This window comes from Streptomyces sp. NPDC058198 (assembly GCF_042882605.1).
Classification (GTDB): domain Bacteria; phylum Actinomycetota; class Actinomycetes; order Streptomycetales; family Streptomycetaceae; genus Streptomyces.
Window position 1 is genome coordinate 1 of record NZ_JBHVVP010000013.1, and the last position, 114,816, is coordinate 114,816.

Annotated in this window: 93 protein-coding genes and 6 pseudogenes (1 of these 99 only partly in view); 46 read left to right on the top strand and 53 right to left on the bottom strand. The window is 70.0% G+C overall.

Annotation, left to right across the window (positions count from 1 at the left end; translation table 11 throughout):
* Positions 1-260 precede the first annotated feature (260 nt).
* The 5 genes from ACFVWW_RS29420 to ACFVWW_RS29440 form a co-directional block, all read right to left on the bottom strand.
* On the bottom strand, positions 261-1,202 hold the full coding sequence (locus ACFVWW_RS29420; protein ID WP_384193607.1) for an ornithine carbamoyltransferase: 942 nt from the start codon (positions 1,200-1,202) through the stop codon (positions 261-263).
* A gap of 43 nt (positions 1,203-1,245) precedes the next feature.
* Positions 1,246-2,553, bottom strand: coding sequence for a diaminobutyrate--2-oxoglutarate transaminase (gene ectB / locus ACFVWW_RS29425; RefSeq protein ID WP_386878962.1), 1,308 nt, complete (start codon positions 2,551-2,553; stop codon positions 1,246-1,248).
* 48 nt (positions 2,554-2,601) lie between these two features.
* Positions 2,602-5,826, bottom strand: a complete 3,225-nt coding sequence (locus tag ACFVWW_RS29430) for an amino acid adenylation domain-containing protein (protein WP_386878961.1) — start codon at positions 5,824-5,826, stop codon at positions 2,602-2,604.
* 221 nt (positions 5,827-6,047) lie between these two features.
* Positions 6,048-6,800: a response regulator transcription factor gene (locus tag ACFVWW_RS29435; protein ID WP_386878960.1), complete on the bottom strand. Its 753-nt coding sequence runs from the start codon at positions 6,798-6,800 to the stop codon at positions 6,048-6,050.
* Complete coding sequence (locus tag ACFVWW_RS29440) at positions 6,797-7,420, bottom strand: response regulator transcription factor (protein WP_384193617.1); 624 nt, start codon at positions 7,418-7,420, stop codon at positions 6,797-6,799. Before ACFVWW_RS29440 ends, ACFVWW_RS29435 begins: the two co-directional genes overlap by 4 nt.
* A 348-nt stretch (positions 7,421-7,768) precedes the next feature.
* On the opposite strand from ACFVWW_RS29440, the gene ACFVWW_RS29445 reads away from it, so the two are divergent.
* The 3 genes from ACFVWW_RS29445 to ACFVWW_RS29455 all read left to right on the top strand — a co-directional run bounded on the left by ACFVWW_RS29445 (position 7,769) and on the right by ACFVWW_RS29455 (position 14,280).
* Positions 7,769-10,981, top strand: coding sequence for a type 2 lanthipeptide synthetase LanM family protein (locus ACFVWW_RS29445; RefSeq protein ID WP_386878959.1), 3,213 nt, complete (start codon positions 7,769-7,771; stop codon positions 10,979-10,981).
* A 104-nt stretch (positions 10,982-11,085) separates the two neighbouring features.
* On the top strand, positions 11,086-11,295 hold the full coding sequence (locus tag ACFVWW_RS29450; RefSeq protein ID WP_384193622.1) for a hypothetical protein: 210 nt from the start codon (positions 11,086-11,088) through the stop codon (positions 11,293-11,295).
* Positions 11,296-11,370: 75 nt separating this feature from the next.
* Entirely contained in the window at positions 11,371-14,280 is a 2,910-nt protein-coding gene (locus ACFVWW_RS29455) for an AAA family ATPase (protein WP_389680243.1), read from the top strand.
* Positions 14,281-14,723: 443 nt separating this feature from the next.
* On the opposite strand, the gene ACFVWW_RS29460 is transcribed toward ACFVWW_RS29455, so the two are convergent.
* Entirely contained in the window at positions 14,724-17,894 is a 3,171-nt protein-coding gene (locus ACFVWW_RS29460; protein ID WP_389680245.1) for a tetratricopeptide repeat protein, read from the bottom strand.
* 171 nt (positions 17,895-18,065) lie between these two features.
* On the opposite strand from ACFVWW_RS29460, the gene ACFVWW_RS29465 reads away from it, so the two are divergent.
* Positions 18,066-20,489 (top strand): tetratricopeptide repeat protein, encoded by a 2,424-nt coding sequence (locus ACFVWW_RS29465; protein ID WP_386878956.1) that lies wholly within the window; start codon positions 18,066-18,068, stop codon positions 20,487-20,489.
* A 37-nt stretch (positions 20,490-20,526) separates the two neighbouring features.
* On the opposite strand, the gene ACFVWW_RS29470 is transcribed toward ACFVWW_RS29465, so the two are convergent.
* Together ACFVWW_RS29470 and ACFVWW_RS29475 are read right to left on the bottom strand one after the other, a co-directional pair.
* On the bottom strand, positions 20,527-21,117 hold the full coding sequence (locus tag ACFVWW_RS29470) for a hypothetical protein (protein ID WP_384189646.1): 591 nt from the start codon (positions 21,115-21,117) through the stop codon (positions 20,527-20,529).
* Positions 21,114-22,355, bottom strand: coding sequence for a hypothetical protein (locus ACFVWW_RS29475; RefSeq protein ID WP_384189649.1), 1,242 nt, complete (start codon positions 22,353-22,355; stop codon positions 21,114-21,116). Before ACFVWW_RS29475 ends, ACFVWW_RS29470 begins: the two co-directional genes overlap by 4 nt.
* A 238-nt stretch (positions 22,356-22,593) precedes the next feature.
* Between ACFVWW_RS29475 and ACFVWW_RS29480 the strand changes: the two genes are divergently transcribed.
* Positions 22,594-24,282 (top strand): hypothetical protein, encoded by a 1,689-nt coding sequence (locus ACFVWW_RS29480; RefSeq protein ID WP_386878955.1) that lies wholly within the window; start codon positions 22,594-22,596, stop codon positions 24,280-24,282.
* Between the two features lie 14 nt (positions 24,283-24,296).
* On the opposite strand, the gene ACFVWW_RS29485 is transcribed toward ACFVWW_RS29480, so the two are convergent.
* Both ACFVWW_RS29485 and ACFVWW_RS29490 read right to left on the bottom strand, forming a co-directional pair.
* Entirely contained in the window at positions 24,297-26,447 is a 2,151-nt protein-coding gene (locus tag ACFVWW_RS29485) for a hypothetical protein (RefSeq protein ID WP_386878954.1), read from the bottom strand.
* Positions 26,448-26,485: 38 nt separating this feature from the next.
* On the bottom strand, positions 26,486-26,944 hold the full coding sequence (locus tag ACFVWW_RS29490; protein ID WP_386878953.1) for a hypothetical protein: 459 nt from the start codon (positions 26,942-26,944) through the stop codon (positions 26,486-26,488).
* A gap of 264 nt (positions 26,945-27,208) precedes the next feature.
* On the opposite strand from ACFVWW_RS29490, the gene ACFVWW_RS29495 reads away from it, so the two are divergent.
* From ACFVWW_RS29495 to ACFVWW_RS29505, 3 genes are all read left to right on the top strand, one after another.
* Positions 27,209-28,033: an LLM class F420-dependent oxidoreductase gene (locus tag ACFVWW_RS29495; RefSeq protein WP_384189655.1), complete on the top strand. Its 825-nt coding sequence runs from the start codon at positions 27,209-27,211 to the stop codon at positions 28,031-28,033.
* A 45-nt stretch (positions 28,034-28,078) separates the two neighbouring features.
* Positions 28,079-28,510, top strand: coding sequence for a TIGR03668 family PPOX class F420-dependent oxidoreductase (locus ACFVWW_RS29500; protein WP_386878965.1), 432 nt, complete (start codon positions 28,079-28,081; stop codon positions 28,508-28,510).
* Positions 28,511-28,598: 88 nt separating this feature from the next.
* Entirely contained in the window at positions 28,599-29,219 is a 621-nt protein-coding gene (locus ACFVWW_RS29505) for an L-threonylcarbamoyladenylate synthase (RefSeq protein ID WP_384189660.1), read from the top strand.
* A 40-nt stretch (positions 29,220-29,259) separates the two neighbouring features.
* Here ACFVWW_RS29505 and ACFVWW_RS29510 read toward each other — a convergent pair whose 3' ends face one another.
* From ACFVWW_RS29510 to ACFVWW_RS29525, 4 genes are all read right to left on the bottom strand, one after another.
* Positions 29,260-30,855 carry a hypothetical protein gene (locus ACFVWW_RS29510; RefSeq protein WP_386878952.1) on the bottom strand — a complete coding sequence of 532 codons (1,596 nt, stop codon included), beginning with the start codon at positions 30,853-30,855 and terminating at the stop codon, positions 29,260-29,262.
* Complete coding sequence (locus ACFVWW_RS29515; RefSeq protein ID WP_386878951.1) at positions 30,852-32,705, bottom strand: flavin-containing monooxygenase; 1,854 nt, start codon at positions 32,703-32,705, stop codon at positions 30,852-30,854. The genes ACFVWW_RS29510 and ACFVWW_RS29515 overlap by 4 nt, the downstream gene beginning before the upstream one ends.
* A gap of 208 nt (positions 32,706-32,913) precedes the next feature.
* Complete coding sequence (locus ACFVWW_RS29520; RefSeq protein ID WP_384330802.1) at positions 32,914-33,618, bottom strand: response regulator transcription factor; 705 nt, start codon at positions 33,616-33,618, stop codon at positions 32,914-32,916.
* A gap of 107 nt (positions 33,619-33,725) precedes the next feature.
* A complete protein-coding gene (locus ACFVWW_RS29525; RefSeq protein ID WP_386878950.1) occupies positions 33,726-34,259 on the bottom strand; it encodes a MarR family winged helix-turn-helix transcriptional regulator in 534 nt (177 codons plus the stop codon).
* Positions 34,260-34,416: 157 nt separating this feature from the next.
* Here ACFVWW_RS29525 and ACFVWW_RS29530 point away from each other — a divergent pair, with 157 nt between their 5' ends.
* Positions 34,417-35,856, top strand: a complete 1,440-nt coding sequence (locus ACFVWW_RS29530; protein WP_386878949.1) for an MFS transporter — start codon at positions 34,417-34,419, stop codon at positions 35,854-35,856.
* Between the two features lie 217 nt (positions 35,857-36,073).
* On the opposite strand, the gene ACFVWW_RS29535 is transcribed toward ACFVWW_RS29530, so the two are convergent.
* Positions 36,074-37,273 (bottom strand): ROK family transcriptional regulator, encoded by a 1,200-nt coding sequence (locus ACFVWW_RS29535; RefSeq protein ID WP_384189672.1) that lies wholly within the window; start codon positions 37,271-37,273, stop codon positions 36,074-36,076.
* A 165-nt stretch (positions 37,274-37,438) separates the two neighbouring features.
* Between ACFVWW_RS29535 and ACFVWW_RS29540 the strand changes: the two genes are divergently transcribed.
* The 6 genes from ACFVWW_RS29540 to ACFVWW_RS29565 are packed head-to-tail and all read left to right on the top strand — an operon-like array spanning position 37,439 to position 46,234.
* Positions 37,439-38,929 (top strand): sugar ABC transporter ATP-binding protein, encoded by a 1,491-nt coding sequence (locus ACFVWW_RS29540; RefSeq protein ID WP_386878948.1) that lies wholly within the window; start codon positions 37,439-37,441, stop codon positions 38,927-38,929.
* Entirely contained in the window at positions 38,926-39,942 is a 1,017-nt protein-coding gene (locus ACFVWW_RS29545; RefSeq protein ID WP_384189678.1) for an ABC transporter permease, read from the top strand. Before ACFVWW_RS29540 ends, ACFVWW_RS29545 begins: the two co-directional genes overlap by 4 nt.
* A 20-nt stretch (positions 39,943-39,962) precedes the next feature.
* Positions 39,963-40,967, top strand: a complete 1,005-nt coding sequence (locus ACFVWW_RS29550; protein WP_384331161.1) for an ABC transporter permease — start codon at positions 39,963-39,965, stop codon at positions 40,965-40,967.
* Entirely contained in the window at positions 40,964-42,205 is a 1,242-nt protein-coding gene (locus ACFVWW_RS29555; RefSeq protein ID WP_386878947.1) for an ABC transporter substrate-binding protein, read from the top strand. The genes ACFVWW_RS29550 and ACFVWW_RS29555 overlap by 4 nt, the downstream gene beginning before the upstream one ends.
* On the top strand, positions 42,202-43,068 hold the full coding sequence (locus ACFVWW_RS29560; protein WP_386878946.1) for a sugar phosphate isomerase/epimerase family protein: 867 nt from the start codon (positions 42,202-42,204) through the stop codon (positions 43,066-43,068). The genes ACFVWW_RS29555 and ACFVWW_RS29560 overlap by 4 nt, the downstream gene beginning before the upstream one ends.
* 46 nt (positions 43,069-43,114) lie before the next feature.
* Complete coding sequence (locus tag ACFVWW_RS29565) at positions 43,115-46,234, top strand: ThuA domain-containing protein (RefSeq protein WP_386878945.1); 3,120 nt, start codon at positions 43,115-43,117, stop codon at positions 46,232-46,234.
* Positions 46,235-46,309: 75 nt separating this feature from the next.
* Here ACFVWW_RS29565 and ACFVWW_RS29570 read toward each other — a convergent pair whose 3' ends face one another.
* The gene (locus ACFVWW_RS29570) at positions 46,310-47,182 is read right to left on the bottom strand and encodes a hypothetical protein (protein WP_386878944.1); all 873 of its coding nucleotides are present in this window, start codon (positions 47,180-47,182) and stop codon (positions 46,310-46,312) included.
* Between the two features lie 272 nt (positions 47,183-47,454).
* Between ACFVWW_RS29570 and ACFVWW_RS29575 the strand changes: the two genes are divergently transcribed.
* Complete coding sequence (locus ACFVWW_RS29575; RefSeq protein WP_386878943.1) at positions 47,455-48,378, top strand: hypothetical protein; 924 nt, start codon at positions 47,455-47,457, stop codon at positions 48,376-48,378.
* 224 nt (positions 48,379-48,602) lie between these two features.
* Complete coding sequence (locus ACFVWW_RS29580; protein ID WP_386878942.1) at positions 48,603-49,658, top strand: alpha/beta fold hydrolase; 1,056 nt, start codon at positions 48,603-48,605, stop codon at positions 49,656-49,658.
* A gap of 82 nt (positions 49,659-49,740) precedes the next feature.
* On the opposite strand, the gene gap is transcribed toward ACFVWW_RS29580, so the two are convergent.
* The 3 genes and pseudogenes from gap to ACFVWW_RS29595 form a co-directional block, all read right to left on the bottom strand.
* Positions 49,741-50,739, bottom strand: coding sequence for a type I glyceraldehyde-3-phosphate dehydrogenase (gene gap / locus ACFVWW_RS29585; RefSeq protein WP_386878941.1), 999 nt, complete (start codon positions 50,737-50,739; stop codon positions 49,741-49,743).
* Between the two features lie 102 nt (positions 50,740-50,841).
* The gene (locus ACFVWW_RS29590) at positions 50,842-51,798 is read right to left on the bottom strand and encodes a GlxA family transcriptional regulator (protein ID WP_384192802.1); all 957 of its coding nucleotides are present in this window, start codon (positions 51,796-51,798) and stop codon (positions 50,842-50,844) included.
* A 148-nt stretch (positions 51,799-51,946) separates the two neighbouring features.
* A pseudogene (locus ACFVWW_RS29595) lies at positions 51,947-52,675 on the bottom strand (hypothetical protein); the annotation flags it as partial.
* A 426-nt stretch (positions 52,676-53,101) separates the two neighbouring features.
* On the opposite strand from ACFVWW_RS29595, the gene ACFVWW_RS29600 reads away from it, so the two are divergent.
* The gene (locus tag ACFVWW_RS29600; protein ID WP_389680253.1) at positions 53,102-53,455 is read left to right on the top strand and encodes a TOPRIM nucleotidyl transferase/hydrolase domain-containing protein; all 354 of its coding nucleotides are present in this window, start codon (positions 53,102-53,104) and stop codon (positions 53,453-53,455) included.
* Between the two features lie 38 nt (positions 53,456-53,493).
* Here the strand turns inward: ACFVWW_RS29600 and ACFVWW_RS29605 are convergent, their stop codons facing one another.
* Positions 53,494-54,297, bottom strand: coding sequence for an SAM-dependent methyltransferase (locus ACFVWW_RS29605; protein WP_386878939.1), 804 nt, complete (start codon positions 54,295-54,297; stop codon positions 53,494-53,496).
* A 225-nt stretch (positions 54,298-54,522) separates the two neighbouring features.
* On the bottom strand, positions 54,523-55,239 hold the full coding sequence (locus ACFVWW_RS29610; protein WP_386878938.1) for a hypothetical protein: 717 nt from the start codon (positions 55,237-55,239) through the stop codon (positions 54,523-54,525).
* Between the two features lie 242 nt (positions 55,240-55,481).
* On the opposite strand from ACFVWW_RS29610, the pseudogene ACFVWW_RS29615 reads away from it, so the two are divergent.
* Positions 55,482-55,721, top strand: a pseudogene (locus ACFVWW_RS29615) (transcriptional regulator); the annotation flags it as partial.
* 60 nt (positions 55,722-55,781) lie between these two features.
* Here the strand turns inward: ACFVWW_RS29615 and ACFVWW_RS29620 are convergent.
* A complete protein-coding gene (locus ACFVWW_RS29620; protein WP_386878937.1) occupies positions 55,782-56,756 on the bottom strand; it encodes a TIGR03560 family F420-dependent LLM class oxidoreductase in 975 nt (324 codons plus the stop codon).
* A 20-nt stretch (positions 56,757-56,776) separates the two neighbouring features.
* Here ACFVWW_RS29620 and ACFVWW_RS29625 point away from each other — a divergent pair, with 20 nt between their 5' ends.
* Positions 56,777-56,929 carry a hypothetical protein gene (locus tag ACFVWW_RS29625; protein WP_386878936.1) on the top strand — a complete coding sequence of 51 codons (153 nt, stop codon included), beginning with the start codon at positions 56,777-56,779 and terminating at the stop codon, positions 56,927-56,929.
* Here the strand turns inward: ACFVWW_RS29625 and ACFVWW_RS29630 are convergent.
* The 6 genes and pseudogenes from ACFVWW_RS29630 to ACFVWW_RS29655 form a co-directional block, all read right to left on the bottom strand.
* Complete coding sequence (locus ACFVWW_RS29630; protein WP_386878935.1) at positions 56,926-57,465, bottom strand: hypothetical protein; 540 nt, start codon at positions 57,463-57,465, stop codon at positions 56,926-56,928. The genes ACFVWW_RS29625 and ACFVWW_RS29630 overlap by 4 nt on opposite strands.
* A 69-nt stretch (positions 57,466-57,534) precedes the next feature.
* Complete coding sequence (locus tag ACFVWW_RS29635) at positions 57,535-59,850, bottom strand: glycogen debranching protein (protein ID WP_386878934.1); 2,316 nt, start codon at positions 59,848-59,850, stop codon at positions 57,535-57,537.
* A gap of 409 nt (positions 59,851-60,259) precedes the next feature.
* Positions 60,260-60,436, bottom strand: a pseudogene (locus tag ACFVWW_RS29640) (integrase core domain-containing protein); the annotation flags it as partial.
* Between the two features lie 31 nt (positions 60,437-60,467).
* Positions 60,468-60,749 carry a DNA-binding protein gene (locus tag ACFVWW_RS29645; RefSeq protein WP_386878933.1) on the bottom strand — a complete coding sequence of 94 codons (282 nt, stop codon included), beginning with the start codon at positions 60,747-60,749 and terminating at the stop codon, positions 60,468-60,470.
* A pseudogene (locus ACFVWW_RS29650) lies at positions 60,749-61,703 on the bottom strand (transposase). Before ACFVWW_RS29650 ends, ACFVWW_RS29645 begins: the two are co-directional and overlap by 1 nt.
* 570 nt (positions 61,704-62,273) lie before the next feature.
* The gene (locus ACFVWW_RS29655; protein WP_384192784.1) at positions 62,274-63,464 is read right to left on the bottom strand and encodes a cytochrome P450; all 1,191 of its coding nucleotides are present in this window, start codon (positions 63,462-63,464) and stop codon (positions 62,274-62,276) included.
* A 62-nt stretch (positions 63,465-63,526) separates the two neighbouring features.
* On the opposite strand from ACFVWW_RS29655, the pseudogene ACFVWW_RS29660 reads away from it, so the two are divergent.
* Positions 63,527-63,946: pseudogene (locus ACFVWW_RS29660) on the top strand (transposase family protein); the annotation flags it as partial.
* A 161-nt stretch (positions 63,947-64,107) separates the two neighbouring features.
* Here the strand turns inward: ACFVWW_RS29660 and ACFVWW_RS29665 are convergent.
* The 7 genes from ACFVWW_RS29665 to ACFVWW_RS29695 all read right to left on the bottom strand — a co-directional run bounded on the left by ACFVWW_RS29665 (position 64,108) and on the right by ACFVWW_RS29695 (position 72,476).
* Complete coding sequence (locus ACFVWW_RS29665; RefSeq protein WP_386878932.1) at positions 64,108-65,217, bottom strand: TIGR03857 family LLM class F420-dependent oxidoreductase; 1,110 nt, start codon at positions 65,215-65,217, stop codon at positions 64,108-64,110.
* The gene (locus ACFVWW_RS29670; protein ID WP_386878931.1) at positions 65,214-66,272 is read right to left on the bottom strand and encodes a hypothetical protein; all 1,059 of its coding nucleotides are present in this window, start codon (positions 66,270-66,272) and stop codon (positions 65,214-65,216) included. Before ACFVWW_RS29670 ends, ACFVWW_RS29665 begins: the two co-directional genes overlap by 4 nt.
* On the bottom strand, positions 66,269-67,657 hold the full coding sequence (locus ACFVWW_RS29675; RefSeq protein ID WP_386878930.1) for a cytochrome P450: 1,389 nt from the start codon (positions 67,655-67,657) through the stop codon (positions 66,269-66,271). Before ACFVWW_RS29675 ends, ACFVWW_RS29670 begins: the two co-directional genes overlap by 4 nt.
* A gap of 37 nt (positions 67,658-67,694) precedes the next feature.
* Positions 67,695-69,038: a cytochrome P450 gene (locus tag ACFVWW_RS29680; protein WP_384330852.1), complete on the bottom strand. Its 1,344-nt coding sequence runs from the start codon at positions 69,036-69,038 to the stop codon at positions 67,695-67,697.
* Positions 69,039-70,487: 1,449 nt separating this feature from the next.
* Positions 70,488-71,441 (bottom strand): TauD/TfdA dioxygenase family protein, encoded by a 954-nt coding sequence (locus ACFVWW_RS29685; RefSeq protein WP_386878929.1) that lies wholly within the window; start codon positions 71,439-71,441, stop codon positions 70,488-70,490.
* 150 nt (positions 71,442-71,591) lie between these two features.
* Entirely contained in the window at positions 71,592-71,840 is a 249-nt protein-coding gene (locus ACFVWW_RS29690) for a hypothetical protein (protein ID WP_384330858.1), read from the bottom strand.
* Between the two features lie 51 nt (positions 71,841-71,891).
* Positions 71,892-72,476 (bottom strand): DinB family protein, encoded by a 585-nt coding sequence (locus ACFVWW_RS29695; RefSeq protein ID WP_386878928.1) that lies wholly within the window; start codon positions 72,474-72,476, stop codon positions 71,892-71,894.
* Positions 72,477-72,481: 5 nt separating this feature from the next.
* On the opposite strand from ACFVWW_RS29695, the gene ACFVWW_RS29700 reads away from it, so the two are divergent.
* Positions 72,482-72,610: a hypothetical protein gene (locus ACFVWW_RS29700; protein ID WP_384180539.1), complete on the top strand. Its 129-nt coding sequence runs from the start codon at positions 72,482-72,484 to the stop codon at positions 72,608-72,610.
* Positions 72,611-73,391: 781 nt separating this feature from the next.
* Here the strand turns inward: ACFVWW_RS29700 and ACFVWW_RS29705 are convergent.
* Together ACFVWW_RS29705 and ACFVWW_RS29710 are read right to left on the bottom strand one after the other, a co-directional pair.
* Complete coding sequence (locus ACFVWW_RS29705; protein WP_386878927.1) at positions 73,392-74,129, bottom strand: TnsA-like heteromeric transposase endonuclease subunit; 738 nt, start codon at positions 74,127-74,129, stop codon at positions 73,392-73,394.
* A gap of 349 nt (positions 74,130-74,478) precedes the next feature.
* Positions 74,479-75,204 (bottom strand): dienelactone hydrolase family protein, encoded by a 726-nt coding sequence (locus tag ACFVWW_RS29710; RefSeq protein WP_386878926.1) that lies wholly within the window; start codon positions 75,202-75,204, stop codon positions 74,479-74,481.
* Between the two features lie 580 nt (positions 75,205-75,784).
* Here ACFVWW_RS29710 and ACFVWW_RS29715 point away from each other — a divergent pair.
* A pseudogene (locus tag ACFVWW_RS29715) lies at positions 75,785-76,191 on the top strand (transposase); the annotation flags it as partial.
* A gap of 77 nt (positions 76,192-76,268) precedes the next feature.
* On the opposite strand, the gene ACFVWW_RS29720 reads toward ACFVWW_RS29715, so the two are convergent.
* The 3 genes from ACFVWW_RS29720 to ACFVWW_RS29730 form a co-directional block, all read right to left on the bottom strand.
* Positions 76,269-77,054, bottom strand: a complete 786-nt coding sequence (locus ACFVWW_RS29720) for a sulfite exporter TauE/SafE family protein (RefSeq protein WP_384180545.1) — start codon at positions 77,052-77,054, stop codon at positions 76,269-76,271.
* 78 nt (positions 77,055-77,132) lie between these two features.
* Complete coding sequence (locus ACFVWW_RS29725; protein WP_386878925.1) at positions 77,133-77,852, bottom strand: cation transporter; 720 nt, start codon at positions 77,850-77,852, stop codon at positions 77,133-77,135.
* Positions 77,852-78,187: an ArsR/SmtB family transcription factor gene (locus ACFVWW_RS29730; protein WP_384330879.1), complete on the bottom strand. Its 336-nt coding sequence runs from the start codon at positions 78,185-78,187 to the stop codon at positions 77,852-77,854. Before ACFVWW_RS29730 ends, ACFVWW_RS29725 begins: the two co-directional genes overlap by 1 nt.
* 135 nt (positions 78,188-78,322) lie before the next feature.
* Between ACFVWW_RS29730 and ACFVWW_RS29735 the strand changes: the two genes are divergently transcribed.
* From ACFVWW_RS29735 to ACFVWW_RS29745, 3 genes are all read left to right on the top strand, one after another.
* The gene (locus ACFVWW_RS29735; RefSeq protein WP_386878924.1) at positions 78,323-79,588 is read left to right on the top strand and encodes an APC family permease; all 1,266 of its coding nucleotides are present in this window, start codon (positions 78,323-78,325) and stop codon (positions 79,586-79,588) included.
* A gap of 106 nt (positions 79,589-79,694) precedes the next feature.
* The gene (locus ACFVWW_RS29740) at positions 79,695-80,366 is read left to right on the top strand and encodes a class I SAM-dependent methyltransferase (RefSeq protein ID WP_386878923.1); all 672 of its coding nucleotides are present in this window, start codon (positions 79,695-79,697) and stop codon (positions 80,364-80,366) included.
* A 17-nt stretch (positions 80,367-80,383) separates the two neighbouring features.
* Positions 80,384-81,004 (top strand): sulfurtransferase TusA family protein, encoded by a 621-nt coding sequence (locus ACFVWW_RS29745; RefSeq protein WP_386878922.1) that lies wholly within the window; start codon positions 80,384-80,386, stop codon positions 81,002-81,004.
* A gap of 89 nt (positions 81,005-81,093) precedes the next feature.
* Here the strand turns inward: ACFVWW_RS29745 and ACFVWW_RS29750 are convergent, their stop codons facing one another.
* Entirely contained in the window at positions 81,094-81,516 is a 423-nt protein-coding gene (locus tag ACFVWW_RS29750; RefSeq protein WP_384180554.1) for a secondary thiamine-phosphate synthase enzyme YjbQ, read from the bottom strand.
* A gap of 92 nt (positions 81,517-81,608) precedes the next feature.
* Between ACFVWW_RS29750 and ACFVWW_RS29755 the strand changes: the two genes are divergently transcribed.
* From ACFVWW_RS29755 to ACFVWW_RS29780, 6 genes are all read left to right on the top strand, one after another.
* Complete coding sequence (locus tag ACFVWW_RS29755; RefSeq protein ID WP_343234701.1) at positions 81,609-81,692, top strand: putative leader peptide; 84 nt, start codon at positions 81,609-81,611, stop codon at positions 81,690-81,692.
* A 166-nt stretch (positions 81,693-81,858) separates the two neighbouring features.
* The gene (locus tag ACFVWW_RS29760; protein WP_386878921.1) at positions 81,859-82,725 is read left to right on the top strand and encodes an ABC transporter permease; all 867 of its coding nucleotides are present in this window, start codon (positions 81,859-81,861) and stop codon (positions 82,723-82,725) included.
* Positions 82,698-83,480 (top strand): ABC transporter ATP-binding protein, encoded by a 783-nt coding sequence (locus ACFVWW_RS29765; RefSeq protein WP_386878920.1) that lies wholly within the window; start codon positions 82,698-82,700, stop codon positions 83,478-83,480. The genes ACFVWW_RS29760 and ACFVWW_RS29765 overlap by 28 nt, the downstream gene beginning before the upstream one ends.
* 95 nt (positions 83,481-83,575) lie before the next feature.
* Positions 83,576-84,613: an ABC transporter substrate-binding protein gene (locus ACFVWW_RS29770; RefSeq protein ID WP_386878919.1), complete on the top strand. Its 1,038-nt coding sequence runs from the start codon at positions 83,576-83,578 to the stop codon at positions 84,611-84,613.
* A complete protein-coding gene (locus ACFVWW_RS29775; protein WP_384330899.1) occupies positions 84,613-85,821 on the top strand; it encodes an LLM class flavin-dependent oxidoreductase in 1,209 nt (402 codons plus the stop codon). The genes ACFVWW_RS29770 and ACFVWW_RS29775 overlap by 1 nt, the downstream gene beginning before the upstream one ends.
* Positions 85,822-85,859: 38 nt before the next feature.
* On the top strand, positions 85,860-86,948 hold the full coding sequence (locus ACFVWW_RS29780; RefSeq protein ID WP_386878918.1) for an NAD(P)-binding domain-containing protein: 1,089 nt from the start codon (positions 85,860-85,862) through the stop codon (positions 86,946-86,948).
* A gap of 22 nt (positions 86,949-86,970) precedes the next feature.
* Here the strand turns inward: ACFVWW_RS29780 and mltG are convergent, their stop codons facing one another.
* Positions 86,971-87,834, bottom strand: a complete 864-nt coding sequence (mltG, locus tag ACFVWW_RS29785) for an endolytic transglycosylase MltG (RefSeq protein WP_386878917.1) — start codon at positions 87,832-87,834, stop codon at positions 86,971-86,973.
* Between the two features lie 103 nt (positions 87,835-87,937).
* Positions 87,938-89,821 carry an ABC transporter ATP-binding protein gene (locus tag ACFVWW_RS29790; RefSeq protein ID WP_386878916.1) on the bottom strand — a complete coding sequence of 628 codons (1,884 nt, stop codon included), beginning with the start codon at positions 89,819-89,821 and terminating at the stop codon, positions 87,938-87,940.
* Positions 89,822-89,962: 141 nt separating this feature from the next.
* Between ACFVWW_RS29790 and ACFVWW_RS29795 the strand changes: the two genes are divergently transcribed.
* The 3 genes from ACFVWW_RS29795 to ACFVWW_RS29805 all read left to right on the top strand — a co-directional run bounded on the left by ACFVWW_RS29795 (position 89,963) and on the right by ACFVWW_RS29805 (position 94,254).
* Positions 89,963-90,412 carry a MarR family winged helix-turn-helix transcriptional regulator gene (locus ACFVWW_RS29795; protein WP_384180570.1) on the top strand — a complete coding sequence of 150 codons (450 nt, stop codon included), beginning with the start codon at positions 89,963-89,965 and terminating at the stop codon, positions 90,410-90,412.
* Between the two features lie 204 nt (positions 90,413-90,616).
* The gene (locus ACFVWW_RS29800; protein ID WP_386878915.1) at positions 90,617-92,476 is read left to right on the top strand and encodes an ABC transporter transmembrane domain-containing protein; all 1,860 of its coding nucleotides are present in this window, start codon (positions 90,617-90,619) and stop codon (positions 92,474-92,476) included.
* Positions 92,473-94,254 carry an ABC transporter ATP-binding protein gene (locus ACFVWW_RS29805; protein ID WP_384180574.1) on the top strand — a complete coding sequence of 594 codons (1,782 nt, stop codon included), beginning with the start codon at positions 92,473-92,475 and terminating at the stop codon, positions 94,252-94,254. Before ACFVWW_RS29800 ends, ACFVWW_RS29805 begins: the two co-directional genes overlap by 4 nt.
* 107 nt (positions 94,255-94,361) lie before the next feature.
* Here ACFVWW_RS29805 and ACFVWW_RS29810 read toward each other — a convergent pair whose 3' ends face one another.
* Positions 94,362-95,153 (bottom strand): metal-dependent hydrolase, encoded by a 792-nt coding sequence (locus ACFVWW_RS29810; protein ID WP_384180576.1) that lies wholly within the window; start codon positions 95,151-95,153, stop codon positions 94,362-94,364.
* A gap of 75 nt (positions 95,154-95,228) precedes the next feature.
* Here ACFVWW_RS29810 and ACFVWW_RS29815 point away from each other — a divergent pair, with 75 nt between their 5' ends.
* Positions 95,229-97,802: a DEAD/DEAH box helicase gene (locus ACFVWW_RS29815; RefSeq protein WP_384180578.1), complete on the top strand. Its 2,574-nt coding sequence runs from the start codon at positions 95,229-95,231 to the stop codon at positions 97,800-97,802.
* Between the two features lie 20 nt (positions 97,803-97,822).
* Positions 97,823-98,701 (top strand): acyl-CoA thioesterase, encoded by an 879-nt coding sequence (locus ACFVWW_RS29820; RefSeq protein WP_384180580.1) that lies wholly within the window; start codon positions 97,823-97,825, stop codon positions 98,699-98,701.
* 24 nt (positions 98,702-98,725) lie between these two features.
* On the opposite strand, the gene ACFVWW_RS29825 is transcribed toward ACFVWW_RS29820, so the two are convergent.
* Entirely contained in the window at positions 98,726-98,971 is a 246-nt protein-coding gene (locus tag ACFVWW_RS29825) for a DUF6011 domain-containing protein (RefSeq protein ID WP_384180581.1), read from the bottom strand.
* 99 nt (positions 98,972-99,070) lie between these two features.
* Between ACFVWW_RS29825 and ACFVWW_RS29830 the strand changes: the two genes are divergently transcribed.
* Positions 99,071-99,559, top strand: a complete 489-nt coding sequence (locus tag ACFVWW_RS29830) for a glutathione peroxidase (RefSeq protein WP_384180583.1) — start codon at positions 99,071-99,073, stop codon at positions 99,557-99,559.
* A gap of 237 nt (positions 99,560-99,796) precedes the next feature.
* Here the strand turns inward: ACFVWW_RS29830 and ACFVWW_RS29835 are convergent, their stop codons facing one another.
* Positions 99,797-101,026: an acyl-CoA dehydrogenase family protein gene (locus ACFVWW_RS29835; protein ID WP_384330917.1), complete on the bottom strand. Its 1,230-nt coding sequence runs from the start codon at positions 101,024-101,026 to the stop codon at positions 99,797-99,799.
* 163 nt (positions 101,027-101,189) lie between these two features.
* Between ACFVWW_RS29835 and ACFVWW_RS29840 the strand changes: the two genes are divergently transcribed.
* Positions 101,190-101,834, top strand: a complete 645-nt coding sequence (locus ACFVWW_RS29840; RefSeq protein WP_384180587.1) for a TetR family transcriptional regulator — start codon at positions 101,190-101,192, stop codon at positions 101,832-101,834.
* Between the two features lie 25 nt (positions 101,835-101,859).
* Here ACFVWW_RS29840 and def read toward each other — a convergent pair whose 3' ends face one another.
* Positions 101,860-102,405: a peptide deformylase gene (gene def, locus ACFVWW_RS29845; protein WP_384180589.1), complete on the bottom strand. Its 546-nt coding sequence runs from the start codon at positions 102,403-102,405 to the stop codon at positions 101,860-101,862.
* A gap of 116 nt (positions 102,406-102,521) precedes the next feature.
* Between def and ACFVWW_RS29850 the strand changes: the two genes are divergently transcribed.
* From ACFVWW_RS29850 to ACFVWW_RS29870, 5 genes are all read left to right on the top strand, one after another.
* On the top strand, positions 102,522-103,760 hold the full coding sequence (locus ACFVWW_RS29850) for a MurT ligase domain-containing protein (protein WP_384180591.1): 1,239 nt from the start codon (positions 102,522-102,524) through the stop codon (positions 103,758-103,760).
* 87 nt (positions 103,761-103,847) lie between these two features.
* Positions 103,848-104,576, top strand: coding sequence for a type 1 glutamine amidotransferase (locus ACFVWW_RS29855; protein WP_384180593.1), 729 nt, complete (start codon positions 103,848-103,850; stop codon positions 104,574-104,576).
* Between the two features lie 142 nt (positions 104,577-104,718).
* Positions 104,719-105,744: a 6-phosphofructokinase gene (locus ACFVWW_RS29860; protein ID WP_384180595.1), complete on the top strand. Its 1,026-nt coding sequence runs from the start codon at positions 104,719-104,721 to the stop codon at positions 105,742-105,744.
* 188 nt (positions 105,745-105,932) lie between these two features.
* The gene (locus ACFVWW_RS29865) at positions 105,933-106,883 is read left to right on the top strand and encodes a cytochrome c oxidase assembly protein (RefSeq protein WP_384180597.1); all 951 of its coding nucleotides are present in this window, start codon (positions 105,933-105,935) and stop codon (positions 106,881-106,883) included.
* Between the two features lie 79 nt (positions 106,884-106,962).
* Positions 106,963-107,121: a hypothetical protein gene (locus ACFVWW_RS29870; RefSeq protein ID WP_384180599.1), complete on the top strand. Its 159-nt coding sequence runs from the start codon at positions 106,963-106,965 to the stop codon at positions 107,119-107,121.
* A gap of 93 nt (positions 107,122-107,214) precedes the next feature.
* Here ACFVWW_RS29870 and ACFVWW_RS29875 read toward each other — a convergent pair whose 3' ends face one another.
* From ACFVWW_RS29875 to ACFVWW_RS29890, 4 genes are all read right to left on the bottom strand, one after another.
* Entirely contained in the window at positions 107,215-108,411 is a 1,197-nt protein-coding gene (locus ACFVWW_RS29875; RefSeq protein WP_384180601.1) for an SPFH domain-containing protein, read from the bottom strand.
* A gap of 37 nt (positions 108,412-108,448) precedes the next feature.
* Positions 108,449-108,673 (bottom strand): hypothetical protein, encoded by a 225-nt coding sequence (locus tag ACFVWW_RS29880; RefSeq protein WP_384180603.1) that lies wholly within the window; start codon positions 108,671-108,673, stop codon positions 108,449-108,451.
* Between the two features lie 233 nt (positions 108,674-108,906).
* Entirely contained in the window at positions 108,907-109,761 is an 855-nt protein-coding gene (locus tag ACFVWW_RS29885) for a family 1 encapsulin nanocompartment shell protein (RefSeq protein ID WP_384180605.1), read from the bottom strand.
* A complete protein-coding gene (locus ACFVWW_RS29890) occupies positions 109,742-110,845 on the bottom strand; it encodes a Dyp-type peroxidase (protein ID WP_384180607.1) in 1,104 nt (367 codons plus the stop codon). Before ACFVWW_RS29890 ends, ACFVWW_RS29885 begins: the two co-directional genes overlap by 20 nt.
* A 227-nt stretch (positions 110,846-111,072) precedes the next feature.
* On the opposite strand from ACFVWW_RS29890, the gene ACFVWW_RS29895 reads away from it, so the two are divergent.
* Both ACFVWW_RS29895 and ACFVWW_RS29900 read left to right on the top strand, forming a co-directional pair.
* Positions 111,073-111,786, top strand: a complete 714-nt coding sequence (locus ACFVWW_RS29895; RefSeq protein WP_386878914.1) for a lysophospholipid acyltransferase family protein — start codon at positions 111,073-111,075, stop codon at positions 111,784-111,786.
* A 64-nt stretch (positions 111,787-111,850) separates the two neighbouring features.
* Complete coding sequence (locus ACFVWW_RS29900; protein WP_386878913.1) at positions 111,851-112,909, top strand: NAD-dependent epimerase/dehydratase family protein; 1,059 nt, start codon at positions 111,851-111,853, stop codon at positions 112,907-112,909.
* Positions 112,910-113,002: 93 nt separating this feature from the next.
* Here ACFVWW_RS29900 and ACFVWW_RS29905 read toward each other — a convergent pair whose 3' ends face one another.
* Together ACFVWW_RS29905 and ACFVWW_RS29910 are read right to left on the bottom strand one after the other, a co-directional pair.
* Complete coding sequence (locus ACFVWW_RS29905) at positions 113,003-114,580, bottom strand: alpha/beta hydrolase (protein WP_386878912.1); 1,578 nt, start codon at positions 114,578-114,580, stop codon at positions 113,003-113,005.
* Between the two features lie 143 nt (positions 114,581-114,723).
* A protein-coding gene (locus ACFVWW_RS29910; protein WP_386878911.1) for an urease accessory protein UreD crosses the window boundary here: on the bottom strand, positions 114,724-114,816 show its 3' portion. 660 nt of this gene lie beyond the right edge of the window; 93 of the gene's 753 nt are visible here — the last part of the coding sequence; the start codon falls outside the window, past its right edge; its stop codon occupies positions 114,724-114,726.

The window sequence follows — 114,816 nt, forward strand, 5'->3', positions numbered from 1 at the left end:
AACACCTCCCCCCCACCAAACTTGTCCGCCGCAACCGCCAAACCCTCCGGCACCAAACGCAACACCCCCGCCACCGGAAAACCCGGCCCACGAAGTGCGAAATGGGACCACAGCCGCCACCCGCCGGCGGGCAGAAGTACGGTTTCAGACATGGCTGGACTACCTCCAGGGGAAGTGCTTCGGGAGCGCGCGGGGTGTCGCGGTGGGGGACGCGAGGTGCGGTGCGGGACAGGTGACGCGGTGGGGGGTGACCTGGCGGGTCAGCCGGCCTGAGTGCCGGTCATGCACCACTCCAGGACGGCGCGCGCACTGTGGTACTTGTTCTCCGCCTGCTGGAACGCGATGCTCGCGGGCCCGTCGAGCACGTCCGCGGTGACCTCCTCGCCCCGGTGGGCGGGCAGGTCGTGCATGAACACCGCGTCGGGACTGGTGGCCATCACGGCCGGGCCGACCTGGAACGGGGCGAACAGACGCGGCCAGTCGAGGTCCGGTTTGACCGTACCGGTGGTCTGCCACCGGGTGGTGTAGATGACATCGGCCTGCGGAAGCCCGTCCATGTCGTGCCGCTGCTCGACACGCGCCCCGCTCTTCTTGGCGTTCACCGCCGCCCGGTCGAGGTAGCGCTCCGCGACTCCGTAACCGGGCGGGGTGCGCAGGAACAGCTCGGTGCCCTGGTAGCGCGAGAGCGCCAGCGTGAGGGCCGAGGCGGTGTTGTTCCCCTCGCCGATGTAGAGGACGCGCAGACCCTCGATCCGCCCGAACCGGCCCAGCAGGGTGGTGAGATCGGTGAGCGCCTGGGTGGGATGCTCGTCGGCGCTCATCGCGTTCACCACGGCCATCCGCTGCTGGTCGGCGTAGGCGCGCAGCTCGGCCTCGCTGCCCGCGGTGCGGGCCACGAGCGTGTCGATCATCCGGGACAGCACGGCGGCGGTGTCCTCGACGGTCTCGCCGGTGTTCTCCTGGAGATCGCCGGGGCCGTACGTGATCAGCCGTGCGCCCAGGCGCAGCGCGCCCGCCGAGAAGGCGGTCCTGGTGCGGGTGGACGTCTTGCGGAACAGGACACCGACGACGGCGTCGTGCAGCGGGCGCGCGTCCTCCAGCTCCCCGGCCGCGAACTGGACACCGCGCCGGACGATCCGGTCCAGGTCCTCGGTGGCGAGGTCGTCGATGGAGATGAGATGGCGGCGGGTGGGGCGGGTCATCGAATGCTCCCTGCGTTCGGTCGTACGTACTGGCGGTCCCGCATCAGCGCGCCCGCAGGCCCTCGTGGAGCACCGCGAGGCCGCGGTCGAGCAGGGCGGGGTCGATGTTCAGCGGGGGCATGACCTTGATGACCTCGTCGTGGCGCCCGCACAGCTCGACGATGACGCCGTGCTCGAAGGCGTACCGCTGCGCGGCGCGGGCCCGTTCGGGGCCGCCGGCCGGGCCGGTGTCGATGCCGAGCACCATGCCCCGGCCACGCAGCGACAACCCCGGGTCGAGCGCGGTGAGTTCGGTACGGAACCGGCCGAGGCGCCGCGCCGCGTCCGTCAGAGCGGTCTGGAAGCCGCTGTGGTGCCACAGTTCGCAGGCGGCGGTGGCGGCGACGAACGCGAGCTGGTTGCCGCGGAACGTACCGGTGTGCTCCCCCGGCTCCCACACGTCGAGTTCGCGCCGGAACAGGGTGAGCGAGAGCGGGAGTCCGTAACCGCCGATCGACTTGGAGACGGTCACGATGTCGGGGACGATCCCGGCGTCCTCGAAGCAGAAGAAGGTGCCGGTACGGCCGCAGCCGGACTGGATCTCGTCGAGGATCAGCAGCACGCCGTACCGCTCGGTGAGCGCGCGCAGCCGCCGCAGCCACTCCCGGCTCGCCGGGTAGACGCCGCCCTCCATCTGCATCGGCTCGACGATCACCGCGGCGGGCAGGTCGGCGCCGGAGGAGGGGTCGGCGAGCAGGCGCTCGATGAACCCGATGGAGTCGAACGAACCGAGCGGGCCGTCCTCGTACGGTACGAACGTCACGTCCTGGCCGCTCACGCCGCCGGCCCTGCGGGCGCGGCGGCTGCCGGTGACCGCGAGCGAGCCGCGCGACATGCCGTGGTACGCGCCGGAGAAGGCGATGAGCCCGGTGCGTCCGGTCGCCTTGCGGGCCAGTTTGAGTGCGGCTTCCACGGCGTCGGTGCCGGTGGGCCCCGCGAACTGCACCTTGTAGTCCAGGCCGCGCGGCCGCAGGACGAGATCGGCGAAGCCGGCCAGGAAGTCGCGCTTGGCGACGGTGTGCATGTCCAGGCCGTGCATGATGCCGTCGGAGGCGAGGTAGTCGGTGATCCGGTGCTTGATGAATTCGTTGTTGTGCCCGTAGTTCAGGCTGCCCGCACCGCAGAAGAAGTCGATGAAGGTGCGGCCGTCCTCGGTGTGCAGTTCGGCGCCCTTAGCCCGTTCGAAGACCACCGGGAAGGTACGGCAGTACAGCCGGACCTCCGACTCCAGGTCCTCGAAGACGGAGACGTCGGGGCGGCCGGGGCGCGGGGCCCGGTCGACGGACGGGTGGGGCGGGACGGTGGTGGTCATGGTGGTTCCTCTCGGCTCAGGATGCTGCGGTCGCTCCGGTGATGCCGCTCAGCGGCCTGTCCTGCGCCGGCCGGTGAGCACCGGCATCGGGCGGTTCACGGACACCCGGGGGTAGTCGTCCAGGGCTCCGGCGAGCGCGGCGACGGTCGTGTGGTCGAACAGGGCCCGTACCGGTACGTCGATACCGAGCACGCCCCGCAGTCGCACCGAGACCCGGGTGGCGAGCAGGGAGTGCCCGCCGAGCCGGAAGAAGTCGTCGTGGGCGCCGACCCGCGGCACCCCGAGGACCGTCTGCCACACCTCGGCCACGGCCTTCTCCTCGGGGGAGCGCGGGGCCAGGTGATCGGCCGCCGTCGCGGCCGGCGACGGGGCGTGCGGCAGGGGAAGCGCCTTCCGGTCCACCTTGCCGTTGACCGTGGTGGGCAGTTCGTCCAGCGGCATGAAGGACGCGGGGATCATGTAGTCGGGCAGGGTCTCCAGCAACCGGTCGCGCAACTCGTCGGCGCCGGGCAGCCGGTGGCCTTCGCGGGCCACCAGATAGGCGGTGAGCTGCGGTTCCCCGGACCCGCCCGGAGTCGGGTGGACGACGGCGGCCCGGACGGCCTCGACGGCCAGCAGGGCGGCCTCGATCTCGCCGGGCTCCATCCGGTGCCCGTGGATCTTCACTTGGTGGTCGCGGCGGCCGAGGATCTCCAGCGATCCGTCCGGGCGCAGGCGCCCCAGGTCCCCGGTGGCGTAGAGCCGCCCGCCGGGTTCGGCGGCGTACGGATCGGGCAGGAACGCGCCCGCCGTCTGCACCGGCTGTCCGTGGTAACCCCAGCCGACACCGGCGCCACCGATGTGGATCTCCCCGGTCGCGCCGTGCGGAACCGGCTCCAGCCGCTCGTCCAGCAGCCGTACGGTGGTGTTGTCCAGGACGGCCCAGTCGTCGGGCCGCCCGTCGGCGCCGACCCGCGCCGCGGTCGTCCACACCGTCGTCTCCGTCGGCCCGTACAGGTCCCACACCGGGGCCCCGTGGGCGCCGAGCGCGTGGACGAGGCCGGACGGGAGCTTCTCGCCCCCGGAGAGCACGGTCAGGGTCGGCGGCGGTGTCCAGCCGATGTCCGTCAGCATCCTCAGGGCGACGGGCGTGGCCTGGAGCACGGCGGGCCGTACCTCCTCGATCAGGCGGGTCAGCCGCTGGGGATCCCTGGCCTGTTCCGCGTCGGCCACCACCACATGGGCCCCGGTGGTCAGCGGCAGGCACAGTTCGAGCAGCGAGGGGTCGAACGAGACGGTCGTCACGCCCATCACCGCGTCCCCCGGCCGGATTCCGAGCCGGCGTGCCATGGACACCAGGAAGTTGGTCAGCGCGTGGTGCGGGATCAGTACGCCCTTGGGCCTGCCGGTGGAGCCCGAGGTGTGGAAGATGTACGCGAGATCCCGTGGACCGGCGGTCCGGCCCGGAGCGGCCGTGGGCAGTGCCTCGATCTCCGCGCGGTCCCGGTCGAGCAGGACGGTCCGTACCCCCGTCCCCGCGAGGCGCCCGGCGAGCGCCTCCTCGGTGATCACCAGCCGGGCGCCGGTGTCGGCGAGCAGCGCGGCGAGACGCGCGTCCGGGTGGATGGGGTCGAGCGGCAGATACACCGCGCCCGCCTTGAACACGGCGAGGACCGCCGCCACGAGGTTGGCGCCCCGTTCCAGATGGACCCCGACCCGGACGCCGGGACCGGCGCCGAGCGCCCGGAGCCGGTGCGCGAGCTGGTTGGCCCGGGCGTCGAGCCCGGCGTACGTCAGCTCGGTGCCCGCCGACCTGACCGCGAGCGCGTCGGGCGTGGACCGGGCCTGCCGCTCGAACAGCGCGTCCGCGGTCAGCTCGGGCGCGGGGCGCGTGCCGCCGTCGCCCAGCGCCAGCAGCCGCTGCCGCTCCTTGCCGGGCAGCGGGGCGATGCGCCCTGTGGTCTCGGCCAGCGGCGCGTCGGGTGCGGCGAGGACACCGCGCAAAAGCTCCGCGTAGCCGTCGGCGAGCCGGCGCATCGTGCCGGCGTCGAACAGCGCGGTCGCGTACTGCATGCGCCCCGAGAGACTGCCGTCGGAGCCGCCCATGAGGTCCAGCACCAGGTCGAACGGGGTGCCGGTGGCGGGCGTGGGCGTCAGTTCCACGTCCAGCCCCGGCAGGGCGGGGGGTTCGGCCTCGCCCCCCAGCAGCAGGAAGGAGACCTGGAACAGGGGATTGCGGGACAGGTCACGCTCGGGGGTGAGTTCGGCGACGATGTGCTCGAACGGGGCGTCGGCGTACGAGAAGTCGGCCAGCGTGCTGTCCCGTACCCGGCGCACCAGCTCACCGAAGTTCGGCTGCCCGGACAGATCGGTCCGCAGCACCACGGAGTTGACGAACAGCCCGATCAGCTGCTGGAGTTCCGCGCCGCCGCGGCCGGCGACCGGAGCGCCGACGGCGAGGTCGGTCTGTCCGCTGTACCGGCCGAGCAGCGCCTGGAACGCCGCGAGCAGCACCATGAAGCGGGTGGCGCGGCGGGACCTGGCAAACGCGTCGACCGCGCCGACCAGCTCGGGGGGCAGAATGAACCGGGTCATCGCGGCATCGCCCTGCCACACCTCGGGGCGGGGGCGGTCGGTGGGCAGTTCCAGCGGCGCGAGGCCGTCGAGCCTGGCACGCCAGTAGTCGGTCCGGCCGGCCAGCCGGGCGCCGGAGAGCAGCTCGCGCTGGCGGGCGGCGAAGTCGGCGTACTGGAAGGGAAGTTCGGGCAGGTCCGAGGGCTCGCCCGAGGTCCGCTCGCGGTAGGCCGCGGCGACTTCCCGGGTGAGCACGCCCCACGAGGTGAAGTCGAACGCGATGTGGTGCACCACCACCAGCAGCAGATGGTCGTCGGCCCCGAGCCGGGCCAGGGTCAGGCGCAGCGCGGGCGCGGCCGACAGGTCCAGCGGGCGGCGCAGCTCGCGCTCGAGGACGGCCTGAAGCCCCTTTTCCTGGTCGTCGGGGTTGGCTCCGGTGAGGTCGACCCGGTCGAGCGGGATCCGTACGTCCGCCACGACGTCGGGTACGGGCTCACCGTCGACCGCGGCGTAGCGGGTGCGCAGCACCTCGTGACGGTCCACGACGTCGGCGAAGGCACCGGTGAGCGCGGGGACGTCGAGCTCACCGCGCAGCCGCAGGGCCATCGGGAGGAGATAGTCCGCGGAGCCGGGCCGGAGCTGGTCGAGGAACCACAGCCGCTGCTGTGAGAACGACGTCGTCCGGGCGCCGCCTGGTGTGCGGCTGTCACCGTGGTCCACCGGCCTACCTCCATGGGTCGGAATGTGTGCCACGTCCGCGACGGCCGTGGGGCACAGCGAGAGCTTGACTGCCGCGCCGGGCGCGGCAACAGGGAAGGAATGGCAGCGGTCCGTCGCCGGGCTTGCTGCGCTTATGTCTCTGTGCGCCGGGCTCCGGCAGCGGGCACGCTCGGCGTCGGCATGGTGCACCGGCGGCCGGGCCGGCCGCACGGCCGGGGCGCTCAGATCAGACCGGTGCGGACCCCGTAGGCCACCGCATGGGCGCGGTTGCGGACCTGTAGCCGGGCCATCAGGTCGTAGATGATGTTCTTCACGGTGTGCTGCGAGCACGACAGGGCGCGGGCGATGGCCGCGTTGCCGTGTCCCTCGGCGACCAGGGTGAGCACCCTGGTCTGGCGGGCGGTCAGTTGGGGCACGCCGATCGGATCCCCCGGTTCCGGGGCGTACGGCTCGGCGGCGCCGCTGAGCAGCCGGACCAGGATGCCGGACGGCATCCGGCCCTCACCGTGGTACGCGGAGTGCACCGCGGCCGACAGCCGGGCCGGGGTCGCCTCCGCCGACTGGAGCATGGCCCGCGCCCCGGCCCGTACGGCGCGCAGCACGCCGGCGGCCGTGAAAGTGGTGGCGACGACCAGCAGACGGCGGGCGCCGGCGTGGTCCAGCGCCGGGCACGCGTCGAGGGCTTCGTCGACCGTGCCCGCGACGGCCACCAGGACCGTGTCCGGCGACCAGGCGGGGGCCCGTTCGATGCCGGCCCCGCGCAGGGCCGCGGCGACCGGGTCGGCCAGCTCGGCGCCGGGCGCGAAGACGCTCACCCGGGGGCGGTCCCGGTACGGCCCCATGGGCCAGGAATCGCCGCGCGCCTCGGCGGCCAGCATCGCCGCGACGGCCGTTTCGATCACCTCGGCCGCGGCCTCGTCGACGAGGTCGGGATATCTGGGGGCGGCGGACCGCGCCACCGTGGGGGCGCTCACAGCAGACCCGCCCGCAGGGCGTACGCCACCGCGTGGGCGCGGTTGCGGAGCCGGAACCGCTGGGTGATGTCCCGCATCACGGTCGTCACGGTCCGGGTCGAGTAGCTCAGCTCCTTGGCTATCTCACCGGTCTCACGGCCGTCGGCGACCAGCCGCAGCACCGCGCGTTCACGGTCGTTCAGGCCCCAGCCGGAGATGTGAGGCCGTGCGATCGTCCCGGCCTGGGCGCCGGCCCCCTGTTCCAGCAGGCGGTCGAGGAGATCGGGGGGCACCGTGCAGTCGCCCCCGGCCGCCGTGAGAACGGTGCGCACCAGCCGGTCGGCGCTGGCCTCACGGCGACGCAGCAGGCCGCGGGCGCCCGCGGCGATGGCGTGCAGTGCCTCGGCCGGCGCCAGGTCGGTCGCCACCAGCACCACTTCGGGGCGGTGCGCCTCGCTCCGGGTGGTACGCACCATGTCCATGGCCTGATGGGCCACTTGATCGACCATCAGGACGGTCACCTGGGCCGGTTCGTGCGGCAGCACCAGGGTGATGTCCGGACTGCTGTGCAGGGCGCTCCTGGCCCCCGCTTCCAGCAGTGGGTCCAGTGCGACAACACTGACGGGCATGGCTTCGCCCATGAGGTACTCCTCAGATCTGCGTGCTGTGGACTCTCGGTACGCAGCTTCGGCGAAGTGCCGGGACATCACATCGGTGGCGTGTCCCCCGCATTTGCGCGGGGCACGCGGAGCGTACGTAGGAAAGGGGCGTCCGGCCGGTCGTCGGCGGCCGTGGGACCGGGCGGGGGCCCGCGTCCGGTGCCGGTGCCGGGGCGCGGGGACCGTACGAAGTCGCCTCGCGGAACCGGTCGTGCCCCCTGTCGGCGCGGGGCATGAGGGGCGGGTGCGGCGGACATGGGTAGTGCGCCCACGGAATATGCGGGGTCCGCCCCCATGCTGCCCGGACGGCGGTCTGCGAGGGTTACCGCTGTGACTTCCTCCGCCCCTTCCGCCGCCTCCGCCCCAGGACTGCCGAACTCCTGGTGGGCCACTGGCCTGACGCTCCGTGAGCGGCTGGCGGCGCCGCACGCTCCGCTCGCCGCGGCATCCGCCGCCGCCCACGGGCGCCGCGCGCTGCCGGAGCTGGAGCAGGCCTGCTGGACCGCGCGGCTGGGAGCGCTGGGAGTCCTCCCGGAGCAGGCGGCCGCGCTCGCCGCGGAATCCGCGGAGCTGCTGGGCGAGCGCGCGGCCGAGCCGGGCTGGGCACGGTTCGTCGAGGAGGCCGTGGCGGCGGCCCCGGAGCTTTCCGGCAACGACGGCGCCGGGCACAGCCGGGACGGGAAGCCGGACTCACCCCGTGCCGAGGGATCCGACGTGTTCGTCCCGGTGTTCCGTCCCCTCGTGGACGCGGCGGTCCGGGCGATGACGGAGAAGTGCGGGCCGTCGGCCGCGGCGGACGCCGCGACGCTGTCGGGACAGTTCGCCGACCGGCTGGGGCAGCAGCTCGCCCGCCAGGCCGCCCGTACGCTCGTCGCCGAGCTCGCCGCCGCGCGTGCGGCGGCGGGGCTGACGGGCGCAGGACCCGAGGACAGGTTCGCGGACTTCCTGCGGCGCACGGGCAGTCGGCGTGGGCTCGCCCGGCTGTTCGCCCGCTATCCGGTGCTCGCCAGGCTGCTGGCCCAGACCTGCGAGCAGGCGGCTGACGCCGTCGCGGAGCTGCTGACCCGGTTCACCGCCGACCGTGCGGGGATCGTCGCGGCGCTGCTGGGCGACGCGGACCCCGGGCCGCTGGTGGCGCTGGACCTGGGGCTCGGGGACACCCATCAGCGGGGCAGATCGGTGGCGCTGCTGCGGTTCGCCGACGGATCCATCGTGGTCTACAAGCCGCGCGCGCTCAGCCAGCACCATCTGCTCGACCGGATGGTGGAGTGGCTCAACACCAAGGTGCCCGGCCTGGAGCTGCGGACCGCGCCGACGGTTCACGGCGACGGCTACGGCTGGCTCGGGCACATCGACCACCTGTCCTGCGCGTCCGTCGTCGGCATCGACCGGTTCTACCGGCGCCAAGGCGCGCTCCTGGCGCTGATGTACGCGGTCGAAGGCACCGATCTGCACTACGACAACCTCGTCGCGCACGGGGACCAGCCGATACTGATCGACGTCGAGACGCTGCTCCACGCCGAACTGGCCGAGCCGACGACGGCCGGGCCCGACCCCGCGTCGGCCGCGCTCTCCTCCTCGGTGCACCGGACCTGTCTGCTGCCCCAGCTGATGGTCGGGGAGCTGGGCGCCGTGGACATCTCCGCCGTGGGCGGAGCGGCGGGCGGCAGCGGCCCGAACGCGCGGATCGCGTGGGAGGGCGCCGGTACGGACACGATGCGCCTGGTGCGCCGCCCCGCCCCGTTCGGCGGGGGCCGCAACCGCCCGCTGCTGGCGGGCAAGGACATTGGCCCCGGACCCGCCGACTATGTGGCCGCGCTGCTCAACGGCTTCCGGGCGGGCTATGACGCGATCACCTCGGACCGGGACGAACTGTGCGGCCCGGCCGGGCTGTTGGCGGACGGCGCGCGTGAGGCCGGCCGGCTGATCGTACGGCCCACCCAGCTGTACGCGCGTCTGCTGGAGGAGTCGCTGCACCCGGGCGTCCTGCGTGACGCGCTGGACAGGGACGCCCTGCTGTCGGTGCTGTGGGCGGAGTCCTCCGCCGACCCGGTCAGGCAGCGGCTGATCGAGGACGAGATAGCCGATCTGTGGTGCGGGGACGTTCCGGTCTTCTTCCACCGGCCGGCGGGGCCCGATCTGTGGACGTCCCGGGGCGCGCGGATTTCCGGGGTGCTGGACACACCGGGGCTGGCGAGCGCCGTCGGCAAGATCGAGGCCATGGGCGAGGTCGACCGCCACGACCAGGAATGGATCATCTCCGCCACGCTGGCCACCGCCCGGCCCTGGGCCGGGAGTCCGCACGGACCGGCCGCCGTACCGGCCAGGACCACACCGGCGGCGGTGCCGGAGCCTTCCGTACTCCTCGCCGCCGCCTGCGGAATCGCCGACGAGATCGTGGCGCGCGCGGCCCATGGGCCGGTCCCCGGCGGGCCGCTTCCCGGACACCGGGGGCGGGCCAACTGGATCGGCCTGGAGCTGATCGACGACGCCCACTGGGCCGTACTGCCCATGGGGGCGGGCCTGGGGCAGGGGTATTGCGGAGTGGCGCTGTTCCTCGCGCAGCTCGGCCGGCTGACAGGCTCGTCCCGCTACACCGACCTCGCACGGGAGGCGCTCACCCCGCTGCCCGCGCTGGTCGGCGCGCTGGCCGCGGACCCCGGACTCAGCCGGGCGGTCGGGCCGGGCGCGTTCCACGGACTGGGCGGGATCTGTTACGCCGTCGCCCGGCTGGCCACGCTGCTCGGGGACGGGACGGGCGACTGCCTGCCCACCACCCTGGCCGCGCTCGCCCACACGGTCGACGAGGCCCCGGACGCCGCCCTGTCCTTCGATGTGTCGGCCGGTCTCGCGGGTGCGCTGGCGGCGCTGTTGTCGGTACGCCGCGAGCGGGGGATCCCGGAGGCCGACGGGCTCGCGAACCGGATCGCGGACATCCTGCTGGCGCGGGCGGACGACGGACGCACCGGCGCGGGGGCGCGGGGATTCGCCTTCGGCGACGCGGGAGTCGGCTGGTCCCTGCTGCGCTACGCCGCCGACGGTGGCGGCAAGGCGCACGGCGACGCGGGCCGGGAGATGGTGAGTTCCGCTCTCGCCGCCACGGAACAGAACAACCAGGACGATCTCAGCTGGTGCTCGGGGCTCTCCGGCACCGTCCTCGCGGCCGCCGACCCGCTGGGCCGGCTGTCCGCCGGGACGCGGGGCGCCGGTCCTGACGGTCCCGATGTGGACCGTGCCGTACGGGTGCTCGGCGCCCACACACCACTGACCGACCACAGCCTCTGTCATGGCGACCTGGGCACGATCGAGGCCCTGTCCGTGCTCGCGGCGCAGGGCCACCAGGAAGCCAGGACCGGTCTCGCACGCCGTGCGGCACTGACCGTCGGTGCGCTCCGGCACGGGGGCCACCGGTGCGGCACCCCCGGCCAGGTCCACTCCCCCGGCCTGCTCACCGGGCTGTCCGGCATCGGATACGCCCTGCTCCGGCTGGGGTTCGCCGAGCAGGTGCCCTCGGTGCTGCTCCTCGATCCCACCCCGACCTGAAAGCCGGGCCCGGGGTGATAAATCTCCGTGAACTCCGGGCCCGTACGTTCAGTGACCAGTTCAGTGCCACTCGCCCCATCCTCACACCGCAGAAGGGAAATTCCATGAACACGTCATCGCAGAGAGACCAGCACACCGTCGAGGACGCAGCCGCCCTCCCGACCGCGCCGGAACAGGACCCGGCGGGCACGATCAGCCTGGCCCGGCGGAATCTGGCGTGCGCGCGGACCCGGGCCCTGGCCGGGCTCACCCTCGGCAGTGGCCTCGTGATCACGCTCAGCTCGCTCCACACCACGGTCTCCGTTCCCGGATGACCGAGCGGGCCGCCGCGATCCAGCCACTCGCACGGAAGCGGACGAGCCACGAACGGACCGCTACGATGCGCACTCATGCATCTGCGCGCACCCGAAGTCATCGGTCGTGACACAGAACTCGCCCTGCTCGACGAGTCGTTGCTCAGCACTCGGCAGGGGAGCGGCCGCGCGGTGTTCCTCGCCGGCGAGGGGGGAATCGGCAAGTCGCGGCTGGTCGCGGAGGCGACGGGCTCAGCTCTCGGCGCCACCATGCGCGTCCTGCGCGGGCGGAGCGGCACCATCGGCCCGATGGTGCCGCTCCGCCCGCTCACCGAGGCACTGATGCCGCTGTCCCGCGGCGGCCAGCCACTGGACGAGGCGTCGCTCGGCCCGTACCGGCCGGTGCTCGGACGGCTGATACCGGACTGGCGCGACGGCACCCAGCCCGACCAGAGTTCGATGGTGGTGCTCGGCGAGGCGGTGCTGCGTCTGCTCGCCGCCACCGGCCGGGGCAGCGGCAGCGTGCTGATCCTGGAGGACCTGCACGACGCCGACACCGAAACCCTCGCCGTGGTCGAGTATCTGATCGACAATCTGGAGCAGCTGCCCGTCATGCTGCTCGCCACGGTCCGGGCCGAGCCCAGTGACGCGCTCGGACTGGCGCACTCGGCGGCGCGGCGCAGGACCGGGACCGTCCTGCGGCTGCCGCCCCTGTCCAGGACCGAGGTCATCCGCATGATCACCTCCTGCCTGGACGCGGATCCCACGCAGGTGCCGGCCGAGTTACTACAGCGGCTCTGGAAGGACAGCGCGGGCAATCCCTTCCTCGTCGAGGAACTGCTCCAGGGGATCATCGGCGACGGGTCGCTGGTCCGGGACGGCGCCGGCGGCTGGCGCATGATCGGCGACATACGTCTGAACCTGCCCAGCGCCCTGGTGCAGGGCGTCATCCACCGCATCGACCGGCTGGGTTCCCAGGGCCAGATGCTGATGTCCGCGGCGGCCGTACTGGGCCGCCGGTTCCCGCTGTCGGTGCTCCAGCAGATGACCGGCATCGACGACCGGTCCCTGCTCAGCCATCTGCACGCGGGGGTCGCGGCGCAGTTGGTCATACCCGACGAGCCCGCGCCCGACTGGTACGCGTTCCGCCATCCGCTGACGGCCGAAGCACTGCTCACCCAGCTCACGCCCACCAACCGCGCCGGTCTCTCCGAGCGGGCCGCGGACGCGGTCGAGGCGCTGCACCCCGGCCTGGAAGGCGAGTGGTGCCCGCTGGTCGCGTCGCTGCGGTCGGACGCCGGGGACGCCGCCCGCGCCGGGCGCCTCTTCACCGAAGCGGGCCGGCGCGCGCTCGAGGACGGCGCGATCGGCTCGGCGGTGGCGCTGCTCGACCGGGCCGAACGGCTGCTGGCCACCGGCCCCGACACCGCGGCCCGCGCCGAGGCGCTGGAGGCGCTGCTGCCCGCGCTCGCCGAAACAGGCGATATCGAGAGGGCGTTGAGTCTCGCGGACAGTCTGCGGCAGCTGGTCGGCGGCGGACTCGGCGCGACCAGGCTCGCCGCCCTGCACACCCGTCTCGCCCAAGTCGCGCACATGGCGGGCCGGTGGGCCGACGGCAACGACCAGATCGCCCGTGCCCGAGCGCTCCTGGGCCCCGAGCCCGACGAGGTGCACACCGCGCAGATCGACGTGGTGGCCGCCTATCTGACGCTCGACACCCCGGGCCCCGACCGGACGCAGCGGGCCGAAAGGCTGGTCAGCAGCGCGATCGACGCCGCTGAGCGGCATCAGCTGCCCTTGGTCGCCTGCCAGGCGTGGGAGCTGCTGGGCGTACTGGCCAGGGAACGCGACATGGGCGAGGCCGCCGCCTGCCTGCAACAGGTCCTGGAGACAGCCGAGCGGCACAACCTGCCGCTGCAGCGGATGTACGCCCTCGCACGCCTCGGCGGCACCCACTGGCTGGCCAGTGGTGACACCACGACCCTGGCGACGGCCCGGGAGGAGGCCCAGCGGCTCGGCGCCGTCACGGTCGTCTACACGATCGACGGGATCCTGGTCCTGCACAGCGTGCTGCTCGGCCGGTTCGCCGAAGCGCGGGAACTGAGCGACGAGTGCCTGACCATGGCCGTCCGGCTCCGGCTGGCTCCGGTGGCCCGCTACGTACTGATGGCCAGGGCGGTGCTCGCCGCACACCAGGGCGACCGGACGGCGATGGACGACGCCCTGGCCGAGTTCCGGCGGACGGACGGCACCGGCTCCCAGGAGGAGCCGCTGGTCTACGGACTGGCCGGCGCGTTCTGCGCACTGCTGGAGGAGGACAGGCCCCGGGCCCTGCGGGAGCTGGACAAGGTGCGCGCGCTGGAGGCGGAGAACCCGACCACGTTCCACCTCGACGGACGCCGTGGCATCGGCCTCCTCCTGGACGTGCTGGCCGGGACCGCCGACCGCGGCCGCCACCACGAGATCGCCACCAGCTCGGCCGGCCGTATGCGGTGGAACCGCCACTTCGTCCTGCTCGCCGACGCCGTACTCCTCGGCCAGGAAGGACACCCGGAAGCCGCGGCGAGCGCCGCACACGAGGCGCAGGAGATCGCCGCAGCGCATCCCACCGCACTCCATCTGGGGCACCGCCTCGTCGCGGAGGCGGCCCACGCCGCGCACTGGGGCGCCCCGGAGAGCTGGCTCCGCCAGGCCGAACACCACTTCGAGCAGACCTCGATACCGGCGGTCGCCGGTGCTTGCCGCTCACTGCTGCGCCAGATCGGCGCCCCGGTCCGCCAGCACCGCGCCGGCAGCAACCGGATACCCGCACAACTACGCACCCAGGGCGTCACCGTCCGGGAGTACGAAGTCTTCCAGCTGCTGGCCGACCGCCTGAGCAACAAGGCCATCGCCACCCGCCTCTACATCTCACCGCGCACGGTCGAGAAGCACATCGCCAGCCTGATCACCAAGACCGCCCAGCCCAACCGCACGGCACTCTGCGAACTCTCGGCCTCCCAATAACAGAAGCCCCGCGCACTCACGTTCCGCCGCTCGCGTCAGTGCCGGACCGTGGGCCCACGGTCCGGCACCGTTCTGGTCCCGTCAGGCCCTCACCGTCGCCGCCTTAGCGGTGGAGTACGGCATGCAGACGGCGGGTGCTATAGCGAAGAAAGCCGCTGCGCTCACGAGACAGACCGCGAGAGGCCTGACTACGGGAACCATTCTTGCTTTACGTGCCACGTGCGGAACTCCTTCGACTTCATAGGAATTTTGGAGCAGGCGGACGGGCGTGACTGATTGCCACAACGATGCGGCGACCTCGCCCACATTGCCGGGACAACATATCGCTAAGTGAGCAGCTCGCGTCGCAAAAGCCATCGCCGCCGAATCATCCGGCATCCGTAACGAAAGCCGGCGCGTCGGAGAATGCCAAATGAATATGCCGACGTCAGATCGACTGTCGGTTATGCCCCGTGGGGCGGGCCCCCGAGCCGGCGCAGTCGCGTCAGCGCGCGCAGGGTCCTGGCCTCCTCCGAGCGGGCGCCGATCCGCCGGCTGATGGAGAGGCTCTCTTCCAGGTGCGCGACGGCCTGCCGCAGCCGTCCGGTGCTCTGCTCGGCCCGACCCAAGTCATGCAGGACCGTGGCCTCCTCACCTGCGGCCCTGATGCGCCGCACCACCGCGAGCGCCGCGATGTGGTGGGGCAGGGCCTCCTCGCTGCGACCGGCCGCCTGGAAGGCCCTGCCGGTCCCGTTCAGCGCGATGCCCTCGCCCCGCACATCTCCCACGCTGCGCAGCGCGGGCAGGGCCTTCCCGTAAAGAGCGAGCGCTTCTTCCGCCTTGCCGAGGGCGGTCAGGATGCTCGCGAGATTCATTTGGAGAGTGGCATGATCGCCCCTGCTCCCCATGGTTCTTGATACGTCTATCGCTTCTCGATAAGCGCGTTCCGCGGCGTCCTGGTTACCGGTCTTCTGGTGCAGTTCCGCAATATTGTTGAGCGTGCGATACCTGCCTCGCTGATCGCCCGTCTCGGTAAATCCGGCGAGAGCGTGGAGGAAGCATTCAATCGCTTTGTGGTCCTGGTCCAGGTGGAGATGGGTGATGCCGAGCAGATTGTAACTACGTGCTATCTGCAAGCGATCGAATGTTTGCAGTCGTAAATTTAAAGATCGTTCCTGAAGGGTCTGCGCCAGCGCGTACTGTCCCGTGTGCCACAGAGGGATCGTCAATTGATGGATGGACTCGCTCTCCAGCGCCGAATCCTTCAGGGACCGGGAGATGCCGAGAGCCTCGCGCGCCGTCGCGTGGGCCTCTTCGTACTGACCGCTGTGCGCGCACACCGTACTGAGGTCGAGCAGGGCCCTCGCCCGCGCCGGGCCGTCACCCACGGCCTGCCAGTGGGCGGCGGCGCGGCGGAGGAGAGGTTCGGCCGTGAGGAGGTAGCCCTCCACATCCAGAAAACCCGCCAACACATGTACCAGTAAGGACAATTGGCGATCCAAACCGAAGCGGCGGGTCCAGTCCAGAGCAGCCAGCAAATTGGGGCCTTCGGTGATCAGCCATTGCTCGGCCGCATGCGCGTCGGGCATCTCGGGACCTGGCACCGCGGCAAGATCGCCGGAGTCGACGACGGTGCGCGAACGGAATGGATAAGCCAGCCGGTCGGCCCGGTCCGCCACGTGGAGATAATGATCCACCAGACGCTGGAGCGCCTGCCGGGCTTCACCTTCGGTGTCGATATGCGGTTCGGCTGTCGCTTCGGAGCCGTTCTCGTCGTCCTTTTTGATCAACGTTCGGGCATACTCGCGTAAGAGATCATGAATGGTGAATCGATGCGGGGACGGCTCGGAAATGAGGTGGTGGGCGAGTAGTTCTTCCAGTGCGTGTTCGGTCTCCTCGAAAGGGAGTCCGGTCAGGGCCGTCACCGCATACGGCCCGAACTCCGACTCGAAATGCAGGCCGATACGGCGAAAGACCAGCTGCTGGACGGGCGTCAGCGCGCGGTACGACAGCGCGAAGACATGGGCCATCGTCCTCTCGCCGTCACGCAACTCGAACAAATGACCGTTGCGGCCGGTCAACTGCTTCAGGAGGTCGGCCGTCGTCCACGAGGGCCGGGACAGCAGGCGGCTCGCGATGATTTCGATGGCCAGCGGCAGATGGTCGCAGAGGCGCACGATCTGCGCGATCTCCGACGCCCGGGTGGTGCGCAGCGGGCCGAGGCGGTGGCCGAAGAGCGCGACGGCATCCTCGCGCGGCAGCACATCGAGGGAGATGGGCCGTACCCCTGGCAGGCCCGTCAGCCGCTGCCGGCTGGTGACGATGACCGCCGTCGGGGAGGCTCCGGGCAGTAGCGGTCTGACCTGAGCGGGGTCAACGGCGTCGTCCAGGATCACCACCATGCGGCGGTCCCGCACGGTGGTGCGCCACAGGGAGATCAACTCGTCCAGGCCGTGCGGCAGTTCCGCCGGCGCCCGGTCGAGCAGGCGCAGCAGTTCGGTGAGTGCCTGGGCCGCTGTCAGGGGCGCCCGCTCGGACCCCTGACCGTGCAGGTGGAGATAGAGGCGACCGTCGGGGAAGCGGTCGCGCATTTCGTGCACGGCATGGACGGCCAGCGCCGTCTTGCCGATGCCGCCCAGGCCGTCGATCGCCTCGACGGTGACGGCCGGCGCGGCCGTCCCGCTTGCCTCGGCGAGTGCCGCGGTGAGCCGCCGCAGCTCGTCCCGACGGCCGACCCAGGGCACATCGCGCGGCAGATTGTCCGGAATCCTGGGCGCCGGCCGGGCGATGCGGGGGCCGGCGCCGGTGTGCTGGAGCAGCGCCGCCGGGGGCGCTCCCGCGAGGATTCCCTGCTGGACCCGGCGCAGCCGACGGCCGGCGTCGATGCCGGCGTTGTGGACGATGCGCCGCTGTGTCCGCTGCAACAGCTGGGTCGCTTCCGCGACGCGCCTGCTGCCGTACAGGGCGACGGCGAGTTGCTCGACGAGCGCTTCGGCCACCGGGTGCTCCTCGACCAGGGGCAGCAGTACGGGAACGGCGTCCGCGAAGTGCCCTCTCCCCATCAGGATTTCGGCCCGCGTCATGGCGGCGGCGAGGCTCTTCTCGCCGATCGCGGCGCGCAGGTGGCCGGCCCAGTAGGCCGTGATCCCGGCCAGCGGTTCTCCGCCCCAGAGGCTCGCCGCGCGATCGAGAAGACGGACGGCCTCGTCCTCGCCGTCGCTGTCCTTCAGGGAACGGGCCTGGTCGACCAGGCTCGCGTAGCGGCGCAGGTCCACCCGATCCGGATCCACGCTCATCAGATACGAGTTCGTACGGCTGATGACATCGGGGGCGTCGTCCCCGGCGATCTGTAGGGCCTTACGGATGCGCGACACATGCGTGTGCAGCGCTTCTCTGGCCTTGGCCGGCGGATTCTCGTCCCAGATCCGGTGAATCAGCGTGTCCACGCTGACGGTGCGACTCGCGTCCCAGGCCAAAGCGGCCAGTGCCAGCCGCGTTTGGGGGGGTCCGAGATCACCGCGTTGGCCGGCGGCCCGCACTTCGACCGATCCGGAAAGTCGAATCTCGAACTCCACCAGCGCCCTCCCGCCGGTACGGCCCCGCAGCATCGGGATATTCGAGAGTGACATGCACATGCCCTGTATGGCTATATGGCAATCTTCAAAGTCCGAAACTGACTTATCGCTGAACGACTTTGTTCATATGCAGACGCGAGTGGGGAGGTACTTTCTGGTTGAACTGAAGACAGAATATTCCCGTTGCATATGCTCCCGGGAGTTGAGGCACCGCGAAAGGGGGCTGCGGACGTGGAAACTCCGGAATCCGGAGGGGCGGAAGCGCTGTTGTCGGCCATGGCCGCGTACGGAACGGAACAGGAATCCACCGCGTGGCGGGAATTGACCCACCTCGTGCGAGCGGCGGCGCGCGCGGACCAGGAGGTGGCACGGCTCTGGCCCGCCGTGACGGCGGGAGGCGCCGCCGCGCTGCGTCAACTGGCCCTGCTGCTCGCCGGTCTGGCGGCCCGTGACGCCGATATGAGCCGCACCGTGCATGACTGGCTCCGGCGCCACGCACCGCCCGCCGGCCATCCGGCACACACGAACGCCATCGGCGGAGCGGCCGTCTTCCACGGACCGAGCGTGCAGGCGCGCGACATCCGGGGCGGCATCCACCTCCACCAGGCGGCCCCGCAGCACCCGCCCCGGCCGCCGGTGCCACGCCAACTTCCGCCGATGCGCGCACAGTTGGTGGACCGGCTTGACGATATGCGGGCCTTGGACGATCTCCGCGCGCGGCGTCCGGCGGGGGCGCCCCAACTGCTGGTGGTCAGCGGGTTCGCGGGCGTCGGAAAGACCACCCTCGTCTCGCGATGGCTGCACGAACGCGCGGACGAGTTCACCGACGGTCAGCTGTACGCCGATCTGGGCGGTCATGTCTCGGGCGAGGGGGCCGGTCCGGCCCGCGCCGCCGCCGTCCTGGAAGGCTTCCTGCACGCGCTCGGGGCGCCCTCCGTACCGGCACAGACCGCGCACCGTATCGCCCTCTGGCGCTCGTTGACATCAGGGCTGCGGCTGGCCGTCCTCCTGGACAACGCCTTCACCGCGGCCCAAGTGAGGCCGCTGCTGCTCGGCACCCCGACCGGGCTCACCGTGGTCACCAGCAGAAACCACCTCAGCGGTCTGGTCGTCGACGGGGCGTCGGTGCACCGGCTCGGCGCCCTCACCCCGGAGTCGGCCGTGGAGCTCCTGACCGCGGGCGGTGGCGGAACACGGGTCGCGCAGGATCCGGACGCCGCGCGCGAGGTGGTCACCCTGTGCGCGCGGCTGCCCCTTGCGGTGTGCCTGGCCGCCGCCCAGCTCGCCGCCCGCCCGCACCGTTCCGTATCCGCCCTGGCCGCCAGCCTGTCCCGGGGCCACGGCCCACTCGATGCCCTGCGTGTGGACGGAGAAGCCGTGGTGCGTACGGCGTTGGACATGTCGTACGGCCTGCTGCCCCGCGACGCCGCGTCGCTCTACCGGCGGATGGGGCTGCTGCCCGCGGATCGGTACGACCTCTTCATGCTGACCGCGATCAGCGGCGAAGGAACCGACGCCACGGAGGGCCAGGACCGGACGGACATGGCCCTGGAAACCCTGATGGAGGCGAACCTCCTGGAGGAGACGGGACCGGGCACCTACCGCTTCCACGACCTCGTACGCCCCCACGCGCGCCGGCGCGGCGAGGCGGAGGAGAGCGCCGCGCAGCGCGAGCACACACTCCGGAGCTTCGTCGACTGGTGCCTTGCCACCGCGACCACGGCGGAGAGTGTCCTCTCCCCCAGCCACCGCACACTGGCACGCGACTACGCCTCGCCGGCCATCGGCCCCACGCCTCTCGAAGGCCCGGCAGAGGCGCTGGCCTGGCTCGACGGGCAGCGCGCCGCTCTGATGGGCGCCGTACGGCACAGCGCGCGGGCGGGCTGGCACACCGCCTGCTGGCAGCTGGTGGACGCCATGTGGCCCCTCTTCCTGCGGATGCGCCCCGTCGAGCTGTGGATCGAGGCGCATCGCACGGGTCTCACCGCCGCGCGCGCGGCCGGATCCCGGGCGGGCGAGGGCCGCATGCTGACCTCGGGCGCGATCGGTCTGCGCGATGCCGGCCGCTACCCGGAGGCGGCCGAGTGGTACGCCGAGGCGCTCGCGCACGCCACGACCGACGCGGACGTACGGCAGCAGGCGCAGGCCCTCAACGGACTCGGCCGCATCAGTCTGCTCACCGACCGGTTCGACGAGGCACGGGAGCACTTCGAACACGCGCTGCGGCTGCGGGAGTCGATCGGTTACCGGCGAGGCGTCGCGCTGTCCCGGAGGCGTCTCGGCGAGACCGCCTCGGCGACCGGTGACCACCGCACGGCCGCCCGGCACCTGGAGCGGGCGTACGCCGAGCTGGAGTCGGAGGGGGAGGAGTACGAGGCGGCCCGCGCTCTCGCGCTCCTCGGCCACGCCCTGGTGTGCGACGGGGACCACGAAGGGGGCACGCGCCGGCTGCGCGAGGCGCTGGACAGGTTCCGGGAGCCCGCCGCCCACGCGCAGGACTGGCAGGGGCGGTCCCTGGAATGGCTCGGACAGGCCGCGCAGCACCGGGGCGACACGGCGGAGGCCGGCCGGTGTTACGAGGCGGCTCGCGATCTGTTCCTGCTGGTGGGCCGCCCCGACGCGCAGCGCCTGGACGACCGGCTGCGGCAGCTGTGAGCTGCGGCGCAGCCGGCCCTTGCCCCGTTGTTCCCGATCAGTGGTGACGGTCCGGCACGGACAGCCGGACGGACCGGAGAGCCTTCAGCGAACCACCGGCGACCAGCCATGCGTGCACGACCGAGGCGACGATGTGCGGCTGAGCCGTGAGGCCGGCCTCAGCCGCTCCCGGCACCGCCCACAGCGAACCGGCTTCGCCGCCGCGCACGGTGAGGGCGTACCCCTGCTCGGTGTCGGGTACGGCGGCGACGAGGCAGCCCGGATACCGTGCGAGCAGTTCGTCCGCACGGCAGCGGGCAGCACCCGGTGACCGCGCCGCCCTGGCCACGAGTACATCGGCGTACTCCGCCCAGCGAACTCCGCGTGGGGCGTCCGGATCCACCCACAGGTGTGTGTCACACGCACGGCAGCCCGGTAGGTACGCGTGACTGTCGGTGGCACCGGGCACCGCGTCCAGCCGGGCGAAGGCCGGGCTGTGTCCGGTCACCGAGCGCCGGGCGACGGAGGCGGGGACGGAGACCACGTCGGAGCCGCAATCGATACGACGGGCGCCGAGCCGCACGGTGGACCAGTCGGCGTCCGGCACGGACAGCCGGTCCGGCGTGGGCCACCCGGGACCGGCCGTCACCGCGCCTCCCCCAGCTCGGTGGCCTCCCACTGCTCCAGCGGCGGTGGCAGCGGCAGCGGCGCCACCGGGGGCGCGCAGGCCGGTTCGCCCAGCTTCAGCAGACGGTAGACGACCGCGCGCATCCGCCGGTGGAACTGGCCGGGCGCCGACGACAGCAGGGCCGCCACCTCCTCGTACTGGCCCGGCCGGTGCTGCTCGGCGGCGTAGCGCAACTGCTCGGCCAGCGGGTACGCGGGCGAGACGACGGGTGCGACGGTGGCCAGGAGCGCGGCCGGGGAGCTGGCCGAGATCTCGCGCCTCGGTCCGGGGGTGAGCAGCATGGTGGCCTCGGTCAGGGTGCCGTACGCGGTGAGCGATCCGTGGTCACCGATGATCCAGTCGGCCGCGATCAGCGGAGCCTGCCAGTCCGCTTCCGGCGGCACGACCGCGATGCCCCGGCCCCGGCAGCCGGCCAGCCAGCTCTGCACCTGCCAGGGGCCGTGCCCTGCCCAGACGTTCGGGTGGACCAGCAGCGCCACCCGGTAGCCACGCCCGGGAAGCTCGCTCAACAACCGCGGCAGCAGGGCGTCGAGCCGTCCGAAGGTGGAGGTGGGCCCCCAGGTCGAGGTGACCATCACGAGGGGTTGCCGCTCGTCGACGCCGAGTGCCCTGCGGTACTGCTCGCGCCGGGGCATGCCGGCCACGATCCGGTCGACGCAGGGATCTCCCACCACATGGGCCACCGGCAGCGCCTCGGGGCAGGAGACCGCCAGTTCCGCCAGATCGCGCTCGTGCGCGTAGACGACGGCGGCCGGCACCACCCGGCCCTCGTGCATCAGATGCTGACGGCTCATCATCCCCGGCGGCCGCCGGTCACCGGGCGCCAGGGACGTGGTGTCGGTCAGCAGTTTGATGTGGCCCGCTCCGTGCGAGATACGCACGACCGGAGCCCGTAGCTCGTGCACTCCGCGGGATCCGGCGGCCAGCGCGAGGTCGAACTCGGTCCGCAGGGCTTGCTCCCAGGGCACGGTCGTGATGCCCAGGCTTCGCAGATACTGTGGTACGCCGTCCCCGAACGCGTGCGGCGCGGCGGTGAAGACCACCTGAATACGGAAGTCCGCCTCCAACAGGCAGAAGACTTCCCGCAGGCGCTGGGCGAACGTCACGGTGTGAACGACGACCAGCACCCGCTTGCAGTCCTGTACGGTCAGCCACTGACCCTGCTCGATCAGCGCCGATTGTGTGGTTTTGACAGACACAACGGTCCCCCATGAGTGTCGGCTGCGTACAGCAGTCCGAGCGAGGGTTTTCCCGGCTCCCCACGGCGCTTTCCTTGCAGTCGCCTTGCAGCAACCTTGCCGGCGTCGCACCGGTACGGTGAGGCGGTGCCCGTCCTACATGCCGCGAGCCGCGCTCGTCCGCGCGTGAGCGCCGTACCCCAGATAGCTTTCCGGGGTGACGGTGAACGCTAGCGTAGGCCCGCCGCTCCGTGTCCCGGTGGGACACGACGCCCAGCGGTGGAGCACCTTCCACGGGGAGAAGACGCTGGTCGTGGCCGCTCGGACGGTCACGTCCACGGTGCGTGTCCTGGAGCTGCTGCCGGCTCTGGTACGCGGCGACAGCAGGGTCACCGTCGTATTCGCCTACGACCCCACCTCCGCCTTCAATGACGGAGTCCTCCAGCTGCTGCGGGATGCCGGGTGCCGGATCATGTCCTGGTCCCAGCTCGCCGGCATCACCCCCGATCTCATCATCTCCGCCAGCGAGAACGTCGACGTGCCGGACGGCGACTGTCCGGTGCTCGTGCTGCCGCACGGCGTGGGCTTCCAGAAGCTGGTCCCGGATTCCCGTACGCCGGACACCCGGCTGTCCGGCGCCGTACCGGACTCGTTGCTGGGGACCGGCCGCGCGTGGCTGGCCCTCTCTCATCCGGACCAGCGGGAGCAGCTGCTCGCCTCCCACCCGAAGGCCGCCGGCCGCACGCTCCTGGTGGGCGATCCCGTCTTCGACCAGCTGTTCAACAGCCTTCCGCGTGCCCGGTCCTACAAGGAAGCACTGGGCGTCGCGGCCGACCAGCGCCTGGTGGTCATCAGCTCCACCTGGGGCCCCACGTCGCTGATCGGCCGCGATCCGGGGTTTCCGGCCCGGCTGCTCGCCGAACTGCCGTACGACGAATACCGGGTGGCCGCGATCCTCCATCCCAATGTGTGGTCGGGCCACGGCTCCTGGCAGATCCGTACGACAGAGGCAGCCGCACTGGAAGCGGGCCTGATGCTGGTGCCACCGGTGCATGCCTGGCAGCCGGCGCTCGTGGCGGCCGATGTCGTGATCGGCGACCACGGCTCCGTGACCCTGTACGGCTCCGCGCTGGGCAAGCCCGTACTGCTCGGCACGTTCGGCCACGACGCCGTACCCGGAACGGCGGTCGCCCGTCTCGCCCACGCCGCGCCCCACCTCGACCGGCGAGAACATCTGCGTGCTCAGATCGACTCCGCCGTCCGGGAGCACGCCCCCGCTCGTTACGCCGAGATCGCGGCCCGCGCCTTCGCGGAACCGGGCCAGGCACTCGCGCGGCTGCGCGCCGTCGTGTACGAGCTGCTCAAACTGACCGAGCCCGAGTCGGGGCCGCTGCGACCGACCCTCGCGCCGGCGGATCCGCCGGTCGCCACGGTTACTTCCTGGATGGTGGAGACAAGCACCGCCTCGGAAGAAGGGCGGTGCGTGGTGACGGTGCGCCGCCACGCCGCGGCCGTGTCCCTGTCCTTGTCCGGGGACAGCCGCGAGGTCCCGGGTACGTTCCTCCATCTCGCGTGCGACGAGGAGGAGCGGGATCAGCATCTGACCGAGAGCGCCTCGGTGCTGCTCCGACACCGCCCGGCCCCGATCACGGTCACCGCGCTTCGCTGGATTCAGGACACGCTGGACCGCTTTCCCGGCAGCTTCCTCGCCGCCACGGCGCTGGACGGGGGCGGCTGTCTGGTGGGGCTGCGCGACGGACGGATCGTGGAGGCGACCGTCACCGGCCGCGCCAACGCCCCGGGGCTGCCGGCCGCCGTGGTCTATACGTGTCTGCGTGCGGAACTTCCCCTGGACGACGTCTTCGTGACGCTCAGGATCGGCGGCGTACGGGAGGAGGACGTCTCGCTCCGCCTCCGGCCTTCCCCTCTTCCCGATCCCTCACGCTGAGACGCCGTCCTGCCTCATCGCCCGACTTCATCTCTTTCATCCGTCCCGTCCACGTGTGCCAGACGCGCGCGCAGAGTCTCCGCCTCCGGGCTGCCGCCGTCCTCGTAGATCTTGAGGGCGCTCGTCAGATATTCCCGTTCGGCATCTCCGCGCCCGCCCATCCGCGCGGTGATGTCGGCGAGCCGCACCAGAGCCTGTGCCTCGTAGTGGCTGGCCTTCTGAGCGCGCAGTACCTGGATTGCCTCGCTCAGCGCGCCCATCGCCTGATCGGTCTCGCCCAGGTGCTCGTACACCACCCCGATCGCGGCCATCGTCCGCGCCGCCATCCGCAGGTCGTCGCGGGCCGTCAAGTCCTGATGCGCCCTGCGCAGGGTGGTCAGGGCCTGGCCGTGCTCACCCGCCGCATCCTGCGCACACCCGAGGAAGTAGGTGGCGATGGCCACCCCGCGCCACTCCTCGGCCTCGAGGTTGAGCTCGATGGACCGCCGGTACGCCACCGTGGCACGGGCAGGATCAACGCGGTCCCAGTACCGCCCGAAGAACTCCTGTACGGACGCCCCCAACGCCGCGTGACCCGAGATCTCGGCACAGGCGACAGCGCTCTCCAGCTCCGCACGCGCCCGGTCGTACTCACCGAGGTCCATCAGCGGACGCGACAGCAGACTGCGCAAGCGCGCCTCCGCCGCGGGCGCCACAGCCTCAGCGGCGGCAACCGCTCCCAGTTCGAGCGACTCCTTCCAGTCCCCCAGGTACCTGCGGTGCAGGAACAGCACCGTGAACCCCTCCGCCAACTGCCAGACCGGCTCATGGAGACCCTGCCGGGCAGCCTCGCGCAGCAGGGCCAGGATGGTGGAGCGCTCGGCCTCCAGCCAGGCCAGCGGCGGCGGGCCGCCCTCGGCCGCGAACGGATCCGGCACATCCCTCAGCAGGCCGGCCAGGTCGGCGATACGCAGCCGGTCCTCCCTTACGGCCCGGTCCGCGAAGGCGGTGAGGGCGAGGTAGTGCCTGAGCACCCGTGCGATCAGCGCGCGGTGTCCGGCCTCCGGCTCCTCCTCGGCAGCACACTCCCGAGCATGCAGACGTACCAGATCGTGGAAACGGAAGCGGTCGTCCGCCGTCACCTCCAGCAGGCTCGCGTCCTGCAACACGTACAGCAGCGACTCGGCGGCAGGGGCGTCGATGCCCGCGGCGGCGGAGGCGGCCCCCGCGTCGAACGTGCGACCGGGAAACCATCCCAGGAGCCGGTACAACCGAGCCGCTTCGGGCGGCAGGTCCTGGTAGGCGAGACCGAGTACGGCGGACACCGAGTGCTCCCCTCGTAAGGACATTCCCGCGAGCCGGCCGGTCTCGTCGGCCAATTCCTGAGCCAGCGCGGCCATGGTCAACCGCTGATTGGTCACAAGGCGTGCCGCCACCACATGCAAGGCCACCGGCAGGCCGCCACAGAACTCCACCAGCCGCTCGGCTGCCCTGCGTTCCCGCGCGACCGCTGCCTCACCGCATCGGTCGGCCAGCACCCGCAGGCTGCCGTCCATGTCCAGTGGCTCGAGCGACAGCAGACGAGCGCCGTCCAGGACGGCCAGCTCGCCGAGCCGGCCGTTGCTCGTGACCAGCAGAACACTGCCGGGCCCCTTGGGCACCAGGGGCCTGACCTGCGCGGGCTGGTTCACCCCGTCGAGGACGACGAGCAGACGCCGGCCGGAGGACCGGGAGCGGAACAACGCGGTCCGCTCGGCCAGGGACTCCGGGAGGTAGGTACCGGACACTCCCAGGGCCTTCAGGCACACGCCCAGCGCCTCGGAGACCTCACCGCCCGCCCGGTCCCGCAGCGGATGGAAGTCGATATAGATCTGTCCGTCCGGGAACAGATCACGAGATTTTTCCGCCCATCGGCAGATGAACGCGGTCTTGCCGACGCCGGGCAGTCCGCTGAGCGCGCCGAGTCCGACCGGCGGGGAGCCGTTCCTGTCGCCCCCGAACCAGCCGTCCAGTACGGAGAGGTCCGCCGAGCGGTTGACGAACCGTACGGTCAGAGGGGGGACCTGATCCGGTCTGGTCTCCGGCGCGTGCGGGGACGGAATGTGCACATTGAAGGTGATACCGCCATGGATCTGCTGGGCCTGCACGCTCGGCCCGTTGACCTGCCCCGACAGGGAATTGCTCACCTCGTGCACTTCGCGGTGAGCCCCGCAGTCCTCGCCGCTCACACGGCCCTCGCGCCCCGCTCGGGCGGAAGGCTGCCCGAGCTGTGAAACGTGAGTCCGCCGGAGAAGTTCTGGCCTTGAAGGACGGGAGCGTTCTGCACGCCACCGCTGATGCTGTTGTGCACGACGACGGCCGGCCCTCTGCCCGCCGGAGGGGTCAGCTCCGCCAGCAAGAGCCGCAGCTCCTGCGCGGCGGCGGGGTCCGTCCGCAGTACACGGCGCAGCCTCATCCGCCAGATCGCCTCAATGTCGGCGGCAGCCGCTTCGTCCTCCGTCTCACGAGCCGTCGCCAGTTCCTGCTGGGAAACGCGGAGCTCTTCCTCGGCGGCGCTCTCGTCCTCACCTCGCGCGAAGAAGCGGGCCAGTCGCTCTCTCCCTTGAGTCCAGGCATCCGAGACCATAAGACCGACCAGCGCCGTCGCCCCCGACGTCGCCAATGCCGCCAACTCGGCTTCCATGGATCCCCCTTGTAGCTCAAGCCGTCGTGAAGTCCCTGAACCCACCGTAGAGAGATCATGAAGGCTTGGATAGTCCGGCCTCCGGCGTGGCGCCGTGCCGCGCCGTGAAGGCACCGGCCCGGGCCGTCGGGGGATCGCCCGATCGGCCGTACGCACTGTTGTGCCAGGGCCGATCGGGGGTACCTCGCCATGGACTGCGAACTCGCGAGCCCCGCGAAGCCGCGAGCCCGCACCACCGAGAACCCGGAATCCGAGGGAGCCGCTGTGAAGTTCGGTGTATCGACCTTCATCACCGACCAGGGCATCGCGCCCACCGCGCTCGGGCGCGCCATCGAGGAGCGAGGACTCGACTCCTTGTTCATCGCCGAGCACACCCACATCCCGGCGGACCGCCGCTCGCCGTACCCGGGCGGCGGCGAGCTGCCGGAGATGTACTACCGCACGCTCGACCCGTTCGTCGCGCTCACCGCGGCCGCCGCGGTGACCGAGCGGCTCCTGCTGGGCACCGGCGTCGCCCTGGTGGTCCAGCGGGATCCGATCATCACAGCCAAGGAGGTGGCGTCCCTGGACCTGGTCTCCGGCGGTCGGGTCCTCTTCGGGGTCGGTGTCGGATGGAACAGGGAGGAGATGGAGAACCACGGCACGGACCCGCGCACCCGGGGCCGTCTCGTGGACGAGCGGCTGCGGGCCATGCGTGAGCTGTGGACGGAGGACAAGGCCGAGTTCCACGGGGAGTTCGTCGACTTCGACCCCGTCTACTCCTGGCCGAAGCCGGTCCAGCGCCCTCACCCGCCCCTCTACGTGGGCGGCGGCGAGGCGGCCTTCAAGCGGGTGGCCGCCCTCGGCGACGCCTGGCTGGCCAACAGCATGTCGGCCGGCCAACTGGGTCCGCAGATCGACCGGCTGCGGGCCGTCGCGGGCCGGCAGGTGCCGGTGACCGTGTACGCGGTGGAGAAGGAGCCCGAGATCGTCGAGCAGTACACGCAGCTGGATGTGGAGCGGCTGCTGTTCTATCTGCCGACGATGCCGGAGGCCGAGACACTGGCGTATCTGGACCAGCTCGCCGATGTCGCGCGACGCTTCCAGTGAGCCGCCGAGTGCCGCGGCGCCCGCGATGAGCCGGGGGCCGTGGCAGTGCCGACGATGACGAGCGGCCAGGCCCGGGAGCACTTCGCCCGGGCCCGGATCGCCCGCCTCGCGACCATCGACGCCGCCGGCCGCCCGCACCTGGTGCCCGTGGTCTTCGCCCTCACCGGGGACACGGCGGCCTTCGCCGTGGACCACAAGCCGAAGCGGTCGGCCCGGCTGAAGCGGCTGGCCAACATCCGCGCCCACCCCGAGGTCTGCCTCCTCGTCGACGGCTACGACGAGGACTGGGACCAGCTGTGGTGGGCCCGCGCGGACGCCACGGCCACTGTGCTGCCGCCGGCCGAGGGGTCACCGGTGTCCGCGCGGTACGTAAGCCTGCTGACGCGGAAGTACCGGCAGCAGTACGCCGACCGCCCGCCGGAAGGACCCGTGGTGGAAATCGCGGTCACGCGCTGGTCCGGATGGCACGCCACCTGACCGGCCCCAGCGCCCGGCGGTCGGTCGCCCGGCCCGCGCACGCGTCCAGTCGGAGATCATCCGCGGGAACGGGCTTTAAACTCGGCGAATGGCGAAGTATTTCGACGTACACCCCGAGAATCCCCAGCGACGCACCATCAGCAATGTGGCGGACAGCATCCGGTCCGGCGCGCTCGTCGCGTACCCGACGGACTCCTGTTACGCACTGGGATGCCAGCTGGGCAGCCGTGACGGCATCGACCGCATCCGGTCGATCCGGAAGCTCGACGACCGTCACCACTTCACCCTGGTGTGCCAGAACTTCGCGCAGCTGGGTCAGTTCGTGCAGATCGACAACGACGTGTTCCGCGCGATCAAGGCGGCGACACCCGGCAGGTACACCTTCATCCTGCCCGCGACGAGGGAGGTGCCTCGTCAGCTGCTGCACCCGAAGAAGAAGACGGTCGGCGTCCGGATCCCCGACCATGTCGTGGCTCAGGCTCTCCTCGCCGAGCTCGGCGAGCCGCTGCTCTCCAGCACCCTGCTCCTGCCCGACGAGGAGGAACCGATGACACAGGGCTGGGAGATCAAGGAACAACTCGACCACGTCGTGGACGTCGTGCTCGACTCGGGCGACTGCGGTACCGAGCCGACCACGGTCATCGACTTCTCCAGCGGCGAACTCGAGATCGTACGCCGGGGCGCGGGCGACACCACGCGGTTCGAGTAACCGCGTCGACCGCCTACGGGCCCGGCGTACACAGGTGCGGTCAGGAGAGTCGCAGCACACTCCCCTCGCCATTGGCCGAGACGAAGAGGCAGCCGTCCGGGCCGACCGCGAGGCCGGCGAACTGGCGGGGGCGGCCGGGAACGCCGGGAACCGGCCGGGGTTCGGTGCGGACGATGCCGGGAGGCAGGCCGACCGCGAGGTTCTCGGCGTCGATCCTGCTCTCCCCCGTGGCGAGGGATATCGCCCGCAGCCGCCGGTGCGCCGTCTCCACCGTGAACAGTTCGCCGGCGCGGACGACCAGGCCCTGCGGCGCACCGAGCCCGTCCGCGACGGTGACCGCTTCGCCGTTGTCGATCCGGAGCACCGCCCCGAGCCGGTCGTCGCTGACGTAGCAGCGCTGTTCCGCGTCGAAGGCCACGTCCACGGGATGTTCGAGCCCGGCGGCGAGCACGGTGACGCTGTCGGCCTCGTCGATCCGCAGGATCCGGCCGCTGCCCGTTTCGGCGACCACGAGTGAGCCGTCCGGCGCGACCGCGATTCCGGTGGGTTCGCTCAGCCCGGTCACCCGCACGCGCGTGGTCTTCCGTACGGGGTCGTAGGTACGGACGTCGCCGAGCTGCGAGGTGAGGTGCAGGAACCCGTCGTCCGCGGTGACGCCGTGGACGAAGTGCAGCAGATCGTGTGTGATCACGCCGCCGTGCTCGGTCCTGTCGGAGCCCCCCGGGCTCGCCAGGCTGAAGTGGTCGGCCGCGTACACCGTGCCGCCGAGATCGACCGTCACACCGAAGGGACCGTCGAGCCCCCGGGGCACGATCTCCCGGATCCGGCCGTCGGTGTGCATCTCCGTGACCCCGCCGCTCGCGTAGCTGGAGACGAACATCCGGTTCTCCTCGTCGAACGCCGCGTTGTCCAGCCCCGCGACACCGGTGACGACGGTCGACCGCGCTCCGGTACGGAGGTCGATGCGGGTCACAATGCCCGCCACCCCGCGCGACAGCACGACCAGGACACCACCCCGGTCGAACCGTACGGCGACCGGGTCGTCCACGTCCTTGGCGACCAGCTCGGGTACACCGCCGTCGGGAGATATCCGCCAGACCTCGTTGGCGATCATGTGCGGGTAGTAGAGCAGGCCGTCCGGGCCGAGTTGCATCGCGTTGCCCCAGGCCAGCCCGTCGGTGAGCACCAGTGGGTCACCACCGTCGGGGAACAGCTCCATCAGACGGCCGTTGCTGCGCATCTCGTTGACGAAGAGGCGGTTTCCGACGCAGGTGATGCCGTTGGGCACCTTCACCGTTTCGGAGACCAGCGTGAACTGCCCCTCGGGGCTGCGGCGCCACACCCTGCCGGGTGTCAGATCGGCGATGTACATCGCACCGTCCGCGCCGAACGAGAGATCGTCCGGCGCCTCGACCGGGCTGTCCAGGTCCACCACCACCTCGACGTCTCCCGAGGCGGGGTCCACGGCGCTGATCTGTCCGGCGATGAACTGCGCCACGTACAACCGCCCGTCGGGCCCGAAGGTGATGCCGTTCGAGCCCCACAGCCGGTTCGGCGGGTTCAGCCTCGTCGTATTCCACCGCTCGCTCGTGGCGTGCTGGTGGCCTGTGTCGTCGAATCGGCTGGGCCGCGTCATCGCTCCCCCTCTTTTGGAGGTGTCGTCCTTTTGAGGGCGTCGCCCATGTCCCCGTCCGTGCGCCAGCGTTTGATCAGTTCGTAGAACTCGATCGGCCCGCCGCCGTACGACTCGCTCCGCTTGCCGGGGTTGCCCTCGTTGTTGTAGTAGCCCGGGGTGCACTCGGCGAGGAACGCGTGGGTGTTCCGCGCCTTGTCCCGGATCGTGGCGACCCAGGCGGCCTCCGCTTCGGCCGTCGGCTCGATGTACCGGGCCTGGCGCTTGTGCGCCTCGGCGACGACCTCGGCGATGTGGACGGCCTGCTCGTCCAGGACATGGGCGAAGTTGACGGAGACCGCGTTCTGCAGGGCGCCGAGGTGGAAGAAGTTGGGGAAGCCGTGGCTGTAGAACCCGTGGAGCGTCTTCGGACCGTCCTTCCAGGACTCGGCCAAGGTGACACCGCCCCGGCCGCGTACGTCGAGTCCGGCCCGCTCGGCCGGCGGGCCACCGAGGTCGAACCCGGTCGCGAAGATGACGCAGTCGACCTCGTACTCGACGCCGCCGGCCACGAGAGCGCCCTCGGTGATGCGCTCGACACCGCGCCCGGCCGTGTCGACCAGCGTGACGTTGGCCCGGTTGAACGTGGGCAGGTAGGTGTCGCTGAACGTGGGGCGCTTGCACATGTAGCGGTACCAGGGCTTGAGTGCCTCCGCCGTTGCCCGGTCCTCGACGACGGCGTCCACCCGGGCACGTATCTCGTTCATCTTCTTGAAGTCGGCCAGCTCGGCCAACTCGGCCACGCGGCCGCGCTGCTCGGGCGACAGCTCCTCGCCGCCGCTGCTCGGCATGAGGCTCTGGAGCAGACGGGCACTGGTGGTCCAGCGGTCGGACACCATGTCCTCGTCCGCGCCGCCGCCGGCGACCTGCGCGAGGAAGTTGTCCCGGCGGCGCCGCTGCCAGCCGGGCGTCAGCGCCCCGGCCCACTCGGGATCCGTGGGGCGGTTGTCGCGTACGTCGACCGAGGACGGCGTGCGCTGGAACACGTAGAGGTGCTGAGCGTCCCGCCCCAGGTGCGGCACGCACTGGATGGCGGTCGCGCCGGTGCCGACGACGGCGACACGCTTGTCCGCGAGCTTGTGCAGACCGCCGTCCGGGTCACCGCCGGTGTACTCGTAGTCCCAGCGGCTCGTGTGGAACGTGTGCCCGCGGAAGGTCTCGATGCCCGGGATGCCGGGGAGCTTCGGCCGGCTGAACGGCCCGCTGGAGACCACCACGTAGCGCGCCCTCATACGGTCGCCGCGGTCGGTGCGGAGGGTCCACTCGCACGCGGTCTCGTCCCAGCGGAGTTCGGTCACCTCCGTCCGGAAGCAGACGTCACGGTAGAGATCGAACTGCCGCCCGATCGCCCGCGCGTGCTGCCTGATCTCCTCGCCCGGCGCGTACTTCATCCTCGGCACATGGCCGACCTCTTCGAGCAGCGGCAGATAGATGTACGACTCGATGTCACAGTGGATCCCCGGATACCGGTTCCAGTACCAGGTTCCGCCGAAGTCCCCGGCCTTCTCGATCACCCGGATGTCCCGCACACCCGCCTGACGCAGCCGGGCGCCGGCGACCAGGCCACCGAATCCGCCACCGATGATCGCCACCTCGACCCGGTCGTCGAGGGGCTCCCGGTCGGGCACTGGCTCCGCGTACGGGTCGTCGACGTAGTAGCCGAACTCTCCGGTGGTACGGCGGTACTGCTTGCTGCCGTCGGGGCGGATCCGGCGGTCGCGCTCGGCCCGGTACCGCTCGCGCAGGGCGGCCGGGTCGAATCCGGGCGCCTCCGGGTCCGCGCCGTCCGCCGTACCTGCCGGTGTCTCGGCCATATCACTCCTCGGTGGGGACTCCGCCGGAACGGAGAACGGGGAAGGGGGCCGGAGGCCTCCGTGCCTGGACACCGATACAACCGGAGCGGACTGACACCATCCGGCCGGATACCTGACAACAAGCTGACGTGACGACGATCACACGCGCGATACGGCGTCGGTGATACCCAGGTCCACCAACGCGCGGGCCGGTCGGCGACCGGACCGGTCAGCGGCCGAGCCGGTAGCCGAAACCCCTGCGGGTATGGATCAGCGGCGGTTCCTCGCGGTCGACCTTGCGCCGGAGGCGGGAGACGAGCTTCTCGATGGCGTTGTCGGCACGGCCGTCGCCCCAGACGTGGCGGCAGATCTGTTCCTTCGAGAGGACCTGGTCAGCGTTGACCAGCAGATGACGCAGCAGCCGGTACTCCGCGGGAGTGAGATCGAGCGCCCGCGCCCCGCGCCACGCCTGGCAGATGTCGTCATTCAGGACGAGGTCGCCGTAGCAGGGCCCCCGCCGCACCGGGCCGCGGCCACGGCCGCGCAATAACACCTTCGCCCTGGCCAGGACCTCGGCGATCCGGAACGGCATGGTGACGTAGTCCTCCTGGCCGGGCCCCAGTTCGGGAACGAGGTTGTCCAGGTACTCGCACACGGTCAGGAAGAGCACCGGCGGCCGGTCGGCGTCGGGGCGGCGCCCGCGGGCGAGAGCGTTCAGGTCCGGCAGCGTCGCGTCGAGGACCACCAGGTCGAAGCGGTGTCCCGCGATCCGGGCAAGGCCCTCCGTACCGGTGCGCGCCGTTCCGACCCGATAACCCGCCAGTTCCATGGTGGTCGAGAGCAGTTCGGCGATTCCCTGGTCCCCGACGACGAGCAGGACGTGCTGACCGGCCCCACGAACCGCCGACGGTTTCTCGCCGATGCTCCCGCGCATCTCGTACACCCCGCACATCCCGTACATCGAAGGACCACGTCGCGTAAGGCTCACACTTCACGTCCGAACGGCAGAGCCGAGACCTCGGGCACCCGGAGCCGTGGGTGTCAGGCGGGGCGCCGCGGCTGGGCGTCCTCTTCCTGTTCCTGGGCGGCGCCGGCCTTGGCTTCGGCGTAGCCGAGGAAGTCGTCGACCATGCGATGGAACAGGGTGGCGAGTTGCTGGAGGTCCTGCGGCGACCAGGCCGCCAGGGCCGCCCGCATTCCCTGGCAGCTCGCCTCGCGGATGCGGTCGACCACCTCCTGCCCGGCCGGGGTGAGCTCGATGCGCTGCGCGCGGCGGTCGTCCGGGTCCGGGACGCGGGTCACGTACCCCGACCGCTCCAGCTGCTGCACCTGCCGGGTGATATGGGACGCCTCGACGGCCAACCGCGCCGCCAGCGCACTGGGGCGCAGGGGTTCGGAATCGGCGATCCGCCGCAGCAACGCCACGGCCGCACGGTCCAGTGACACTCCGGCCTGGGTCATGAGGCGGTCGTGCTGCCGGACGCGGCTGGACAGATAGGCGATGCGGCTCAGCGCCCGCTCGATCTCGATCACGTCGGTCGAACCCGGGGTAACCGCCGGCGGTGGAGTGGGCATGTATGCACCTTAACATCTACTTGCGTAAGTCAACCAATTTTACATTCACTTGATTGACTCAATCAACTCGCACATGCTTGCCTGACTCAAGCAAATCGCCGTCCCGCCGCGCTCGGACCGGGCCGGACCTCTCTTCCAGCACCGCAGGAGTTCTCTCATGACAGACACCACCACGACGGTGGCCGAGCGGGACGCGACCGGTTCACCCACAGCGACGCCCAGACCGGGCCTCACGCTGGTCGCCCTGGGCGTCGCCGGACTGGTCGTATCCCTCCAGCAGACGCTCGTCCTGCCGCTGCTGCCCCGGCTGATGCAGACCTTCGACACGTCGGTGTCCTCGGTCGCCTGGGTGTTCACCGCGACACTGCTGGCCGGAGCGGTCGCCACCCCGCTGCTGTCCCGGTTCGGCGACATGTACGGCAAGAAAAAGATGATCACACTGACGATGGCGTTGCTCATCGTCGGCTCGGTGGTCTGCGCGCTCTCCGACTCACTCAGCATGATGATCGCGGGCCGCGCGCTCCAGGGCGCGGCCGCGGCGGTGATCCCGCTGGCCATCGGCATGATCCGGGACACCTTCCCGCGCGAGAAGGTCACCTCGGCGATCGGTGTCGTCAGTGCCACCCTGGGCGTGGGCGGCGCCTTCGGCATGCTCGTCACCGGCGTCGTCGCCGACAACACCGACAGCCACCACCCGGTGTTCTGGATCTCCGCCGCGATGGCCGGGATCGGCCTGGTGTTCGTCGTCATGTTCACCACGGAGGCGGGCAAGCGCACCGGCGGCCGGCCCGACCTGCTCGGCGCCGCCACCCTGGCCGCCTGGCTGGTCATGCTGCTGCTGGCCATCAGCCAGGGCAACGCGTGGGGCTGGACCGACACACGGATCATCGGCCTTTTCGTAGGAATCGCCGTCCTGCTCCCGCTCTGGGTCTTCCTTCAGCTGCGCTCCCGCGACCCGCTGGTCCGGATGGGCCTGCTGGTGGGGCCCAGGTCGCTCCAGGCGAACGTGGCCTCCCTGCTGCTCGGCTTCGCGATGTTCGCCGGCTTCACCCTCGTCTCCAACTTCATCCAGACGCCTGAGGACAAGGTCGGCTACGGGCTGAGCGGCTCGGTGCTGGACGTCGGCCTGTACATGCTGCCCAGCACGGTGACCATGCTTCTTTTCTCCGCGCTGGCCGGACGGTTCGAGGCCCGGCTCGGCGCGGCGTGGACCCTGGCCATCGGCTCGTCCATCGGCGGACTCAGCTACGTCTGGCTGGCTCTCAACCACGGCAGCGCCGCGGACGTCATGATCTTCAGCGCCATCCAGGGCGTCGGCTTCGGCATCGCGTACGCGGCGCTGGGCACCCTCGCCGTACAGCACGTTCCGATGGAGCAGAGCGGAATCGCCAGCGGTATCAACTCCCTCGTCCGCACCGTCGGCGGCAGCGTGGCCAGCGCGGCGACGGCGTCCATCCTCACCGCCAACGTCATCCAGAACACGTCCGTACCGACGGTGGACGCCTACGTGCTCTGCTTCGTCATCGCCGGCATCACCGCGGTCCTTGGCGCGGTCACCGCCGCCTCGCACGGCCTCAGGTACCGCACCTCCGGCTGACCGCGTTCCCGCGCCGAGGCCCCGGCACCGACCGCCGCGGCCCACGCAGACCGGGGCCGCCACGAGCGGAGACCGGCCCCGCCGCGCCAGACCCGTGGGGACGGGGTACGGCGCGGTCCCGGGCCCGGCGGCAGGTCTTCCGAGATCTCCGCCGGGCCCCCGAGGACCCACCGCGCCTGCCCGTCGCAGGGCGGTCGCCTCCGGCCTCCTGACCGGATCAGGCCGTCGCCCGCGCCAGCCGGCGGTCCACCTGGGAGGGTGACAGGGCGTGCTCGGTCGCGAGAATCCCCGCCCCGATGACCGCGGCGTTCTCGCCCGTACGGCTCGGCTCGATCCGCAGCACCCGGGTGGCCAGCGGATGCGAGCGCCGGTACACCGCCTCCCGTACCCCGGCGAGGAGTTGGTCGTGCACGGCGGCCAGGGCGCCGCCGAGCACCACTGTGTCCGGATTGAAGAAGTTCACCAGACCCGCCAGGACCTCGCCGACCGCCCGGCCCGCCTCACGCACCATCCGTACGGCGTCCCGGTTGCCGGAGGCCACCAGCCGCACCACGTCGCTGCCCGAGGCCGCGTCCAGCCCCAGACCGGCCAGTTTCGCCGCGAGCGCCGCACCGCCCGCCACCGCCTCCAGGCAGCCGGTGTTGCCGCACCGGCACGACTCCGCCTGGTCCCCGACCTGGATGTGTCCGATGTCGCCGGCGCTGCCCTGAGCGCCGCGGTGGAGCCGGCCGTCGGCCACGATGCCGCAGCCGATGCCCGTACCGACCTTGATGTAGAGGAGGTAGCGGGTGTCGGGAAACGCCCGACGCTGCTCGGCCAGCGCCATCACGTTCACGTCGTTGTCGACCAGCGCCCGCACCCCGAAGCGCGAGGCGAAGAAGTCCGGGATCGGATACTGGTGCCAGCCCGGCATGATCGGCGGATCGATGGGGCGGCCGGTCGAGAACTCGACAGGTCCCGGCACCCCGACCCCGATCGAACGCAGCGTCCGTGGATCCCGTCCCGTCTCCTTCAGCAACGCCTGCAGTGCCCGCTCCACCCGGCGCAGGACCGATTCCGGCCCGTCCGCGATCGACAGCGGCTCCTTGTGCGTGGCCAGCACCGCTCCCCCGATGTCCGTCAGCGCCACCGCGCAGTGCGAGGCGCCGAGGTCGACGCCGGCCACCAGGTGCTCGGCGGTGCGCAGTTGGAGCCGGCGCGGCGGGCGGCCTCCGGTCGAGTCGCCGGGGGCGGGAGCCGATTCGTCGACCAGGCCGTGCGCGATCAGGGTGTCCACCCGCTGGGAGACCGTGGAGCGGGCCAGTCCGGTGATCCGCGCGATGTCCGCGCGCGTCGTCACCGCTCCTGAACTGATCAGCGCCAGCACCTCGCCGGGCGAATGGGTGGCGGAACCGCTGTGATCCGACGGCGCAGGCATGACAGTCACCCTAGGTACGACTTTCGCTGCTCACAAGGCGTTCTAAGTTCGCCGGTCGACGCAAGTTCCCGTCAACTCCCTTATATACGTGCCCTCTTGGACCCTTGACAGGTCAAAGGCCAGTCACGACTCTGCACTGCAGACCGCTGACCGAGGAGTTGGCCGATGCTGACGATGCAAGGCGTGTCCAAGAGCTTCCTGGGGGTGCGGGTGCTCCACGACGTGGGGCTCGACCTCGAACGGGGTGAAGTCCATGCCCTGGTGGGCGAGAACGGCGCCGGCAAGTCCACCCTGATGAAGATCCTCGCCGGCGAGTACGTCCCCGATACCGGCACCATCACGCTCGACGGCACAGCGCACGCCTTCACCCACCCGGCGCAGGCTCAGGCCGCCGGAATCGGCATCATCCACCAGGAGTTCGCGCTCCTTCCCCACCGCACGGTCGCCGAGAACGTCTTCCTCGGCCGTGAACCGGTCCGCTGCGGACTCGTGAACCGCACAGCCATGGAGCGCCGCACCGGTGAACTCCTGGACGGGATCGACGAGACCGGCATCACCCCGCGCACCCTGGTCAGGGACCTCTCCGTGGCGCGGCAGCAGACCGTCGAGATCGCCAAGGCTCTCGCCTCCGACGTCCGGGTCCTCGTCATGGACGAACCCACCGCGCCCCTGGCCGGCCATGAGAGCGAACTCCTCGCGGCGCTCGTGCGCCGGCTCACCGCGCGCGGCCTCGGGATTCTCTACATCTCCCACCGCCTGCCGGAGGTCTTCGACCTCTCGCAGCGCATCACCGTCCTCAAGGACGGCCGCCGCGTCAGCACCCTGCGCACCGCCGAAACCGACGCCGACCAGGTGGTCCGGGGCATGGTGGGGCGGGAGCTGACCGCCTACTACCCGCCGCGCGCCCGCCCGGAGGAGATCGGAGCGGAGCGGCTCACGGTCACCGGCGGCGGCAATGCCCGCCTCCGTGGCATCGACCTGACCCTGCGTGCGGGAGAGGTCGTCGGCGTGGCAGGACTCCAGGGATCCGGGCGGACGTCCCTCGCGCGCGCCCTGTTCGGTGCGGCCCCCTTCACCACGGGCGGCATGACCGTCGGCGGCAGGCCGCTGCGGCCCCGCCGCCCGCGCACCGCCATCCGCGCCGGCATCGCGCTGGTCACCGAGGACCGCAAGACGGAGGGCCTCGCGCTGCACCAGTCCGTACGGGACAACGCGCTGCTCGTCACGCGGGCCGTCGCCCCGCGCGGCGGACCGCCGACGGGCAGGGAGATCACGGCGCTCCTCGATCGCGTGCGCCTCCAGGCGCGCGGCGAGGACCAGCAGGCGCTGTACCTCTCGGGCGGCAACCAGCAGAAGGTCGTCATCGCCAAGTGGCTCGCGGCCCGGCCCCGCGTACTCCTGTTCGACGAGCCGACCCGCGGTGTCGACGTCGGCGCCAAGGCCGCCATCCACACCCTCGTACGTGAACTCGCCCGTGAAGGGCTCGCCGTACTGATCATCTCCTCGGAACTGCCCGAGCTGATCGGCATGAGCGACCGGCTCCTCGTGATGTCCGAGGGCCGCCTCGTGGGCGAGTTACCCGCCGGCGCGCAGGAGGAGAGCATCATGCGACTCGCCACCAGCGGCCGCCGGGGCGGACGGGAGGCCGTCGCGTGACCGCGACCGGACCCCGGCCGCTCGCGCCGCCCCGAGCCGGCGTCCGCCTCCACGGGGTCCGGCTCGGCGACCCCGTCGTCGGTGTCTGGCTCGCGGCGCTGACCGTCACCGTCCTCGGCTGGATCGTGGTCGCCGCCCGCGGCGGGGACTTCCTCACCGCCACCAACGTGGTCACGATCCTGCAGAACAGTGTCGCGCTCGGCCTCGTCGCCGTCGGCCAGTCCGCCGTCATCCTCACCGGCTCCCTGGACCTGTCGGTCGCCTACCTCATCAGCCTCGGCACACTCGTCGCCGCCGAGACCATGGCGAGCGGCGGCGTCGTGACGGCCGTGATCGCCGTCCTCGCGCTGTCGGCCGCGGTCGGGCTCGCCAACGGACTGGTCGTCACCGGCCTCAAGGTCAACGCGTTCATCGCGACGCTGGGGACGGCGTTCATCCTGCGCGGCTGGATCGAGGACAACTACACCGGCCCCGCCGGGAAGGTACCGGCCTCCTTCCAGCACCTCGGCTACGACCGTATCGGCCCGGTCCCCGTCTCGGTGTTCCTCCTCGCGGCGGTGGCCGGCGCGGTGTGGTTCCTGACCCGCCGTACCCGCCTGGGCCATCACATGTACGCGACCGGCGGCGACGAACACGCCGCCCGGCTCTCGGGCGTCCGCACCCGCCGTACCGTCGTCATCGCGCACATCATCTGCTCCCTGTGTGTCGGTGCGGCCGCGCTCTTCCTCGCGGCGCGGCTCGGCGCGGGAGCGCCCTGGGCGGGTACGGAGGCCCGCTACGACCTCGAGTCGATCGCCGCGGTGGTCCTCGGTGGCACCGCGCTGGCCGGCGGCCGTGGCGGAGTGGCGGGGACGCTCGGCGGTGTCCTGGTCCTCGCCGTCCTGGACAGCGTCTTCAACCAGCTCGCCGTCGACCCGTTCTTCAAGAACGTGGTCCGCGGGGTCGTCATCATCGCGGCCGTCGCCGTCTACGCCAGGCCCCGCCGTGCCGCGAAGGCGAGGCCGACCGCATGACCGAAGGGAAGGCCGACCGTATGACCACGGCAACCGTCACCCGCGGCAAGCGCGTCGTACGGGCGCTGGGCACCGGCGCCCCCGTGTATGTCCTGCTCGCCGTGCTGCTCGCCGCGCTGGCCCTCACCGATCCGGGATTCTACGAACCCGACCGCTTCCTCTCCTTCGTCAAACGCGCCGCGCCCCTCGTGATCCTCGCCGCCGGCCAGTATCTGGTCATCGTCTGCGGCGAGTTCGACCTCTCCGTAGGGGCGATCGTGACCGCGGGTGTCGTGGTAGCCGCCGAGCTGTACGGCTCGTTCCCCGACGCCCCCTGGCCGCTCGTCACCGCCGTGCTGCTCGTCGCGGGCGGGGTGGCCGGACTCGTCAACGGGCTCATCACCACGGCCCTGCGGGTGCCGTCGTTCATCACCACCCTCGGCATGATGCTGATCCTCGAAGGCGCGGTCTTCTTCTGGACCGGCGGCTCCCCGCAGGGCGCCCTGCCGGCCGCCTTCCGCCAGCTCGGGCGCGGCGCCGCGTTCGGCTGGCTGCCGTCGGCGGTGATCGTCTGCCTCGTGGCCGGCGCCGCCGCCGTACTGCTGATGCGCTCGGACTTCGGCCGTACGCTCGTCGCCACCGGCGACAGCGAACGCGCCGCGGCCCTCGCCGGGGTGCGGGTCGCCCGGTCCCGGACCATCGCCTTCGTCCTCTCCGGGACCGCCGCGGCGCTCGCCGCCGTCCTGGTCGGCGGCTTCTCGGGCGTCTCCGCCCAGGCGGGCAGGGGCTACGAGTTCGAGGCCATCACGGCCGTGGTCCTCGGCGGCGTGGTGCTCGGCGGCGGGCGGGGCTCCGTCGTCGCCGCCATGGCCGGCGCCTTCTCGCTGCAGGCGCTGTTCACCCTGCTCAACCTCCAGGGCGTCTCCGGCGCGCTGGAGTCCACCGTCCAAGGATGCATCGTCATTGCCGCCGTCGGCCTGGGAGCCGCCGACTGGTCCCGGCTGCGCCGCCGACGTACCAACCCCTCGGGAGGACAACCCTTATGACAGCGATCCGCCCCCTGCGCAGAAGCCCGCTCCGCGGCCGCGCCCTCACCTCGGCCGCCGCCCTGCTCGCGGCGGGTCTCCTCGCGTCCTGTACGAGCGACACGCCACCGGACTCGCCGGGCGCCCCCGGCAGCGCCTCGGCGACGGGGAACGGAACGGGCACCGGCAAGCAGTCCACGTTCTTCGAACAGGGCGAGTACGAGCGTCAGTTGGCCCTCGCGAAGGAGCAGCCGCAGGGCCCCGCGGGCAAGCCGTGGGAACAGATGCTCAGCCCCGAGCTCACCGACACCGCGCGGTACAGGAAGGAGACGGCCGGCGATGTCCACCTCTGCTTCTCCAACGCCGGTGTCTTCAACCCCTGGCGCCAGGTCGGCCTGAAGAACATGAAGGCGGAGGTCGGACTGCACAAGGAGATCACCGACTTCACCGTCCTCGACGCCCAGGGCAAGGACGACAAGCAGATCTCCGACATACAGGAGCTCACCGGCAAGGGCTGCGACGCCCTGATCGTCTCCCCGAACACCACCGCCACCCTCACCCCCGCCGTCGAGCAGGCCTGCGCCGAGGTGCCGGTCATCGTCTTCGACCGCGGGGTGGAGACGGACTGCGCGGTCACGTTCATCAACCCGGTCGGAGGCTACGGATACGGGGCGGTCGCCGCCGACTTCCTCGTCGAGAAGGTCAAGCCCGGGGGCAAGATCCTCGCCCTGCGCATCTCGCCCGGTGTGGACGTGCTCGAGACCCGCTGGTCGGCAGCGGCGGTCGCCTTCGACAAGAGCGAACTCGACGTCGTCGACGTGAAGTTCACCGACGGTGACCCGGCCAAGACCAAGTCGGTCGTCACCGACGCGCTGACCCGGCACGGCAGCCTCGACGGCGTATGGATGGACTCCGGCGCGACCGCCGTGGCCGCGGTGGAGGCGTTCGAGGACGCGGGTCAGGACGTACCGCCCCTCACCGGTGAGGACCAGCAGGACTTCCTGCAGGCGTGGAAGGAGAAGAAGCTCACCGCCATCGCCCCGACGTACCCGACCTTCCAGTGGCGCACCCCGGTCATAGCCGCTCTGAGGATCCTTCAGGGGCAGCAGGTCCCCAAGGAGTGGAAGCTCCCGCAGCCCTCCGTCACCGAGGACAACCTCGACGAGTACCTCAGGCCGGGCATGCCGCCCCTGCACTACGCGATGTGCGGCTGCGCGGATCTGCCCGGGTTCCCCGAGGACTGGGGAGGCAAAGGATGACACGGTTCCCGCTCGGCGCCAATCCGTGGATCTGGCACTCCCCCGTCGACGGCGCCGCCCTGGCCGAGGTCCTTCCGAAACTGGCCGGCTGGGGTTTCGACTGCGTCGAACTGCCGCTGGAGCAGACCGGGGACTGGGATCCTGCGGCCACCGCCAGGTTGCTGGACGCGACCGGGCTCGCCCCGGCGGCCGTGATCGCGGTCATGCCGCCCGACCGGAATCTCGTACGGACAGAGCCGGGCACCGTGCGGGCCACCCAGGACTATCTGCTGCGGTGCGTCGACGCGGCCCACGCGGTGGCGGCCCCCGTCGTCGCCGGCCCGGTGTACACCGCTGTCGGACGCACCTGGCGTATGAACCCCGCAGAACGGGCCACCGCCTGCGCGGAGTTCAGGGAGAACATCGCGCCCGTGGTCGACCACGCACGCGCCGCGGGGGTACGGATCGGGGTCGAGCCGCTCAACCGGTACGAGACCGGTCTGCTCAACACCGTGGGCCAGACCCTCACGGCCCTGGAGGGCCTCGACGCCTCGGTCATCGGGGTCGCTCTCGACACCTACCACCAGAACATCGAGGAGCGCGGTCTGCCCGGTGCCGTCCGCGAGGCCGGCTCCCGCATCGTCCACGTCCAGGTGTGTGCCAACGACCGCGGCACTCCCGGTGCCGACCATCTCGACTGGGCCGGGTTTCTCGCCGCGCTGGACGGGAGCGGCTACCGGGGCGCTCTGTGCATCGAGTCGTTCACCGCGCACAACAACACGATCGCTGTCGCCGCGTCCGTCTGGCGCCCCCTCGCCCCCACTCAGGACGGGATCGCCACCGAGGGCCTCGCCTTCCTCCGCCAGGCTCTCGACACCCCCTGATCGGTACCGCACCCGCGCACCGAACTCCCCCCAGAGAGGACCGGTAATGAGCCGTCATGCTCGCGGTATAAGAAGGGCGGTCGTCGCCTCGGCGAGCGCGTTACTGCTCGGGCTCGCCGCGCTTCCCGCCGGCGCCGCCAGTGCCGACAGTGCCGAACCCGCCTTCCGTGCCCTGCTCTTCACCCGCGCCGTGGGTTACGTCCACGATTCCATCCCCGCGGGCATCAAGATGTTCGAGGAAGAGGCGGCCGAGAACAACTTCGAGATCGTCCAGAGCGCCGACCCGGCCGTCTTCGACGACGAGACGCTGAAAGACTTCGATGCCGTCATCATGCTGCAGAACTCCGGCATGGTCTGGGACACCGACGCGCAGCGCGACGCGATGGAGACGTACGTACGCAGTGGGAAGGGCGTCGTCGCCCTTCACAACACGCTCGACATGGGCGTCGAGGAACAGTTCCCGTGGTGGGACGAGACCATCAACGGCGGCGTCCACATGCCGGCCCACTCACCCGGCGTGCTCCAGGGAACAGCCAAGGTCGCCGACCGCGTCCACCCCTCCACCAAGGGCCTGCCCGAGCGCTGGGAGCGCCCGGAGGAGTGGTACAACTTCGACCGCAATCCCCGCGGCGATGTGCACGTCCTGGTCACCGCGGACGAGACGACGTACAACCCGGGCGGCTCCGCGATGGGCGCCGACCACCCCATCTCCTGGTGCCGCAGCACCCAGGGCGGCAAGGTCTGGGCCACCGCGATGGGGCACGACACCCCGGCCTACAGCGAGGCTTTCTTCCGGGACCATGTCATCGGCGGACTGAAGTGGGCCGCGGGCAACGAGGCGGGCGACTGCGGCGGCACCGTCTGGAGCGGCTACGAGAAGGTCACCCTCGACGACAACACCGCCGACCCGATGGAACTCGACGTCGCCAAGGACGGCCGCGTCTTCTACGTCCAGCGCAGCGGCGAAGTGAAGATCTTCGACCCGGAGGCCCACTCCACCGTCACCGCGGGCAAGCTCGACGTCTACACCGGCGGCGAGGACGGCCTGATCGGCATGGAGCTGGACCCGGACTTCGGCACGAACGGCTGGATCTACCTGTACCACTCCCCCGCCGGAGCCACGAACGACGTCAACCGTCTCTCCCGCTTCACCATCAACGGCGGCACACTCGACCCGGCCAGCGAGAAGAAGCTCCTTGACGTCCCCGCCTACCGGGACCGCACCTTCCCCGAACCCGGACACACCGGCGGCGCCGTCGAGTTCGGCCCGGACGGCACCCTTTATCTCGGGGTCGGCGACGATGTGCCGCCCAACCTCGACCCCGACTGGCAGGGGTACGCGCCGATCGACTGGCGTGCGGGCAAGGAGATGCTCGACGCCGCACGTACCGCGGGCAACACCAACGACCTGCGCGGCAAGATCCTGCGCATCAAGCCCACCACGGACGGCGGCTACACCATCCCCGAGGGCAACCTCTTCACGCCGGGCACCGAGAAGACCCGCCCCGAGATCTACGCGATGGGCTTCCGCAACCCGTTCCGCTTCACCGTCGACCCCAAGACCGGATACGTCCACGTGTCCGACTACGGCCCCGACCGCGGAGCCCCCGCCACCGACAGGGGGCCGGAGGGCCTCGTCGAGTACAACGTCATCAAGAAGCCGGGCAACTTCGGCTGGCCGTTCTGCCACGGCAACAACCAGGCGTACGCCCCGTACAACCCGGACACCAAGGAAGTCGGCGCCAAGTTCGACTGCGCGAACCCGACGAACCCCTCGCCCAACAACACCGGGCTCACCGACCTGCCGGCACTCACACAGCCGGAGATCTGGTACGGGTACGACACCTCCGAGGAGTTCCCCGAGATGGGCTCCGGCGGCTCAGCCCCGATGAGCGGCCCGGTCTACCGCTACGACAGCGAGAACCCCTCCACCACGAAGTTCCCCGCCTACTTCGAGGGAGCCGGCTTCTTCTACGAGTGGGCGCGCAACTACGTCAAGGAGGTCCGGTTCGACACGGACTCGAAGCTCCTCAAGATCAACGACTTCCTGTCCTCGGTGCGGTTCAACAAACCGATGGACATGACCTTCGGCCCCGACGGCTCGCTGTACGTCCTCGAATGGGGCAGTTCCTTCGGCGGCGGCAACAACGACTCGGGCCTGTACCGCGTCGACTACGCCCAGGGGCAGCGCATCCCGGTCGCCAAGGCCACGGCCTCCGCCACGAACGGGCCCCTGCCGCTCGAAGTCGCCTTCTCCAGCGAGGGCAGCACCGACCCGGACGGCGACGCGCTGTCCTACGCCTGGGACTTCGACGGCGACGGTACGTACGACTCCACCGAGGCGGCCCCCACCCACGCGTACACCACCGCGGGGGACTTCACCACCCAGCTCAAGGTGACCGACTCCACCGGCAAGTCGGGCTACGCCAACATCCCGGTCACCGCGGGCAACACCGCGCCGAAGGTGACCATCGACTTCCCGGTCAACGGCAAGCTCATCACGTTCGGCGACACGATTCCCTACAAGGTCACGGTCACCGATCCGGAGGACGGGCCGGTCGACTGCTCCAAGGTCACCGTCAACCCGGCCCTCGGCCACGACGACCACGAGCACCCGACCACCGACCTCCCGGGCTGCGAGGGCACCGTCGACACCGGCGACCTGGGCGGCCACCCCGAGGGCGCGGACCTCACGTACGTACTCAACGCGAAGTACACGGACGGGGGCGCCACGGGAACCTCCGCTCTCACCGGCTACGGCCGCGCCGTCCTGCAGCCCGAGCACAAGCAGGCCGAGTACTACGACGCGCAGTCCGGCACGCGTGTGGTCGCGCAGGCCGGCGCCGAGAACGGCGAGCGCATCGGCGACGTCAGCGACGGCGACTGGATCGCCTTCGACCCGATGAGCGTCGAGGGCATCGGCGGCGTCAGCTACACGCTGTCGTCCCCGTACGGCGTCGGCGCGATCGAACTCCGGGCGGACGCACCCGACGGCCCGCTCCTCGCCACCATCCCCGTCCCCAACACCGGTGGCTGGGACACCTACCGGTCCACCCCGTCCGTCCCCGTCGAGCCGCTCGCGGGCACCCACCGGCTGTATCTGGTCTTCACGTCCCCGCAGGACAATTCGTTCGACGTGGACGCGGTCGGGTTCATCAGCTCCTAGGTCCTGGCAGCCGTACCGCACGCGCCGCGCGCCCGGTGCACTCACCGGGCGCGCGGCGCACGTCCTGGGTGTCGGTCACCCGGCTGATCCCTTCCGCTCCTCGTACGGCACCGGGCGGCCGGTGAACGCGTCCAGGAGGACACGGTCGCCGACCGGCCGGTCAAGCTTCACCGTCACCTCCTCGGCACGCATGTCGGAGGTGCAGGGACCGTCCTTCGTCCCGACCACGGACGCGGACAGCACCACGCTGCCGCCCGTCTCCAGCACGTCCACGGCGGGGCCGTCGTCACAGGATCCGTGCGTGGCGACCACGGTGACGGACCGGCCGTCCCCGGCCACCTCGACCAGCCCGCCGAGCGGCGCCAGCTCGTCGGTGGGCAGCTTCCCGGCGGGCTTGACCGGCGACTTGGGGGCCGTCGACGGGCTGAGGGCGACCCGCTTGAGCGGGGTGTCGTAACCGTCCAGGGTGAACAGCCAGGCCGGGACGGTCGCCGGGCCACGGCTGGTGGCCACGGTCATCTCGCCCAGCTTCGCCCCGGTCACGGTGAGATGCGGCCCGTCGTTGCCGCCGCGGGCCACACTCTCGTACGCCTTCTCCGCCCCCATCAGCGGCAACGCGAGCGAGCCTCCGCTCTCCCACTTCACCTGCCCGTCCTTCCGCGGGGTGGCGGGAAGTTCGCCGCGCAGGACGAAGTTCTGGGTTGTGTAGGCGCGCTTGTCGGCGTCGTTGCGGAAGGCGTTCTCGGGCAACTGGACCGCGTCCCCCGTCGGGTAGTAGCCCTGGCCCCACACCTCGGCGGCCCGAGAGCCGTCCCAAGCGTCGGCGACCTGACGGGCGCGGGCCTCCCGGTCCTTGTCGCTGTCGCAGCCGGCGACGACGCCGGTTCCGGCGGTGAACAGGACGAGCAGGGCGAGCAGATTGACGGCGCGCGCGGGTTTCGTACGCATGAGTCCCCCCAGGACTGACGTGACGAGTGAAGGTGGTGTGGTGAAGGTGAAGGCCACGACACCCCTGTGACGCACCACCCCCGACCCGGGTTCCGCGGCACAAGGGATTCCTCCCCACCAGGGGTCTGCCTGGCCGGCGACCGCATATCGGCCGAACCGGAGCGGAATGACGGCTTTCACCCCTAAAGTGGTTGCGCTCGACGGCTGCACTGCTCTTCTTGCCTGGCACGCGCCCGCCCCGCGGAGCCGCGTGCCCCTGCGGACGGAGAACAATGAGCGCCACTTCAGACGTCTCCTGGCGACGACTGCGCACGATCGTCTTACTCCTGGCCGCCCTGGCGGCCACACTCCTGGGGGCAGCCGGGCCGGCTGCCGCCGACCCGCCCTACGACCCGAGCCTGGGCCGCACTCCGTACCAGCCGGGTCCGATGCTGGTGAACCCCGGCGCGGGAGCGTTCACCGCCAACCCGTACGGCTTCAACCTCGCGCCGGTCGGCGGACTCGCCAATCCCGCGTACTACGAACTGCGGGACAGCTACACCGTGAAGCTGTACTTCAACTACCGCGGTGCAACGGACTCCACGACAAAGAACAAGGAGGAGCACTGGGTCGAGGGCCTCGACGACGTCATGTCAACCATGGTTCTGGAGACCAACAAATGGGTCGGCGGACGGCTTCGATACGAACCGTACGACGGTGACATCTGGCCCGGCACCCGGCCGGCGAACGAGATCGCCATCGTCTTCGACAACATCAACTCGACCGGGATCGCCTCCCCCGCCACCGCGCTGGACAACCGAGGAGCGATCTACAACGGCGGCCTGATCCGTCTCATCGCCTCCGACGTCTGGACCGGCCTCGTGGACGACAGCAACGACGGCGACCGCTGGTCCCGGTACGCCATGGCCATCCCCACCATGCACGAGATCGGTCACATCCTCGGGCTGGCTCACTACAACACCCCGTTCCGCGGCTACAACACACTGATGTCCTCGGTACGCGTCGCTGACGACGTCTCCAGTTGGAACGACGTGTGGACTCCTGGCGACAAGGCCGGGCTGATGAACATGGCAGGGTGGCGCGAACGGGCCACGACCTGCGCGCAGACCGGATCATGCACCCAGATCTGGCAGAAGAACGACCCCCTCGCCTGGCCACCCCAGCCCCCGGACCACACATACGACCGCGTGCACTGACCCTCCAGAGCAGCGGCCGCAGCCCCCGAACCAGCGGCCGCTGCCGCGCGACGGCCTCCGCACCGACTGAGGCCTTCGGCCAATAGCCTGACGTATCCATTTCCGGTGATGCGGGAGGCGGTGAGGCGGGCAAGGGGCTACAAGGGGTTCTTGGGGTCGGAAATCGACACACCCCGAGGTGCCTGTGGCGCCCGCCTCTTCACGTCTTCACGGGACGGTTTCGGATGATCGACAGACGGACCTTCGGCAAGGTCGTCGGCACGGGAATGGCCACGGCTTCCCTGGCCGGTCTCGCCTCCGCGTGCTCGACGACCACAGCTGACCGAAGCAGCCCGACAGCTCCGCCGACGAACGAGCCGGGGAAGGGAAAGCCTGGGGACTCGGCATTCGGCCCGCTGAAGCAGATCAAGGCCGGCACGCTGGATATCGGATACGTCGAATCGGGCTCCGCCCATGACCCCGCGGTCATTCTGCTGCACGGCTGGCCCTACGACATTCACAGCTATGTCGAGGTAGCGCCTTTGCTGGCGGCGAAGGGTTACCGGGTCATCGTTCCGTATCTGCGTGGCTATGGCACTACACGCTTTCTTTCGAGCAGCACACCGCGGAATGCCGAGCAGTCGGTTTTCGCGCTCGACATCATCGCCCTGATGGACGCCCTGGGGATCGAGAAGGCGATCCTCGCGGGTTACGACTGGGGATCGCGGACAGCCGACATCATCGCGGCGCTCTGGCCGGAGCGCGTGAAGGGGCTCGTCTCCGTAACCGGCTATCTCATCACGAATCTGGAAGCCAACAAGAAACCGTTGCCGCCGAAGTCCGAGTGGGCATGGTGGTGTCAGTATTACTTTTCTACCGAACGCGGCCGACTGGGCCTCGAACAAAACCGAGTCGATTTGGCCAAACTCATCTGGAAGTTCAACTCACCGACCTGGAACTTCACTGATGCCACGTTCGACCGCACCGCGACAGCCTTCGACAATCCGGATTACGTGCCCATCGTGATCTACAACTACCGGTGGCGGCTGGACCTGATCAAGAGTGACCCCCAGTACGCGAGTCTCGAGAAGAAACTCGCCCAAAGCCCCGTCATCACCGTGCCCACCATCACCCTCGACGGCGAGGTGGACCCCTTCACCCCTCCCGGGAACGGCTCCTCGTACCGCGACAAGTTCTCGGGCACGTACGCGCACCGGACCTTGAACGGAATCGGCCACAACGTGCCGCAGGAAGCCCCCGCGGCCTTCGCCCAGGCCGTCATCGACGTCGACACGTTGTGATCGGCGACGGCTGGAGCACTGGCGACTTCCTGCGCATCGGGCGGGGCGGCCTCCGGCGGTGGGGCCGCCCCCGGGCGTTCGGTCAGGCGGTGGCGAGGAGTTCGAGCGTGTCGATCACACGGTTCGAGAAGCCCCACTCGTTGTCGTACCAGGCGACCACCTTGACGTGGCGGCCGTCGACGCGCGTAAGGGCCGAGTCGAAGATCGACGAGGCCGGATTGCCCGTGATGTCGGACGACACGAGCGGGTCGTCCGAGTACTCGAGGATGCCGGCGAGCGGCCCCTCCGCCGCGGCGCGGTAAGCCGCCAGCACGTCGTCGCGCGTCACCTCGCGGGCGACGGTCGTGTTGAGTTCGACGATCGAGCCCACCGGAACCGGTACGCGGATCGAGTCGCCCGACAGCTTGCCGTCGAGGTTCGGCAGCACGAGGCCGATCGCCTTGGCGGCGCCCGTCGTGGTCGGCACGATGTTGACAGCGGCGGCGCGAGCGCGGCGGGCGTCGCGGTGCGGGCCGTCCTGCAGGTTCTGCTCCTGCGTGTAGGCGTGGACCGTCGTCATGAAGCCGTGCTCGATGCCGGCGAGCTGGTCGAGGACCACGGCCAGCGGCGCGAGCGCGTTGGTCGTGCACGAGGCGTTCGAGATGATCGTGTGTGCGGCCGGGTCGTACGCGTCGGTGTTGACCCCGAACGCGAGCGTGACATCGGCGCCGTCCGACGGTGCGCTGACGAGCACCTTCCTCGCGCCCGCGTCGAGGTGGACACGGGCGGCCGTGGCCGAGGTGAAGCGGCCGGTCGCCTCGAGCACGATGTCGACGCCGAGCTCGGCCCACGGCAGCCGCACCGGGTCGCGTTCGGCGAGCACCGCGATGCGGCGGCCGTCGACGACAAGGTCATCCCCGTCGACGGTCACCGGGCGGCCGAGCCGGCCGGCCGTCGTGTCGTAGGCGAGCAGCCGGGCGAGGACGGCGTGCTCCGTGAGGTCGTTGACGGCGACCACCTCGAGGTCGCTGTCGCGTTCGAGCAGCGCGCGCAGCACATTGCGTCCGATGCGGCCGAATCCGTTGATGGCGATACGAGTCATGAGTGGTGTCCTTTCGGGTCGCTACCAGGTTCGCGCGCGGCGTCCGCGCGTGACGGCGGCGGGAGCGCCATGGTTCGAAAGGATCGCGCCAGCGGGCGCGCGCTACTCGCCCTGGGTGAAGGTGCGCCGGTACTCACTCGGCGTGGTGCCGAGGGTGTGCCGGAAGTGCAGCCGCAGATTCGTACCGGTGCCCAGACCGACGTCGGCAGCGATCTGCTCGACGCTCCGCTCGGAACGTTCGAGCAGCTCACGGGCGACGTCGATGCGGGCGCGCATGACCCACTGCATCGGGGTGTACCCCGTGTCCTTGACAAAGCGCCGGGAGAACGTGCGAGGCGACACCGCCGCATGCCGGGCGAGCGTCTCGAGGGTGAGAGGGTCGCCGAGCCGGTGCAGCGCCCACTCGCGGGTGGCGGCGAACCGCTCGCCGAGCGGCTCGGGCACGCTGCGCGGCACATACTGCGCCTGACCGCCACTGCGGTACGGGGCCGCGACCAGGCGCCGGGCCGCGTGGTTCGACGCGGCCACCCCGAGGTCGCCACGGAGAATGTGCAAACACAGGTCGAGGCCCGAGGCGGCGCCGGCCGACGTCAGCACGCTGCCCTCGTCGACGAACAGAACGTTCTCGTCGACCTCAACGAGCGGATGCTTCGCCGCGAGCGCCCGCGTGTAATGCCAGTGCGTCGTGGCGCGCTTGCCGTCGAGCAGACCCGTGGCGGCGAGCGCGAAGGCGCCCGTCGAGATCGCGGCGAGCCGCGCGCCCAGATCGTGGGCGGCGATCAGCGCGTCAACGACGGCCTGCGGAGGGTCGTCACGGTCAGGAAACCGGTAGCCGGGGATGAAGACGATGTCGGCCCAGGCAAGCGCGTCAAGGCCGTGGGCGACGTGGTACGACAGGCCGTCGCCGCCGGTCACGAGACCAGGTGCCGCGCCACACACCCGCACCTCGTACGGCATGCTCGCGCGGGTGGTGAACACCTGCGCGGGAATGCCGACATCGAGCGGCTTCGCACCCTCAAGGACGAGGACGGCGACCCGATGCAGGCGTGAGGCTGACACGGGGAACAGGGTACGCGGCGGTGGGGTGCGGTTCAGATACGCCGGCTGCGCCGCCCCCCGGCCGGGGGCACCCGTCCACGGTTGACCGGAGGCCGGACCGCAACTCACGCCAGGGTGACGTGCATGCCGCCCCCGGCCAGGACAAGGTCAGACAGCCGCCAAAGTAGCCGCCCGGCCCGTTCTCCGCCTCGCCGAGCGCCAGTAGAGGCCCGGCGCGTCGGTGATGTGCCGGCCTTCGAGTCCGTAGGCCCGACCAGCCGGCTGGTCCCGGTGGGCGCGCCGAGGCCCGCTCTCGAACGAGATCGAACCAGGCCCCGCGGAGTCGGGTGTCGAGGCCGGACCAGGCGCTCAGGATCTCCGGCGGCCCGGCGAACCACCGCTCCCGGATGGGCCGGACGTATTCGGGAACGGGCCTGAAGAAGCCGTGGTCGAGCTCCAGGTCGATCAGACCCGTTCCCCAGACGGATGGGAGCCAGGCGCTGACCTTGGCCCACAGCAGACGTTCGGTGAGCGGCTCGCCCTGGTCGTCCCGTATTTCCGGCGCGGCCTGTTCCAGGTCCAGCCCCCGCCGGGTGCCCTCCATCAGTCCCGCCCGCAGCTGATCACCTGGGCAAGCCCGCGCACGACGAGCGGGTGCGCCGCCTGCTCGCGCGGCACGACACGGGCAAATTCCCGGCAGGAGCCCAGCCACCGGTGCCCGTCACGCACTCGACGGAACCCCTGTGTCCCTCAGGCGAACCTTCGTAGTCGTCCAGAGGCCGGTGAGCACGAGACTGTCTGTCCCAAGGAACTGCCCTGGGCCTCCCGCCTCCTCCAGCAACCAGGCCTCAAGCGCCTCGTCTTCCGGCACTAACCACACTCGGTTACCCGACCAGCCGCAGGCCTGCGCGGACGGAAGCGCGTCGCTCGTATCCGCCAGGATCAGCTCGCGCAGCTCGGCGGCGAGAGTCACCAGGTGCAGGACGGAGCGGGAGAGCCGGTCGAGCCGGATGACCTTCAAGGTGTCGCCCTCGGCGCATCAGGTGCATGACGGGGTCGAGCTTCGGCCGGGACGCCTTCGCGCCGCTCGTTTGCAGACACTCCAGAGACCTAGGAGTCCGTCCGGCAGTGGGCGACCATCTCGGCGAGGAGTTGCTGGCCAACCGGCCCGGCCAGTCAGCCGCTGCCCGGCAGCGGCAGCGCGCCCGGCGAAGGGTACTGCGCGAGGCACTCGTTGCGGCCTGCCCAGCCGTGGCTGAGAAACTAGGGCCTGTGGATGCGATAAGGCGGTTCCGGCCGGCGGTCATCGAGTGGGCGGCTGGCGGTGGGGGCTCCAGCAGCCGCCGCGGCCGCACACGAACTGGCTGCCAGCACCGCTTTGCGCACGGCCGTACTCGTGGAAGGGGTCAGCGACCCGGTCGCCCTCGAAGCGCCGGCTGCGCGTCACGGCCGCGCCCTGGGTGGGGAGAGCGTCGCCCTCATCCCGCTCGGAGGTGCGACCAGCATCGGCAGATTCCTGAATCTGCTGGGTCCTCAGGGGCTCGACGTCGGACTGGCGGGTCGTGACGCCGGAGAGGAAGGCCACTTTTCGCGCGCCCTTGAGCGAGCAGGTCTCGGCTGCGACCTCGCTCGCGCCGACATGGAGCCCCTCGGCTTCTACGTGTGCGTCGCCTGCTGATATGCGACCGACAGTCCCCATCGCCGAGGATCAGCGCGTCACTCCTTCCGGGCGACGTACCCCCACTGGTCCACGTCCGGATCCATCTGTCCCTCGGGATACCAGCGGTTGATCGGGCCGAGGCCGGGCGGAGGGACGGTCAGGCCGGCCGCCATAGCCATCATCTCCTCGGCGGTGCTCGCCGTGTACGGGTGCGTGCCCGACGCCGCGTACTTGACGTTCGCCGCCGCGACCTCCGGCGAGTCCAGCGTGGTGCACAGGACCAGGTAGCTGCCGGGAGCCAGACGTGCCATGTAGGTCCCCACCAGCTTCGCCGCCGCGGCCGGGTCGGTGACGTGCCCGATGGTGGAGAGCAGCATCAGCGCGACCGGCTGGTCCAGGTCCAGCGTCCGCGCCGCCTGCGTCAGCACCGCGGCAGGGTCGGTCAGATCGGCGTCGAGGTAGTCGGTGGCGCCCTCCGGTGTGCTGGTCAGCAGAGCCCGCGCGTGTACGAGGACGATCGGGTCGTGGTCGACGTAGACGATCCGCGCGTCCGGGGCGACGCGCTGCGCGACCTCATGGGTGTTGTCAGCCGTCGGCAGCCCCGTGCCGAGGTCGAGGAACTGGCGGACGCCGGCCTCTCCGGCCAGGTGACGGACCGTACGGCCGAGAAACGCGCGGGAGGCGCGGGCGATGTCGACCGCCGCCGGCCACTCCCGCATCATCTGCTCCGCGAGCAGCCGGTCGGCCTCGAAATAGTCCTTACCGCCCAGCAGGCAGTTCCAGAAGCGCGCGCTGTGCGGCACATGGGGCTGAAGGTCAAGCTCCTGGTGCCGGGTCAGGTCTTCCGTCTCGTCCGTCATCGGGCGAATCCTTCCGGGAGCGGTGGGCGGTAGAAGGCGAGGGCTGCGGGCCCAGCTCCCCCTTGACGACGCGTGACATCCGGGCCCCCGCATGACCCGCAGGAGGCAGTCGGGCGGGCCGGACACCCGCACACTCGGACGTTCCCCGCTCAGGCTGCGGGCGCCCGCAGCCCGGGCGGCCCGATCCAGAAGGCTGCCACAACGACAGGGGTCCTGTCCTCCGGTTCACGACAGGTAGGACAGGACCCCTGTCTGCTTTTCAGACCAGCCCCTGACGTCATCACGCATCAGCGCCGCGTATTCAGCGGGCTGCTGCTCGCGCAGGACCCGAGCCATACGCCAGCCCCCCGAGCAAAGTCTTCGGCAGTCATCTTCAGGTGCCAGATGCTGAACGATGTAGAAGGCATCGTCGTACGGCAGTCGGCGAGGTTGCACGGCCTCTGAGTCAGTCGGAACACTGGCCGCGTCGGCAACGGAGGGCTCGTCGTCTTCCTGCGCTGCCGGCCGACGCTGGGCCGGTGGCCTCGCTGCACTCCGCACTCGCTCGCCGACCGGCTTGTTGTCCGTGGACAACAAGTCCTTGCCCTCGCCTCCTGACGGCGCCTCGCCCGGTGGGGCGTCCAGACCGACATGCACCGCGCTGTGGAAGCACCGCTCACCGTTGACCAGGACGTGGCCGGCATCGAAAAGCCTGCCCTCATGGTCCGGCCACAGCGCGAGATAGGCGGCCCGGGTCACGGCCACGCACGCGGCCGGCTGCGCTTGACGCAACTCCTCGCCGAACCGGGTCTTGTCCTCGTCCGTGCCGAAGTTACAGCGCGGATTGAGAGGTGTGAGGGAGACCTCATCCAGCCGCAGCCGCACCAGGTTCGCAGACGGGCACGTCTCCCTGCGTGACGGCCTTGGCTCGGCCTCGAGCACTTCGGCCGCGCCGCGCAGCACTGAAAGAAGCGCCGGTTCCCAGCCGTTCTGCGACGCTCATCCGCTGATCCTCCGTGCGATCGTCCGCATTGCCTCCGCCTGCTCGCAGTACGCGGCATACGCCAACAGCGGAGCCTTCATCCGCACCGCCTCCCGCTGATCCTTCCGCTCCGGCACCACAGCCAGTACCGGAGGCTCTCCGATCTTCTGCCACTGCCCTAAGGGCTGTCCTACATGTTGACGACGAAGCCGAGCTGGGCGATGACGAGTGGGTGGGGCTGGACGGCGCGCTGCTGCCCAGCCCGTTCACGCCGAAGGGCGAGCCCCCGGAGGGGCCGGCCTGGTACGCGACGCCGACCGTCGCCTACGCCCAGGAGCTGGGGTACGAGGTGCGTCCGGTGGAGGCGTGGGTGCGGCGCGAGAACGGCCGCTACCTGGACGGCTGGTACAACCGGCTGCGCGACGCCTGCCTCGCCACGATGACCGACCTCGGTGTCGACGCGACGCCGGCACAGGCGTCCGGCAGTATCTCTCACTCGGCGAGACATCGGCCGGGACGGCCGCTATCGTGCCAGCCGCGGCATGATTTCGCTGGCGAAGAGTCGCATTGGCTCGGGGTCGGTCGGTTCGTGGAAGTAGAGGATGAAGTACTCGATGCCCGCCTCGATCAGCGCGCCGAAGATCTCGACGAGCTTGTCGGGGGTGCCGACCGCACTGCCGGCGGCCAGTTCCTCGCGGCTGCGGCCGTGCAGGTGGGGTTCCAGTAGCCGTGTCACACCGGCCTGGTCGGGTGCGGTGAACACGGAAAGGGTGGCGGTCTTCAGGATCGAGGAGTAGTCACGGCCGATGCGCTCGCAGTGCTGGGCCAGTACGCCGAGCTTGTGGCGGTAGAAGCCGGGATCGGTGTGGTCGGTGAGGTTGCAGGCGTCGGCGTGCTCGGCGACGAGCCGCAGGGTGACATTCTCCCCGCTGCCGCCGATGAGCAGCGGAATGTGCGGCTTCTGCACCCCCGTGGGCACGTTGACGGCCTGTTGTACCCGGTGGAACTCTCCCTCCACGCTGGCCTTGGGTGTGCGCAGCATGGCGGTGATCACCTGTGCTGCCTCGCCGAGACGACGCAGCCGCTCTCCGGTCGACGGGTAGGGCGCGGGATAGCCGTATGCCTCGTACTCTCGCTGGTCCCAGCCCGCGCCCAAACCGAGGAAGGCACGTCCGCCGCTGGCCGCGTCGAGGGTGGCCGCCATCTTCGCCACCAGCGTGGGGTTGCGGTAGCTGTTGCAGGTGACCAGCTGTCCCAGTCGCACGCGGCTGGTCTCACGTGCCATCGCCGCGAGACTGGTCCAGCACTCGAAGGTGGTCTCCTGGGCGCCGGAGACCGGCTGCAGGTGGTCGTAAAGCCACACCGAGTCGAAGCCCAGTGTCTCGGCCTCGCGGGCGACGCCCACCATGGCGTCGAACTGCGCCACGGGGTCGGTCAGATGCGTGAGGTCCAGCCGCCAGCCCTGGGGGGCCACCGCACCCCAACGTATCGCCACCATGGCACACCCTCTTTTCTTCCATGCCTGATCAAGAGCCCAGCAGAGGCTACGCCATCGAAGGAGCCAGGTCGCAAGGCCGGGGCGCGGCCGCCGCCGACGGCAAGACCATCGCCCGAGGCACCCCGGACGCCGTCCACGACGTGGAAAAACGGGCCCGTGCCGGCGTGGCTTAGTTGGTCTCTAGGAACAGCGTTTGTCGACTGGTTCCCCGATCCGACCGGCCAGGCGCACGACCCGTAGCCAGGCCGCCCCCAGCACCAGCGTAAGGAAGTCGGGGATGCGAGTCCGCGCCGTCGAGTAGGGCGAACCGCAGGCGGAACGGCTGCGACAGCACCTCCTGGACCCCGCCAGCGAAGTCCAAGGCCAGCAGCAGGCGCCGCTCGGCCAGGCTCTCGAAACCGTGCTGCCGCCCGGTCGAGACGAGGAACTCCGGCCCTGGACGGTGCTTCTGGCCCCCTGTCCTCGAGAACCGGCGTACTGGCACGGACAACGACCTCGGCGCGCGGGCCAGGTCGCGTACGGTCACGATGACCTTGGCCTTGCCCGCCTTCAAGCCTGTCGTCCAGGTACGCAGCCAGTCCGGATCACCGCTGAGCCGGTAGACAGCCTCGTCGGGCACGCGTAACGGCAGGAAGAGCTCATCGAGGGCGGAGGTGTACGACCACAGCGGCCCGGCTTCGCCTACAGCCATGTCATCCGAGGAATTCATGCCCTCAGAAGACCGTACCCGCGCCGCGGGGAGATCACCGGAAATCCGTCTGGCCTGCGAAGAACCTTGCTATTTCGCGATCAGGACGAGTAGCGCGCGGCCGCCGAGCCGGTAGCTGGTGCCGGCGCCCCCGATGACGGCCTCAGCACCGGGAGAAGCAACCTGGCCGGGGCCCTCGGCCCAGGCGGAGGTGTCCGTCACGCGGTACCACTGCTTGCCCGACCCTGGGGACGGGAGGGTGAAGTCGACGTCACCGGACCAGCCGTTGTAACCGACATATAGGGCGCTGCTCGAGTCGCCCAATTCGGTTCCGTCGATGCGCCACGCGAGCGCGTGGTTCGAGGGATTATCCCAGTACGCCGCATCGGGGGCGGAGCCGCCAGGGGTGTACCAGCTCATCTGGGGCATGCCGTTGGCATTGGTGTCCGAGCCGCTGTAGAAACCGGCCGGGCGCAGCGAAGGGTGTGTCTTGCGGAAGGCGATCAGGCGCTGGGCAAAGGTGCGGAAGGTGCTCTGGTCGCCGGTGTACGTGGTGCTGAGCCAGTTGGCCGACGAGTCCAGGTTGTAGGGGTTGTTGTTGCACCGTAGGGAGCGCAGGTGCTCGTCGCCGCCGGTCATCATGGGCGTGCCGGCGGACAGCATCAGGAAGGCCATGCCGTTGCGGGCGGCCTTTCGCTGGTCGGCTGCGCTTCCGTTCTGGTCCCAGGAGATGTTGTCGTCCGAGCCGCCGTCGGAGGGACCGTACGGCCACGCCTGCCCGTTGTTCTTGCCGTTGCACGCGTACAGATCGGCAAGAGTGAAGCCGTCGTGGGCGACCATGAAGTTGATGGAGTTCCAGGGCGCCCGCCCGTCGTCCTGATAGAGGTCGGACGACCCGGCGAACCGGGTGGCGAGTTCGGCCGGCGTGACGTTCTGGAAGCCCATGGCGTTCTGATCGCGGCGCAGGGTGTCCCGGAATATCCCGTTCCATTCGGACCATCCGGCGGGGAAGTTGCCCACCTGGTAGGTGCCGGCGCCGATCGCCCAGGGCTCGGCGATCCAGTCTGTACCGGTGCCGCCCTGAGTAGGGCGCGCGGGCATGGTCGCAGTGATCCGGTTCAACGCTGTGTTCGGATCGGTTTTGCTGTATTGGAAGCAGCCGTGGTGACAGGTGTTGCCCAGCACCGACGCCAGATCGAAGCGGAAGCCGTCGACGCCGAGGGCGTCCTTCCAATGCGCCAGGGAGTCCATGATGAGGTCCTGGGCGACGGGATTGTAGGTGTTGTAGTTGCCGCCGACGCCCGTGTTGTCCCACGGGTTCTGCCAGTCGGATGTGAGCGAGTAGTACGTCGGGTTGTCCAGACCCCGGAGGGACAGCAGGCTGTAGGTGTTCTTGTCGGCGGCGTTCCAGGGCCCGCCCTCGGCGGTGTGGTTGTAGACAACATCTACGAGGACCTTGATGCCGACGTCGTGGTACGCCTTGACCATCGCCTTGAACTCGCGCGTGGGACCTCCAGGGCTCCGGTCGGATGCGTAACGACGGTCCGGTGCGAAGTAGTTCAGCGTCGAATAGCCCCAGTAGTTATCCCCGGCGGTGCTGTTCGGGTCGACGTCGTTGGCGTCGTTCTGGGTCTCCTGCACAGGCAGGAACTCGACCGCCGTAACGCCCAGGGCGGCCAGGTTTGCCGCCTTCAGGCCCGCTCCCTTGTAGGTGCCGCGGTCGGCTGAGGGGACGGAAGCATCGTTCTTGGTGAGGCCGCGGACATTGACTTCGTAGACGATGTCGTCCTTCAGGGCGCGGCTGGGCTTACTGCCGGTGCCTGTGGTGTCATTGGGCAGCACGATGCCCTTGGGAGCCTGCGGTCCACTGTCGAGGGTGCGGTACTGCGGGCCGGAGGCGTAGACGGTCTCGCTGTTCACCGCGGGGGTGCGAGGGTCATGGCTGAGTTCCCGCGCGTAGGGGTCTGTCAGAAGCTTGTTGGGGTTGAACCGGTTGCCGGCGGAGTCGACATCGGAGACGAATCCGGCGGACGACCCCTTCGTCCAGGCTGATGTGTACGGCCAGTTGGGGCCCCAGGCCCGGTAGCCGTAGTAGACCGCCCCGGTGATGCCGTACTGGTCGCGCAGCGTCGCGACGGACACGGCGACCGACCAGACGCCGCTGGTGGGGTCCTTGGTCAGCGGATAACTGACCCGCTCCTGGCTACCGGAGGCGGACGCGTACAAGTAGACGTCGATCCGGGTTGCCCGTGACGAGTAGATACGGAAGCCGATGTCCGCCCCGGTGGAGTCGTAGGCCGCTCCCAGGTTCCGCGCACCGGAAACCACGGGAGCCGACGTCTCGGCCGCAGCGGGGACACCGGGACCGACCAGGGCCGCGCACACGACCACAGTGGAGAGCACCACACGTCGGAGCTTTCCTCGTATTCGGGCACGGACACAGATGGGGGGACGCACGGGGGCTCCTTCACGGCCGGGAGGGGCCGCAAGCGCTCCGGCCGCACTGCAACCTGCAAGCAAATCCTTGCTGTAACTTGCTGCAAGATAGCGGGCCGACCGGTCCGCGTAAAGACTGGCCTCCAGCAGAGCAACAACCGACGGCACCAGCCACCTCCACAAGTGACACGGGCTGACGAACCACCCCCGTCTCTCCCGCCGCCGGCCGGAGTTCATGCCCACCCAGCCCGAACCAAACGATCACGTTCGGAAAGCGGACGGCGTCTCTCCACAGGCGAGTGCTCGGCGAGCGCCGTCTGTTGTGGGTATCGGGGAAGCCCGGCCAGGGGCCTTCATCCTTGATCGTGGACACCGGTTGTTATGCGGCGGTGGTCAACGTAGTTGATCGCCGTTCGTGGGTGATCGGACTGATCTGGCCGAGGCAGGAGTGCCTTCTTCGGGTGTTGTAGCGGGTCGCCCAGCGGAAGACCGCAAGCCGGGCGGCCCGGGCTCCGGGCCATCGCTTGGCGCCCTGGAGGGTCTCGCGTTTCATGGTGAGCAATCGTCAAGACCTGTGGACTGGTTCGTTAGAAGAAGCCGATCGTGTCCTTGAGAAGGCGAAGGGCTTTTGTGCGGTATGTGGCGCTGTCGCGCCAGGTCTTCTCTGCCTGCACGCTTGTGATCGTGACGCCCGCCCTCCCGGCCGAGTTCTCCGCGGGCGTCAGGTGGCCGCAGGCGATGAGTGCGCCGATGCGAAAGAGAGCGATGGCCAGTTGGCGGGCGGCCTCGGGCTGGGACAGCCAGACATCGTCTGCCACCCGGGGAACCCGCAGGAGCTTGGGGTAGCGGCGCTCGTCCGGCGGTGTCATCAGGCGGCCCCCGCTTCGGAGCGTTCGACGAGGTGACCGTTCTTGAAGCGGGCGCCGTTGCGGACGAGGGCAACGAGGTGAGGTGCGGTGATCGCGCGCCAGCGGGCCTGGGCGGACTCGACGAGCTTGAACACCATCGCCAGGGCCGCGACCGGGCTGCCGGCCCGGCGGGTGACCTTGGTCCGCAGCTTCACGGTGCTGAAAGTGCTTTCGATGGGGTTTGTCGTGCGCAGGTGCGACGACGAGTTCGGGATCGCGCATGCCGCGTCGGCGGCAGTCGCGCAGCAGATTCGCCCACGACTCGGTCGATTCACGCAGCCCCTCGGCCAGCGCGACGAGTTCCTTGCGGCCGTCGGGGCGCACCCCCATCAGGACCAGGACGCAGGAGTGGGCCTGGCCGAGGCGGACCTTGGGGTGAACGCCGCCGGCCCACACGTAGATGTAGTCGGAATCCGACAGGTCGCGGGCCTGGAAGGCGGTGTGGTCCTCGACCCACTGCTTCGTCAACCGGGTCACCGTCGCCGGCGAGAGGCCGGTCGAGGAGCCCAGGAACTGCTCCATCGCGGGCACGAAATCCCCGGAGGACAGTCCGTGAGGGTAGAGCAGGGGCAGGACCTCGCTGACCTTCGGAGACTTCCGGCACCACGGCGCAAGGATCTTCGACGAGAACCGCTTGCGCTCACCCGTCTCCACGTCGACACGCTTGTCATTCACGCGAGGCACCTTCACCGCGACCGACCCGGCAGCGGTGGTCACCTTCCGTTCGGGATGATGACCGTTGCGGACCACCGGACGGCAACCGGCCTCGTCCCGCTCTCCGGCCAACTCGGCTATGTACTGGTTGACTTCGGCCTCCAGGGCCGCGGCGAGCATCCGCCGGGCACCCTCACGGACAATGTCGTCCATCAGGGATCCGGTCTCGGTGGTTCCCTCGTCGTTGACTACGCTGAGCACGGGCATGCCTTGCCGACCCGCGGTGCAACGCGGGTCTACTCGGTGACCATCAATCGATCACTCGGGAAGGTACGCCCTCCGCGTTCCGCGAGGCACCCCTCCCGAGGCCGATCCACAGGTCTTGAGCATTGCTCCTCCAGGTGAGCGACCGCCGCCGGCAGCAGGCGAGACGCGGGCACGGCATGGTACGCGCGCCGGTAGTGACAGGCGATATCGAGAAGCCCCGCCACCAGAGCAGGGTCAACCGTCCGCTCCGTAGCAACCGAAGGAACGTCTTTGCTGAGATGATCAGCCCGGATCGGCATCCTGCGCTGTGGCGCCTTGGACCATGCTTGCCCATCCCAGGTCGACGGACGCCTCACCGCTCACTGGAGAGCCGGATGATCAGGAAACTATCCTGTCCGGTTCGGAGGGAGGCCGCATGGAAAAGGACCTGCCCAACAGGCACCTCGCCATGCGGCCGACCCTACGCACTGGGTACGCGACGTGACCTTCGGCGAAGATGCCAGCCAGATCCGCCCCCTGATCAAAACGGACAATCACGGAACACTCCGGGGCCCTGGGGGCGGATTACCAGGTGATGGGCAGTTCGTAAACCCCGTAGACCTGGTTGTCGTGCCGAAACGGGATCCGCTCGATGTCGGCCGCGAGCCGCAGGGTCGGGATGCGCCGGAAGAGGGTGCTGAACGCGACCTGGAGTTCCAGCCGGGCCAGCGACTTGCCCAGGCATCGATGGGCGCCGAAGCCGAAGGCCATGTGGTGCCGGGAGTCGCGCTCGATGTCGAGGCGGTCGGGTTCCGGGAAGGCGTCGGGATCGCGGCTGCCGGTGTCGAAGACGAAGATCAGCCCGTCGCCGGCGCGAATGCGTTCCCCGGCGATGTCGATGTCTTCGAGCGCGATCCGGTTGCGGGTGTGGATGACACTGAGGTAACGCACCAGCTCTTCGACAGCCGATGCGAGCAGCTTGGGATCGTCGGAGTCGCGCAGGAGTTCCAGTTGGGCGGGGTGTTCGAGCAGGGCGAGCGTACCGAGCGCGATCATGTTCTCGGCGGTCGCGTGGCCCGCGATCAGCAGCATCACTCCCATCTGCGCCGCTTCACTACGGGTCAGTTCCCCGGCCTTCACCCGTTCGGCCAGGTCGGACAGCAGATCGTCGGCTGGGGCGACGATCTTCTGGCCCATGAGGTCGTCCAGATAGCCGATCAGCTCGCGCCGGGCACGCCCCTGGGCCTCGACGTCCAGCGTGGCGATGATCTTGGCGTTGTTCTGGAAGAAGCCGTGGTCGCTGTAGGGAACTCCGAGCAGTTCGGAGATCACCAGCGAGGGCACGGGCAGGGCGAAGGCATCGACCAGGTCGACCGGTTTCGGTCCAGCCAGCATTGCGTCGATAGCCAAGTCAACGATCCGCTGGACGGCCGGTCGCAGCGCTTCCACTCGTTTGGCGGCGAAGGGCGCCGTCACCATGCGGCGCAGACGGGCGTGCTCGGGGCCGTCCATCACTACGAAACTCACGGGCCCGCCACCGGGAGGAAGCGGTACCAGGTGCGGGAAGCCGGGCCTGCTGATGTCGGCGCTGATCCGGGGGTCGTCGAGGAGGGCACGCTGTTCGGCGAGCCGGGTCACCAGCCAGGGGGTGCTGTCGTCCCACAGCCGAACCTTGGTGAGGGGGGCCTTCTTCTGCTGGGCGATCGCGGCCGGGGGCGGGTCGAATGGGCAGCCGGCCGCCCGGGTCATCGGGAAGTGCGGCACATCGCTGGTCATGTGTCTCCTCCAAGGGGGATGGGGTTGGGGTCACGGGAGAGACCGTGTGCCTGTCAGCGCAGGTGGGAGTCAGCCTCCCCCGTTCAGAGTCTGGTGTGATCACGGCGTCGGAGCCGTCTTGGACAGCCCCGTTCACCGGGCTGAGTCCGCGTCAGTTCGGCAAGCTGATCACAGCGTTGTGGCGCGAAGGCGCCGATCCGGTCCGCGAGGGCCGACCGTGGAGCCTGCCTCTGGAGGACCGAGTCCTGCTGGTTCCCGCGTACTGGCGGACCAACCTGACCCTGCGCCAACTGGCGCCGCTGTTCGGGGTGTCCAGGTCCGCGGCCGACCGGATCGTCGATCACCTCGGTCCGTCGCTGGCACTGCAGCCACGTAAACGGTTCCGGCGTGACGCCGTGCTCATCGTTGACGGCACTCTCGTCCCGACTCGCGACCACACAACGACTGTGCCGACTCAAGGGCGACGGCGTCCACCACGCCATGCTCGGCATCGCCCGCCTGCACAACCTCACCCTCGCCGGCTGACGAAGAAGCAGGCAGGTCAACGAACACGTCGTAGATCATTTACGGGACAACGCTTAGGTGTATTGATCCGGAGGGTTGTTCACACGGCTGATGGGAAGCTGGTCGAGGGCGGTACGGCTCATGCCAGGCGATCCTGTGTGTCTGCCGCGGCGGGTTGTGGCCGCGATGGTGGGCGGAGTGCGGTGAAGGCGTGGATGACGGGAGCGAGCCGGTCGGGTGTGGTGCCGTGCAGGACCAGCTCGTCGGCGCCGGCGTCGAGGTAGTCCTGAAGCCGGGCGGCGCAGGTACGGGGGCTCCCGGTCGCGGTGGACTCGCTGAGCCAGGTTGCGGGTATCAGGTGGGCGGCCTCGGCGAGGTCGAGGGGGTCGAGGACGGCATCGGCGTACGTGTCGCCGAGCCGGGCGATGTGGGGGTGTCCGCGCAGTCGTCGAAGCGCGTCCAGGTCCCAGCCGTTGGTCCGGACCAGTCGTTCTCCGCCGATGGGAGCCTGGAGGTAGGTTGCCGCGCGACCCGCGATGATGTCCCTGGCCTCAGGTGTCGGGTCGGCCGCGGTGAGGACGGTGGCGTAGATGCGCACGGCGTTCGGGCTGCGGCCGCAGGCTGTCGCGGTCTGGCGGACACGGGCGGCGATCCGTGCGACTGCCTGCGGTGTGGTGAACGCCGGCAGGAGCACACCGTCGAAGTGCTCTCCGGCGAGTCGCAGGGACTGCTCACCGATCCCGGCCAGGACGACACGGGGCGGAGGTGTGGTCGGCAGCTCCCGGAGCTGAAGCCTCGGGAAGTCGCCTGCGGGGCCGTGATAGGTCACCTCTTCGCCGTTCCACAGGCGGCGCAGCATGGTTACCGTGTCGACGACCACCCGTGCCGTGGCGGTGGGTGGCACACCGAGTCCGGACAGCCAGCTGCCGCCACGCCCGAGCCCGAGCAGGAAGCGGCCTGCGGTCAGCGACTGCACGGTGGCCGCGAGTGAGGCCAGCTGTAGGGGGTGCCGGGTCTGAAAAGGGACGACTCCTGCGGCGATGCCGGGTCTTGTGGTGCATGCGGCCAGTGCGCCTGCGAGGGCGCCGAGATCCTTCGTGCCGAACTTCTCGGAGATCCACAGGTTGCTGAGCCCGAGTGCCTCTCCGGCCTGCGCCTGGGCGATGCCCGCACGCGCGTCAGGCACGCGGCCGGACAGGATGTATGCCCCCAGCGGCAAGGTAGTGGGGGTGAAAGGGGTGTCGCTCACGGCATCCTGCCGTTGTGGTTCGCGCTTGCGGTGTCACGCCGCACGGCGAGCAGCGCCTTGAGGCAGAGCGCGGTGGTGACCGCGCGGCTCCCCCACACTCTGGCGTGGTTGTCGAGCCAGGGCACGGCCTCCCATGAGCCGTCAGGGAACTGGCTGCCGATCAGCAGCCGGCAGTCGTCGGAGGACACGGCGGCGCCGGCCGCGGTCAGGGCCAGCATGGCGAGGGCCCGGTTGAGGGGATCGGGCGCGGGTGCCTGTGCGAGGAAGCGTGCGGCTCGGGCGATCTCTTCTTGATGTCCGTCCAGGGCGGCGAGGTGGCGTACGGCGACGTAGGTGCTGTAGCTGGTTCCCACATACCAGGATGCCCGCCAGAAGCCCATGGGCTGTTGCTGGTCGATCAGCCAGCGGGTTGCCGGGCCGACGAGCGGGCTCAGCGGTAGGGGCCCGATGTGCTGCTCGTACAGGTGGGTGGCGTGTGCGAGGTTCGCTACCACCTCGGGGTCGCGGCCGGTGTCGTTCCGGCCTCGGCCCCAGACCCGGTTGGCCGCATCGCGTTCGCCAGGTGCGTCGAGCAGCCAGGTGTTGACGACGCCGTCGTCCCATGCGTTGCGCGCGGCGAGAGCTGTGGCGGCTCGCACGACGGCGTTGTCGGCATGGCCGGTGCGGATGAGGATGCGCAGGACTTGGGCCAGGGTGTCGGCGTCGTGCGGTAGGGGCTCGAAGCCGGGGAAGTACCGCCAGGAGACGCCGTCGCGTTGGGAGAGCAGCCAGGCGGTGTTTTCGTCGGCGAATCGCCGGCATTCCTTGTAACCGGCCTCTGCGGCGTCCAGGAGTGCCTCGGTGATGGTGGCCACGTGGTAGACGGCGCCCACGCAGCGGAACTCGGCGAACTTCCCCACCTGTGGCAGGGGCTGGTGCTGCTGGTGGAGCTTGGTGAACTGCGCGGTGGAGTAGGAGCCCATGACGTGTGTCGCGTCCGGGTAGGACAGTTCGTGCTGTCCTATCAGGTACTCCAGTGCCCGTTCAACGGTGGCGTCAATGGTTGAGGGTGTCATCGGGTCACGGCCTCCGGTGAGGTCGACGCCTGCGGTTTCTTGCGGGAACGCAGGGCCAGTGGAATGGGCCCCGGCATCGGGATGAGTGTGGTGACGATCCGGGGCGGTTCGTCGGACACCGGGGCCAGAGTGTGCTGTTGGGCCAGGGTGGCGAGGAACACGGACGCCTCGGTGTGGGAGAACGGGCCCCCGATACACCCTCGCGGGCCGGCGCCGAAGGGCATGTAGGCGTGGGGCGGGATCGTCTCGGCACGGGCCGGCAGCCAGCGGTCCGGGTCGAAGCGCTCCGGATCCGGGAAGAGGGCAGGGTCGCGGTGCAGGGCGAAGATGGAGAACAGCACCATCGCATCGGCCGGGAGCCGGTAGCCGCCGAGGTCGACGTCGACGAGGGGACGGCGCATCAGCATCCAGGTGGTCGGGTAAAGGCGCAGGGTCTCCTTGACGACGCGATGGGTGTACTCGAGTCGGCCCAGGTCCTCATACTGCACTGGACGGCCCCGCAGGACGTCGTCGACCTCGTCCTGCACGGCGCGTTGCGCAGCCGGGTGGGTGGCGAGCAGGTAAGCGGCCCAGCACATCGCAGCCGCCGTCGTCTCGCTGCCGGCGATGATCATGCTGGTGACCTCGTCGTAGACCTGCTCGTCCGTCATCGCCGCACCGGTGTCCGCGTCCACGGCCTGCAACAGCGATGTCAGCAGGTCTGGGCGCTGCCCGAGATCGAGCCGGTGCTGACGGATCATCCGGTAGATCACGGCTTGGAACCGCGGCAGCGCACGCTCGAAGGCCCGGTTGGTCGAAGTCGGCAACCGGTCCAGCAGGTCGAACGGCGCCAGGGCACGCTGGCCAAGACCCCGGAGTAACACGGGCAGGGACTCCTGGACCTCGGCCGTGGTCTCCGGGTCAAGGTCCGTGGAGAACAAGACCCGGCCGACGATGCCGAGCGCCAGTGGGAAGGTGACCTCGTCCATCCGGACCACTTCCCCGTCCGCCCATGCGGTCACCAGCCCCTCGACCTGGTCCACCATGGTCCGGGTGTAGCCGGCGATCTCGGAGGCGCGGACTGCCGGCTGGATGAGTCGGCGCTGCCGGGCGTGGAAGTCCCCCTCCGAAGTGAACAGACCGTTGCGGGCCAGAACCTGCGCCTTTTGGAACATCACCCCTTTGTGGAACTTGTCCGCATCAGTCACCAGCATCTGGCGGATCAGATCGGGGTGGTTGACCACATACACCGTGCGCGGGCCCAGCTTGAAGGTGGCCACATCCCCATAACTGCGGATCCGCTGCACAAACCCCAGCGGATCGCGGCGGATGCGAACGGCGCTGCCGATCAGCGGAACACGCGAGCGCATGGCTTTCGGTACGCGGTGCTGGTCTGTCATCGACATGAACTTCTCTCCATCCAGCCAGGGATCCGGATCCGCCTCATGGCCGCTGGTGCTCCGACCGGGCCGGAGCCGGGGTGCCCAGCCGGACAGGGAGCGCGGTGACATTACGACCGTACGAGGTGCGTCCCCATGTCACCGGCCCCTCCAAGCACAGGTCCGGCAGGAGCGGGTAGATCTCATCGAGGACCACCTCGAGCTCCATAGAGGCCAGATGCGCCCCGACGCAGCGGTGGATCCCCGTGCCGTAGGCCAGCACGGGGGCAGTGCCACGCCGCCGTGATGAGGAATCGAAGCGCGACGGATCGAACACTCCAGGATCCTGGAATGCCCGGGGGTCGTGGTTGGCGCCGGTGATCAGCCCAAAAATCCGCGAGCCCGCAGGGAGAACCTCACCCCCCAGTTCGATGTCGCGTACGGCGACTCGCGGGATCGGGCTGTACATCGCCGGCGACTCGAACCGCAGCAGTTCCTCGACGTACGCCGCAGCCCCGCCGGGGGATCCGTCGAGGCGGTCGATGTGCTCACGACGGACCAGCGTGCGCCACAGCGCCAAGGCGATGACAAAGGCCATGGTGGGCCCACCGCCCGCGAGGATGGTGAACACCATGGCGATGATGTCGTTCTGCGACAGGCCGCCCTCGTCATCTCTCATGTCGGCCAGTGCCGTGATCAGATCGCTGCCTCCGCCGCCGCGCCGACGGGCCACCAGGTCCACCACGAAGGCGTCCAGTTCCTCACTGCTGCGATCCGCGTCGGCCAGCCGGACGTCGGTGAGCGTCGGATCGAATGGCTGCTCGATATGCCACACGCACGTGCTCAGCCAGGAGACATCCTCCGGCGACAGGTCCAGCAGCAGACTCATCATGTGCGTGGGAAGAGCCGTCGCCAGTTCGCGCAGGTCCGCCTGCTCTCCGCCGGTCAGTCTCTCCATGAGGTCTCGGACGCTTTCCGCCACGATCACCCGGGTTCGCTCTCGGAGCGCGGACACCCGCGCGGCAGTGAAGTACCGCATGTAGACCCGGTTGAGGCGGGTGTGCTCGGGCGGATTCCGCAGCCCGATGGTGTCCGCCAGCCGACGAACGCTCGGGTGGTGCTGCATTGCCCCGGACCGGAGGATGCCGGCCGCCTCTACCCGGATTTGCTCTATCGGCGCCCGGAAGAGCCGGGAGACGTCCTCGTAGCGGCTGACCAGGTACTCACCGTCCGCTCTCCGGTACACGGGGGCGTTCTCCCGCAGCCAGGCAGCCAGAGGCAGCGGATCCGCCATCACCACCGGGTCAGACAGCACGGCGTACACGTCCGACGAGGCCAGTACGGTCCGCCAGTCCCGGCTACCGCCGGGAGTTGACGCGGCGAAGGGCGAGTTGGCTGTCATGCTCATGTCACTCCTACCGTTCTCGCATCGCACAACGCGACGCGCACAAGGGTTGCAGGGGGAAGGGGTGCCGCTCTCCGACGTCCTCACCGGGGCAGGCAGGCTAAGGGCTGTCCCGTAATCCGTGGTGGATCAGCGCACGGCGTCAGATACGGTGCATCGCAAGGCGGAGGGACGTCCGCATACTGGATGCATTCGGGCGTTCCGACAACGCAGCGAGGTGCCGTAGCTGTCGTCGTGCGCCCGCCAGGGATTACGGGACAGCCCTTAGGCCCCCCGCCGAAGGAAACGTGCGTCATAGTGCGCCGGGGACCGAGGAGTCCTCATGACTCCCGCAGGAGCCGCCATCACCAAGTCAATGGCCTGGACGATCGGCCCCGCCGCCGCGGTGTAGATGGCCGCGGTGTCCGGACTTTCCGGATACCGTTCCAGTCGACGCCAACTCCACCGTGCATGCGGCAGGGCTGTTGCGGTTACTGCGCGATTCGATCGAGCGGCCTTCCGCGCAACTCCACAGTGACCCGTATCGACGGTTCGAGGTACCGTCCCACCCACAGCCCCAAATGATCACTGAGCTGCGCATCCAGTGGCTTCTGACACCAGATCAGCCGACTCTAAATCGGCCAGAGCCCGAACCACCTCGGCACCCAGGCGCCCGGGTTCCCGGACGGCCGCCCTGCAACGGTCAACGGGCTTCATCAGGATGCATCCCTTTCACTTGAATACAGGCTGGCTCGTCGAGCGTTCGTGTCATGGCTGCGGGCACCGCAGAAGGGGAAAAGCGGGACAACAGAACTGGTCACCGACATAACGCGCCGCGGCCAGAAGTCGTCAGCGCCGCAATTCCGGAAGCATGGGCGAGAGAATCAGACGTATGAGGGCCGGACCTGGTCAACCAAGGCGCTTGCTTCCGTGATTGTTCCCTTGGTGACTCCCCGACGTCAAGAGGCGGAAGTTCCGATCTCCAGCTACTGAACCGCGCCGGACCCGGCGAGACCTTCGGCGGTGCTTGTGAGCCGGGGTTTCTTGCGTTGATTAATGGATGTTTCCCGTGCGGCACAGCAGGCAAACCAGGAGAGGTGCGGGTCACACTCTGGAGCAGTTGGCGGCACACTCCTATTTACCGAAGGTAGGCACCGGTAAACATAGGTCACGTACGGGAAAATGTGCTGGCGAAGAATGTGTGCGACAAAGCGAAGGCGACGAACTGCGGTGTTTCCTTGCCGAAAAGGAGCTCAATTCAAAATTCTCCGAGCTCGTCCATATCGCCCCAACTAATTGAAAATTCCTGAGACGCGGCAAACGCCTCGGGTTGTTGTTCTGTGTGCTTGGACGGCGTATCGCCTCACAACGCGCCGTGGCGTTCCGGCGCCGCATCGCTCCGGCCTGACCCGCGCCAGCGTGCTCCGAGCCGGGTAGGGCATCGGCACCGCCGCCGGGAGTACGCTCGCCGCCTCAGTCGACGATGGTCGCCGTGCGCGGCTCGCGGCCCTGCGCAGGATCGAGGTAGCGGCCGTGGCCGTAGTCGCCGCGCAGGGTGGTGCGCTGCGCGCGGCGGCGCACGTCCAGGGGCACGCCGGCGGCGCTGTGGATCACGCGCCAGTTGTCCCAGACGATGACGTCGTCCTCCCTCCACTTGTGGAAGTAGGCGTAGCGTTCGTCCACGAGGTGGTCCGCCAGCTGGTGCAGCAGGGCATCGCTTTGCGCCGCGTCCATGCCGAGCACGTGGTTGGCGTGCATCGGCGACAGCTTGAGCACCTTGCGGCCGGTCTCCGGGTGGATGATGACCAGCGGGTGCACCACCGGCGGGAAGTCGTACTTGCGGAGTTCGGCCATGCTCTCAGGATCGGTCTTCAGGTTCACCAGGTCCGGCGGAAAGCCATAGGGGTTCTTGTCCATCTCCGGCGTGAAGTGGTAGACGACTTCGAGGTTTTCGATGCGCTCCTGCAGCTGCACCGGCAGGCGTTGCCAGGCGGCGATGCCGTCGATGAAGCCGGTTTCGCCGGCGATCGCCGCCGGCTCGATCATGCGCAGCACCGCGCCGCGCACGATCACCGGCGTGAAGGACTGGTCCCAATGCCAGCCCAGCCAGCCGGCGCGCTCGGCGCCGTTGACGCGCATCATGGGGCCCTTCCCCTTGCCCTTTTCGGGATCGTATTTCAGCTCCATCAGATAGGGATTGTCGTCGACGTTGAGGTCGGGCGTCGCCGAAGACTCAAGCTGGCCGAAGCAGCGGCTCAGCCGCAGGTGTGCCTCGGCCGAGCGGCAGCCGCGGAACAGCAGGATGCCGCCACGAATCCAGGCGTCCAGCAGCGCCTGCCGCGTCGCCTCGTCGAAATCTCGCTCCAGGTCCAGGCCATGAACTTCCAGGCCGATGTACGGTGACAGCGGTATGGTGGCGATCGGCATGCGCGGTCCCCCTCGAATAATAATTCATCATCGAAACATCAATCGCATCGTGACGGCACGGCCGACGCGCGTCAAGGAAAATCTCTTCTTTTTATATTATATTAGTTACTCACATGTCGATTGAAGCAGACAGTAACGCCACTTATTGCATTAGTACTCCAGCGGGATTTCGTGTTCTGGGCTGGTTCTGCGTTGGTAGAACCCCTCGGGGGTGCGATGGCCAGCATATTCGGCGAGCTGCCAGCCGTTCTTCCGTGTCACTGGACCCAGCAGCCCGCGGACGTAGTCCCGCATCCGCCACCGCAGATCCACCCGGCCGAACAGACCCGCCACCCTGCCCAGCACCAACTCCAACTCCAACTCGGCAGCCCACACGTCTACTTCAACAGTTCCCGCCACACCCCACACAACAAACAGCCCCAGCCCAGGACACGAAATCCCGCTGGAGTACTAAGTCTTGATTGGTGCGGCCGACCTGGCGGCCTGCTCGATCTTCGCGCAGTAGGCTGCACGGGCTTCCTCGTCGATCGGCTTCTCGTGTTCGGCGCGCAACCCGGTCCGGCCGTCGAGGCCCTCGCGCAGGATATCGGCGTGCCCGGCATGCCGGATGGACTCACCGAGGACATGGACCATGATGGCGAACAGGTTGGTGTCTGCATAAGGCTCCGGCCACCACGGCACGTGGCCGGGGGCGTCGAGGGGAAGCTCGTTGATCGTCGCGTCCGAGTGTTCCCACGTGCGCCGGTAGAACCCGATGATCTGATCGCGGGTCTCGTCCTCGGTCGCCCACAGATCGCTGCCGTTGGAGTCCTGCCACCGGGGCAGCGGTTCCGGGGAAGGGCGGTCGAAGACCTCGCCGAAGTACCTGGCCTCGACGGTGGCCACGTGTTTGACCAGGCCGAGGAGGTTGGTCCCGGTCGCTGTCAAAGGCCGGCGGGCGTCGTATTCGGACAAGCCGTCGAGTTTCCAGAGCAGCGCCTCGCGGTCCCGCCGCAGTCTCCCGTGCAGGTTGTCTTTCGCGAATTCATCGATCATGCGGCATGAGCCTGCCATGGGCTGCTCGTGGTCTCAAGATCCCGTACGTGGCCCACAACGACAGGCAGAACCGAGGCCTGGCCATGGCCGCCGCCCTGACCTGCTACAAGAAGCTCGCGAAACTTGCCACGTGAGGCAACCTCTAAGCTTGTTCTTTATCTTCCGGTCTCGAACTGAGTCGCTCACCTGGGGATTCGCCGGACGCGGTAGCGGCCTTCGTCTGATCCTGTGCTCCGACCAAGGTGCACGTGACCGAGACGAAGGCCGTGAGTGTCCCGTCTCATTCGATCTTGCCGGTGACCAACCCCATGACCAGTGCGGATGCAAGGACGCGTGAGACAGGTCGAGGCCGGAATCTCGGTTGACGTTGTCGCTCGCCAAAGTTCACGACGACCAATCTCAGATGATCTTGTCGCTCGGCGTGGGATGGTCAGTATCCGAGCTTGCGTCGCCGCCATGCCTCTGTTTTGCACCTCGCTGAGCAGTAGACGGCTCCTTTCCGGTGTTCCAGCCCTTCGGTCCAAGTGGACTTGCAGATCAGGCATTTCACCTTCAGCCTGGACGGTTCCGCTTGATCGAGCCTCCATCTGCGTGCCCGGCATGCGCTTGAGCGGAAAGCTGCGTTCGGGCGGGCCTGCGGGTCGAGTCGGGTTCCGCAAGTGAGACAGCGCAGGTCGTTGGTGCCGCGGCTAGGATCCGCCCCTTCGCGCGAGCCAGCGACAGGCGGAATAGGAAATAGGTGATCGTCGGCCGTGCGGTAGTGACGTTCTGCCTCCATCCAACGGCGGAGTGCATCGCGCTGGAGTGCCCGTGTTCGTCGGCCAGCCGCACCAGGACGCCGGAGAGGCCGATCACGGTGTGCACCTTGCCGTCGAACCTCACCCGGTCACCGGGCCTAACCACCAGGCGGAGGTCTCACCAGGCCGGCACCACCCGCTGGACCATGCTTCGCGGCCCCAACGGACTTGATTCCAGGTCAACTTCCAGAACTCGGCGCCAGAGCAAATGATAGAGAACCGGCAGCACAGCCAGGCGGTCACCGACCCGCTCGGCCCCGGCCAACAGGGCCTCCGGCTCAGTGAAGGCCGCCGCCAAGTGCGAGGCGACAGGTTCCCGGTGGTTGCGCGGGTGCCGGTAGCCCGCCAGCCACTTGACGTTCGCCAACAGCACCGGATCGATCACTCCCACCCGGCGGAAGGCCCAACCGGCGAGTTCGCAGGCCCGTGCGGTGGCTGCGAACGCCTCCGCATCGTCCGGCTCGATCCGATCGTCCGGACGGACATCCACCACCAGGCCGCCGCCGTCATCGAGTCGGGCGAAGAAGTCCGGGACGTGCCCGCGACGGCCCCGCCGGCCGGGCCAGAACAGCCGGAACGGCTGGCCAGCCAGAGCCGTGACCTGCGGATCGAGGTCCATCAGCATCGCGTGGTGCCGTTCCAGGTGCGACTCGCAGGACAGCTGCCCGGCCGTCGTGGCCGCCCAGTAGTCACGGGTCACGGACTTCTGCCCCTGGTAGGACTTGACCGTACGCACCGGCGACAGCCGCTCGAACCTCAGTGTCCAGCAGGCCGACAACGGCTCGCGGCGGCGTACGCAGTCCTCATCGACGTATACCACCTCGAACGCAGCCTGCCCCAGCCTTTCGACATCCATCGTCCAGCCCCCGGATCGATCACACGGAATCGATCCAAGCGAAGTCGCCAGCAGACACCTCCGCCAGCGATGCGGCCTCAAACCACCCGTGAGAGGGAACAGCACCTGAGACGGAGCATGGTCAGCGGCAACTCCAGCTGAGACGGCGGTCCGGGTCTGCCCAGGTCAGGAACGTGATGGCAGAGAACGAGCCAGGGCACTGGGCGGAGCCGTTCCCGCCGCCGAGTGGGAACGCCCTCGCAGAGCACCTCGTCACCGTTTCTCTGAGCTGCGGTGATGTCCAACAAACCGGAGCCGGTGGCGGTCTACCGGCCTGGTTCGCGGCCCGGAATCGCGGTTGCTGACCAGATCACTCCGTTACGGGCAGGCACTCGGTGAGCAGGTCGATGACGTCGTGCCAGGCGCGCCGCGCGTGCTGTGGGTGGTAGCCGACGCCGGGGACCATGGGGTGGTCGACCGGCGGGTGGTGGAAGGCGTGCAAGGCGCCGCCGTAGACCACGAGGCGCCAGTCGACGCCCGCGGCCTGCATCTCGGCGGTGAACGCGTCCCGTTGCGCGGGCGGCATGATCGGGTCTTCCGACCCGACCCCGGCCCACACTGGGCAGCGGATGCGCGCCGTCTCGCCCGGTCGGCCTGTGGTCAGTGCGTTGACTGTGCCGATCGCGCGTAGGTTGACGCCGTCGCGCCCGAGTTCCAGCCCGATGGCGCCGCCGGTGCCGTAGCCGACGGCGGCGATCCGGTCGGGGTCGGTCCGCGGTTCGGCGCGCAACACGTCGAGCGCCGCGTGGCCGATGCCCCGCATCCGGTCGGGGTCGGCGAGCAGCGGCATGCAACGGGCCAGCATCTCGTCTGGGTCGCCCAAATAGCGCCCGCCGTGGAGGTCGAAGGCCAGAGCTACGTATCCCAGTTCGGCGAGCGCATCGGCCCGGCGGCGCTCGACGTCGCTGAGCCCCGGGCCCTCTGGTCCGAGCAGCACCGCGGGTCGGCGGTCGACGCCGGCCGGGAGCGCGAGGTGCCCGATCATCGTCAGGCCGTCGGCCGGGTACTCGACCGTGCGCGTTGTAATCGTCGTCATGAGACTGGACCGTAGTGATCGTCGAGCCGGGTCGGGCCGGTGTTCTCCGCCGGCAGAACAGCGCGGGAGTGCCTCTGAAATGCGGCGATGGCTCACAAGATCCGTCACAAACCCCGTTCCCGCAGCAGCGTTATCGGATCACCTGCCTTGGGCACGGTGCTGGAGGTGGACCTGCCAGGTCCTGCGCCGGGGGACCTGCGCCTACACGACGAACAAGTCGGATGCGAAGGGGTTCGCGGAAGCGTTCGCTGAACTCGACGGCCAGTAGAGGGAGCCCCCGCGAGCGCAGAGCTGGGGCGAACCCGACTGAGCGACACATCGCGTGAGAATCAGTCTCCGCCCCGGCCCACTGCGACAACGTCACCTGAGACCAGCCGCGAATCCAACAAGGTCACGTGAGACAGCGAGCACATTGCGAGAGACGGGACAGCCGTGAGGATGAGTCTGCTGCCTGCTGCCGTCCGGGGGGGAAGCGTTCGCGGAAGCGTCACGCTTCCGTGGCGAGTTCTACGAGTGTCTGACCGCACGGCGCGACGAGTTGTTCGAGCTGGTGGACGCGGTGCTGTGTGCGGACGGTGCGGTCCACCCAAAGCTCACCCACCGCTCATCCTGGCTCGACCACGATGGTGAACTACCCCTGGTTGAGGGGACGTTGATGCGGTTGAAAGTCGAGCACCTGTCGAAGGACCGGGATGCCCCGCCGGTGTGGTCATGGTCCTCCAAAACCGGGGCCACCCCGGACGACGTGGACCGCTTCTGGCAGGCGTTTCTCCGCCGCTTCGATCTGGAACACACCTTCCGCTTCGCGAAGCAGACTCTCGGCTGGACCACCCCGAAACTGCGCACTCCCGAGGCCACGGACCGCTGGACCTGGATCCTGATCGTCGCTCACACCCAGCTTGCAGGGCACCCCGCTACGACGTCGGCAAGACCGTCAAACGCCCCGAGACCCTCAAGGCCATCGGCAAGCCCGGAAGATCTTGGTAGATAAAGAACAAGCTAAGGGGCTATATGAATGTCTCGGTCATGACTTTCCCACGTTCCCAGCCCCGTATGGCGCACGATCAGCGGATGGCCTGCACCACGTAGAGAGCACCAAGTGCTGCGGCCAGGGTGCCGAGAAGTAGTCGCAGAGCTGTCTCGGGGAGGCGCGGTTGGAGGTGGGCGCCGAGATAGCCGCCGATCAAGCCGCCGACTCCGCAGGCGAGGCCCAGGAGCCATTCCGGCGCTACATCTCCGCGGCTGATCAGGGACAGCAACGCGAAGGTGGCCGCGCCAACGAGCGAGGTCGCGAATGTGGAGGCGAGGGCGGCCGGGGCGACGCGGGCGACCGGCAGGCCACGGCCAACGAGGATCGGTCCGAGAAGCGAACCGCCTCCGATTCCGTAAATCCCTCCCACGATGCCCACGGCCAGCGCGAGGCCGGTGACGGTGCGTGCGGACGGTTCACCAGCGGCGGCCCGCTGGGGTGTTGGGCGGAGGGTGCGTGTGCACAGCCACAGGCCGAGCGGGAGGAGGAGGGCGGCGATGAGGAGTCGGAAGACGGTGGGGCCTGGGAGGGCGAAGACCCGGATGACGGCGCCGAGGATCACTCCGGGCAGGGTGCCGGCCACCAGGAGCCTGGTGAGTGGTCCGCGCAGGGCGCCGGTTTGGCTGTAACGCCACAAAGCCCCAGGTCCGGCGATGACGTTGAAGAGGAGGTTGGTCGGCGTGACCGCGGGGTTCGGCACACCGAAGACGCTCAGCTGGACCGGGAGGAGGAATACCGCCCCGGACACCCCGACCGGTGCGGTCATTGTCGCGATCAGCAGCCCTGCGGACAGGCCTCCCAGCGCAGTCCACCAGTCCACCGTTGCTCCCGCCCGTGTCCGTTGCCGGACCAGTATCAGCACGCCCGCCGGCGGCGCAGCCGGTCGGCAACGCGATGTTCATGAGCAGCAGGTGCAGCCGGGGCGGCAGCCGCGCGCGTCCGTCTCGTCGCCCGAGGACGGCATAGCTGCGACGGAGTGGGCGGATGGTGCGCAACAGCCCTTGCCCTGCCAGGCGTCGCGCCCTTCCTTCACCGCGATGGCGGCGATGACGAGGGCGGCGATGGGGTCGGCCCAGGACCAGCCGAGGGTGGCGTTGAGAACCAGCCCGATCAGCAGGACGGCGGAGAGGTAGGTGCACAGCAGGGTCTGCTTGGAGTCTGCGACTGCGGAGGCGGAGCCGAGTTCGCGCCCGGCGCGGCGCTGTGCGGCGGAGAGGAACGGCATGATCGCCAGGGACAGGGCGGCGATGACGATGCCCGGGACGGAGCGGTCCGCCTCGCCGGTTCCGGTCAGGGCTCGTACGGCGTCGAGTGTCACGTACGCGGCGAGTGCGAAGAAGGAGACGGCGATGATCCGCAGCGTGGTCTTCTCCCGGGCCTCGCGTACGCCGTGGTCGCGGGCGGAGAACTGCCAGGCGACTGCGGCGGCGGAGGAGACCTCGATGACGGAGTCCAGGCCGAAGCCGACCAGCGCGGTGGAGGAGGCGATCGTCCCGGCGGTGATCGCGACGGCCGCCTCGATGACGTTGTAGGTGATCGTCGCAGCGACCAGCAGCCGTATCCGCTTCGCGAGCGCGTCGCGGCGGGCCGGGGACGGCCCCAGGGATATCGCGGTCATCAGCAGCAGCCCTTCGTGGCGGCGTCCGGGCAGGTCCTTTCCGACTCGACCGCGACCACCGCGGCGAGGACATGCTCCAGGGCGTGGCCGAGGCGTTGGTCGGCGAGTTCGTAGCGGGTGCGGCGCCCGTCGGGCACGGTGACGACGAGGCCGCAGTCGCGCAGGCAGGCAAGATGGTTCGACAGCCGAGTGCGCGAGATGTCGAGGGTGTCGGCGAGGTCGGAGGGATAGGCCGGCTCCTCGCGCAGCGCGAGAAGGATCCGGCAGCGGATCGGGTCGGCGAGCGCGCGGCCGAAACGGGCCAGCACCTCGATGTCAGAAGCAAGAGTCAGCACCCGCAAGACAGTACAGCGATATCTGAATTCAGGAAATCATGGATCATTGGCTCCGGCCGGACACCTTGCTCCGCTACGGTGCGCCGAGATCTTCCGGCTGGCATTCGGCGGCGGGCCGCCGCGAAGGAGCAGGCGATGAACGCGGTGGGGACCTCGGCCGGTGGCGGCGAGTTGAAGCGGCGCCTAGGGGTGTCCGACGCGGTGCTGATCGGGCTGGGGTCGATGATCGGGGCGGGCATCTTCGCGGCGCTCGGTCCGGCGGCCCAGGCGGCCGGGTCCGGGCTGCTGCTCGGGCTGGCCCTCGCGGCGGTGGTCGCATACTGCAACGCGATGTCCTCGGCGCGGCTGGCCGCCCGCTACCCGGCCTCCGGCGGCACCTACGTCTACGGCCGCGAACGGCTCGGTGACTTCTGGGGCTACCTGGCCGGCTGGGCATTCGTCGTCGGCAAGACCGCCTCCTGTGCGGCCATGGCGCTGACCGTGGGCACCTACGCCTGGCCGGGTCAGGCCCACGCGGTTGCGGTGGCCGCCGTGGTGGCGCTGACCGCGCTCAACTACACGGGTGTGCAGAAGAGCGCGCGGCTGACCCGCGTCATCGTCGCGGTGGTCCTGGCGGTTCTCGCCTCGGTGGTCACCGCCTGCCTGACCAGCGGGACTGCCGAGACCGCCCGGCTGGACATCGGCGCGGACGCCACGACGGGTGGTGTTCTGCAGGCGGCCGGGCTGCTGTTCTTCGCCTTCGCCGGATACGCCCGCATCGCCACCCTCGGCGAAGAGGTCCGCGACCCGGCCCGCACCATCCCCCGCGCGATTCCCCTCGCCTTGGCCATCACCCTCGTCGTCTACGCCTGTGTGGCCGTCGCGGTTCTGTCGGTGCTCGGGCCCGAACGGCTCGCCCACGCCACCGAACCGCTCACCGAGGCCGTACGGGCGGCCGACGTCCCCGCCCTGGCCCCCGTCGTGCGCGTCGGTGCGGCAACCGCCGCGCTCGGCTCCCTGCTCGCCCTGATCCTCGGCGTCTCCCGTACCACCCTGGCCATGGCCCGTGACCGGCACCTGCCCCACACCCTGGCCGCCGCCCACCCGCGCTACGGCGTTCCCCACCACGCCGAACTCGCCGTGAGCGCGGTCGTCGCCATCGCCGCCGCCACCGTCGACGTGCGCGGCGCGATCGGCTTCTCCTCCTTCGGCGTCCTGGCCTACTACGCGATCGCCAACGCCGCCGCCTACACCCTCACCCCGGCCGAGCGCCGCCCGCCACGCGCCGTTCCCGTCCTCGGCCTGGCCGGCTGCACGATCCTCGCCTTCGCCCTGCCCCTGACCTCCGTCATGACCGGAGCCGGCATCCTCGCCGCCGGCGCGGCCGTCTACGGCGTACGAAAGGCACGCGTCCGCAGCTGACCGGCGCTGAGCCCCACCCACTCTGGGGCGGGCGAAGCACCACACCCGATCCAGGGTGGTGCGCAGACCGGCAGCCGGGCCGGAACATGTGAAGAAAGACGCAGCCGTGACGGGACAAGAGCAGACCCCCCAACTGGCGCAGGCGCAGCGCGAGCACTGGCAGCACACCTACACCGCCCACCCCGGCATGTACGGAGAACAGCCCTCCGAGCCAGCCATCCACGCCGTCGGCGTCTTCCGTACGGCCGGAGCCCGGGACGTCCTGGAGCTCGGCGCCGGACACGGCCGCGACGCCCTGCACTTCGCCCGGATGGGCTTCACCGTCCAGGCCACCGATTTCTCCGCCACCGGCCTGGAACAGCTCACCCACGCCGCCCAGGCGCAGGGCGCCGGGGACCGTGTGGCCACCACTGTGCACGACGTCCGCGAGCCGCTGCCGCTGGCGGACGGCTCCGTGGACGCGGTATTCGCGCACATGCTGCTCTGCATGGCCCCGTCGACCAAGGAGATCCACACCCTGGTCGGCGAGATCGCCCGGGTGCTGCGGCCCGGCGGGTCCTTCGTCTACACCGTCCGGCACACCGGCGACGCCCATTACGGCACCGGCACCACGCACGGCGACGACATCTTTGAACACGGCGGCTTCGCGGTGCGCTTCTTCGACCGCGACCTGGTCGACGCCCTCGCCGACGGCTGGACCCTGAACGAGGTCCACGCCTTCGAGGAGGGCGACCTGCCCCGCCGACTGTGGCGCGTCACCCAGATCCTGCCCCGCTGACTGCCGCCCCGATCCCGGTGCCCGACATCACCGTCGATGGCACCGGCCAGCTCTGCATCACCCTCCTCCTGCGGCTCGTCGCCCGCGTCAAGGACGCCCAGCCCGGCACGGTCGTACACGTCATCGCCACTGACCCGGCCGGCCCGCTGGATCTGCCCGCCTGGTGCCGCATGACCGGCCACACCTACCTCGGACCCGTCGCGGAACCCGATGACACACCTGCCGTCTACGCCCTGCGCCTGGCCGCCGACGCGCGGCCGACCATCCCCCACACGGTTCAAGCGGGCCGCCTCACTGCTCGGCGTGACTCGCTCGGGATCGGCAAGGATGCGGCGAGCGACCAGCCGAATCACCGTAGAAGCGTGTGGGTGAAGCTCTACGTGGCCGATCTTGCCACCCGTTACTACCCGCACGTACTGGAACCCGTACGAGGGCTTGACGAGCAGCTTCCCCTCGTCCCGCATCTTGTAGCCGGAGTTGAGACAGTCGACGACGTTGCGGCCGAGGTGGTCCACGGCCGCAGCTACGAGGCCGTCGTACGGGCCCCTCTCATCGTGAAGCCAGGGGCCCAGCTTCGGCCGGGTATCGGGTCCGTGGCACCCGAGACCTCCCAGCCATCAGCCCAGCCGACGATGTGACCCCGACGGATGCGGCGGCGGTGAGTACATCTTCCCGCTGACGCTCCGGGGATGACGCGGCGTAGCGGCTACCCCCAGGACGATCTTGGTCAGCCTAGGAAGGTCAGGCGGACCTGGCGGCGGGGGTTGTCGATGTTGGTGTCTACCAGACAGATGGACTGCCAGGTGCCCAGTTCCAGGTGGCCGTCGATGACCGGCAGGGTGGCGTGGGGTGGGATCAGGGCGGGGAGGACGTGGTCTCTGCCGTGGCCCGGGGTGCCGTGGCGGTGTTGCCAGCGGTCGTCGGCGGGGAGCAGGGTGTGGAGCGCGGCGAGGAGGTCGGTGTCGCTGCCGGCGCCCGTTTCGATGATGGCCACGCCGGCGGTCGCGTGGGGTACGAAAATGTTCAGCAGACCGTCCCGGCCCGCCGCGCTCTCCTGGAGGAAGCTCTCGCAGGCGTGGGTCAGATCGGTCACGGCCTCGGCGGTGCCGGTGCTGATGTTCAGGATCCTGGTGGTGAATGCGTCGGACATGCGTCCATCCTGCCGCCCGGTCCCTGGAATCGCGCGTCCGCGTGCCGAGACACCATTGACCTGATCAGGGAACGCTCGCTACGTTCTGCGCCATGTTGCGTTCAGCTCTGCTCACCACGCGCGGTCACATCGACCTGCTGCGGGTGGCGTCCGCCGCGTGTTGTCGCGGCTGCTGACGTCTTCTCAGCGCTCTCCCCGCTCTCTTTTTTCGGCTGCGCCCCCTATTCGTGTGCCGGCCTGACTCTCGTCGCACCGCCACGCGCGGACGCTGAGGCGATGGTCCCCCGCGCACCCTCTCGCGCCCGCTCCCCTCCTCGCCCTTCCGCTGCCTGTGGAGCCGCCATGACCGTCGACCATGCCCCGCCGGATATATCAGTCATATCGGTGAATGAACCGCCCGTTCTGGAGCCGGTCACTCCTGTCTCCGCCCCCGGCTCCCGGCGCCGCTCCGTCCCCCGCTGGCTTCGCCGGATCATCGGGCCGCTGCTGCTTCTGCTCAGCTGGCAGGTGCTGAGCGCGACCGGCGTACTGCACCGCGACATCCTCGCCTCCCCCGGCACCATCGCCCGGGCGGCCGGCGATCTGATCGCGGACGGCACCCTGCCGGCTGCCATGGGAATCTCGCTCCAACGCGTCGCCGTCGGCCTGCTGCTCGGCGGGGTGATCGGTATCGCGCTCGCGCTGGTCTCGGGGCTCTCCCGGCTCGGCGAGGATCTGGTCGACGCGACCGTACAGATGCTGCGCACCGTGCCCTGGGTCGGGCTGATCCCCTTGTTCATCATCTGGATGGGCATCGGTGAGGCACCCAAGATCGCGCTCATCGCGCTCGGCGTCGCCTTCCACCTCTATCTCAATGTGTACGCGGGCATTCGCGGCGTGGACGAGCAACTCATCGAAGCCGGACAGTCGTTGGGACTGGGCCGCTGGGGGCTGATCCGGCATGTCGTGCTGCCGGGCGCGCTGCCCGGTGCGATGACCGGACTGCGGTACTCGCTCGCCACGGCCTGGCTCGCCCTGGTCTTCGGCGAGTCCATCAACGCCGACGCCGGCATCGGCTTCCTGATGAACCAGGCCAGGGAGTTCTTCCGTACCGAGGTCATCGTCGTCTGCCTGGTCGTCTACGCCTTTCTGGGCCTGCTCGCCGACGCCGTCGTCCGCACTCTCGAAAGGCTGCTGCTGCAATGGCGACCGACCTTCACGGGCCAGTGAGCCCCGTGAGTCCGCACGCACCCCAGGCGTCCTCCTCCGGCCCGGCGGTACGGGTCGAGGGACTGACCCGGTCCTTCGACGGCCGTCCGGTGATCGACCAGCTCGATCTGACCCTGCGGCCGGGGGAGTTCACCGCGCTGCTCGGCCGCAGCGGCTGCGGCAAGTCGACCCTGCTGCGGGTGCTGGCCGGCCTCGACCGTGACATCGAGGGCACGGTGCTCGTGCCCAAGCGGCGCGCGGTCGCCTTCCAGGCGCCGCGGCTGATGCCCTGGAAGCGGGTCTGGCGCAATGTGCTGCTCGGGCTGGACGGCAAGCCCGAACGGGCCGTCGCCGAGAGCGCGTTGGCAGAGGTCGGACTCAGTCACCGGTCGGGCGCCTGGCCCAAGACGCTCTCGGGCGGCGAGGCCCAGCGCGCCTCGCTGGCCAGGGCGCTCGTACGGGAACCGGATCTGCTGCTGCTCGACGAGCCGTTCGGCGCGCTCGACGCGCTGACCCGGATCAAGGCGCAGCGGCTGGTGGCCGAGTTGTGGCAGCGGCGCGGCTGCGCGGTCCTGCTGGTCACCCATGACGTGGAGGAGGCGCTGCTGCTCGCGGACCGGGCGCTGGTGATGCGGGACGGCGTCATCGCGTACGAGACACCGGTCGCGCTGGAGCGTCCGCGCTCCGTGGGTGATCCCGGCTTCGCCGCGCTGCGCTCCCGGCTGCTCACCGAGCTGGGCGTGGACGAACCAGCCGCCCCGAGCAGCGCCGCCTAGGCCGAGCGCCCGAGCACAGAGCAGAGAGCACCAGCTGCCCGAGTCCTGTTCCGCTCCCGTAACCCCGCACCGCTCCCTCAGAAAGTCATCCGACCATGAAACGCTTCCTGCCCGCCGCCCTGCTGCCGCTCGCCCTGCTCCTCACCGCCTGCTCCGGCTCCTCGTCCGCCGGCGGTTCCGGCGGCGCGGGCGGGAACACCGACGGCAAGGGGTCCGTGACCCTCAATGTCGGTGACCAGAAGGGCGGTTCCGAGGCGGTCCTGCGCGCCGCCGGTGAGCTCGACGATCTCCCGTACAAGATCACGTGGTCGACCTTCACCTCCGGTCCGCCGATGCTCGAAGCGGTCAACGCCGGCGCCGTGGACATCGGTTCCGTCGGCAACACCCCGCCCGTCTTCGCCGCCGGAGCCGATTCGAAGATCACGGTGGTGGCCGCGAGCCACGGCGATTCCGGGGGCGAGGCCATTCTCGTACGCAAGGACTCGCCGCTGAAGAAGACCACCGATCTCAAGGGCAAGTCGGTCGCGGTCGCCCAGGGCAGCTCGGCGCACTACCAGCTGATCGCCTCCCTCAAGAAGGCCGGTCTCGGCCTCGACGACATCAAGGTCACGCTGTTGCAGCCGGCCGACGCACTCGCCGCGTTCACCAGCGGCAAGGTGGATGCCTGGGCCGTCTGGGATCCGTACACCTCGCAGGTACTGCACGGCGGACAGGGCCGGGTGCTGACCGACGGCCGGGGCGCTGTCAACGGGCTGAACTTCCAGGTCGCCGCGCCCGCCGCCCTCAAGGACAAGGAGAAGGCCGCGGCGCTCGGTGACTTCGTCGAGCGGCTGCGCCGGGCGCAGGACTGGGTCTTCGAGCACCCCGAGGAATGGGCGAAGGTCTGGGCGAAGGACACCGGGCTGCCGTACGAAGTGGCCCTGGACGCGGTGAAACTGAGCTACGGAACCCGGGTGCCGGTCGCTCTGGACGCGGCCGCCGTCGCCTCCGAGCAGGAGATCGCCGACACCTTCGCCGACTTGAAGCTCATCCCCCGCCGCTTCGACTTCGCCGACTACGTGGACGACCGCTTCAACAAGGACCTGCCGCCGTCGACCTCCCCGGCGCGCAGCTACGGAAAGGGCTCTTCCTGATGAGCATTCATCTGCACTGGTTCCTGCCGACCGGCGGCGACGGGCGCACGCTCGTGGACCGCCACGCCTATACCGACGGGGGTATCAAGCGCTCCAGGATCACCCCGGTGAGCGGGGTCCGCGCCCCCGACATCGACTATCTGACGCAGATCGCCAAGGCGGCCGAGCAGTTGGGCTTCGAGGCGGTGCTGACCCCGACCGGTACATGGTGCGAGGACGCCTGGCTGACGACGGTGGCGCTCGCGCAGCACACCGATCGGCTGAAGTTCCTGGTGGCGTTCCGGCCGGGGCTGATCTCGCCGGTGCTGGCGGCTCAGATGGCGGCCACGTACCAGCGCATCACCCGCGGGCGGCTGCTGCTCAACGTGGTGACCGGCGGGGACTCCACCGAGCAGCGGCGCTTCGGCGATCATCTCGACCACGACCGGCGCTATGCCAGGACGGCGGAGTTCCTCTCGGTGATCCGGGGCGCCTGGAGCGGACGCCCCTACGACTTCGACGGTGAGCACTACCAGGTGGAGGGCGGGCTGACCGCGCTGCCGCCCGACCCGCTGCCGGAGATCTTCTTCGGCGGCTCGTCCCCGGCGGCGGGACCGGTCGCGGCCGACCACGCGGATGTCTATCTGACCTGGGGCGAGCCCCCGGCGCAGGTGAAGGAGAAGATCGACTGGATTCGCGGTCTCGCGGAGGAGCGGGGCCGTACGGTCCGCTTCGGCATCCGGCTGCACACGATCTCGCGGGACTCCGCGCGGGACGCCTGGGCCACGGCGAACCGGCTGCTGGACGATCTCGATCCCGAGACGGTCGCCGCCGCCCAGCAGGCGCTGGGCAAGAGCGAGTCGGTGGGACAGCAGCGGATGCTCGCGCTGCACGGCGGTTCGCGTGACCAGCTGGAGATCTCGCCGAATCTGTGGGCGGGGGTCGGTCTGGTACGGGGCGGTGCGGGCACCGCGCTGGTGGGCAGCCACGCCGATGTCGCCGACCGGATCGAGGAGTATCACGCGCTGGGGATCGAGCACTTCGTGCTCTCGGGCTATCCGCATCTGGAGGAGGCGTACTGGTTCGGGGAGGGCGTGACGCCGGAGCTGGCGGCGCGCGGGCTGCTCGCGCACGTGCCCCCTTCCCCGCTGCTGGGCGTGCCCGCGGTGAACGGCCGGCCGGCGTCGGCCCCCGGAGGTGCCCCGCTGCTGGTCGCCGGGGGCCGCTGAGCGGGAAGATCTCCGGCCCCGGGTCTGTTGGTAGAACCGTGAACGACTTCGGGGTACGGGACATCGATGTGGTGGTCGTCGGCGCCGGGCAGGCGGGCCTGTCCGGCGCCTTCCATCTGCGGCGGTCCGGGCTCGCTCCCGACCAGGACTTCGTGGTGCTCGACCATGCCCCGCGGCCGGGCGGCGCCTGGCAGTTCCGCTGGCCCTCGCTGACGTACGGCACGGTCCACGGCATGCACTCGCTGCCCGGCATGGAGCTGACCACCGCGGAGGCCGATGACAGCCGGCCCTCCTCCGAGGTGATCGGCGCGTACTTCACGGCGTACGAGGAGCGCTTCGGCCTGCGGGTCCACCGGCCCGTCGATGTCGCGGCCGTGCGGGAGGGCGCGGGCGGGCGGCTGCGGGTCGAGACGTCCGAGGGGACGTGGTCGGCGCGGGCACTGATCAATGCCACGGGCACCTGGGACCGCCCGTTCTGGCCGCGCTATCCCGGTCAGGAGACCTTTCTGGGCCGCCAGCTGCATACGGCGGACTATCCGGGCCCCGCGGAGTTCGCCGGGCTGCGGGTCGTCGTGGTGGGCGGCGGAGCCTCCGGCACCCAGCATCTGATGGAGATCGCGAAGGTCGCCGCTGACACGACCTGGGTGACGCGCCGGCCGCCCGTCTACCGCGAGGGGCCGTTCGGTGAGGAGCAGGGACGGGCCGCCGTCGCGCTCGTCGACGAACGGGTGCGCCAGGGGCTGGCGCCGCAGAGCGTCGTGTCGGTGACCGGGCTGCCGGTGAACGAAGCGATCACCCGGGCGCGCGAGGAGGGGGTGCTCGACCGGCTGCCCATGTTCGACCGGGTCACCCCTGACGGCGTGGCCTGGGCCGACGGGCGGACCGTGGCGGCCGATGTGATCCTCTGGGCGACCGGGTTCCGCGCGGCCATCGACCATCTGGCACCGCTCGGACTGCGGGAGCGCGGCGGCGGTATCCGGGTCGAGCGGACCCGTGCCGTACGCGACGAGCGGATCCATCTCGTCGGGTACGGGCCTTCGGCCTCCACCATCGGGGCCAACCGGGCCGGCCGGGCGGCGGCGCGGGACATCGTACGGCTGCTGGAGCGCGAGGCGGCGGCGGCCTGACGAGCCCCAGCCGCCCCGCGGGTCAGCCTGCGTCGCTCGCGCTCCCGCGCTTCTCGTTGAACTCCTGGACGTTCTTCTCATGCTCGGCGTAGCTGTTGGTGAAGCGGGTGTCCCCGGGGGCCACCGTGACGAAGTACAGCCATTCTCCGCTCGGGGGGTTGATCGCGGCGTTCATGGCCTGCTCCCCCGGGTTCCCGATCGGCGTGGGCGGCAAGCCCTTGCGCTCGTACGTGTTGTACGGGCTGTCGGTCTTCGTGTCGGCCTGGGTGGTGTCCAGGGTGGAGCGGTTCAGCGCGTAGTTGAGGGTCGAGTCCATCTGGAGCGGCATGCCCAGGGCGAGCCGGTTGTGCACGACCCTGGCGACCTTGCCCATGTCGGCCGCCGTATCGGCCTCTGCCTGCACGATGCTGGCGATGGTGACCGTCTGGTAGACCGTCACTCCGTTGCGCTTGGCGCCGTCGATGATGCGGTCGGCCCCGAAGCGTTCGTTCGCGGTGTTGACCATGTAGCTGAGCAGCGCGGCGGGCGTGGTCGAGGAGAGGACCGGATACGTCGCCGGGAAGAGATACCCCTCAGGGTTTCCCCCGGCGGCCTGTGGCAGCTTGAGCCGCGCGGTGAGCGCCGCTTTCCGGGCGGCGCCGGCGGGCACGCCCAGAGCCTGGTCGACGGTGGCATACACCTGGGAGGCGCGCCGGCCCTCCGGAATGACCAGGGTCGTCGGCGCTTCCTGGGTGCTGTTCCCGCTGTTCCCCCCGGTCAGCAGAAGCACGGGAACCAGTACCACGGCCGCCACGACGAGGGTCGCGGTCACGATCAGGACCAGTCGGCCACGGCGGGTGAGACGGGGTCTGCGCCCGGGCCTGGCCGGCGGAGGCTCGTTCATCATGCGGGAACGCTAACCCGGAGTGATCGCCGATCCCGGCACTTGCGGTACTACGACACGGATCGCTTACGGACAGTGAGCGATCCGAGCTGACAGGCGCTCGCGTTCAGGGCGCGATGGGTGCCAGGCTCTCGGCCGGTGCCGGAGTGCCGTCGGGCGTCGGATCCTCTTCGGCGCTGTCGGCGTGTGCCGGCCGACTGTCCCTGCGGACCAGTGCGGCGTAGCGGCCGTCCTGCCCGAGCAGTTCGTCATGGGTGCCCCGCTCGGTGATGCGCCCGGTGTCGAGGACCACGATCTGGTCCGCGTCCCGGACGGTGGAGAGCCGGTGCGCGATGGTGATCGTGGTGCGCCCCTCGGAGAGGGCGTCGATGGCCTGCTGCACCGCGTGCTCGGTGCGGGTGTCCAGCGCGCTGGTCGCCTCGTCGAGAATGAGGACGGGCGGGTCGCGCAGGATGGTCCGGGCAATCGCCAGCCGCTGCTTCTCGCCGCCGGAGAAGCGGTATCCGCGCTCGCCGACGAGAGTGTCGTAGCCATCCGGGAGCGAGGCGATGTGGTCATGTATCTGGGCGGCGCGCGCCGCTGTGCGTATCTCCTCGTCCGTGGCGTCCGGCTTGGCGAAGCGCAGGTTCTCCGCCACGGAGGCATGGAAGAGATAGGTCTCCTGGGACACGACACCGACCGCGCGGGCGAGGGTGTCGAAGTCCAGGTCCCGTACATCGACGCCGTCGATCAGGACCCGGCCGCCGGTCACGTCGTACAGCCGGGGTACGAGATAGCTGAGCGTCGACTTGCCGGATCCCGTGGGCCCGACGACGGCGAGGCTGCCTCCGGCGGGAACCGTCAGATCGATCCCCCGGAGCGTCATTCCGTCCTTGTCGTCATAACTGAAGTCGACGCCGTCGAACCGCACTTCGCCGCGGACCTTGTCGATCCTGACCGGCCGCTCGGGCTCGGTGATGTCGACGGGCAGATCGAGGTATTCGAAGATGCGCTGGAAGAGGGCGAGCGACGTCTGCATCTGCACTCCGGTGGAGAGCAGGCTCACGGCGGGCCGGAAAAGGCCCTGCTGGAGCGAGACGAAGGCGACGAGCGTGCCGATGGAGACGGCGGTGCCACCGGTGCCCAGCGCGATGCCCGCGGCCCAGTAGATGACGGCCGGCATGGCGGCCATGACGATCCCGATGGTCGACATGCGCCACCGGCCGGCCATGTTGGAGCGCACTTCCAGGTCGACCAGGCGCTCGGACTCGTCGGAGAAGGACTTCGTGAGCGAGTCGGCGCGCCCCATCGTGCGGCCGAGGAGGATGCCGCTCACCGAGAGCGATTCCGTGACGGTGGCGGCCATCGTGGCCATCTGCCGCTGGCGGTCCGTGGTGATCTTCTTGCGCTCGCGGCCGACCATCCGGCTGATCCAGACGAACACCGGCAGCAGGACCATCGAGACGGCGGTGAGCCGCCAGTCCAGCGCGAGCATCGCGACGACGGAGGCGACGACGGCCGTGAGGTTGGAGACCAGGGAGGTCGCGGTGGAGGTCACGGTCGCCTGCATACCGCCGATGTCGTTGGCGATACGGGACTGGACCTCTCCGGTCCTGGTCCTGGTGAAGAACGCGAGCGGCATGCGCTGCAGCTGGGTGTAGACGCCGGTCCGCAGATCGTGCATGACCCGCTGGCCGACCGTGGTCGAGATCAGGGTCTGCAGCACGCCGAAGACACTGTTGACGACCGCGGTGAGGATCATGCCGAGGGCGAGCAGACTGAGCAGTCCGGTGCGGCCCTGCGGGATCGCGGTGTCGAGGATCTCGCGGAGCATGAACGGCGAGGCGACCGAGACCAGCGACGAGGCGCCGACGAGCAGTCCGACGACGGCGAGCCGGCCGCGGTAGGGGCGGAAGAGACCGAAGATGCGGCGCAGCTGGGCGGGTGGCTCCGGCTGCCCCGGACCCTCGGAGCGGGGCGAGGGGCTCCAGGTGGATGATTCGGGTTTCATGAGCTCCTTCGACGGGTGAGGGACTTCGACGGACAGGTCTGCACACAGGTGGAACACACAGGTGGAACAGTGCGGACTTTGCAGAGCTTAGCTCACTGTTACCTATGTTCACAATGAGCCTTGTCCTGATATTATTCCGCCATGAGCACCCCCGACGTCGACGGCATGCTGGCCGAGCAGCTGCTGCGGCTGACCCGCCGGCTCCACCGCATCCAGACGCGGCAGATGGAGCCGATCGGCATCACTCCGGCACAGGCCCGGCTGCTGCGCACCGTCGCGTCGTACGACAGGCCGCCGCGGATGGCCGACCTCGCGGAGCGGCTCGAAGTGGTGCCCCGCGCCGTGACGAGTCTGGTCGACGGGCTGGAGGCGAGCGGCTCGGTGCGGCGCGTGCCCGATCCGACCAACCGCAGGGTGGTGCGGATCGAGCTGACCGAGACCGGCCGGGCCACGCTGAGATCACTGCGCGTCGCGCGCCGGTCGGCGGCGGAGGACATCCTGGCCCCTCTGACCACCGAGCAGCGCGAGGTACTGGGCGGACTGTTGTCGACTCTGGTCGACGGAGGTCATGGGCACCAGCGCCGCTGCTGACCGAGCCCGGCGCCGAAACGGAAGCCGACGCCGACACCGAAGCCACTGTCCCCCGTCTGGGTGCATCCGCGCTGTTCATTCCAGGCCCCGTGCGGGCGGCCCCAGCTGGCTCGTTCTGGCTCCTGCTCGGAAAACCCATTGCCCCGGGCGCTCCAAAAGGGCGAACCTTGCACGGTTTGGGCCACCCACGAGCCATGGGACATCATGCAGATTCGCGACCTTCCGTATCCCGATCCAGGGGTTCCCGATGCTCGGTCAGGCCCCCGGTTCCTGCTGTGGCTCGGACGCAGTCAGCTGGGCGGCCAGCTCAAAGCCGTGTGCTGGGGCCTGCTGCACTTCGCCGGCATCGCTGGCCTGTCGGCGTGCGCCGGGCTCGCCGTCCAGTCGGTCATCGACCGCTCCGGCGGCCGGCTCGCGCTCGCCGGCGGCCTCATCGCGCTGTTCGGCGCCGCCATCGCCGTCGGCGACACCATGCTGCACCGCACCGCCGTCACCAACTGGATCACGGCGGCCGCACGCGTCCAGCAGCTGCTGGCCCGCAAGACCGCGGAGCTGGGCTCCGCACTGACCCGACGGGTCGCCGCCGGCGAGGTCGTCGCGGTCTCCACCGGCGATGTCGAGAAGATCGGCTGGTTCGTGGAGGCGCTCTCGCGCTTCCTGGCCGCCGCCATCGCGATCGTACTGATCTGCGTCGGCCTGGTCCTGTACCTGCCGGAGCTCGGCACGATGATCGCCGTCGGCGTGCCGGTGCTCGCCCTGGCGGTGCTGCCGCTGCTCCCCCGAGCCACCCAACGGGCCGACATCCAGCGCGAGAAGGCGGGCAAGGCCACCGAACTGGCCTCGGACACCGTCGCCGGCCTGCGGGTGCTGCGCGGCATCGGCGGCGAGGAGCTGTTCCTCGGCCGCTACCGCGCCGCCTCGCAGGAGGTGCGCAAGGCCGCCGTCCGCAGCGCGCGTATGTGGTCGCTGATCTCGGCGATCCAGGTCCTGCTGCCGGGCATCCTGCTGATCACGGTCGTCTGGTACGGAGCCCGTCTCGCCCTGGACGGACGCATCGAGGTCGGCGGTCTGGTCACCGTCTACAGCGCGGTGACCCTGCTGCTCTTCCCGCTGCGGCACTTCGAGGAGATCGCCATGGCGTACTCCTTCTCCCGGCCCTCCGCCAAGCGCGCGGCCCGGGTGCTGTCGCTGGAGCGGACCTCGTTCGAGGACGAGCGCGGCGGTCTCGACGACGCCCGGCCGACCGGGGATCTGTACGACCCCGCCACCGGCCTGCTCGCCCCGTCCGGGCAGCTGACCGCTGTGGTGTGCGGTGATCCGGACGCGGCGGGGCGGCTCGCCGAGCGGCTGGGCGGCCACGCGACCGAGGAGGAGAAGAGTCTGTCGGTGCTGCTCGGCGGGGTGGCGCTGGACGATCTCCCGCTGGACGCGGCGCGGGCCAGTGTGCTCGTACAGGACAAGGACCCGGTCCTGCTGTCAGGGACGCTCACGGAGCTGCTGGACATCCCGGCCTCCGGCGCGGTCGACGCGGAACAGGCGCTGGCCGCCGCCCAGTGCGGGGATGTCCTCGACGCGCTCGTCCAGGCGTCGGTGGACGGCAGCGGCGATCCGATGCGGTCCAGGATCACCGAGCGGGGCCGCTCGCTGTCCGGCGGGCAGCGTCAGCGGCTGGCGCTGGCCCGTTCGCTGGTCACCGATCCGGAGGTGCTGGTGCTCGACGAGCCGACCTCCGCCGTCGACTCGCACACCGAGGCACGCATCGCGGAGAGCGTGAAGGCGCTGCGGTCGGGCCGTACGACCGTGGTGTTCGCCTCCTCGCCGCTGCTGCTGGACCGCGCGGACCGGGTGGTGTTCGTCCACGAGGGCAAGGTCACGGCCGTGGGTCTCCACCGCGAGCTGGTACGCGGCGACGCCGACTACCGCGCGGTCGTCACCCGCGAGACCGAGGACGAGCAGCACGCCGGGCAGGACTCCCCCGCCGGCGAGGAATCCCCCACCGAGCAGGAACACATCATGGCGCCGGCTTCACCGCGGGCACGGGAAGAGATCGAGGAATCAGCATGATCGGCCTGGCGCCTCCGGCGTACGACCCGGCGGCCCCGGCGTCGGCGACGACCCTGCCGGTGGGCACACCGGCGACCGTACGGGCCTATGTGCGGGAGCTGCTGAGCAGACACCGCAAGGCGTTCATCCTGCTCGTCACCGTCAATGCCATCTCGGTGATCGCCTCGATGGTCGGTCCCTATCTGCTCGGCGGCATCGTCGAGGACCTCTCCAACGGCGCGCGCGAACTGCATCTGGAGCGCGTCGCCGTGGTGTTCGCGGTCGCGCTGGTCGTCCAGACCGTGTTCGTACGGATGGTGCGGCTGCGCGGGGCGATGCTCGGTGAGGAGATGCTCGCGGATCTGCGGGAGGACTTCCTCGTCAGGGCCGTCGGGCTGCCGCCCGGCGTGCTGGAGCGGGCCGGCACCGGCGATCTGCTGTCCCGGATCACCACCGACATCGACCGGCTGGCGAACGCCATGCGCGAGGCCGTGCCGCAGCTCGCGATCGGCATCGTGTGGGTGGCGCTGCTGCTCGGCGCGCTGACCGTCACCGCGCCGCCGCTGGCGCTCGCGGTGCTGCTGGCGCTGCCGCTGCTGATCGTCGGCTGCCGCTGGTACTTCAAGCGGGCGCCCTCGGCGTACCGCTCGGAGGCCGCCGGATACGCGGCCGTCGCGGCGATGCTCGCCGAGACGATCGACGCCGGCCGGACCGTCGAGGCGCACCGCCTCGGCGGGCGCCGGGTGGCGCTGTCGGAACAGCGGATCAAAGAGTGGACCGCGTGGGAGCGATACACGCTCTGGCTGCGGTCGGTGCTGTTTCCGGTCATCAATCTCACCCATGTGACGATCTTCCTGGCCGTGCTGGTGATCGGCGGGGTCTTCGTCCTGCAGGGCTGGATCAACGTCGGTCAGCTGACGACGGGCGCGCTGTTCGCCCAGATGCTGGTGGACCCCGTCGGTCTCATCCTGCGCTGGTACGACGAGCTCCAGGTCGCCCAGGTGTCCATCGCGCGGCTCGTCGGGGTGCGGGACATCGAGCCGGCCGCGGGTGACGCGTCGGTCGTGCCGGAAGGGCGGGACGTCAGCGCGGACGAGGTGCACTTCGGCTACCGCGAGGGCATCGACGTACTGCACCGGGTGACGCTGAACGTCAGCCCCGGCACCCGGCTCGCGCTGGTCGGTCCCTCGGGCGCCGGGAAGTCGACACTGGGCCGGCTGCTCGCGGGCATCTACGGTCCGCGGACGGGCCAGGTCACCCTGGGCGGGGCGGAGTTGTCCGAGATGCCGGCCGAGCGGGTGCGGGAGCATGTCGCCCTGGTCAACCAGGAGCATCACGTGTTCGTGGGCTCACTGCGCGACAATCTGCTGCTGGCCCGCACGGGCGCGCAGGACGCCGAGCTGTGGGCGGCCCTCGGCGCGGTCGACGCGGACGGCTGGGCGCGGGCGACGGACAAGGGGCTGGACACCGAGGTCGGGTCCGGCGGTACGGCCCTGACGCCCGCGCAGGCGCAGCAGATCGCGCTGGCCCGGCTGGTGCTCGCGGATCCGCACACCCTGGTGCTGGACGAGGCGACCTCGCTGCTTGACCCGCGCGCGGCCCGGCATCTGGAACGCTCCCTGGCCCGGGTGCTGGACGGCCGTACGGTCGTGGCCATCGCGCACCGGCTGCACACCGCGCATGACGCGGATGTGATCGCGGTGGTCGAGGAGGGCCGGATCACCGAGCTGGGCAGCCATGACGAGCTGGTGTCGGCGGACGGCGCGTACGCGGCGCTGTGGCGGTCCTGGCACGACTGAGCAGGACTGAGCAGGGCTGAACACGACAGAGCACGACTGAGCAGAGCCGCGCACGGTCGGCCCGGGCGAGCCACGGGGGGCTCGTCCGGGCGGGCCGTGCGCGGCGGTCAGATGAAGCCCAGCGCGGCCGCGCCGCCCAGCCCGCCCAGCAGCATGAAGGCCGGCATCAGCACCTTCATCTCCACCCAGGCACCGGCCCGGAAGCGCAGGGCCTTCGGCGGGCCTATCGGGTACCAGCGCTTGCGGCCCAGCGGTATCGGCCACAGGATCGGGCAGCCCGACACCGTCAGCGCGTCACCGATGTCATGCACGAGCGCGCCCAGGACGATCGGCAGGCCGAGCCAGAGATATTCCTGGCCGGGGCCGGTGAACAGCCAGGCCGCGCCATTGCCCGGCTGGTCCAGGATGTCCGCCAGCATCCAGGCGCTGGTGGCGCCGAGCAGCCAGACGAGCACATCGCTGGAGACCCGGGCGGCCCGCCACAGCAGGCCCTCCACCGCCAGCACCAGATGGACGAAGAGGATGAAGAGCACCGCCCAGCGGCCGCCGGATATCGCCAGCGCCGAGGCGCCGCCACCGGTCAGGACCGCCCAGAGCCAGGTGTGGGTCAGCGTGCGGTGGCCGCCGGTGCGGCGGGGGTCGCCCGGCTTCCTGGTCGCCTTGTAGACGGAGTACGACAGTTTGTCGACGATCTCGCAGAGCGCGCGCGACACCGGACCGAAGGCCCGGGAGATCGTCGCGGCCTTGTGATCGAGGTCGGGAGCGAGGGCGGCACCCGCGCAGATCAGGGCGCCGACGACGAGGACCGGCCACGGCATCTCGTATCCGGCGGCGGCCGCGGCGGCACCCACCCCCAGCCAGGCCGCTGCCCCTGACAGAGAGTGTGCCGGTCCCATCATGGTCGTACCCGCCCCATTGCAGTGGTGATGAAGCCCCGTGTGCTGAAGCTCAGTTGACAGGGCAGCGTATCGCCCATGATCTTCGGACCGCCGTCCGGTTCCCTGATCCCGGCGGAAGCCAGGCAAGATGGGGGCGTGACCCTTATCGATCAGCTGCCGCCGGATGCCGACCCCGATGCCCTCTTCGAGGCTTTCTCCTCCTGGGCCGAGGGCCAGGGCCTCACGCTCTATCCGGCTCAGGAGGAGGCGCTGATCGAGGTGGTCTCCGGGGCCAATGTGATTCTGTCCACCCCCACCGGCTCCGGAAAGAGCCTGGTCGCGGCGGGTGCGCACTTCACGGCGCTGGCGCAGGACAAGGTCACCTTCTACACCGCGCCGATCAAGGCGCTGGTCTCGGAGAAGTTCTTCGACCTGTGCAAGCTCTTCGGCACGGAGAACGTCGGCATGCTGACCGGCGACGCCTCCGTGAACGCGGACGCACCGGTGATCTGCTGCACCGCCGAGGTGCTGGCGTCCATCGCGCTGCGGGACGGCAAGCACGCCGACATCGGCCAGGTCGTGATGGACGAGTTCCATTTCTACGCGGAGCCGGACCGTGGCTGGGCCTGGCAGATCCCCATTCTGGAACTGCCGCAGGCGCAGTTCATCCTGATGTCGGCGACCCTCGGTGATGTCGCCCGCTTCGAGGAGGACCTGACCCGCCGCACGGGGCGGCCGACTTCCGTCGTACGGTCCGCGACCCGGCCGGTCCCGCTGTCGTACGAGTACCGCCTCACCCCGATCACCGAGACGCTGACCGAGCTGCTGGAGACCAAGCAGGCGCCGGTCTACATCGTGCACTTCACGCAGGCCGCCGCGGTCGAGCGGGCGCAGTCGCTGATGAGCATCAACATGTGCACGCGCGAGGAGAAGGACCGGATCGCCGATCTCATCGGCAGCTTCCGCTTCACCACCAAGTTCGGCCGCAATCTCTCCCGTTACGTGCGGCACGGCATCGGGGTGCACCACGCGGGCATGCTGCCCAAGTACCGGCGGCTGGTGGAGAAGCTCGCCCAGGCCGGTCTGCTGAAGGTCATCTGCGGTACGGACACGCTGGGCGTCGGGGTCAACGTCCCCATCCGTACGGTGCTGTTCACCGCGCTCACCAAGTACGACGGCACGCGCGTGCGCACCCTGCGGGCACGGGAGTTCCATCAGATCGCGGGCCGGGCGGGCCGGGCCGGGTTCGACACGGCGGGCCTGGTCGTCGCGCAGGCGCCCGAGCATGTCGTCGAGAACGAGAAGGCGCTCGCGAAGGCGGGCGACGATCCCAAGAAGCGCCGCAAGGTGGTCCGCAAGAAGGCCCCCGAGGGCTTTGTCGCCTGGTCGGAGACCACCTTCGACAAGCTCATCGGCTCCGATCCCGAGCCACTGACCTCCCGCTTCCGGGTCACTCACACCATGCTGCTGTCGGTCATCGCCCGTCCTGGCAACGCCTTCGCGGCGATGCGCCATCTGCTGGAGGACAACCACGAGCCGCGCAAGCAGCAGCTGCGGCACATCCGGCGGGCCATCGCCATCTACCGTTCGCTGCTGGACGGCGGGGTGGTGGAGCGTCTGGAGACCCCCGACGCGGAGGGCCGTATCGTCCGGCTCACCGTCGATCTCCAGCAGGACTTCGCGCTGAACCAGCCGCTGTCCACCTTCGCGCTGGCCTCGTTCGAGCTGCTGGACCCCGAATCGCCTTCGTACGCGCTGGACATGGTCTCGGTCGTGGAGTCCACGCTCGACGATCCGCGGCAGATCCTCGCCGCCCAGCAGAACAAGGCGCGCGGCGAGGCGGTCGCCGCGATGAAGGCGGACGGCGTCGAGTACGAGGAGCGGATGGAGCGGCTCCAGGACGTCTCGTACCCCAAGCCCCTGGAAGAGCTGCTCGTCCACGCCTACAACGTGTACCGCACCAGCCATCCGTGGGTGGGTGACCATCCCGTCTCGCCCAAGTCGGTGATCCGGGACATGTACGAACGGGCGCTGTCCTTCACGGAGTTCACCTCGTTCTACGAGCTGGCCCGCACCGAGGGCATTGTGCTGCGCTATCTGGCGGGCGCGTACAAGGCGCTGGAGCACACCATTCCGGACGACCTCAAGTCGGAGGATCTGGAGGATCTCACCGCCTGGCTCGGCGAGATGGTCCGTCAGGTCGACTCCAGTCTGCTCGACGAGTGGGAGCAGCTGGCCAATCCGGAGGTGGAGACCGCCGAGCAGGCGCAGGAGAAGGCCGACCAGGTCAGGCCGGTCACGGCCAACGCGCGCGCCTTCCGGGTCCTGGTACGCAACGCGATGTTCCGCCGGGTGGAGCTGGCCGCCCTGGACAAGGTCAACGATCTGGGCGAGCTCGACAGCGAGTCGGGCTGGGACGCGGACGCGTGGGGCGAGGCGATGGACGCGTACTGGGACGAGTACGAGGACCTGGGCACCGGACCCGATGCCCGCGGGCCGAAGCTGCTCGCCATCGAGGAGGACCCGGAGCACGGCCTGTGGCGGGTCCGGCAGGCCTTCGCCGACCCCAACGGCGACCACGACTGGGGCATCAGCGCGGAGGTCGACCTCGCGGCCTCCGACGAAGAGGGCCGCGCCGTCGTGCATGTCACGGCCGTCGGCCAGCTCTGAGAACGGGAGAACACCGAACCATGACGAATCCCGCCGAGCGGCTGGTCGATCTGCTCGATCTGGAGCGGATCGAGGTCGACATCTTCCGCGGGCGCAGCCCCGACGAATCGTTGCAGCGGGTCTTCGGCGGGCAGGTCGCCGGCCAGGCCCTGGTCGCGGCCGGCCGCACCACCGACGGCGACCGCCCGGTCAACTCGCTGCACGCGTACTTCCTGCGGCCGGGACGTCCGGGTGTCCCGATCGTCTATCAGGTCGAACGGGTCAGAGACGGACGGTCGTTCACCACCCGCCGCGTCACCGCCGTCCAGCAGGGCCGCACGATCTTCAATCTGACGGCCTCCTTCCACCAGCCGGAGGAGGGCGGCTTCGAGCACCAGCTGCCGCCGCGCCTCGACTTTCCCGATCCCGAGACGCTGCCGACGGTCTCCGACGAGGTACGTGAGCATCTGGGCCGGCTGCCCCAGTCCCTTGAGCGGATGGCCCGGCGCCAGCCGTTCGACATCAGATACGTGGAGCGGCTGCGCTGGACCCAGGAGGAGATCAAGGACGCGGACCCGCGCAGCGCGGTGTGGATGCGCGCGGTGGGGCCGCTGGGCGATGACCCGCTGGTGCACACCTGCGCGCTGACGTACGCGAGCGACATGACGCTCCTGGACGCGGTCCGTATCCCGGTGGAGCCGCTCTGGGGACCGCGCGGCTTCGACATGGCGTCGCTGGACCACGCGATGTGGTTCCACCGTCCGTTCCGTGCGGACGAGTGGTTCCTGTACGACCAGGAGTCACCGATCGCCCGGGGCGGCCGGGGCCTGGCCCGGGGCCGGATCTACGACCGGGAGGGCCGGCTGCTGGTCTCCGTCGTACAGGAGGGCCTGTTCCGGCGGCACGACGGGGCTTCGTAGCGCGACGGACCGACGCAGCCGCTGTCAGACGCCGGGGATCGGGTCCTGGTCGGCCTCGCGCCGCCGGGTCCTGATGTCCGGCGCGGGCGGGTGGAGCTTGGCGTCACAGGCGGGGCCGAGACCGGTACGGCGCGACGCCGTACCGGTGAGCGGCCTGCCGCACATACCGCACCTGACCGGACGGCGGACGCCGCCGTCCGGTAGCGAGCCGGGCAGCCGGTCGTCGCCGGAGCCGGGCAACCGGTCGTCGCCGCGCCGTGATTCGTGCATGTCCGAACTGTGCATGTCCCAGCTGTACCAGCCCGCCTGCGGCGGCGCTCACGCGCGGGTCCACAATGAAGCGAGAACGCCGGCCCCGAGGAGATCTTGATGACTCTGTACGACATCCCGCTGCACACCCTCACCGGTGAGCCCACCACCCTGGCCGCGTACCAGGGCCGGGCCGTGCTGCTGGTGAACGTCGCGTCCAAGTGCGGTCTCACCCCGCAGTACGCCGGGCTGGAGCGGCTGCAACAGCAGTACGGGGACCGGGGCTTCACCGTCCTCGGCGTGCCCTGCAACCAGTTCGCGGGGCAGGAGCCCGGCGACGCGGAGGAGATCCAGACGTTCTGCTCGGCGACGTACGGGGTCAGCTTCCCGCTGCTGGAGAAGACGGACGTGAACGGGGAGACCCGGCACCCGCTGTACGCGGAGCTCACGAAGACCGCCGACGCGGAGGGCGCGGCCGGGGACGTGCAGTGGAACTTCGAGAAGTTCCTGCTCTCGCCGAAGGGCGAGGTGGTCGCCCGCATCCGCCCCCGCACCGAGCCGGAGGCCCCGGAGGTCGTCGCGGCGATCGAGGCGCAGCTTCCGGCCTGACGGCGGACCGCCGGGGCTGCCGCCGCGCGTGAGCGGCCCCGGCCCGACCGGGCCCCGCGATGACCAGGGGCTCTAGGTCCTGTCCGGTCGATCTTCGTGGATCAGCCCGCGGCGTCCGGCGCGGTACATCGCAAGGCGGAGGATCGTCCTCGTACTGGACGTACTTGGACGACTCCGACAACGCGGCGAGGTGCCGTGCCGGGCGTCGCGGGCCCACGAAGATCGACCGGACAGGGCCTAGCGGATCGGCATGCCCGACAGGGTGCGGGCGATCACCAGGCGCTGGATCTCGCTCGTGCCCTCGAAGATCGTGTAGATCGCGGCGTCCCGGTGCATGCGCTCGACCGGGTACTCGCGGGTGAAGCCGTTGCCGCCGAGGATCTGCACGGCCTGCCCCGTGACCGCCTTCGCGGTCTCGCTGGCGAACAGCTTCGACATGGAGCCCTCCGCCGAGGTGAACGGCTTGCCGGTCGCCGCCATCCAGGACGCACGCCACACCAGCAGCCGGGACGCGTCGATCCGCGTACGCATGTCGGCCAGCTGGAACGCGATGCCCTGGTTGTCGATGATCGGACGGCCGAACTGGCTACGCGTCCTGGCGTAGTCGAGCGCGACCTCGTACGCCGCCCGCGCCGTGCCCACCGCCATCGCGCCGACCGCCGGGCGGGAGGCCTCGAAGGTGGCCATGGCCGCGTTCTTCACCCGCTCGCCCCCCGGCGCCGCCGCTCGCTCCCGCGCCCGGGCGAGACGCTCGTCGAGCTTCTCCTTGCCACCGAGCAGGCAGTGCCCCGGCACCCGGACGTCCTCCAGGACGACCTCGGCGGTGTGGGAGGCGCGGATGCCGTGCTTCTTGAACTTCTGGCCCTGGGAGAGACCGGGCGTGGCCGGCGGGACGATGAAGGAGGCGTGGCCCTTCGAGCCGAGAGCGGCGTCGACCACGGCGACCACGACATGGACGGTGGCGATGCCGCCGTTGGTGGCCCAGGTCTTGGTGCCGTTGAGCACCCACTCGTCCTTGGCCTCGTCGTACACCGCGCGGGTGCGCATGGCGGACACGTCGGAGCCCGCGTCCGGCTCCGACGAGCAGAAGGCGGCGACCTTCACGTCGTCCGCGTCGCCGTACATCTGCGGGATCCAGGTGCCGATCTGCTCCTCGGTGCCGTTGGCGAGGACGCCGACGGCCGCCAGGCCCGTACCGACGATCGACAGGGCGATGCCGGCGTCACCCCAGAACAGCTCCTCCATCGCCATGGGGATACCGAGGCCCGTAGGGTCGAAGAACTGCTGGGCGTAGAAGTCCAGGGAGTAGATGCCGATCTTGGCGGCCTCCTGGATGACCGGCCACGGCGTCTCCTCACGCTCGTCCCACTCGGCGGCGGCCGGGCGGATGACGTCCGCGGCAAAACCGTGGAGCCACTCACGGACCTGCTTCTGGTCGTCATTGAGATCGAGCGTGAACTCGGTCATGGTGCCCTCCAGCACTCCATCGCCTGCATGTGTTACTTAAGGTAACAGCAGTCTGTTACTCGCAAGTAGAGGATGTCAACCGGCAACGGCCTGGTCAGCATTGACGGCGGCAACGGTGTTACGTTGCCCAGGCGTCACGCAATCGCACGGGCGGGGAGACACCATGGAGACCACACAGCAGGCCGAGCAGCAGCGGTCGGCGCGACAGCGGCGGCGCCAGCTGCTGGAGGCCGCCGACCGGGTGGTCCTCCGGGACGGTCCGCACGCTTCCATGAACGCCATCGCCGCCGAGGCGGGCATCACCAAGCCGATTCTCTACCGTCACTTCGGCGACAAGGGCGGGCTGTACCGGGCGCTCGCCAAGCGCCACACCGACGCGCTGCTGGACGCCCTGCGGACGGCGCTCGACGCGCCCGCCGAGCGGCGCGAGCGGGTCGAGGCGACGCTCGACACGTATCTCGCCGCGATCGAGGCGCGTCCCCAGGTCTACCGCTTTCTCATGCATCCGGCCGAGGACACCCAACTGCCCGAGCAGGGCTTCGATGTCGGCCGCCATTCGGCCCCGCTGCTGCGCCGCCTCGGTGAGGAACTCGCCAAAGTCATCGAGGACCGGGTCGACCTCGGTCCCGGCAGCGAGCAGCTCGCCCGCGTCTGGGGGCATGGCATCGTCGGCATGATGCACGGCGCCGGCGACTGGTGGCTCGGCGAACGCCCCTGCTCACGGGAACAGTTGGTGCGCAGCCTGGCCGATCTGCTCTGGGGCCGGCTGGCCGAGGTCAGCGACCGCGCGGGCGGACCCGGCTTCTGAGCGGCCCGGAGATGGACCGTGCGGGTTACGAGCCGGTGGCCCAGGGCGCCCGGCGCGCGGCCCGCAGCGCCCTGGAGCGCCGCCATCCGCTGAGCCGGTCGGGGTAGACCATGCCCTCCAGATGGTCGCACTCGTGCTGCAGACAGCGGGCGAAGAAGCCCGAGCCGCCGATCCGTACCGGTTCACCGTCCTGGGTGACACCCTCCACCACGGCATGGTCGAACCGCTCGGTCCCGGCCTCGATGCCCGGCAGCGAGAGACAGCCCTCGGGACCACGCAGCGTGATGCCGTCCGCCTCCGTGAGGCGCGGGTTGACGACGTGTCCGAGATGCCGGACGTCCTCGTCATCGGGACAATCGAACACGAACACCCTCAGCGGCACGCCTATCTGGTTCGCCGCGAGACCCACCCCCCGGGCGGCGTACATCGTGGCGAACAGATCCTCGACCAGGGCGCCGAGCGCCGGTCCGAAGTCCGTGACGGGCTCACAGGGCGCGCTCAGCACCGGATCGCCGAACAATTTCATGGCGTGTACTCGCCCGGTACTGCCGGGGATCGGACGGTTTCGCATGACGGTCAGGGTACGGTCCACAGTGACCTCCGCCTTCTGCCCGGTGCCGCGGTTCGGGCCCCTGGCCGGATCTCGATAGGCTGACCCACGGACCGATGCGAGGAGGACCAAGGACGATGTCAGGCAACACGGAGCCGCTGTCGCCGCGGGCCAAGCTGGCCGTGACGGCGGGCAAGGCCGCAGCGGCGGTGTCGCGCGCAGCTGGGCGCGGCAGCGGATCGGTGATCGGCGGCAAGGTGGCGCTCAGACTCGACCCCGATCTGCTGGGGCGGCTCGCGCAACATCTGGACGTCATCCTCGTATCCGCGACGAACGGCAAGACCACGACGACGCGGCTGATCGCCGAGGCCCTGCGGGCCGCGGGGCCCGTCGTGTCGAACGCGCTGGGCGCCAACATGCCGGCCGGGATCACCTCGGCCCTCGCGGGCGGTTCCGACGCACGGTACGGCGTGATCGAGGTGGACGAGAAGTACCTCGCCGGTGTGGCGCGCGACACAACGCCCAAGGCCATCGCGCTGCTCAACCTCTCCCGCGACCAGCTCGACCGCGCCGCGGAGACCCGGATGCTCGCCGAGAAGTGGCGCGAGGGCCTGGCCGGCACGAAGGCCATCGTGATCGCCAACGCCGACGACCCGCTGATCGTCTGGGCGGCCTCCTCCTCGCCCAATGTGGTGTGGGTGGCGGCCGGGCAGGAGTGGAAGGACGACGCCTGGTCCTGCCCCTCCTGCGGCGGTGTGATGCAGCGCCCGGGCGACGACTGGTTCTGCGGCGAGTGCGGATTCCGCAGGCCCCCGCCCAGCTGGGCGCTGCACGGCGACCATGTGCTCGACCCGCACGGCTCCGCCTGGCCGATCCACCTCCAGCTGCCCGGACGCGCGAACAAGGCGAACGCGGCGACGTCCGCCGCCGTCGCGGCGACCTTCGGGGTGCCGCCGCAGGTGGCGCTGGAGCGGATGTACCAGGTGCAGGCCGTGGCCGGCCGGTACGACGTGGTGTCCTTCCTCGGCCGTGACCTGCGGCTGCTGCTCGCCAAGAACCCCGCGGGCTGGCTGGAGACGTTCTCCCTCATCGATCCGCCGCCGACCCCCGTTATCCTCGCCGTGAACGCCCGTGGCGCCGACGGCACGGACACCTCGTGGCTCTGGGACGTCGACTACACCCGGCTCGCCGGGCACCCGATCTTCGTCATCGGCGACCGGAAGCTGGACCTCGCTGTACGTCTCGAAGTGGCCGGTCTGGACTTCCGGGTCTGCGAGACGGCCGACGAGGCCGTGCAGATGGCCCCGCCCGGACGGATCGAGGCCATCGCCAACTACACCTCGTTCCAGGATCTGCGCCGCCGCGTCGGCAACTGAGACCCAGGGACACCCGACCCCGGCCGCCGACGACCCCGGCCGCCGACCCCCCGACGGACCGACGGACACCCTGAAGGACGAGCGAGCATGAGTGACAACGGCCTGCGCCTGGTGTGGATCTACCCGGACCTGCTGAGCACCTACGGGGATCAGGGCAATGCCCTGGTGGTGGAACGCCGGGCCCGCCAGCGCGGCCTGGGCGTCACCCGCGTGGACGTGCGCAGTGACCAGCCGGTGCCGACCTCCGGCGACATCTATCTGATCGGCGGCGGCGAGGACCGGCCGCAGCGGCTGGCCGCGGAGCGGCTGCGCCGGGACGGCGGGCTCAGCCGGGCCGTCTCGAACGGCGCGATCGTGTTCTCGGTCTGTGCCGGCTACCAGATCCTGGGCCATGAGTTCATCAATGACCTGGGCGAGCGCGAGGCCGGCCTCGGGCTGCTCGATGTGGTGTCCACCCGCGGCGAGGGCGAGCGGTGCGTCGGTGACGTACTGGCGGACATCGACCCGCGGCTGAATCTGCCGCAGCTGACCGGTTTCGAGAACCACCAGGGCATCACGCACCTCGGTCCGTCCGCGCGGCCGTTCGCGCGGGTCCAGCTCGGCCGGGGCAACGGTACGGGCGACGGCACCGAGGGCGCGTACAACGACACCGTCTTCGGCACGTACATGCACGGTCCGGTGATGGCGCGCAATCCGCAGATCGCGGACCTGCTGCTGAAGCTGGCCCTCGATGTGAACGCGCTGCCGCCGACGGACGACCGCTGGTACGAGGCGCTGCGCGCGGAGCGGGTCGCCGCGGCGGTCCAGCCGGCCTGACGGCTGCCCGGAGCCTGCCCGGAGCCTGTCCAGCAGTCGGACGCGGTTTTCGGTACCGCCAGGGCACGCCGGTAGGCTGGCCGCCATCTGGCCGGACGATGGAGTCCGGCCGTCGTCCCTCGTTGCAAAGGTATTCCGGGCCATGCGAATTGGTGTGCTCACCTCAGGCGGCGACTGCCCAGGCCTCAACGCCGTGATCAGGTCCGTCGTACACCGCGCCGTCGTCGACCACGGCGACGAGGTGATCGGCTTCCACGACGGCTGGAAGGGCCTCCTGGAGTGCGACTACCGCAAGCTCGACCTGGACGCGGTCGGCGGCATCCTGGCCCGCGGCGGCACCATTCTCGGCTCGTCCCGGGTCCAGCCCGCGCATCTGCGGGACGGGGTGGAGCGTGCCAGGGGCCATGTGGCCGAGCTGGGTCTCGACGCGATCATCCCGATCGGTGGTGAGGGCACCCTCAAGGCCGCCCACCTTCTCTCCGACGCCGGGCTGCCGATCGTCGGCGTACCGAAGACCATCGACAACGACATCGCGTCGACGGACGTGACCTTCGGATTCGACACGGCCGTCGGGGTCGCCACCGAGGCGCTGGACCGGCTGAAGACCACCGCCGAGTCCCATCAGCGGGTGCTGATCGTCGAGGTCATGGGCCGGCACACCGGCTGGATCGCGCTGCACTCCGGCATGGCCGCCGGCGCGCATGCCATCGTCGTGCCCGAGCGGCCCTTCGACATCGGTGAGCTGACCGAGCTGGTCGGCAAGCGCTTCTCGGCGGGCAAGCGGTTCGCGATCGTCGTGGTCGCGGAAGGCGCCAAGCCGCGCGAGGGCTCGATGGAGTTCGACGTGGGCGTCAAGGACGTGTACGGCCACGAGCGCTTCGCGGGCGTGGCCCGGCAGCTCTCCATCGAGCTGGAGGAGCGGCTCGGCAAGGAGGCCAGGCCGGTGATACTGGGCCATGTCCAGCGCGGTGGCACCCCGACGGCGTACGACCGTGTCCTCGCGACGCGCTTCGGCTGGCACGCTGTCGAGGCGGCGCACCGCGGCGAGTTCGGCATGATGACGGCGCTGCGTGGCACGGACATCGTCATGGTCCCGCTGGGCGAGGCCGTGGAGACACTCAAGACGGTGCCCGCCGAGCGGTACGCCGAGGCGGAGTGCGTGCTCTGAGCGTCGCTTGAATCCCTGGTACGGAGTAACGACCTGGTGCGCGACAGGTCGTCACCGCCCCCGGTCGCAGCAGCGGCCGGGGGCGGTTCTAGTCTGGTGGGGACAACCGGCACGTATCAGGTCGGCCGGCCCCGGGCCGGCGCGTACCGGGCCGGCGGGTAACAGGCACGTCCCACGGGAGCACACGGATGGATCACAGCGGGCACGGCATGACCATGGATCTGCCGCCGTTCACGCTGGGACGGGCGCTGGAGTACTCCCCGGACCTGTTCTTCCTGATCGGCTGTCTGCTGGGGCTGGCGCTGTACGGCTGGGGCGTGCTGCGGCTGCGACGGCGCGGCGACAGCTGGTCGGCCGGCCGTACCGTCGCCTTCACGCTCGGTGTGCTGAGTGTGGCGCTGGTGATGTGCACCGCGCTGAACGACTACGGCATGGTCATGTTCAGCGTGCACATGGTTCAGCACATGGTGATCAGCATGGTGTCCCCGATCCTGCTGCTGCTCGGCGCGCCGGTGACGCTGGCGCTGCGGGCGCTGCCGGTCGCGGGTCGCGGCCGCAAGGGCCCGCGCGAGCTGCTGCTCGCGCTGCTGCACAGCCGCTACGTACGGATCATCACGCATCCCGCCTTCACCATCCCGCTCTTCATCGCCAGCCTGTACGGGCTGTACTTCTCGCCGCTCTTCGACTTCCTGATGGGGTCGAAGCCCGGCCACCTCGCGATGATGGTGCACTTCCTCGCGGTCGGTCTGATCTTCTTCTGGCCGATCATGGGGGTCGACCCGGGACCGCACCGGCCCGGCTATGTGATGCGGATGCTGGAGCTCTTCGCCGGGATGCCGTTCCACGCCTTCTTCGGCATCGCGCTGATGATGGCGAGCGAGCCGATGGTGACCACGTACCGCACTCCCCCGGCCTCGCTCGGGATCGACGCCCTCACCGACCAGAACGCGGCGGGCGGTATCGCCTGGGCGTTCAGCGAGATCCCGTCCGTGCTGGTCCTGGTCGCGCTGGTCTACCAGTGGTACCACTCGGAGCAGCGCCAGGCGACGCGTTCCGACCGGGCCGCGGACCGGAACGGTGACAAGGAGCTGGCGGAGTACAACGCCTATCTCGCCTCACTACAGGCCCGGGGCCAGTAGCGCGAACCCGTCGTCACGGGCGACGATGTCCTTCACGGGCGACGCGGCCTTCACGGCCACGGCCGGGAGGAGGACGTACATGTCCGGATCCACCAAGACGATGGGTGTCGTGACGGTCGGTGCGCTGGTCGTCGTGACGGGCTACACCGCGGCGCTCGGCAGCAATGGCTGGCTCTGGTTCGGGTGGGTGGTACTGGGCCTGGTCACGATCGGGATGATCGCCTCACGCGGCAACTGAGCGGCGGCGGGATCATGCGGGGCTCACCCGGCAGCGGAGCCCCGGACGGGTCCTGGGACCGGTCCGGGGCCGTATGCCCTCCTGGTCACGCGCTCACTTGGACTCGGTGACGCGGAGCGCGGGCTTCCCGTTCACGTTCGCCGGAGTCCCGTCGGTGCCGTGCTTGAGCGATTCGAGGATGGCCATGCCCTGGCCCACCAGGCCCGCCGCCATGTCGTTGACGCCGTCGGTGCCGTTGAGCACGGTCAGGTTCGCGCCGGACATGCCCCGGGAGGCCGCGTCGGCCAGCGCCGGCAGGTTCTCCACGATGCGGTTGGCCGCGATGAGTTCCTGGTTGCCGTCCTTCAGGGACGTGGCACGGGCGGTGTTCGCGTCGGCCTGCGCCTGAGCGAGGGTCCGCTCGGTGTACGCGCTGCCGTCCGCCTCGAACTTCGCCTGGTCACGGGCCGCTTCGGCCAGCGTGCGCTGCCGGTACGCCTCGGCGTCCGCCGGACGCCTGACCTCGGCCTCCAGCCGCTGTGCGGCCAGCTGCGCCTGACGCTGCGCCAGCGCCGTCTGCTCCTCGATGGTCTGCTGCGAGGCCCTGGCCTCGGCCAGCGGTCCCGCCTGGGCGGCGCGGGCGATGACCTGCTCCGTCTCGGCGTGGAAGCCGGCCCGCTTGATCCCGGTGTCCCGCTCGTACTCCGCCTTGAGAGCGGCCGCCTGCTGCTCGCGTTCCGACGCCTCCTGGTCCGACTTGGCCTGGGCGATCCGCGCCTGGCTCGCGACCGCGGCCGCGTGCGGGGCCGCCAGGTTGTTGATGTAGCCGGTGGCGTCGTCGATCTCCTGGATCTGCAGGGCGTCCACGACGATGCCGAGCTTCTCCATCTCGCTGTGACTGCCCTGCTTCACTTCCTGGGCGACCCGGTCCCGCTCACGGATGATCTGCTCGACGGTCAGTCCGCCGATGATGGAACGGAGGTGACCCGCGAAGATCCGGCCCACCAGCTCTTCCATCCGGTCCTGTTCCGCCAGGAAGCGCCGGGCGGCGTTGGCGATCGACACGGCGTCGTCGCCGACCTTGAACACGGCCACCGCGCGGACCTTGAGACGAATTCCCTGCTGCGTGACGCAGTCCTCGACGATTTCCGCCTCCCGCAGCGCCAGGGACAGCATGCGGGCCTTCTGCTTGATGGGCGTGACGAAGCTGCCGTGGCCGGTGACGATCCGGAACTGGGTGTCCTGGGCCTGTCGCTTGGAACCGGATATGAGCATTGCCTCGTTGGGCGCGGGAACATGCCAGAAGAGCATGGGGGGCTCCTGTCGTACTTATGCCTTTTCGTGCTTCTTAGGAAGGGAAGGGCTCCACGATCACCGACCGGGCCGAGATGGAGTCGACGACGATCACGCGAAGGTTTCTGCCGATCGGATGGGCGGCCCAGGCCGCGTACGCCTCGGACCCGCCCCGTACGGACACCAGGACCTCGCCGGGCCCGTCGGCCGGGATCGGAACGGTGACCCTGCCGATCGCTCCGACCGGGCTGTTCTGCGAGGAGTCATCTGCCACGCACATACGTCGTTGCTCCACCCGTTTCCCTCATGACGTCGCTCATGCCCCCAGGCGGAAGGACGTGGAACAGTGTGTCGGGGACCGCGGACGCGGGTGCGTGTGCCCGAGTCCGTACAGCCGGTTCATCAGCCGCGATCATGCGCGATCACGCCTCCTGGAGGGCCGCTCCTGGGCCTCGTCGGCCATCGAGGGTGCCCCCGGCGAATCGGCCGACGGCGACCGTGCCCTCGATATCTTCACGATACTCCGCGAGGCGTCAGGGAGGCGTTATCGCCGACGGCGCCCGCGCGCGGCGTCGCGCTGAGCGCCACGGCGGCCTCGCTCGTGTACATGAGGAAGGTCAGCGTCTCCTGGAAGTAGAGCCGGACGCTCGTGTCGTCGTGGGACAGATAGCCGATGGACACGTCCTGGCCGATGCGCAGTTCGAAGTCGCCGCCCCGCGTGGACAGCAGGAAGGCGCCGTCGATGGCGGGCGCCCAGATGATCTCGCCGTCCAGGACCCGGTCGATGTGCTTGTGGATCGGGTAGCCGTGGTCGGACGTCTCGTTGACCGCGGTGTAGGCGTCGGCGCTGAGCGCCAGGGTGTACGCGCCGCCAACGCCCGCCAGCCGCAGGGTGCTCACGGCCTGGCTGATGGCGTCCGGGTAGTCGCGCACCTCGGCCGGCAGGGCCAGTTCCGGGTGGGACGTGCTCCGTCGGATGCCGGCGATACCGGCTTCCGGGTACCCCTCGAACACCGCGCGGTCCTCGGCGAACGCGATCTTCCGGGCCGCGTCCTTGACCGGCTGCCAGTCCGCGTCCTTGGCCCCGCGCTCGACGTCGTCGACCTGCCGGCGGTCGACCGTGAACGGTACGCGCAGCTCGACCACCGGCTGTGAGCGCCGCGTATGGGCGACGATTCCGCCGGCCGGCGGATCGATGGTCTCCAGATGGCCGGTGCCGACCGCCGCCGCCTCGGCGTCGAGCGGCTCGGGCAGGTCGACGATCCGGCGGCCGGCGACATGGCGCTTGAACGTGCGCCGCGCCTCCTCCTCCAGGTCGGCCCACGCGGCGTCGGAGATGGGCGCCAGTTCACGGTGCAGGTTCTTCATCGGGGGTGCTCCTCTTCAGGTTGCCGATCCCCAGTGAGTCGTCGTCCGCGGGCGCAGGCGTGACCTCGGGTGGCGTGCCGGCCGTATCCGCCGTGCGGGCCGTATCCGCCGTGCGGGCCCCGGCCGTGGTCTCCGTACCCGGCGGGTCGGGCAGGTTGTCGAGGAAGTCGGCGCTCGGCACGAAGAACAGCGTGCCGGTGACGGCGGTGGAGAAGTCCAGGATCCGGTCGTGGGTGGCCGGCGGGCTGCCGAGGAACATGTTCTCCAGCATCTGTTCGGTGACGGTGGGGGAACAGGCGTACCCGATGAAGTACGTGCCGAACTCGCCCCGTCCGGCGCTGCCGAAGGGCATGTTGTCGCGCAGGATCTGCCGCTGGGTGCCATCAGGGTTCGTGATCGTGTTCAGTGCGACATGCGAGTCGGCCGGCTTGACGGCGTCGTCCAGCTCGATGTCGGACAGCTTCGTACGGCCGATCACCTTCTCCTGTGCCTCGACCGGCAGGGCGTTCCACGCCGGCAGGTCGTGCAGGTATTTCTGTACGATCACATAGCTTCCGCCGGCGAACTCCGCGTCCTCGTCCCCGATCAGGACCGCCGCGCTCGCCGCCCGCCCGACCGGATTCTCCGTACCGTCCACGAAGCCGAGCAGATCGCGTACGTCGAAGTACTTGAACCCGTGCACCTCGTCGCGGACCGTGACGGACCCGCGCAGGCGGTCCATGATCTGGGTGGCCAGCCCGAAGCAGAGGTCCAGCCGCATCGCCCGGATGTGGAAGAGCAGGTCACCGGGCGTGGATACGGCGCGGTGCCGGGCGCCGGCCAGTTCGCGCAGCGGATGCAGCTCCGCCGGGCGCTCCCCGCCGAACAGGCGGTCCCAGGCCGGCGAGCCGATGCCCGCGACACAGCTCAGCTCCCCGCGGGGCGCCCGGAACCCGACGGCCCGCTGGAGCCCCGACAGGTCGGACAGGAGGTCGCGCGCGACGGGCTCACCGCCCGGGTCGACCGTCACCACCAGGAAGATCGCGGCGCCCGTCAGCGGGCTCAGCACCGGCTGCGGGGTCACCTCGCGGGCGGGAGAGGCCATCGGCGCGTACCTCCTCGCTCGGCAGGCCCGGAGGCCGGCAGGGCTCGGACGCCCGCCGACGCGCTGGGTGCCCCCGGCCTCCTTCATTCTGCTGGGCGGCCGCCGGCCGCGCATCCGGTGGTATTACCAGGGGCGGCGCCCGCACATACACTTGCCTCCGCCGGGAACCCGGTTGACCTGGGACAACGTGGTCCTGGAGCGGGTCGGGTCAGTAAGGAGCTCACGCAGTGTTCTATTACGTCCTCAAATACGTGCTGCTGGGGCCTCTGCTGCGGCTGCTGTTCCGGCCCCGGATCGAGGGGCTGGAACACATTCCCGCCGAGGGCGCGGCGATCGTCGCGGGAAATCATCTGTCGTTCTCCGATCACTTCCTGATGCCGGCGATCATCAAGCGGCGCATCACCTTTCTCGCGAAGGCCGAGTACTTCACCGGCCCCGGTATCAAGGGCCGGCTGACCGCCTTCTTCTTCCGCGGTGCCGGGCAGATCCCGGTGGACCGGTCGGGGAAGGAGGCCGGGCGGGCGGCGATCAGGGAAGGGCTGGGAGTACTCACCAAGGACGAGCTGCTGGGGATCTATCCGGAGGGCACCCGCTCGCACGACGGCCGGCTCTACAAGGGCAAGGTCGGGGTCGCGGTGATGGCGATCAGGGCGCAGGTGCCGGTGGTGCCGTGCGCCATGGTGGGGACCTTCGAGATCCAGCCCCCTGGACAGGTCGTCCCGCGGATCAAGCGGGTCTCGATCCGCTTCGGCGAGCCGATGGAGTTCTCGCGCTACGCGGGTCTGGAGAACGAGAAGGCGGCGATCCGCGCGGTCACCGACGAGATCATGTACGCGATCCTCGAACTGTCCGGGCAGGAGTACGTCGACCGCTACGCGGCCGAGGTGAAGGCCGAACTGAAGCCCGAGCAGGCCAGGAAGTTCCCGAGGCTGCGCCGCTGACAGCGGATCCGCCACCGGCGAAAGTCCCTGGGCGCGGTGTTCTCCGTACCTCTAGCGTCCCCGTATGACCAGGGGAAGAGCAGTGGTGATCGGCGCGACGGGACAGACGGGGCGGGTCGCGGTACAGGCGCTCGCCGAGGACGGCTGGCAGGTGTGCGCGGCCTCGCGGGGCGGCGCCAGGGACGCGCGCTGGCCCGGGGACGTACGGGCCGTACGGCTGGACCGGGAGGACGACGCGGCGCTGGCCGTGGTGGTGGGCGACGGCTGCGATGTGCTGGTGGACCTGGTGGCGTTCGGGCGGCCGCACGCGCGGCAGTTGACCGGACTCGCGGACCGGATCGGTTCGGCGGTCGTCATCTCCAGCGGCGCGGTGTACGAGGACGAGCGGGGCCGTAGTTTCGACACGCAGGGCGAGCCGGACGGCGTTCCCCGCTATCCCGTGCCGATCCCGGAGAGCCTGCGGACCGTGGCGCCCGGCGAGGCGACGTACGGCACGAGAAAGGTGCGGCTGGAGCGGGATCTGCTCGCGGCGGGCGACACCCTGCCGGTGACGCTGCTGCGGGCGGGCGCGATCCACGGGCCGTACTGCCGCTCACCGCGCGAGCTGTTCTTCGTCAAGCGGCTGCTGGACGGCCGCCGGCGGCGGGTGCTGGCGTACGGCGGCCGTAGCCGCTTTCATCCCGTCCATGTGTCCAACCTCGCCGAGCTGATCAGGCTGGCGGCGCTGCGTCCCGGCTCCCGGGTGCTCAACGCCGCGGATCCGCAGGCACCGACCGTCGCGGAGATCGGTGAGGCGATCGACGCCGTGATGGGCCGGGAGAGCGAGACGGTGCTGGTGGACGGTCCCTCGCCGGAGGGAATCGTCGGCTCCACTCCCTGGGGACTGGAGCATCCCGTCGTCTACGACATGTCGGCCGCCGAGGGGCAGTTGGGCTACCGGCCCGTCACCGGCTACGCCGCGTCACTGCCGGAGACCGTCGGCTGGCTGACCGCCCAGCTGGACGGCCGGGACTGGAAGGACGCCTTCCCCGAGATGGCCAGGACGTACGGGCCCCACGGCGATCTCTTCGACTACGCGGCGGAGGACACCTGGCTGGAGCGGGCCGGGCGGGGAACGGCGTAGCCAGGGCCCGGGACCTGCCGGTCGCCGGACCCAAGGAGGGGGCGACCGGACGGGCCGGTCGCCCCCTTGGAAACCCCTTGGTGCTCCCCCGCCTTACGGCTTGGGCGTGGCGTGCGGGGCGCACGTCACATCGCGGCTGTCCAGCGCGCCGGTCAGCAGGTAGGACTTCACCCGGTCGTTGACGCACGGGTTCACCAGGTTGGTGATGCCGTGCGAACCGGCGTCCTGCTCGGTGATCAGACGCGAGCCCTTGAGGCGCTTGTGCAGCTCGACAGCGCCCTCGTACGGCGTGGCGGCGTCACGCGTGGACTGCGTGATCAGCACCGGCGGCAGACCCTTGCCGGTCTTGACGTCGACCGGAGTCTGCTGCTTGACGCCCCAGGTGGCGCAGGGCAGGTTCATCCAGGCGTTGGACCACGTGAGGAACGGGTGGTCCTCGTGGAGCCGGGTGTTGTCCCGGTCCCACTTCTGCCAGCTGGTGGGCCACTGGGCGTCGGTGCACTCGACGGCCGTGTAGACCGCGTTGCCGTTCTCCGCGGACGCGTTGCCCTTGGTGTCGGACAGGTCCGGGGCCGCGGCGTCGACGAGCGCCTGGGTGTCACCGCCGAGGTACGCGCTCCAGATACTGGCGACGGGCACCCAGCTGGAGTCGTAGTACGCGGCGCCCTGGAACAGCCCGAGCAGCTCGGCCGGTCCGACGACACCGCCGAACGGGCTCTTCTTGGCAGCGGCGCGGAGCGCGTCCCACTGCTGCCTGACCTTCTCGGGGGTGGTCCCGATGTGGAAGGTCGCGTCGTTCTGGGCGACCCACTTCATCCAGTCCTGGAACCGGCCCTCGAAGGCGACGTCCTGGTCCAGGTTGGCCTGATACCAGATCTTCTCCTTCGACGGGTTGACCACGCTGTCGACGACCATGCGCCGGACATGCGTCGGGAAGAGCGTGGCGTAGACGGCGCCGAGGTAGGTGCCGTAGGAGACACCCACGAAGTTCAGCTTCTTCTCACCGAGCCCGGCCCGGATGACATCCAGGTCGCGTGCGGTGTTGGGCGTCGTCATGTGCGGCAGCATCCAGCCGCTGCGCTCCTTGCAGCCGTCCGCGTACTCGGCCGCGAGCTTGCGCTGGGCGCGCTTGTCGGCCTCGCTGTCGGGGACCGGGTCCGCCTTCGGCGCCTTGACGAACTCCTGCGGGTCGATGCAGGAGATGGGGGCCGAACGGCCGACCCCGCGCGGGTCGAAGCCGACGAAGTCGTACGCCTTCGCGGCGTCGGCCCAGATGGCGTTCTTGGTGATGACACGGCGCGGGAACGCCATGCCGGAACCGCCGGGACCACCTGGGTTGTAGAGCAGGGCGCCCTGGCGTTCGTCCGGGGTGCCGGTGTTGCCGATGCGGTCGACAGCGAGCTTGATCTGCCGGCCGTTGGGCTTCGTGTAGTCGAGCGGGACGCTCACCCAGCCGCACTGGATGGGCTTTTCCAATGCCCAGTCGGCCGGACAGTCCTGCCAGTCGATGCCCTTCTTCGCGGCCCGTTCGGCCGCGACGGTGGCGCCGTACGCCGCGGAGTCGCCGTGGTGACGGCCGTCCGCGGTGGCCGCCGGAGCGGCTATCGCGCCCGCTATGAGCGTGCCCACGAGCAGAGTGCCGGCCGAGCCGAGCACTGCTGTACGTCTCAAGTGGAGCCTCCCCCTTGGTGATGCGCTGCCCGTGCAGCGCTGTTCGATGGTGCTCCTGGGGATCCTTACGCCTGTGAGGCCACCGGGAACAGGCCGGATGACCATTTCTTTACCTAACCCATAACCGGTGACCGCGGTCCCGCTCAGCGGTACGCCTCTTCGGTCAACACCTCGTCCAGTACCCGCCGCAGCCGCAGGGCGTCCGGCGCGACCACCGTGACCAGGACGGCCGGTCC

Coding starts and splice junctions, on each gene's coding strand:
- ACFVWW_RS29735 (WP_386878924.1), top strand. CDS start 78,323: ATGAACGCGGTGGGGACCTCGGCCGGTGGCGGCGAGTTGAAGCGGCGC.
- ACFVWW_RS29875 (WP_384180601.1), bottom strand. CDS start 108,411: ATGCTCTTCTGGCATGTTCCCGCGCCCAACGAGGCAATGCTCATATCC.
- ACFVWW_RS29560 (WP_386878946.1), top strand. CDS start 42,202: ATGACACGGTTCCCGCTCGGCGCCAATCCGTGGATCTGGCACTCCCCC.
- ACFVWW_RS29505 (WP_384189660.1), top strand. CDS start 28,599: ATGGCGAAGTATTTCGACGTACACCCCGAGAATCCCCAGCGACGCACC.
- ACFVWW_RS29525 (WP_386878950.1), bottom strand. CDS start 34,259: ATGCCCACTCCACCGCCGGCGGTTACCCCGGGTTCGACCGACGTGATC.
- ACFVWW_RS29655 (WP_384192784.1), bottom strand. CDS start 63,464: ATGACCAGCGATGTGCCGCACTTCCCGATGACCCGGGCGGCCGGCTGC.
- ACFVWW_RS29520 (WP_384330802.1), bottom strand. CDS start 33,618: ATGCGCGGGAGCATCGGCGAGAAACCGTCGGCGGTTCGTGGGGCCGGT.
- ACFVWW_RS29555 (WP_386878947.1), top strand. CDS start 40,964: ATGACAGCGATCCGCCCCCTGCGCAGAAGCCCGCTCCGCGGCCGCGCC.
- ACFVWW_RS29815 (WP_384180578.1), top strand. CDS start 95,229: ATGATCTTCGGACCGCCGTCCGGTTCCCTGATCCCGGCGGAAGCCAGG.
- ACFVWW_RS29450 (WP_384193622.1), top strand. CDS start 11,086: ATGAACACGTCATCGCAGAGAGACCAGCACACCGTCGAGGACGCAGCC.
- ACFVWW_RS29885 (WP_384180605.1), bottom strand. CDS start 109,761: ATGAAGAACCTGCACCGTGAACTGGCGCCCATCTCCGACGCCGCGTGG.
- ACFVWW_RS29510 (WP_386878952.1), bottom strand. CDS start 30,855: ATGACGCGGCCCAGCCGATTCGACGACACAGGCCACCAGCACGCCACG.
- ACFVWW_RS29605 (WP_386878939.1), bottom strand. CDS start 54,297: ATGACGGACGAGACGGAAGACCTGACCCGGCACCAGGAGCTTGACCTT.
- ACFVWW_RS29880 (WP_384180603.1), bottom strand. CDS start 108,673: ATGTGCGTGGCAGATGACTCCTCGCAGAACAGCCCGGTCGGAGCGATC.
- ACFVWW_RS29695 (WP_386878928.1), bottom strand. CDS start 72,476: ATGATCGATGAATTCGCGAAAGACAACCTGCACGGGAGACTGCGGCGG.
- gap (WP_386878941.1), bottom strand. CDS start 50,739: ATGACTCGTATCGCCATCAACGGATTCGGCCGCATCGGACGCAATGTG.
- ACFVWW_RS29530 (WP_386878949.1), top strand. CDS start 34,417: ATGACAGACACCACCACGACGGTGGCCGAGCGGGACGCGACCGGTTCA.
- ACFVWW_RS29490 (WP_386878953.1), bottom strand. CDS start 26,944: ATGGAAGCCGAGTTGGCGGCATTGGCGACGTCGGGGGCGACGGCGCTG.
- ACFVWW_RS29625 (WP_386878936.1), top strand. CDS start 56,777: ATGCCTGATCAAGAGCCCAGCAGAGGCTACGCCATCGAAGGAGCCAGG.
- ACFVWW_RS29725 (WP_386878925.1), bottom strand. CDS start 77,852: ATGACCGCGATATCCCTGGGGCCGTCCCCGGCCCGCCGCGACGCGCTC.
- ACFVWW_RS29800 (WP_386878915.1), top strand. CDS start 90,617: ATGCAGATTCGCGACCTTCCGTATCCCGATCCAGGGGTTCCCGATGCT.
- ACFVWW_RS29710 (WP_386878926.1), bottom strand. CDS start 75,204: ATGACGACGATTACAACGCGCACGGTCGAGTACCCGGCCGACGGCCTG.
- ACFVWW_RS29515 (WP_386878951.1), bottom strand. CDS start 32,705: ATGGCCGAGACACCGGCAGGTACGGCGGACGGCGCGGACCCGGAGGCG.
- ACFVWW_RS29645 (WP_386878933.1), bottom strand. CDS start 60,749: ATGACACCGCCGGACGAGCGCCGCTACCCCAAGCTCCTGCGGGTTCCC.
- ACFVWW_RS29775 (WP_384330899.1), top strand. CDS start 84,613: ATGAGCATTCATCTGCACTGGTTCCTGCCGACCGGCGGCGACGGGCGC.
- ACFVWW_RS29420 (WP_384193607.1), bottom strand. CDS start 1,202: ATGACCCGCCCCACCCGCCGCCATCTCATCTCCATCGACGACCTCGCC.
- def (WP_384180589.1), bottom strand. CDS start 102,405: ATGCGAAACCGTCCGATCCCCGGCAGTACCGGGCGAGTACACGCCATG.
- ACFVWW_RS29865 (WP_384180597.1), top strand. CDS start 105,933: ATGGATCACAGCGGGCACGGCATGACCATGGATCTGCCGCCGTTCACG.
- ACFVWW_RS29850 (WP_384180591.1), top strand. CDS start 102,522: ATGTCAGGCAACACGGAGCCGCTGTCGCCGCGGGCCAAGCTGGCCGTG.
- ACFVWW_RS29755 (WP_343234701.1), top strand. CDS start 81,609: ATGTTGCGTTCAGCTCTGCTCACCACGCGCGGTCACATCGACCTGCTG.
- ACFVWW_RS29685 (WP_386878929.1), bottom strand. CDS start 71,441: ATGCCGATCGCCACCATACCGCTGTCACCGTACATCGGCCTGGAAGTT.
- ACFVWW_RS29760 (WP_386878921.1), top strand. CDS start 81,859: ATGACCGTCGACCATGCCCCGCCGGATATATCAGTCATATCGGTGAAT.
- ACFVWW_RS29455 (WP_389680243.1), top strand. CDS start 11,371: ATGCATCTGCGCGCACCCGAAGTCATCGGTCGTGACACAGAACTCGCC.
- ACFVWW_RS29765 (WP_386878920.1), top strand. CDS start 82,698: ATGGCGACCGACCTTCACGGGCCAGTGAGCCCCGTGAGTCCGCACGCA.
- ACFVWW_RS29820 (WP_384180580.1), top strand. CDS start 97,823: ATGACGAATCCCGCCGAGCGGCTGGTCGATCTGCTCGATCTGGAGCGG.
- ACFVWW_RS29620 (WP_386878937.1), bottom strand. CDS start 56,756: ATGGTGGCGATACGTTGGGGTGCGGTGGCCCCCCAGGGCTGGCGGCTG.
- ACFVWW_RS29805 (WP_384180574.1), top strand. CDS start 92,473: ATGATCGGCCTGGCGCCTCCGGCGTACGACCCGGCGGCCCCGGCGTCG.
- ACFVWW_RS29855 (WP_384180593.1), top strand. CDS start 103,848: ATGAGTGACAACGGCCTGCGCCTGGTGTGGATCTACCCGGACCTGCTG.
- ACFVWW_RS29440 (WP_384193617.1), bottom strand. CDS start 7,420: ATGGGCGAAGCCATGCCCGTCAGTGTTGTCGCACTGGACCCACTGCTG.
- ACFVWW_RS29550 (WP_384331161.1), top strand. CDS start 39,963: ATGACCACGGCAACCGTCACCCGCGGCAAGCGCGTCGTACGGGCGCTG.
- ectB (WP_386878962.1), bottom strand. CDS start 2,553: ATGACCACCACCGTCCCGCCCCACCCGTCCGTCGACCGGGCCCCGCGC.
- ACFVWW_RS29870 (WP_384180599.1), top strand. CDS start 106,963: ATGTCCGGATCCACCAAGACGATGGGTGTCGTGACGGTCGGTGCGCTG.
- ACFVWW_RS29670 (WP_386878931.1), bottom strand. CDS start 66,272: ATGACACCCTCAACCATTGACGCCACCGTTGAACGGGCACTGGAGTAC.
- ACFVWW_RS29860 (WP_384180595.1), top strand. CDS start 104,719: ATGCGAATTGGTGTGCTCACCTCAGGCGGCGACTGCCCAGGCCTCAAC.
- ACFVWW_RS29540 (WP_386878948.1), top strand. CDS start 37,439: ATGCTGACGATGCAAGGCGTGTCCAAGAGCTTCCTGGGGGTGCGGGTG.
- ACFVWW_RS29900 (WP_386878913.1), top strand. CDS start 111,851: ATGACCAGGGGAAGAGCAGTGGTGATCGGCGCGACGGGACAGACGGGG.
- ACFVWW_RS29575 (WP_386878943.1), top strand. CDS start 47,455: ATGAGCGCCACTTCAGACGTCTCCTGGCGACGACTGCGCACGATCGTC.
- ACFVWW_RS29675 (WP_386878930.1), bottom strand. CDS start 67,657: ATGTCGATGACAGACCAGCACCGCGTACCGAAAGCCATGCGCTCGCGT.
- ACFVWW_RS29795 (WP_384180570.1), top strand. CDS start 89,963: ATGAGCACCCCCGACGTCGACGGCATGCTGGCCGAGCAGCTGCTGCGG.
- ACFVWW_RS29700 (WP_384180539.1), top strand. CDS start 72,482: ATGAGCCTGCCATGGGCTGCTCGTGGTCTCAAGATCCCGTACGTGGCC.
- ACFVWW_RS29680 (WP_384330852.1), bottom strand. CDS start 69,038: ATGAGCATGACAGCCAACTCGCCCTTCGCCGCGTCAACTCCCGGCGGT.
- ACFVWW_RS29835 (WP_384330917.1), bottom strand. CDS start 101,026: ATGACCGAGTTCACGCTCGATCTCAATGACGACCAGAAGCAGGTCCGT.
- ACFVWW_RS29580 (WP_386878942.1), top strand. CDS start 48,603: ATGATCGACAGACGGACCTTCGGCAAGGTCGTCGGCACGGGAATGGCC.
- ACFVWW_RS29565 (WP_386878945.1), top strand. CDS start 43,115: ATGAGCCGTCATGCTCGCGGTATAAGAAGGGCGGTCGTCGCCTCGGCG.
- ACFVWW_RS29750 (WP_384180554.1), bottom strand. CDS start 81,516: ATGTCCGACGCATTCACCACCAGGATCCTGAACATCAGCACCGGCACC.
- ACFVWW_RS29840 (WP_384180587.1), top strand. CDS start 101,190: ATGGAGACCACACAGCAGGCCGAGCAGCAGCGGTCGGCGCGACAGCGG.
- ACFVWW_RS29705 (WP_386878927.1), bottom strand. CDS start 74,129: ATGGATGTCGAAAGGCTGGGGCAGGCTGCGTTCGAGGTGGTATACGTC.
- ACFVWW_RS29460 (WP_389680245.1), bottom strand. CDS start 17,894: ATGTGCATGTCACTCTCGAATATCCCGATGCTGCGGGGCCGTACCGGC.
- ACFVWW_RS29535 (WP_384189672.1), bottom strand. CDS start 37,273: ATGCCTGCGCCGTCGGATCACAGCGGTTCCGCCACCCATTCGCCCGGC.
- ACFVWW_RS29570 (WP_386878944.1), bottom strand. CDS start 47,182: ATGCGTACGAAACCCGCGCGCGCCGTCAATCTGCTCGCCCTGCTCGTC.
- ACFVWW_RS29810 (WP_384180576.1), bottom strand. CDS start 95,153: ATGATGGGACCGGCACACTCTCTGTCAGGGGCAGCGGCCTGGCTGGGG.
- ACFVWW_RS29890 (WP_384180607.1), bottom strand. CDS start 110,845: ATGGCCTCTCCCGCCCGCGAGGTGACCCCGCAGCCGGTGCTGAGCCCG.
- mltG (WP_386878917.1), bottom strand. CDS start 87,834: ATGATGAACGAGCCTCCGCCGGCCAGGCCCGGGCGCAGACCCCGTCTC.
- ACFVWW_RS29630 (WP_386878935.1), bottom strand. CDS start 57,465: ATGAATTCCTCGGATGACATGGCTGTAGGCGAAGCCGGGCCGCTGTGG.
- ACFVWW_RS29770 (WP_386878919.1), top strand. CDS start 83,576: ATGAAACGCTTCCTGCCCGCCGCCCTGCTGCCGCTCGCCCTGCTCCTC.
- ACFVWW_RS29825 (WP_384180581.1), bottom strand. CDS start 98,971: ATGCACGAATCACGGCGCGGCGACGACCGGTTGCCCGGCTCCGGCGAC.
- ACFVWW_RS29790 (WP_386878916.1), bottom strand. CDS start 89,821: ATGAAACCCGAATCATCCACCTGGAGCCCCTCGCCCCGCTCCGAGGGT.
- ACFVWW_RS29830 (WP_384180583.1), top strand. CDS start 99,071: ATGACTCTGTACGACATCCCGCTGCACACCCTCACCGGTGAGCCCACC.